We start from the raw sequence: 111,908 nt of genomic DNA, 5'->3' as shown, positions 1-111,908 counted from the left end.
CAGCCGTGCCAGCACGCGGAACGAGCGCTCCAGGCCGAAGCGCAGCCCCCGCTCGTCCAGTTGGCAGCCGAACAGCGAGGTGCCTCCGGGGTCGGAACCCCGGCTACCCGACAGTACCCAGTCCAGCGCCGAGCCCAGAACCTCCGCCCTCAGGCGCTCGTGGCGCACCGAGTCCAGGCCGAGCCTCCCCAGTGCCTCCACCTGGGCCGCGGTCGCCGCCAGATCGGGCAGCAGGGCTTCCTGCGGTGACCGGTCGCGCAGGCGTGCCCGTACGGCCGCCACCCGCGCGGCGGTGTAGTGGATCGAGGCCTCCGGTACGGACTCCAGGGTGCGCACGGCTCCGCCCCGGTCCCCGGCGGCCAGCTGCACCCGGGCCAGCCCGAAGGCGGCCCCGACGAAGCCGGGGTCGGTGGCCCACACCAGGCGGTAGTACTCGGCGGCGTTGTCCAGCTGCCCCAGGACCTCGGCGCACAGGCCCAGCGCCAGCTTCGGCGCGGGCTCGCCGGGGAAGGCGTCGTAGACGGCGTCGAAGGACAGCGCCGCCGTCTCGTCCTCCCCGACGGCCAGCGAGGCGATGCCGCGGGCCCACACCACCCGCCAGTCGTCCGGATGGCGGGCCTCCAGCGCGGCCAGTGCCTCGAAGACCTGGGACGCGTCGGCCTCGCCCAGCTCCAGCCGGGCCCGGAGCTCCCGCAGCCGCAGCTCGGCGGATTCGGCCGGTGCCGAGCCGAGGGCGGCCAGCAGGTCGGCCGGGGCGGAGGCCAGCAGGCCCGCCAGGAATCCGGCGTTGAGGTCGGCGGCGTCGACCAGCGGAACCGGCAGCGCCAGCGCGGCCACGCGGGGGGCCAGCGTCGACAGCTCGGGCCGCCGCCCGGCGGCCGGGGCGGACGCCGGCTCCACGGCCGCCGGGGCGCGGCGCGGCGCGGGCACGGCCGGACCGGCGGCCTTGTGCGTCGCCGTGGTCACGAGCCCGGACGCTCCGTAGCCCGTGATCGGCGCCGCCGAGGGGGCCACCAGCGGGTCGGCGGCCGGCGCGGCCGCACCCGGGCCGAACCCCGCACCCTGACCCCCACCCACACCCGGGCCGAACCCGGCACCCTGACCCGCACCCGGGCCGAACCCGGCGGCCGAGCCCGGGACGGAGGCCGGGGGAAGACCGGCCCCGGTCGCCGGAACGGCCGGACCCCGGACCGTCCTGCGGCGCTTCGGGGGCCGCCTGCCCAGCCGGGAGACCTCCGCTCCCGGCTCGTCGGTGAACAGCCGGTCGTCCGGGACCCGCAGCTCCGGCCCGAACAGCGTGGAGACCTGCGGCCTCGGCCGGCCCGTCTGGAGCGCGACGACCTCGCGCAGCACTCCCGTCAGCTGGTCCGCCATCTCCTGCGCCGAGGAGAAGCGCCGGCCCGGATCGGGGTCGGTTGCCCGTACCAGCAGCCGGTAGAACGACTCGTACCGCCCGAACACCTCGATGTGCTCCGGGTCCGGCAGCGAGTCCACGAAGACGTTGGTGTAACCCTGGAAGTCGAAGGTCAGGACGGCCAGCGTGCGCGCCACCGTGTACAGGTCGGAGGCGACCGAGGGGCCGACCTCCGCGACCTCCGGCGCCTGGTAGCCCACGGTGCCGTAGATGGCCGACTCCTCGTCGTCCATCCGCCGCACCGCGCCCATGTCGATCAGCTTCAGCTGGTCGGCCTGCTGGATGGCGTTGTCGACCTTGAAGTCGCAGTACAGGAGGTTCCTGCTGTGCAGGTGGCCGAGTGCCTCCAGGGCCTCGATGCCGTACGCGCAGGCCTGCTCCACGGGCAGCGGATCGCGCCGCCCGTCCGTCCGCCGCCGCTCGTTGGCGATCTCCTTGAGCGATTTGCCGCCGACGTACTCCATCACGATGTACCCGTCCAGCGAACCGGTCCGCTGGTCCAGGTGCTCCACGAAGTTGTAGATCCGCACGATGTTGGAGTGCTCGATCTCCGCGAGGAAGCGCCGCTCCGAGATCGCGGCCGCCATGGCGTCCTGGTCGCCGGTGTCCAGCAGGCCCTTGAGCACCACCCACCGGTCCGAGACGGCCCGGTCCACCGCGAGGTAGACCCAGCCGAGGCCGCCGTGCGCGAGGCAGCCCGCGACCTCGTACTGGCCGTGGACCAGGTCGCCCGCGTGCAGCTTCGGCACGAAGGAGTACGGGTGCCCGCACTTGGTGCAGAAACCTTCCGTCCGTCCCGGCCGCTCACCGCGCGCCCGGCCCACCGGAGCACCGCAGTCCGAGCGCGAGCAGAACCGCTTGCGCTCCGGGACCTCCGGATTCTCCAGCACCGACTCCGAAGGATCCGGACGCGGCACCTCCGGTACGTTGACCAGCCCTGCCCCGAGCCGGCTGCGGCCCGAGGCCGAGGGGGCCGAGCCCGAACTGCGCACCGACACCGACCGGGTGGACGCGGCGCCCGTGAGCGCGCGCGAGAGCCGGCCCGACACGGAGCGCCGGGAGGAGGACGACCGCGAGGACCGCGAGGCCCGCGAGGAGGCCGAGGAGGAGGACCGCCCGGACCCGTGGGACCCCTGGGAGCCCTGCGAATCCCCGTGGCGCGCCGCGCTCGTCATCGCCGTCGGCACCGACACCAGCTGCTCGGCGCCCGCCGCGACCGCGCCGGCCGGCGCGAGGCCGCAGGTGTCGCAGTACAGCTCGCCGCCGCCCATGTCCTCGTACGAGCCGGGGCAGCCGGGGCGCATGCACGCCGCCGCGATCAGACTCACGCGTCCCCCTCTCCCGGCCCGGCGGGCCACTCCCGATCCGAAGCCTGCTGTTGCTGTTGCTGGTGCCCGTGTTGCTCGTGTTGCTGTGGTTGCTGCTGCGGTACCAGGGTCTCGGCCGTCGCCCATTGGTAGCGCAGCACCGCCTGCTCGGCGGCCCGCAGATCGCAGGGCGCGCTCCACAGCATCCGCCGGGCCGTGTCGTACCGCTCGATCAGCAGCGGGTCCTCCGCCATCCCGTGCCGGGCCACCTTCGCCTTGTAGGCGTCGAGCCGCCCGCGCAGCTCCGCCCGCACCGCGAGCGGGGCCGTCACCGCGGTCAACGATTCACGGGCCCGCAGCAGTTCCTCCTCGGCCCGCTCCTCCAACGACTCCAGCAGCGGGGACAGCCGGTGCCACTGGGACCGGCGCCGGTACTCGGCCGCCGCCGACAGCTGCTCCTGCAGCGCCGTCGGCGGACCGCTCACCGCGGGCACCTCGGACGCGGCGATCTTCGCCAGCACCTCGCCGCGCGCCACCCGGGCCTCCGCCAGGGTCCGGTCGGCCCGGGAGAGCACGTCCCGCAGGCCGATCAGCCGCTGCTCGGAGTCCTGCCGGACGTCCAGCACCGCCTCCACCTCCCGGCGCACGTCCTCCAGCGCGAGGGCGGCCCGGTCGTACCGCCCGGTGTCGGGCCGGCCGCCGCCCGGCGCCGAACTCCCCGACACCGCGACCCAGAACGCCAGCGGGTCCTCGATCACCCGCGCCCGCAGGTCCGCCAGCTCGGCGGTGATGGCCTCCAGGTCGTCCCCCGAGGGGTGCTCCCCCGGACGGACCCCGACCGAGTGGGCGAGCGCGCGGGTGCGGTGCAGCTCGGCGGAGAGCAGGTCGATCCGGGCGGGCAGCGCGGACCACACCGAATCGGCGGCCACCACCACGTCCAGGGAGCCCGCGTACAGCTCGTTCATCCGGGACACCAGCTCCGCGAGCGAGAACCGCTCAGCGAGCGCGGCGCCCTCCACCGCGGCCCCGGCGATCAGCACCCCGGGCCCGCACAGCCGGTCGGTCAGCTCGACCAGGTCCTCGCGGCTCGGCCAGCGCCGCCGCTCCCGGATCTCGCGGGCAGCGGCCAGCGCACCGCTGTAGGCGTCGAAGTAGCGCCACAGCCGGGTGATGGCCGCGTCCGCCACGGCCCACCGCTCCTTGGTGACCCCGGTCAGCCCGGCGCCCTCCAGCAGCCGCCGCCCGGAGTGGTCCTGGAGCGCGAGCAGCGAGGTCTCGACGGCCTCGTGCTCCGCGCCCAGCCGGGCCAGCGCGCGGTCCACGCCGTCCCTGTCCAGCACTGCCGGCTGTGCCCCCAAAGGATGTGCCCCCAAAGGATGTGCCTCCACCGGTCCCGCCTTCGGTCTCGTGACATCGGGCTCAGAATCCGCCACCGGCCTCAGTCCCGGTACTTGGGCGCCGGCGGTCCGCTCACGCCGGGCAGCACGGGCTTGAGATGGGTCGTGTAGGCGCTCATCCACGGGCTGTTCTCACCGCCCGCACGGTAGTCCTCCAGGACCTTGTTGACCCGCCGCACCAGATCGCCGGCGTCCTTGTTCATGGCCACCCCGTAGAACTCCTTGGTGAACGGGGAGCCGACCAGCTGGATCGAGGGGTCCTGCGCGGCCTGGCCGGCGGCGAGGGCGTTGTCCGTGATGATGCCGTCCACCTCGCCCAACTGCAGCCGGACCAGGCAGTCCAGCTGGTTGGGCACGCTGACCGGGACGGACCCGTACGACTGGGAGGCCAGGGCCGCCTCCGCCGTGGAACCGGCCGCCGTGCAGATCCTGCGGTCCTTCAGGGAGGCGTCGTAGCCGGTGATCGCCGAGCCCTTGGGCGCCAGCACCTGCTGTCCCGCCTCGAAGTACGCCGTCGAGAAGGCGACGTCCTCCAGCCGCTTGCAGTTGATGGTCATCGTCCGCACGACGATGTCGACGGTGTTGTCCTTGAGCGCGGGGATGCGCTGGCTGGTGGGGATCGCCCGGTAGATGACCGCCTTCTCGTCGCCGAGGATGTCCTTGGCTATGGCCTTGACCAGGGCGATGTCGAAGCCGTCGAGCTGGCCGGCCGGATTGCGGTAGCCCCACTTGAAGCTGTTCTGGTCCACGCCCGCGACGAGGTGGCCCGCCGCGCGGATCCGCTGGATGGCCGGGCCGTCCAGTCCGCCCGGCCGCAGGCTCGCCTCCGGGTCCTGGCAGGTGTCGCCGGGAGCCAGCGGGGCCACGGCCATCCTGGCCGGCTCGCGCACCGGCGCCGCGTGTCCCGTGCCGCCCGGGGCCGCGTGGGCCAGTGGCAGGAGCACGGCCGCGGCCGTCAGCGCGCAGGCCGCCGCCATCGCGCCGACCCCGCCCCAGCCGCGCAGCCGGCGCGCGAACCGCCGCAGGCCGCCGGGCTCGTGCTCCGCGTCCGCGCCGTGGAGCCCGGCGGCCCTGGTGGTCCCGATGGCCCCCGCGTTCCCGGAGCCCTCGTCCTCGTGCCTCGTCCGTCCCGGCATCGCGCTCACCTGTACTCCGAAAGCCTGCGGCCGATGCCGAGCAGTGCCGCCACCGCGCCGACGACCGCCAGGGCCGCCGTGCCTGTCAACAAACCGTCGAGCGCCCCGAGCCCGCCCTGGGCCGCCCGGGTGAACTCCCGCTGCTCGTGGACCACGGCCTGTTCCAGCGAGGCGTCCACCGTGTCGAAGGCGGTCCCGCTGTACTCCTTGTGGTCCTTGTCCCCGATGACCTGGCCGAGGGCGCCCTGGTAGTCGCCCTTCAAGTCCGTCTGCCGGGCGGCCGTGTGCAGTTCCTTCCACCGCTTGACCCCGTCGGTGGCGCCGGCGACCGGGGCGCGGCCGGCCTCGTCGTCCGCGAGCTTCGACGCCGTCGCGAGGCCCGCTTCCAGGAGCTTCATGTCGTGGTCGTAGTCCACGTCGTACTTGTCGGACTTCTTGTCGTCCGCCAGGACGGCGCCGCGCGAGATCAGCGTCAGGTTCTCGTTCGCCCGCGCCCGCAGCGAGGCGATCCGCGCGTCGTTGAGCACCTTGAGGGACTCCTGCCCCTCCGCGCGCGCCTCGCTCAGCCCCGACCGGGCGACCGTGTGCCCGGCGACCAGCCACAGCAGCACCACCAGCGAGGCGGCGGTCGCCGCGACCAGCCCGTGGTTGAAGACCCGGTTGGTCCGGCGGTAGTTGCGCAGCTGGGCCCAGAGCAGGGCGGCCAGCGCGAGCAGGCCCGTGCCGATCGAGGCCAGCGGCACGGAGCGGGCGTCGTCGTAGTCCGTGTAGAGCCGGCCGGTCTCCGACTCGTAGAGCCGCTGCGCGGCGGGCAGCAGCTGGGTGCTCATCTGCTCGTTGGCGTAGCGCAGGTAGGCGCCGCCGAGCGGCAGGCCCTGCTTGTTGGTGGCCCGGGCCTGCTCGATGAGGCCGGAGTAGCGGGGGAGCTGCTCGCTCAGCAGGGTGATCTGTTTGCGGGAGTCCTCGCCGGCCGTGGTGTTCGCGGCCGCGCTCACCAGCAGCCGGGACGCGTTGGCCATGTCCTTCTCGTACCGCTGGCGGACCTCGCGCGGCTCGTCGCTGCCCGCGAGGAACCCGCTGGAGGAGGCCGTGTCGGCATCGGCCAGCGAGCGGTAGATGCTCGCCGCGTCGGCGCTCAGCGGCTGGCTGCGGCCCACCACGTCGTCGGCGGCGGTGACCCGGCCGGAGACCTCCCAGAAGGACACCGCGCCGAACAGCAGGACCAGAGCGGCCAGGACCGCGCCGATGATCCGCAGCCGGCCCGGCTCGGTCGTGGCGGCCGCGCGCAGCCGGTCCACGCCCTCGGCCCAGGCGGTGACCCGCCGGGGCAGCCCGTCGGGCGGTGGCGCGGGCGGCGCGGAGGGCGCCGCGAGGCCGCCTCCGGGCGCGGGCGCGCGTGACGTGATGGCCACCGTGACCTCCCCCTCGGTCCTTAGTGCTTCGCAGCAGTATGGCCTTAGTGACGGTGGACCACAGCACCCGGTGCTGGATCAAGCACGATCCGCCCCGGTCCAACAGGGTGGCTCGTCGGCAGCGGCAGATGGGTATAAGGGACAGGAGGGGAACGCCGGCACGCAGCAGCAAGGAAGACGCACATGTGGGACATCATCAGGCTCACCGCCGCCGAGACCGCCGGGAAGATCGCCTCCGGGGAGCTCACCGCGGTACGGGTCACCGAGGCGCATCTGGCCCGGATCGAGCAGACCGACGAGAAGGTACGCGCCTTCCTGCACGTGGACCGCGAGGGAGCCCTCGCACAGGCGGCCGCCGTCGACGCCCGGCGGGCAGCCGGCGCGCGGCTCGGCCCGCTGGCCGGCGTACCGCTCGCCCTCAAGGACGCCTTCACCACCGTCGGCATCCCCACGACCTGCGGCTCGAAGATCCTCGAGGGGTGGATCCCGCCCTACGACGCCACGTTGACGCGCAAGCTGAAGGAGGCCGGCGTCGTCATCCTCGGCAAGACCAACATGGACGAGTTCGCCATGGGGTCCTCCACCGAGAACAGCGCCTACGGGCCGACGGGCAACCCCTGGGACCTCAACCGGGTCCCCGGCGGCTCCGGCGGCGGCTCGGCGGCCGCGCTGGCCGCCTTCCAGGCACCGCTCGCCGTCGGCACGGACACCGGCGGCTCGATCCGCCAGCCCGCCGCGCTCACCGGCACCGTCGGGGTGAAGCCCACGTACGGCGGGGTCTCCCGCTACGGGCTGGTGTCCTACTCCTCCTCCCTCGACCAGGGCGGCCCGTGCGCCCGCACCGTCCTGGACACCGCGCTCCTGCACGAGGTGATCGCCGGCCACGACCCGCTCGACTCCACCTCCATCGACGCCCCGGTCCCGCCGGTCGTCGAGGCGGCCCGGTCCGGATCGGTCGAGGGCATGCGGGTGGGCGTCGTCAAGCAGTTCGCCGGCGAGGGCTACCAGGATGGCGTGATCTTGAGGTTCCGGGAGTCGGTGGAACTGCTGGAGGAGCTCGGTGCCGAGATCGTGGAGCTGGACTGCCCGTCCTTCGACCTCGCGTTGGCCGCCTACTACCTGATCGCCCCCTCCGAGGCCTCCTCCAACCTCGCCCGCTTCGACGCCCTGCGCTACGGCCTGCGCCTCGGCGACGACACCGCGCTGTCCGCCGAGGAGGTCACCTCGCTGACCCGCGGGGCCGGCTTCGGACCGGAGGTCAAGCGCCGGATCATCCTCGGCACGTACGCGCTCAGTTCCGGCTACTACGACGCGTACTACGGCTCCGCCCAGAAGGTCCGCACGCTCATCATGCGGGACTTCGACCGGGCGTTCACCGAGGTGGACGTGATCGTCTCCCCGACGATGCCGACCACCGCCTTCCCGATCGGCGAGCGGGTCGACGACCCGCTCGCCATGTACCTCGCCGACCTGTGCACCATCCCGACCAACCTGGCCGGCAACTGCGCCATGTCGCTGCCCTGCGGCCTGGCCCCGCGCGACGGCCTCCCGGTCGGACTGCAGATCATCGCCCCGGCCATGAAGGACGACCGGCTGTACAAGGTCGGCGCCGCCGTCGAGGCGGCCTTCGTCCGGCGCTGGGGCCGGCCGCTGCTCGACGAGGCCCCGTCACTCGCCTGACCCACCAGGAGGATGCCCGCCATGACCGTCATGACCACCGCACACGTCCGCCAGATCGAAGCCCTGCTCTCCCACGACATATCCGGTGTCGTCGACGCGGTGGTCACCACCTCCCGCGACGAGGCCGGGGCGCTCGCCTTCCACCTCGTGGTCGGCCCGCCCGACCGCCCGCGGGAGTGCGACCGCATCGAGTTCACCCTCGATCCGGAGCACGCCCGGGCGCTCCTCGCGGGCGGGCCCGGGCGGCCGGCGCCGGTGCCCTGCCGGGTCGGAGTCGAGTTCGGGGCGGCCCGCTGACGCGGCCCTCAACGGGCGGTCCCCAACGGGCGGTCCTCAGCGGGCCGTCCAGCCGCCGTCCACCGGGACGGTCGCGCCGACGACGAAGGACGCCTGGTCGCTCAGGAGCCACGCCGCCGCGTACGCGATCTCGCGCGGGTCCGCCGTGCGCGGCAGCGGGGCCCTGGAGTGCAAGTGCTCCTCCAGGCCCGGGTTCAGGTCGAACCACTGGCCCATCATCTCGCTGCGCGTGGTGCCGGGCGCGATGGCGTTGACCCGGATCCCCTGGGCGGCGTACCCGCAGGCGGCCTTCGTCAGACCGATGACCGCGTGCTTCGACGCGATGTACGGGGCGCCCGCCGGGGTGCCGACCAGTCCCGCGACGCTGCTGTTGTTCACGATCGCCCCGCCGCCGGGCAGCATCGCGGCGATCTCGTGCTTCATGCAGTTCCAGGTGCCGAGCACGTTGGTGGCCATCACGGCCTCGAAGTCCGCGTCCGGCGTCAGGTGCAGCGGCTCCGGAACGGTCCCCAGCCCCGCGTTGTTGAAGGCGGCGTCCAGCCCTCCGAAGAGCTCCACCGCCCTGGCCACCGCCCGCTCGACCTCCTCGCCGCGCGACACGTCGGCGACCGCGTAGTCGGCGGTGTGGCCCTGGTCCGTCAACTCTCGGGTCAGCGCGACCAGTTCCTCCTCGCGCCGGGCGGTGACGAGCACCGATGCGCCCTGTTCGCAGAACACCCGGGCCGCGGCCGCGCCGATTCCGCTGCTCGCGCCGGTGATCAGGGCGCGCCTGCCCGTGAGGAGGCCGGTCTGTTCCTTCATCGGGAAGCTCCGCATCATTGGCTGGAAACAGCTCCCTTGGGAGCACCCAGCAGCACGGGCAGGGTGCGGTGGCCGTTCGAGACGAACGAGAACTTGGGCCGCAGTTCCCCGGCCGGCACGGCCAGGGCGAGATCGGGGAAGCGGTCGAAGAGGCCCGACAGCGCGATGGAGACCTCCATGCGGGCCAGGTTCAGACCGAGGCAGTGATGCGCTCCGTGACCGAACGACACGTGGTCGGCGCGGGTGGCGCGGGTGATGTCGAAGGCGTCCGCGTCGGCTCCGTGGGCCGCGGGGTCGCGCCCCGAACCCGCGAAGCAGATGACGATCGGGTCGCCCTGCGGGATCCGCACGTCGTCGTCGATCTCGATCGCCTCGACGGCGTAGCGCAGGATGCTGTGCGCGCCGGGCGGGTCCACGCGCAGGGATTCGTCGATCACGTCCTGCCAGGAGGCCCGGCCGGTGCGTACGAGCGCGAGCTGCTCGGGGTGGGTGAGCAGGGAGGCGACCGCGTTGTCGATGAGGTTCGCGGTCGTCTCGTACCCGGCGGTGAACAGCAGGATGAGGTTGTCGAGGAGTTCCTTCTCGCTGATTTCCGCCGAGCCGGAGTCGCGCGCGGAGATGAGTCCCGAGGTCAGGTCATCGGCGGGATTCTTCCTTTTGTAAGCGACGAGCTCGTTCATGGTCTCGTACATGGCGACCCCGTTCGCCATCGCGTCTTCGGGGGTGATCGAAGTGGCGAAGAACCCCGCGATGATCCGCTGTAGGGGATCCCGGGCGGAATTGGGTATTCCGAATAGCTCGCAGACCACGGCGTTCGGCAGTATTTGGGCGAATTCGGCGCAGAGGTCCACGGGAAGGCCGGCCGGAGCGAGCTCCAGCCGGTCGAGCAGACCGGCGGTGATCTCCTCGACCCGCGGGCGCAGGGCCGCGACCCGGCGCGTGGTGAACTCCCCCGCCACGGGCTTGCGCAGGCGTGCGTGCTCCTCGCCGTAGGCCGTGACCATGTTCTGGACCGAGACCCAGATGGCCAGCGGCCACTCCTGGGAAACCTCCCCGCTGATCCATGCGGGCCAGTGCCTGTACGCGTCCTTCGACACCCGGGGATCGGTGAGCAGCCGTTTGACGAGCGCGTAGTCGGTGATCGACCACGCCTCCACCCCGCCGGGGAGCACGACCCTCACGGCTCGGCCCCGAGACCGGATTTCCTTGATCTCTCCGTGGATGTCCTGGCCGAGCGGATCGATGACGAACGGGCACTGCCTGCTCACAGGAGTATCCCTCCTACAGCTTCTTCCGGTGTGGAGTCACGACGACGTCACAGGCTGGCATGTTGGAGGTCTTACCGCCACTTCGCACACACGGAGTCTCGCCGACTGGATCGGCAGATACCGCTTGGGGTTTTGCTGTAAAGGGGAGGAGATCAGGCGGAAACGGGAATTCCCTCGAGAAGGGCGAGGAAGACCCGCTGGCCGCTCTGATGGCCCGTGACACTCAAGGAGAGGACGTTGTCCCCCGTCCGGGTAACCGGCTGCGCCTGGATCAGACAGGGCGTGTTGAACTCCGCGTAGCGGTCGAAGGACAGGCGCAGCGAAGTGGGGTACAGGCGGGTGCTGCCGGCGACGGCGAAGGCGGCCTGGTGCGTCGCCTCCATGAGGACCATCCCCGGTATGTGGTCGTTGGGGCGCGCGAAGAGCGTCGTGTTGCTGGTGTGTGCCCGCAGGGTCCAGCACCGGGGGTCCCTGGTGGGCGCCAGCAGGACATCGCTCGGGTCGGTTCGCAGGACGAGGGAGGGGTGCACCGGCTCGGGTACCGGAAGGAGCGGGCGGGCGTCCGCGTAGGCGCCCCGCATCCGACGGTACGCGGCGGGGGACGTGCAGGTCAGGCTGCCGTCGCCGGTGGCTATGACCCGGTCGTCCCGGACGAGGGCCATGTGGCAGGTCATTCCGGCGAACCGGGTGCCGCGGCGCCGGATCTCCGAGCAGGTCACTTCTATGTGCACCGGGGAGTCGTCGTTCGCGTCGACGAGACCGGGCTCGATCGTGTAGTTGAGGTCGGACATCAGGAAGTGGTGGCCGAGCGGGACGCCGAACTCGGCGTGGGAGATGAGGATCCCCGCCTGCCGGATGGCCTCCGCGATGAGGGTGGGGGAGCGAAAACCGTGCAGCGCGGTATGGAACGGGTGGTTTTCCGGCCAGCGCAGCGACACGGTGAAACGGTCGGTTCCGGTGCGTTCCCAGCTGGACAAGAAGACTTCTGAGGTCGCTGGACGGTGCACAAGCCAGTTGGGAACGGCCGAAGGCCTTGCTTCTGCGACCCCTGCTGGCTGTCTTTGGGTGCTTGTGTCCGCATATGACGTAATTAACATGGTCTCCCTCTCCGGGCTCAAGTCAAATTCGAGCCAGCGATGGTATGTCCCAGTCGCCGCAAGATACGTGCTGCCTGGTATAATTTGCAACGGCTGTTTTCGGTGACATGCTCAGTACCTCCGAGGAGGTGGAATATTGGCCGCCAGGAACGTGGAAGGAGCGAAGGTGTCCCAGAAGGAGCATTCCCGGCGAACCCGGCAATCGATCGTCGAGGCCGCCGGCGCGGTGTTCGCGGAGAAGGGCTTCAACGGGGCCACGATCGCCGACGTCTACCAGCGGCTCGGGCTGACCAAGGGCGCTTTCTACTACTACTTCAAGGGCAAGGAAGAGCTCGCCCAGGCCGTGCTGGCCAGCCAGATCGACACGGTCGGCTACCCGCTCGTGCCCCGGAGCACCCGGCTCCAGGAGATGATCGACTCGGGGATGCTCTTCGCCGTCCAGATCCGCACGGATCCGATCGTGCAGGGCAGTCTGCGGCTCTCGCTGGAGCGGGGCACCCATCATGCGGACCGCCTGCGCCCCTACCAGGACTGGATCGATCACAACCGGGCCGCGCTGGGCCAGGCCCGGGAGTGCGGCGAACTCCACGCGCACGTCGACCTGGACTCGGTCGCCGAGCTCTTCGTCGGCGCGTTCACCGGGATCCAGGTGCTCTCGGAAGTGCTGTGCGACTGGGACGACTTGGAAACGCGTACGTCCGTCCTCCTCAAGCACATCCTGCCGATCATCGCGCTGCCGGGAGTCCTGGCCGAGCTGGACATGGCCCCGGGCCGTGCCGAACGGGTCGTCGCCGACCTCGACCGGGTGCTCAAGGAACGGGCCGAAGCGCAGGTCGAGGCCGAGGAACAGGTCGTGGTCCGGGCCTAGCCCGTACGGGCAACCCCGTTCTCCCAAACCCGTTCTCCCAACGCCGGGCGTCATCGACGCCCGGCGGAGCTGTTTCCGGGGCGGGGCCGGCGCGAGTTCCGGACGACATCAGAACTTCCGATGACGGTTGCGTACCTTCATGCAGGTTTGTTTCCATGGGCGCGGCCCCGAGCCACACCACGAGGCTCTTGACCGACCACGGAGACCCACATGATCAAGCTCGATGACATCCGCCGGCACGCGGCGGGCGGCGTGACGCGGGATGCCTTGGTCGACGGCCAGGTGCGGCTGACCTGGGGCCAGTTCGCGGAGACCGTGGAGCGGACGGCGGCCGGACTCACCGAGCACCTGCCCGCCGAGGGCCCGGTCCGCGCGGTCTTCCTCGCCGGCAACAGCTGGCAGCTCACCGTGGCGATGAGCGCCTGCGCGACGCTCGGAGTCTCCTGCACCGGGCTCGACCCGCAGAGCGGCGCCGAAGACCTGGGCCAGGTGCTCACCTGGCTGGAGCCCGCGGTCGTGTTCGTGACCTCGGAGCACCGGGCCACCCTCGACCGGCTGGTCTGGCCGAGCGGCCCGCAGGCCGTGCACGTCCTGCTGGACGGAGTCTCGGCCCCCGGGGGGGCGCCGGCCGCCCCCGGTCCGCACCAGGCCCTCAACTTCGACCTCCTGACCTCGGCCGAGGCCCTGCGCACCCTGCCCGCGCCCCGGCCGTACGAGTCCTTCGCGGTCAGCGCGCGCAGCGAAGGCCCGTCCCGGATCGCCGTGCGCCGCACCCCCTCCGAGGGCCGCCACCTCGTCGACCTCGTCGACGAGTTCGGCCTCAACCGGGACGACGTGCACCTGGCCTCCGCACCGCCGACCGAGTCCACGGCCCTCGCGCTGGCCCGCACGATGCTCGGCATCGGCGCCACCGTCGTCCTCGCGGACGGGGCAGGCCCCGAGAGCCTGAGCGCGCTGCTCGTCGCCGAGCGCGTGAGCACCGGCGTGATCACCCCGTCCTCCCTGCACGGCGTGCTCGGGCTGCCGGAGACCGCCGAGCCCTCGCCGCGCACCCGCCACCTGCGGTTCCTCCTCACCCCGGGCGCCCACCTGGGCCGATGGACCGTCAACACCGCCTGGGAGCGGCTCGGCCCGGTGCTGCACACCGCGCTCGGCAGCCCGGAGACCGGGCTGACCGCCGTCATGGGACCCGAGGAGCTGCTGGTCTCGCCGCCGCGCTCGGGCCACGCCACGCTCGGCACCAACGTCGCCGTCCTCGGCGAGGACGGGCAGCCGGTGGAGCAGGGCGAGACCGGGCGCCTGGCCTACGCCGGCCACCAGGTGATGGACGGGTACCTGGACGGCGAGACCCTGACGGCCGGCCTGGACCTCGGCTGGGGCGAGGAGCGCTTCCTGATCACCGACGAGGCCGGGCACATCGACGAGACCGGCCGGCTGCTGGTCACCGGGCGCGTCACCGAAGTGCCCGTGGTGGTCCGCGATTCGGCGGTCGACACCGAGCTGTTCCGGCTGGAGTCGGACCTGCTCAACCTGCCCTGCCTGCGCGACACCGCCGTCATGCGGGTCAGCAACGCGGTGCTGGGGGACGCGATCGTGGTGCCCTTCATCGCGGTCGCGGTCGGCCGGGAGGCCACCGGCTACCAGGCGCTCGGCGCGGCCTGCGCCCGCCGGGTCCCGTCGCTGCCCGCGCACGTCATCGCGGTCGACACCATCCCGTACAGCCCCACGGGCCGCATTCGCACGGGGGACCTGCTGGACGCCGTACTGCCCATCATCACTCTGAACCTGCAGCTTGAGCAGTCGATGCAACAGGAGATGTCCGCGTGAACCTGCCCTCCTTCGACGACCAGCCGTACGACGAGGAGCCGGTGGAGGACTTCGAGGCGGCCTTCTTCGCGCTCGAGCTCGAACTCCTCGACCTGCCCTGCGTCCAGGACATCGCCCTGATGCGCACCCGGCTGCCCGAGGTGGGCGAGACGCTGGTCGTGGCCTTCGTGCCCCTCGCCGAGGAGGACCAGGAGGCCGGCGGCCGGCAGGCCGCGCTGGCCGCCTGCGAGCGGCGGATGCCCTGGCGGCTCTCGCACGCGGTGGCTGTGGACGCGATCCCGCGCGCGGCCGACGGATCCGCGCGCACGGGCGTCCTGATCGACCGTCTGCTCCCGCAGATCGCAAGGGACCTCCTCTCCCCGATGGAGATGTCCGACTAGTCCACTCCGCAAGACCCGCTGTCAACCACTAAGCGGCGGCTGACCTGTGGCCATGCCCTTCCTGAGGGCATGGCCACAGGTATGTCCGCGGAAGGCCGAGGAGCGAACCGGGCAGATTCCCCTGCTGCAGTTATACCTGCACCGTGGTATGTTTCTTTCCTCCGGGGCTTGAGCCTCGCAGAAGGGAGCCCCTGCCGTGCAGTTCCAGCAGCTACGCTCGTTCCGCGAAGTGGCCGCCGAGATGAGTTTCACTCGCGCCGCCAGGAACCTCCACTACTCGCAGCCCAGCGTCACAGCCCACATCAAGAACCTCGAGGACTACATCGGGGCGCCGCTGTTCCATCGCGCAGGCGGCCGGGTCCAGCTCACCGAGGCGGGCATGCGACTGCTGCCGCACGCCGAGAAGATCATTCTGATCGCCGAGGCGGCCTGTATCGACGCCGCCTCGGCCGGGCGCACCCGTCCGGCCGCCTGACCGGCCGCCGGACCGGACCGGACCGGCCGCCCGACCGGCCGCCGGACACGTTCCCGCAATTTACTTTTCATACGGCCCGGCTGTGTATCCGAATTTCCTGGATCCACGCCGGGCCAGACCTTTTTCAGGGCATTCGGAATTCACTGTTCCGCAATATGTGAACAGTTTTCCGAGCCTTCTCCGGAATGACAACAGGCGTGCGTCGCCTACCCGTTGACAGGGTGTCAAGCACGTGATCGCGCCAGAGTTGGCGTAGATGGGCAATTGTTCGTGCGCGGCCCCGCAAGAGCTGATGGGAAGCCGAGCCTACGCTCGGGGCAATCGAACTGTGCGCCCGGCAGCGGTCGCGTGTATTACCCCTGGAGAGGACACCAAAATGGGTCAGGTCCCGATAGTGGATCAGTCGGCCGGCGAGGCTCCGAACGACCTCATGACGGGCGACTCCTACCTGGAGAGCCTGCGTGACGGTCGCCAGGTCTTCGTGGACGGCGAGCTCGTCAAGGACGTGACGACGCACCCGGCGTTCGCCAACGCCGCGAGGTCGACCGCGCACCTCTACGACGCGCTCCACCACCCGGACACCAAAGACCTGATGACGACGGTCGACCGGTACACGGGTTACCGCGTCCACCGCTTCTTCACTCCGGCGCACTCGCCCGAGGAGCTCATCAAGGCCCGTGACGCCATCGAGCACTGGGCCCGCCTGAGCTACGGCTTCATGAACCGCACGCCCGACTACAAGGCGTCGTTCATGGCCGGACTGGCCGTGACCCACGACTTCTACGAGCCCTTCGGCGACAACGCCCGCGCCTGGTACGAGAAGTACGCCCGCCAGGGCCTCTCGATCAGCCACGCGATCGTCAACCCGCCGGTCGACCGCAACAAGCCGGCGCACGAGATCCGCGACGTCTACCTGAAGGTCGTCGAGGAGCGCGAGGACGGCATCGTCGTCGAGGGCGCCAAGCTCATGGCCACCGCCTCGGCACTGAGCAACGTCGCCTTCGTCGGCCAGATCCACCTGGCCAACCTGGAAGCCGGCAAGGCCGAGGACATGGCGCTGGCCTTCATGGCGCCGCTGAACACCCCGGGCATGAAGGTCGTCTGCCGCACCTCGTACGAGGGCAAGGCCACCAGCCCGTTCGACAACCCGCTCTCCAGCCGGTTCGACGAGAACGACGCCGTGCTGGTCTTCGACAAGGCGTTCATCCCGTGGGAGAACGTGCTGATCTACCGGGACACCGAGAAGATCCACCAGTACTTCCCGCGCTCCGGCCTGCTCTCCCGCGGCTTCTTCCAGGGCGCGATCCGCATGTCGGTCAAGCTCGAGTTCATGGCGGGCATCCTCGACAAGGGCACCCGCATCAACGGCACGGACGGCTTCCGCGGCGTCCAGGCCGGCCTCGGCGAACTGCTGGCCTGGCGCCACCAGACCTGGGCCGTCACCAGCGCCATGGCCCTGGACCCGGAGGCCGGCCCGGCCGGCACCGTCCTGCCGCGCATGGACTACTCGGCCGGCTACCGCGCGCTCGCCCCGCTCAGCTGGGAGCGCACGCACCGCTTCTTCGAGGAGCACCTCGCGGGCGCGCTGCTGATGACCCCGTCCAGCGCCAAGGACCTGCAGAACCCCGAGCTGCGCCCGCTGCTCGACCGCTACTACCGCGGCACCGGCGCCACGGCCGAGGAGCGCACCAAGCTCTTCAAGCTGGCCTGGGACGCGATCGGCACCGAGTTCGGCGCCCGCCACGAGCTGTACGAGCTCAACTACGCCGGCGGCCCCGACCAGGTGCGGCTCGACACCCTGAACTGGTCCCGCGGCGCCGGTCTCCTCGACAACTACGGCGACCTCGTCCAGAGGGCCATGGACGACTACGACCTCGACGGCTGGACCCGCGGCCGCTGGGCCCAGGACAACTGACCCGTCAGCCCGCGTACGGACGGGTGCCCGCGGCCGAAGCGCCGCGCGCACCCGCCCGCGCCCAGCAGAGAGGCCCGGCCATGAACCACGACCTGCGCGATGTGATGCGCTCCTTCGCCACCGGGGTCTGCGTCGTCAGCACGTACACCGACGAAGACGGCGTGCGCACCCACAACGCGATCACCGTCAACTCGCTCACCTCCGTCTCACTGGAACCGCCGCTCATCTCCCTGAGCTTCCGCCACGACTCGGAGTTCTTCACGGAGCTGCTGCGCACCGGCGTCGTCGGGATCTCGATCCTCGGAGCCGAGGGCGAGTCCACCGCCCGCGCGTTCGCGCGCCGCCGGCCCGAGCGCGACCAGGCACTGACCGAGGTGCCCGGAGCTCCGGGCGAGGCCACCGGGACGCTCCTGTTCGAGGCGGCGGCCTGGATGGAGTGCAGCCTGCGCGACCACGTGGTGGCGGGTGACCACGTCATGGTCATCGGCGAAGTCCTCGCGATGGGCGCCCGTGAGACCACGACCCCCCTGATCTTCCTTCAGGGCGGATTCCACAGATTCGAACTGGAACAGGTGTGACGTGCGAGCGAAGAAGTTCCTGAGCTGGCGGGCGCTCCTCGGAGCGGCGCTGGCCATATCCGGTCTGACCCTGTTGATCTGGCCGACCATTCCGGCACAGGCGACGGGGTCGGGCCCGGAGGCGGCGGCCGCCTCCAGGGGATCGGTGAGCATCTGTCTGGTGACCGCGAACGCCCCGACCCGTGAGCGCGGCATCCAGGTCGCGCAGTGGGCGGCGCAGGTCCTGCTCGAGCAGACGCCGTCCTACCGCGGACCGTGCGCCTCGTACGGCACCCCCAGCGCGCTCGGCAACGGCACGGTGCGCACGTACGCGCAGATCTCCGGCAACAAGCCGCAGACCGTCGGCATCGTCTTCCCCAAGTCGATGCTGACCAACCTGCCGACCACCATGACGGACGGCAACCACTGCTACGACATGAACGGCAACGGCACCGTCGACCAGCACACCGAGTGCGTCGGCGGCCACGAGCGTCCCCTGGACCTGCCCGCGCAGCTGACCGCGCTGCCCGGCATGCCGCTCAAGTGGGCCCTGGTGAACTTCAACCCGATGGGTCACGGCCCCGAGCACATCTACGACATGGCGCACTTCGACTTCCACTTCTACACGCAGTCGAAGGCGGAGCGCGACGCGATCCGCAGCGGACCGTGCGGCCTGGCCATCAACTGCGACGACTTCGTGACGGCGACCAAGCCGATCCCCCCGCAGTACCTGCCGCAGGACTACGTGAACAACAACGTGGCCGAGGCGGCCATGGGCAACCACCTGATCGACCTGAACTCGCCCGAGTGGAGCTCCATCGCCTTCACCCAGACCTTCATCTACGGCGCCTACGACGCCAAGATCAGCTTCCTTGAGCCGATGATCACGAAGGCCTGGTTCGAGGGCATCGAGGCCGGGGTCAACCCGAGCCGCTGCTGGCCCATCAAGCAGCCGCAGCAGTGGCAGATCGGTGGCTGGTACCCGCAGGAGTACTGCATCGACTACCGCGCCAACCGCGGTGACTACACCGTCTCGATGAAGAACTTCAAGAACTCCGCCGCCTGAGCAAAGCGGCGAACCCCATCGGCTGACCGGCTCACCCCCGACGCACCGGGGGTGGCCGGCGGCCTCCACTGAATCCCCGGAGTAGGCGAGGAAGGGCCCCGTGATCGCGGACAGCAAGGCCGGCGCACGACGACCCAGCGCCTTCCACGAATTGATAGGTGACTGACACATGTCCCGTGGATTCTCGATCGGCATCGTCGGAGGAGGCGCGGCTGCAGTCTGCTTGATCGACGCGTTGTCCCGCACACGGAGCGAACCAGGCAGCCTCACGGTCTTCGAACCGTCACCGCACCTGTGGCGCGGTCGCGCCTACCAGGTCGACACCGAGACCCTCAAGGTCAACGCGACGCCCGACGACATGTCCGTGCGCGCCGGCGACCTCCAGCACTTCGAGAACTGGCTGGAGACACGGGACAAGGTCATCGGGGTCCGCACCGGAGTCGACAGGTGGTCCGGAAGCCGCTTCGCGCCCCGCACCGTCTACGGCGAGTACCTGGAGCAGACGGCGTACGCCGCGCTCGGTGAACTGCGCCGCCAGGGCTGGCGGGTCGACCTCGTGGGCGAGGGCGTCACCTCCGCCAGCCGCGCGGCCAACCGGGTGCTGCTGCGCACCGGCAACGGCCGCGCCCGCGCCTTCGACTACGCCATCCTGTGCGTCGGCGGCGACAGCCCCAAGGACGTCTACGGACTGGCCGGCACCGAGGGCTTCGTCGGGGACCCGTACCCGATCGTCAACAAGCTGGCGGACGTCGGCGAGAACGACCACGTCGCCGTCATCGGCAGCGGCCTCACCGCCATCGACATCATCCTGTCCCTGGCCGCCCAGGGCCACCAGGGCCGCATCAGCCTGATGTCCCGCCGCGGCGTCCTGCCGGGCGTACGGCAGAAGGCGGTCCCCTTCGAGCTGCGGCACTTCACCCCGCACCGGATGGAGGTCCTGGCGACGACCCACCCCGAGATCACCCTCGAGGACATCGCCACCATCATGCGGGCCGAGTTCCGCGACGTGGGCGCCGACCTCGACGCGGTGGTCTCCGAGATCATCCGCGTCGACCTGGAGGACCCGGTCGACCGGCTGCGCCGGCAGATCGAAGAGGTCGACTCCCCGCACATGGGCCTGCGGATCCTGCAGCGCGCCGTCCCCGAGACCGGACCCGACGTCTGGCCGATGCTGCGCGAGCAGGACAAGGTCCAGCTGCTGCGCGCCCACTACCGCACGATCATGAGCCTGTGCTGCCCCATGCCCCCGGGCAGCGCCGGAGTCCTCCTCGAACTCGTCGAGGCGGGCAAGCTCGACATCGTCGCCGGACTGCAGAACATCACCCCGAACCCCGAGGCGGGATTCGACGTCGTCACCGCCGAGGGACACGACTTCACGGCCGACCGCGTCGTCAGCGCCGTGAACGCCTCCGAGGGGCGCATCCCCACCAGCGCCGCGCCCCTGGTCACCTCGCTCATGCGCAGCCGGGTCGCCAGCCGGCACCCCCACGGCGGCCTGCACATAGCCCGGCCGACCAGCCAGCTGACGACCAACGGCAGACCCGACCCGCGCCTCTACGGGCTCGGCAACATCGCCGCCGGGTCGCTCTTCTTCACCTTCGGCATCCCTTCGCTGGTCGACCGCAGCCAGGACATCGTCGGCGCGATCCTGCAGCACGCCGAGACCGTCACCGCCGCGAGCCAGGAGACCGAGGACGTCCTGCTCACGGTGTAGCCACCGCCAGCCACCGCCACCGCCCGCACCCGTATCCGTATCCGTACCGCCACCCCTACCGGAAAACGATCCGGAGATGAGGACCCCCGAGCATGAGCGTCACCGAGACCGACCGGCCCGCCTACCTGGCAGACACCCACACCGGACTGCCCATTCCCAGCGAGCCGGTCTTCGCCACCCACGAGGAGACCCGGCGCCACCGCAAGCAGCGGCTCGCCGCCGCGCTGCGGCTGTTCGGCAAGTACGGCTTCGGTGAAGGCATCTCGGGCCACATCTCGGTCCGCGACCCGGAGCACGAGGACCGGTTCTGGGTGAACCCCTTCGGCGTCTCCTTCAACCTGGTCCGCGTCGCCGACCTCATCTGCGTGGACTCCGCGGGCAACGTCGTGGAGGGCAAGCACCGGGTCAACCCCAGCGCCTTCGTCATCCACTCGGCCATCCACGAGCTCTCGCCGGGAGCCACCGCGGCCGCACACGGCCACACCGCGCACTCCCGCGCGCTGGGCGCCCTGGGCCGGCTGCTGGACCCCATCGACCAGGAGTCCGCCGCCTTCTACAACCGCCAGGTCCTCTACGAGGAGTACGAGGGCCCCTCGGTCTCGGCCGAACTCGGCCGCGACATCGCGGAGAAGCTCGGCGACAACCGCGCGATCCTGCTGCGCCACCACGGCCTCATAACCGTCGGCGGATCGCTCGACGAGGCCGTGCACTGGTTCTTCACCTACGACAGCTGCGCCCAGGTGCAGCTGCTCGCCCGGGCGGCGGGCACGCCCAAGAGCTTCACCCATGAGCAGGCCGTGGCCGCGGGGGACGGCTTCGGCAACGAGCAGCTGGGCTGGTTCAGCTTCCAGCTGCTCTGGGACGAGATCATCCGCGAGCAGCCCGACTTCCTCGAAGAGGACTAGCCCGCGGACCCCGTCCCTCGCGACAACTCCCCGCGAGAAACACCCAAGTAGAAGAGGCACACCATGAACATCCTGCTTTTCGGAGCGAGCGGACACATCGGCAGCGCCATCGCCGGTGAGCTGCTCTCCCGTGGGCACTCGGTCACCGGCGTGACCCGCACCGGCGAGATCGCGGGCAACAGCCACGAGGGCCTGAACGTCGTCGCAGGCGACGCCACCAGCGCCGACACCGTGGCCGGACTGTCGGCGCAGGGCTACGACGCGGTGGCCTCGGCCGTCGGTCCCAAGCTCGGCGTCGACGACGACCACAAGATCATCGTCGGTGCGGCCAACGCGCTCATCGAGGGCCTGACCCGCAGCGGCGTACGCCGCGTCGTGGTCCTCGGGGGCGCCGGCAGCCTCGAGGTGGCCCCGGGCGTCAAGGTCATCGACAACCCGAACTTCCCGGCCGTCTGGAAGCAGAACGCGCTCGCCCAGAGCGAGGCGCTGGGCCTCTACCGCCAGGCCGACACCCTGGACTGGACGTTCATCTCCCCGGCCGCCCAGATCGAGCCCGGCGAGCGCACCGGCACCTACCGCGTGGGTGGTGACCAGCTCCTGGTGGACGCCGAAGGCCAGAGCCGCATCAGCATCGCGGACTACGCGGTCGCCTTCGCGGACGTACTGGAGCGCGGCGACGCGCTCCAGACCCGCATCACCGTCGCCTACTGATCCGCGTTCCCCGGAGGGGATCCGACCATGACTTCACCCGCCACACCGAAGGGCGCCGGGCTCGCCCGCTTCGCCATCATCCTCGGTGCGCTCACCGCCCTCGGACCGCTGGCCAACGACGCCTACCTGCCGGGTCTTCCGCAGATCGCCGAAGACCTGTCGACGAGCGCCTCCGCGGCCCAGCTCAGCCTCACGGCCTGCCTGCTGGGCCTCGGCATCGGCCAGCTCATCGCCGGCCCGGTCAGTGACGCGCTCGGCCGCCGCCGCCCGCTCATCGTCGGCCTCGCGCTGTTCGCGGTCACTGCGCTGCTCTGCGCCTTCGCCCCGAACATCTGGACCCTGGTCGGGCTGCGCGCGCTCCAGGGCCTGGGAGGCGCCACCGGCATCGTCATCGCGTCCGCCGTCGTGCGCGACCGGCACACCGGGCCCGCCGCGGCCCGGTTCTTCGCCATGCTGATGCTCATCACCGGCATCGCGCCGATCCTGGCCCCCGTCCTCGGCGGCCAGCTGATGCTGCTCACCTCCTGGAAGGGCATCTTCATCGCCCTCTCCGTCATCGGTGCCGCGATGCTCTTCGGCGTCGCGGGCGCCCTGCCGGAGACGCACCCCGCCGAACGGCGCGTGCGCGGCGGCCTCAAGGCCACCGTGCCGATCTTCCGCCGGCTGCTCACCGACCGGGTGTTCGTCGGCTACAACCTGGCCTGCGGCTTCGCGTTCGCCGCGATGTTCGCGTACATCTCCGGCTCGACCTTCGTGCTCCAGTCCATCCACGGGATGTCCCCGCAGGGCTTCAGCGCGGTCTTCGCGGTCAACGCCCTCGGCCTGGTCATCGCCGCCCAGGTCAGCGGCCGCGTCGTGCACAAGACCGGCCCGCGCGCCCTGCTCGCGACCGGTCTGACCGTCTCCGCGGTCGGCGGCCTCGCGCTGCTCGCCGTCGTCCTCACCGACGCCGGCCTGGCCCCGATGCTCGTCGCACTGTTCCTGGTCGTCTCCAGCGTCGGCCTCGTCCTGCCGAACTCCTTCGCGCTGGCCCTGCAGGACCACGGTGACGTGGCCGGCTCGGCCGCCGCACTGCTGGGCCTGTCCCAGCACCTGATCGGCGCGGCCGTCGTCCCCCTCGTCGGCCTCGCCGGCGAGGACAGCGCCGTCCCGATGGGCATCGTCATCGCCGTCCTCGGCGTCGGCGGGCTCATCTTCTTCAGCCTCACCAAGGGCCACCAGGCCGCCGGTGCCGAGACCGGGGCCCCGGAGTCCGCGGCCGTGCCCGCCGAGGTGCGCGAGCCGGTCTAACACCCGGCGAGAGCGGCTCGAGCAAACGGATTGCCCGCCGGGGGACCGTACGGCGACAGCGCCGTACGGTCCCCCGGCACCCCGGGCCGACACCCGGGCGGCGACAGGCCCACCCTCTTCCCTTTCCACCGAAACCGATCGAGGCACAGCCACCATGACCCTCGCCACGCACGCCACGGCCGTCGACTCCTGGCGGCTGCTGCCCGCCGCCCAGCAGCCGGTCTACCCCGACCCGGTCGCCCTGCGCTCCGCGCTCGACGACCTCGCCTCCTACCCGCCCCTGGTCTTCGCCGGGGAGTGCGACCGCCTGCGCGAGCGCATCGCCGACGTCGCCCGCGGAGAGGCCTTCATCCTCCAGGGCGGCGACTGCGCCGAGACCTTCGACGCCGTCAGCTCCGACCAGGTCCGCGACAAGGTCCAGACCCTGCTCCAGATGGCCGCCGTCCTCACCTACGCGAGCTCCGTGCCCGTGGTGAAGATCGGCCGGATCGCGGGCCAGTACTCCAAGCCCCGCTCCAAGCCCACCGAGGTCCAGGGCGGCGTCGAACTGCCCGTCTACCGGGGCGACTCCGTCAACGGCCTCGCCTTCACCCCCGAGTCCCGCACCCCCGACCCCGAGCGGCTCAAGCGGATGTACCACTCCTCCGCCGCCACCTTGAACCTCGTACGGGCCTTCACCACCGGCGGCTACGCCGACCTGCGCCAGGTCCACGAGTGGAACCGCGACTTCGTCGCCGCCTCCCCGGTCGGCGAGCGCTACGAGCGCCTCGCCGGCGACATCGACGACGCGCTCACCTTCCTCGCCGCCTGCGGCGCCGACCCGGCCGCCGTCCACTCCTCCGAGATCTTCGCCAGCCACGAGGCGCTGCTCCTGGACTACGAGGCCGCGCTGACCCGCACCGACGCCCGCACCGGCGAGCAGTACGACGTCTCCGGTCACATGATCTGGATCGGCGAGCGCACCCGCCAACTGGACGGCGCACACGTCGAGTTCGCCTCCAAGGTACGCAACCCCATCGGCGTCAAGCTCGGCCCCACCACCTCCGCCGAAGAGGCCCTGCGCCTCATCGACAAGCTCGACCCCCAGCGCGAGCCCGGCCGCCTCACCTTCATCACGCGCATGGGCGCCCGCAACATCCGCGAGATCCTGCCCGAGCTCGTCGCGAAGGTCACCGCCGAGGGCGCGCGCCCCGCGTGGATCTGCGACCCGATGCACGGCAACACCTTCGAGGCGCCCAGCGGCCACAAGACCCGCCACTTCGACGACGTGCTCGACGAGGTCACCGGCTTCTTCGAGGTGCACCGCACGCTCGGCACCCACCCCGGCGGCATCCACATCGAGCTGACCGGCGACGACGTCACCGAGTGCGTCGGCGGCGGCGCCGAGGTCCGCCTCACCGACCTCGGTCAGCGCTACGAGTCCTCCTGCGACCCGCGCCTGAACCGCAAGCAGTCCCTCGACCTGGCCTTCCAGGTCGCCGAGCTGTACCGGGACCGCGACGCTTCCGGCGCCTCCCGCCGCGAAGCCGTACCCGCCGCCGCCTGATCCCGCGCGACCGATCGACGTACCGTCCTCAGCCAAGGGAGAAGACCATGTCCGTGCGTGCCCTGCGCGGTGCCATCCAGCTGGAAGTCGACGAGCGGGTCCACCTGCTGGACGGGGTCCGGACGCTGTTCCAGGAGATGCTCGCCGCCAACGGGCTCGACCAGGACGACCTGGTCAGCGTGCTCTTCACGGCGACCCCGGACCTGGTCAGCGAGTTCCCGGCGGTCGCCGCCCGCGAACTGGGCGTGACCGACGTGCCGCTGATGTGTGCGCAGGAACTGGACATCGCCGGGTCCCTGCCCCGCGTGGTCCGGATCCTCGCGTACGCCGAGACGGAACTGTCCAAGCCCGAGATCAAGCACGTCTACCTCGGTGGCGCGGCAACCCTGCGCAGGGACCTCGCCGCAGCCGGAGAACCGAGATGATCCGCTCCGCCGCGGTGGTGGGGACCGGCCTCATCGGAACCTCCATCGCGCTGGCCCTCTCCCGGCGCGGGGTAGCCGTCCACCTCATCGACGAGAACGAGTCGGCCGCCCGCACCGCCGCCTCGCTCGGCGCCGGCACCCTCGGCGCCCCGAAGCACACCGTCGACCTGGCCGTACTGGCCGTCCCGCCGGCCCACGTCGGCACGGTCCTCGCCGCCCAGCAGAAGCTGGGCCTCGCCCGCTCCTACACCGACGTCGCCAGCGTCAAGACCGAACCCGAGATCGGGGTCCTGGCCGCCGGCGCCGACCCCGTCACCTTCATCGGCGGACATCCCATGGCCGGTCGGGAGCGCTCCGGCCCGCTCGCCGCCTGCGCCACCCTCTTCGAGGGCCGCTCCTGGGTCCTGACCCCCACGCCGGAGACCGGCCGTGAAGCGCTCAACATGGCACTGATGATGGTGTCCCTGTGCGGGGCGGTGCCCGTCGTGATGGACAGCGACGTGCACGACCGGGCCGTGGCCCGCGTCTCGCACACCCCGCACGTCGTCGCCTCGCTGATGGCCGCCCGCCTCCAGCACCTCCCCGAAGACGCCTGCCGCCTCGCCGGCCAGGGACTGCGCGACGTGACCCGGATCGCCGGGGGAGACCCCCGGCTGTGGAGCGACATCCTGGAGTCCAACGCCACCGCGGTGGCCGACGTGCTCACCGAACTCGCCGAGGACCTCCAGGTCACCGTGACCGCCCTGCGGGGCCTGGCCACCGACAACGCCGACGAACGGGCCCAGGGCACCACGCTCCTGGCCGACCTGCTCGGCCGCGGCATCAGCGGCCGCGACCGCATCCCCGGAAAGCACGGGCACCCCGTACCCGCGTGCGCGCCGGTCCGCGTACTGATCGGCGACCAGCCCGGCGAACTCGCCCGGCTGCTCGCGAGCGCCGCCGAACTCGGCGTCAACATCGAGGACATGACCATCGACCACTCGCCCGGCGACGAGAGCGGACTGGTCGAGCTGATGGTCGCCCGCGGCACCGCCGTCAGCATGGCCCAGCGCCTGATGAGCGCCGGCTGGAGGGTCCAGCGCATGGGCCCGATCGAGGCCCCACCGGCCCCACCGGTCGCGGTCGGCGTCTAGTGCTGTGACCGGAAAGGTTCACCGGGTCGCGGCGCCCGGCACGGCACCTCGCCGCGTTGTCGGACCACCGAAGTACGTCCAGTACAAGCGGCGGCCCTCCGCCTTGCGATGCACCGCACCGGAGAGATGTACCGAGGGGAGATCGTCGGCAGCGTGAGATGGGTGTAAGGGACGGGGCGGGGGCCGCCGGTCAGCGGTCAGCGGTCAGCGGTCAGGCCAGGGGCCGGCGGTCAGGGGCCGGCGGTCAGGCCAGGGGCCCGGCGGTCAGGGCCCCGGCGGGGTCACCCCGGACCATCCCGGCACGGTCGGCAGCACCTTCTCCGCGACCCGGAGCAGCGCCAGGTCGTCCGGAAGCATGCCGTCCCTGCGCCACACGGTCACCTCGTACAGGCCGCCGCTGTCCTTCTCGTCCCGGGACACGACGAGGACGCGCGCCGGGACACCCGGACCGCTGTGGGAGTCGCTCCCGTCGAGGCGGAAGCTGAGGCTGATGGTGCGGTCCGAGTAGAGGAATCCCGGGCGGCCCAGCACCGTCCGCGGCGGCGCGCCGTCCCCCAGCAGGGCGGATGCCGTGGCGATCGTGAGGGGTTTGCGGTCGGCCCTGAGCGTGACCGTGTAGGTCTCGAACTCGACCCTGGCCGACGGCGTCACGGCCTTCTCCTCGCCGTTCACCTCGACGGAGCCGCCACTGCCGCTCGCGCTCTTGGCGCTCTCCCCCGGCGTGCCCAGCAGCTCGGCGAGGTCCGGACGGTGCAGCGCCTCGCAGAGCTGCGTGCCGGAGGCGTGCCAGGGCGCGGTCCCGGTCTCCGCCGGCGTCTTCTCGGGCTTCCCGCTCCTGCAGGTCGCCGGCCGCGGGGTGGCGGTCGAGGACGACTGCGACTGCGCGAGCACCCAGAAGCCGACACCGAGTGCCCCCACCAGCGCCAGGGCCGTCGCGGCCTGGCCCCACGCGCCCGCGCCCTTGTTGGGCGCGTCGAAATCTTCGGCCATGTCCCCCACCTGCTGCGATCCCCCGATACGTGCCCGGGACCTTAACCCGGTGATCATCAGGCGGACAAGGGAAATCGAACGGCCGCCGGTCGGCGCGCCCGCTGCTCCGCGGCTCCTCCGCGACTGCGGACTGCTCCGCGGCTACTCCGTGCAGTCGAAGTCGTCGGCGTGCGAATCGATCCGCGCCAGCAGTCCGCGCAGCACGTCCTGGTCCTGCTCCGACAGCCCCGCGAACAGTCCGAGCTCGACCGCGTCGAGAGCCTCGTTGGTCTTGGCCAGGACCTCCGTCCCGGCACCCGTGATGGCGACGTTGTGACGCCGCCGGTCGGCCGGGTCCCGGCGGCGTTCCGCGAAGCCCCAGCCCTCGAGGTCGTTGAGGATGCCGACGAGCACGCTCGGGTCCACTTCCAGCCGCTCGGCGAGGGCGCGCTGGCCGATGGGGCCGCCGGCCAGGTGCATCAGGGTCATCGCGTGGCGCGGGGTGAGCCCGGCTGCGCCGAGCGCCTTCTTCATGCGGGTCTGGGTGACCGAGCCGTGCCAGGCCAGCAGCAGGCCCAGCCGCTGCGGAGGTTGCGGGGAGTCCTGAGGCGCCGTCATCTCCACATCGTAACAACCAAGAAATGATTGCACTCGGTTAATCGTTGATGGTATTCAATAGTTCTTAACTGCCGATCATTGGAGTCCGCCATGTTCACCGCCTACGCCGTCGTCGCCACCCTGCTCGCCCTCGCGCTCACCGCGTCCGCCACCTTCACCCTCCTCCGCAACCCCGCGGTCATATCGAACATGCACCGCCTCGGAGTCCCCGACTCGTGGCTGCCGCGCCTGGCCGCGCTCAAGGCGGCGGGCGCGATCGGCCTGGTGGCGGGCCTGTGGGTCGCGCCGCTGGGCATCGCCGCCGCCACCGGCGTGACCCTCTACTTCATCGGCGCGGTCATCACCCACCTGCGTGCGAAGGACTACGAGCTCGCCCCGGCGGCCGTCCTGACCCTGGTCGCACTGGCCGCCCTGGTCCTGCGCGCGACCTCGTGACGACGCCTCCCCCGACCGGTGGCCGAGCCTCCTGGACAGTTGGTCTCCGCGAAGATAATCTGCGCGCAGAGCATCTATCAGGAGGCAGTCATGTGGGAGTACGAGCACGGCGTTGAGACCACCGCCGCACCCGAGGCGGTCTGGGCCCTGTGGGCCGACGTCGAGGGGTGGGGCACCTGGAACGCCGACATCGAGAAGATCGAGCTCCGGGGTGCCTTCGCGGCGGGCGCGGAGATCACCATGACCCCGGCCGGCCAGGACCCGGTGGAACTCCTCGTCGCCGAGGCCGTCGAGGGCGAGATGTTCGTCGACGAGGCGCGCTTCGACGGACTGGTCCTGCGGACCACCCACCGGATCGACCGGCTCGCCCCGGACCGCAGCCGGGTCGTGTACCGGATGGAGATCACCGGCGAGGGCGCCGGCGAGGCCGGCCCGCACATCGGCCCGGCCATCACCGCCGACTGGCCCGAGACCATGGCCGCGCTGGTCCGGACGGCACTGGCCCGGACGGCGCCGGCCCCAGACCCGACGATGCCGGACCGGACGGTGCCGGTCCCGACGGTGCCAGACCCGACGGCACCGGACCGGACGGCACGGGGCTGATGGCCCTGACCCCGGGCGAGAGCCCCGGATTCCTCCTCTGGCACGCCACTCTGAGCTGGCAGCGCGGCATCGCCGCCGCGCTGGGCCCCCTGGGCCTGACCCACGTGCAGTTCGTCCTGCTCGCCTGCGCCTGGTGGCTCAACGGCCAGGGCGAGCACCCCAACCAGCAGGCACTGGCGCGCCAGGCCGGCACCGACGTGAAGATGACCTCCCAGGTCGTGCGGACCCTCGAACAGAAGGGGCTCCTCGCCCGCGAGGTGGACCCGGCGGACACGCGCGCCAAGCGGCTGCGCGTCACCGCGGCCGGCGCCGAGCTGGCGCCGCGGGCGATCGCCGCCGTGGAAGCGGTCGACACGGAGTTCTTCCGGCCGGTCGCGCGCGAGGACGCGATCGCCCTGCTGAGCCGCCTGGTCCACCCGGAATCCTGACCGACCCCGCTCCCCCGGGACGCCGCCGTCGCGGCTCCCCCGCACGAACGGGTGACAGATATTGAAATCTGTCACCCGTCATGCCATTCTCGTTCCATGACGACGAACGAGAGCACCCGAGCGACCAGCCCCGCCCGATCGACCCAATCGACCCACCCGACCCGCACCCTCGGCACCACCGGCCCCTCGGTCTTCCCGCTGGGCCTGGGATGCATGGGGATGTCCGCGCTCTACGGCGAGACCGACCGGGCCGAGTCCCTCGCCACCATCCACGCGGCCCTCGACGCGGGCGTGACCCTGCTCGACACCGGCGACTTCTACGGCATGGGGCACAACGAGCTCCTCATCGGCGAAGCCCTGCGCACCGCGCCCGCCGCGGCCCGCGAGCAGGCGCTGACCAGCGTGAAGTTCGGCGCCCTGCGCACGGTCGAGGGCGGCTTCACCGGATACGACGGGCGGCCGGAGGCCGTCAAGAACTTCCTGGCCTATTCGCTCCAGCGCCTCGGCCGGGACCACATCGACATCTACCGCATCGCCCGCGTCGACCCGGACGTCCCGATCGAGGAGACCGTCGGCGCCATCGCCGAGGCCGTGCAGGCCGGGCACGTCCGGCACATAGGACTCTCCGAGGTCGGCGCGGACACCCTGCGCAGGGCCGCCGCCGTGGCCCCGATCGCCGACCTCCAGATCGAGTACTCCCTGATCTCACGCGGCATCGAGCAGGAGATCCTGCCGGCCGCCCGTGAGCTCGGCATCGGCATCACGGCGTACGGGGTGCTGTCCCGCGGCCTGATCAGCGGGCATTTCACCCGCGAGCGGACCTTGGCCCCGGGCGACTTCCGCGGGATGAGCCCGCGCTTCCAGGGCGACAACCTCGGCCGGAACCTCGACCTGGTCGACGCCCTGCGCAAGGTCGCCGACGACAAGGGCGTCAGCGTCGCCCAGACCGCCATCGCCTGGGTGCTCTCGCGCGGCGAGGACATCGTGCCGCTGGTGGGCGCCCGCCGCCGCGACCGGCTCACGGAGGCACTGGGTGCCATACAGGTGGTGCTGAGCCCCGCCGACCTCGCCGCCATCGAGGAGGCGGTTCCGGCGGGAGCGGCTGCCGGCGAGCGGTATCCGGCGGCCCAGATGGCCCACCTGGACAGTGAGCACTGATCCGGCTGTACGGTCGTACTCATGCCTCCCGCTGCCGCCGCGCCCCTCACTCCCGAGCGCATCCTCGAAACCACCGAGGAGGTGCTGCGCCGCTTCGGCCCGACCAAGGCGACCGTGGTGGACGTGGCGCGCGCCCTGGGCGTCAGCCACGGCAGCGTGTACCGGCACTTCCCGTCGAAGGCGGCGCTGCGCGAGGCCGTCACGGACCGCTGGCTCGCCAAGAACGTGGTCATGCTGGAGGAGATCGTCTCGGCGCCCGCCGAGCCGGCGCCCTCGAAGCTGGAATCGTGGCTGGAGGCGCTGTTCGAGGCCAAGCGCCACAAGGCCGGCAACGATCCCGAGCTGTTCGCGACGTACATGGTGCTGCTCACCGAGAACAGCGGCGTCGTCGACCAGCACCTGAGCCAGCTCGTCGAGCAGTTGTCGAGGATCATCGGCGAGGGGGTCGAGGCCGGATCGCTCAGCGCGCCCGACGTACCGGCCGCCGCCCGGGCGGTGTTCGATGCCACCGGCCGCTTCCATGATCCGCAGTATGCGGCGGACTGGCTGTCCCCGAACATCACCGCCGAGTTCGAGGCGGTCTCCGCGCTGGTCGTCCGGGGTCTGCGCGCCTGACGCCCGGAACCGGCCGGCCCGGACAGCTTGATCATCATTTTGGGCGCGGGACCCTTGCCGCTCCCCTGCCGTGTTCTTACGTTCCCCTTACCGCACAGATCAGGTCCGTTCCAGGGGGAACTTTGTCAGCTCAGGAAGCAACGGCACCGCAGTCCGATCCGCCGGCCCGATCGGGAACCGCGGCCGCGATCGGCTGGATCCTGACCATCGGCTTCAACGTGGTCGCGCCGATCCTCACGTACAACATGCTCACCGACCGCGGCTGGAGCGAGTTCGCCGCGCTGCTGGTCAGCGGCGTCTGGCCGGTGGTCGACTCCGCCGTCCACCTCGCCTGGCGGCGCAAGATCGACGAGTTCGCCGTGGTCACCCTCGTGTTCCTGGTGATCACCGCCCTCGTCACGCTGATCGGCGCGCACTCGGCGCGCGCGCTGCTCATCAAGGACTCGGGCGTGACCGGCCTGTTCGGGCTGCTCTGCCTCGCGACCCTGCTGGCCCCGCGGCCGCTGATGTTCTACTTCGGCCGCAAGTTCGGCACGGACGGCACCCCGGCGGGAGTGGCGTACTTCAACGGGCTCTGGCAGTACCCCGACTTCCGCTTCGTGATGCGGCGGATGACCACCGTCTGGGGCGTCGCGTACCTGGCCGAGGCCCTGGTGCGGGTCGCGCTGGTGTACCTGCTGGACACCGACACGATGGTGGTCGTCAGCCCGATCCTGATCTACTCCGTCCTCGGCTCGCTGATCCTGTGGACCGTCCGCTACTCGAAGCGGTCGCAGGCCGAGGGCGAGGCGCGGGCCGCGGCCGCCCTGGCGGCGCAGACCGCCGGAAGCGGCGCCGCGCCCGCGTGACCGGACGGGCGGACGGCAGTGGCCCGGTGCGCGATGCGCACCGGGCCACTGCGGTCACAGCACTAGCAGCCGAGCAGGCGGCTGCCGAGGTAGGTCTGGATCTGGTCCAGGGAGACGCGCTCCTGCTTCATGGTGTCGCGCTCGCGCACGGTCACCGCGTTGTCGTCGAGGGTGTCGAAGTCGACGGTGACGCAGAACGGCGTGCCGATCTCGTCCTGGCGGCGGTAGCGGCGGCCGATGGCGCCCGCGTCGTCGAACTCGATGTTCCAGAACTTGCGCAGGTCGGCGGCGAGGCCCTTGGCCTTCGGCGACAGCTGCGCGTTGCGGGACAGCGGCAGGACGGCGACCTTGACCGGGGCCAGGCGCGGGTCGAGGCGCATCACGGTGCGCTTCTCCATGACGCCCTTGGCGTTCGGGGCCTCGTCCTCGTTGTACGCGTCGAGCATGAAGGCGAGCATGGCGCGGTTGACACCGGCCGCCGGCTCGATGACGTACGGGGTGTACTTCTCCTTCGACTCCTGGTCGAAGTACACGAGCTCCGAGCCGGAGGCGGCGGAGTGGGCCTTGAGGTCGAAGTCGGTGCGGTTGGCGACGCCTTCGAGCTCGGAGAACTCATTGCCACCGAAGTTGAAGCGGTACTCGATGTCGGCGGTGCGCTTCGAGTAGTGGGACAGCTTGTCCTTCGGGTGGTCGTACCAGCGGATGTTCTCCTCGCGGATGCCGAGGTCGCGGTACCAGTTCCACCGCTCCTGCATCCAGTACTCCTGCCACTGCTCGTCCTCGCCCGGCTTGACGAAGAACTCCATCTCCATCTGCTCGAACTCGCGGGTGCGGAAGATGAAGTTGCCGGGGGTGATCTCGTTGCGGAAGGACTTGCCCATCTGCGCGATGCCGAAGGGGGGCTTCTTGCGCGAGGCGGTCATCACGTGCGCGAAGTTGGTGAAGATGCCCTGGGCGGTCTCGGGGCGCAGGTACGCCTTGGAGCCGGTGTCCTGGGTCGGGCCGAGGTGGGTCTCCAGCATGCCGGAGAACTGCTTGGGCTCGGTGAACTGGCCCTTCACGCCGCAGTTGGGGCAGTTGATGTCCGCGAGGCCGTTGGCAGGCGTGCGGCCGTGCTTGGCCTCGTACGCCTCTTCCAGGTGGTCGGCGCGGTGGCGCTTGTGACAGGAGGTGCACTCGGTCAGCGGGTCCGAGAAGGTGCCGACGTGGCCGGAGGCCACCCAGACCTCCGGGGCCAGGATCACGGAGGAGTCGAGGCCGACGATGTCCTCACGCCCGGTGACCATGGCCTTCCACCACTGGCGCTTGATGTTCTCCTTGAGCTCGACACCGAGCGGACCGTAATCCCAGGCGGCCTTGGAGCCGCCGTAGATGTCACTGCACGGGAAAACGAAGCCACGGCGCTTGCTCAGGCTGACGATGGTTTCGATCTTGTCGGCGGCCACGGTGCTCTCTTCATTTACGAGGACGAACGGCGAAGCCTCAAGGTTACCGGCGCCCGCACCCTCCCTTTCAAATCGGGCCCCCCGTCCTCCGGGGCTCCACACCCCGCCCCACCAGGGTTTTTGACAATCGTTTCCATCTTTGATGAAAATGGATGTCATGAACGTACGACGACGCCTCATACCCACCGCCGCCCTCGCCGGAGCCGTTGCCCTCGCCGCCACGGCCCTCACCGCCTGCTCGGGCACCGCCGGAGCCGCCGGCGGCAAGGACGGCACACTCGACGTGATGGCGTCGTTCTATCCGATGCAGTTCCTCGTCGAGCAGATCGGCAAGGACCACGTGAAGGTCGACACCCTCACCAAGCCGGGCGTCGAGCCGCACGACCTGGAGATCACCCCGAAGCAGACCGCGCAGCTCGGCGAGGCCGATGTCGTCCTCTACCTCAAGACGCTGCAGCCCGCCGTCGACAAGGCCGTCGCCCAGTCCGGCGTGAAGAACGTCGTCGACGCCGCCACCCTCACCAAGCTGGAGGTGCACGGCACCTCGGGCCACGACGACCACGCCGCCGAAGGCGAAGGCCACGACCACAGCCACGGCGAATCCGGCGAGGACCCGCACCTCTGGCTCGACCCGGTCAAGTACGCCGAGATCGCCAAGGGCGTCGGCGCCGCCCTGGAGAAGGCCGACCCCGGCCACGCGGCGGACTACAAGAAGAACACCGACGACCTGGTCGCCAAACTGGGCGCGCTCGACACCGAGTTCAAGGACGGCCTGAAGAACACGGCCTCCAAGACCTTCATCACCACCCACTCCGCCTTCGGCTACCTCGCCGAGCGCTACGGCCTCGACCAGGAGGGCATCTCCGGCGTCGACCCCGAGTCCGAGCCGAGCCCGGCCCGGATGAAGGAGCTGCAGGCCGTCGCGAAGAAGGACAATGTCACCACCGTGTTCTTCGAGACGCTGGCCAGCGACAAGACGGCCAAGACCCTCGCGACCGACACCGGCCTGAAGACCGACGTCCTGGACCCCCTCGAGGGAATTACGGACAAGTCCCAGGGTGCTGACTACTTCGAGGTCATGCGGGCCAACCTGAAGAACCTCCAGAAGGCGCTCGGCAACAAGTAATGGCAGCAGTAGCAGCAACGGAGGCGCGAGCCATGGAGTCCAAGCCCACGCAGGCGCCGGACCAGCCCGTCATATCCCTGCGCGGGGCCACGGCCTCGCTCGGTTCGCGCCCCGTGCTGCGCGGCGTCGACCTCACCGTCCGCCGCGGCGAGGTCGTCGCCCTCCTCGGCGCCAACGGCTCCGGCAAGTCCACGGCCGTGCGTGCCGTGGTCGGCCAGGTCCCGCTGAGCGAGGGCGCCCTGTCCCTCTTCGGCACCGACTTCAAGCGCTTCCGCGACTGGTCGCGCATCGGGTACGTCCCGCAGCGCACCACCGCCGCCAGCGGGGTCCCCGCCACCGTCCGCGAGGTCGTCTCCGCCGGGCGCCTCGCGCGCTCCCGCTTCGGGTTCCTGCGCAAGGCCGACAAGGCCGCCGTCGAGCGCGCGCTGGACCTGGTCGACATGGCCTCCCACGCCGACGCCTCCGTCAACGCGCTCTCCGGCGGGCAGCACCAGCGGGTCCTCATCGCCCGCGCGCTCGCCGGCGAGCCGGAGCTGCTGATCATGGACGAGCCGATGGCGGGCGTGGACCTGGCCAACCAGGAGGTCCTCGCGAACGCCCTGCGCACCCAGGTCGCCGCCGGCACCACCGTGCTCCTCGTCCTGCACGAGCTGGGCCCGCTGGAGCCGCTCATCGACCGCGCCGTCGTCCTGCGCGACGGCTGCGTCACGCACGACGGCCCGCCCCCGGAGGCCCTGGGCCAGCACGCGCTGCCGGGCCACGACCACGTACACCCCCACTCCGCGCACGACGCCGAGCCCCTCCGGACGGGACTGCTGAGCTGATGGACCTCCTCGACTACGCCTTCATGCAGCGGGCCCTCATCGCCGCCGCCCTCGTCGGCATCACGGCCCCCGCGATCGGCACGTACCTCGTGCAGCGCCGCCAGGCCGTCATGGGCGACGGCATCGGCCACGTGGCCATGACCGGTGTCGCGCTCGGTTTCCTGCTCAACACCAGCCCGGTGTGGATGGCCACCCTGGTCGCGGTCATCGGCGCGGTCGGCATGGAGCTGATCCGCTCCCGCGGCAAGACCAGCGGGGACATCGCGCTGGCCATGCTCTTCTACGGCGGCCTGGCCGGCGGCGTCATGATCATCAACCTGGCTCCGGGCGGCTCCACGGCCAACCTCACCAGCTACCTCTTCGGCTCCATCACCACCGTCTCGGCCGAGGACATCACCGCGGTCGTGATCCTCGCCCTGTTCGTCATCGCCGTCACCCTGGGACTGCGCCGCCAGCTGTTCGCGGTCTGCCAGGACGAGGAGTTCGCGCGGGTCACCGGCCTGCCGGTGCGCTTCCTGAACCTGCTGATGGCCGTCACCGCCGCCGTCACCGTGACCGTCGCGATGCGCATCGTCGGCCTGCTGCTGGTCAGCGCCATGATGGTGATCCCCGTGGCCGCCGCGCAGCGCGTCACCCGTGGGTTCACGGCCACGCTGACGGTGGCCATGGTGATCGGCGTACTGGTCTCGCTCTCGGGCACGGCGGCCACGTACTACATCGACGCCCCGTCCGGCGGCACGATCGTGCTGCTCGCCATCGCCGTGTTCATGGTGATGACGGCCGTTTCGACCCCCCTGGCCCGGCGGCGGGCGAGGGCCGCCCGCGCCTCCGAGGAAGTCTGCACGCGGGAAGGCGTGGAAGTGTGACGGTCTGAGCCGCGCGGCCGCCTGGCACAATGGGCCGAGGCCGAAACGAGGAGGAACCGGTGGCGACTGCGCCTGGCGAGATGAATACCGCGCCAGTACGAGGACGATCCACCCGGCAGCGGGCCGCCGTCGCGGCGGCGCTGGACGAGGTGGACGAGTTCCGCAGTGCCCAGGAACTCCACGACATGCTCAAGCACCGCGGCGATTCCGTGGGCCTGACCACCGTCTACCGCACCCTGCAGTCCCTCGCGGACGCGGGCGAGGTCGACGTCCTGCGGACCAGCGACGGCGAGTCCGTCTACCGGCGCTGCTCCACCGGGGACCACCACCACCACCTGGTCTGCCGCAAGTGTGGCAAGGCCGTCGAGGTGGAGGGTCCGGCGGTCGAGAAGTGGGCGGAGGCCATCGCGGCCGAGCACGGCTTCGTGAACGTCGCCCACACGGTGGAGATCTTCGGCACCTGCGCGGACTGCGCGGCGGCCCCCCAGCCGTAGCGGGGACCGGCCGGCGCCGGCCGCAGGCCTAGATCCGCTCCAGCTTCCCGTCCAGGAGCGCCCGCAGCACGTCCTGCTGCCCGGCGTCCGCGAGGCCCCGCTTGGGGAGCAGCGCCCCGCCGGTGATCTGCCTGTCGCCGGTGAAGACCATGAAGGTCGCGGGGGTCTCCGCGTAGGTCGACAGCGCGCTCCAGAGCAGGTGGGTGGAGCCCTGCGCTGAGTCGATGGTGATGCCCTCGCCGTCGACGACCGCCCTGCACTCCCCCGCCGCCGCCAGCAGTCCGCGGGTCGACCGGGCCATGAACCGGTGGCCGAACAGCGCGAAGGCCCAGCCGAGCAGGCCCACCACGGTCAGCGCCACGGGGGACCCGGCCGACTCGCCGTCCTGCGCGATGAGGACTGCGGCGTACCCGGGCCCCACCAGGCCGATGAGGAAGAACGGCAGGCGCTGGCGGCGGCCCGCCTTCGACCGGCCGCGTGCCCGCAGGCCCTCCGCCATGTCGGCGACGGTCGGCGTGTAGCGGAGCTCGACCGCCTGCCCCGCCGATGCCGACTCGTGTATCCGGTACAGCTGATCCCCGCTCATGTCGTCCATGAGCGGGGATCCTAGTGGCCGCTCAGGCGGAGCCCTCACCCTGGTTGGGGACGGCGCCGCCGAAGCGGCGGTCGCGCTGGGCGTACTCGTAGCAGGCCGCCCAGAGGTTGCGGCGGTCGAAGTCCGGCCACAGGACGTCCTGGAAGACCATCTCGGCGTACGCGCTCTGCCACAGCAGGTAGTTCGAGGTGCGCTGCTCGCCGCTCGGCCGCAGGAAGAGGTCCACGTCCGGCATGTCCGGGTAGTACATGTACTTCGCGAAGGTCTTCTCGTTGACCTTCGACGGGTCGAGCCGGCCGGCCGCCACATCGCGCGCGATCGCCTGCGCGGCGTCCGCGATCTCGGCGCGGCCGCCGTAGTTGACGCAGAAGTAGAGGGTCATCGCGTCGTTGTCGACGGTCTGCTCCTGCGCGACCTGGAGCTCCTGGACGACCGACTTCCACATCTTCGGCATGCGGCCGACCCAGCGGATGCGGATGCCCAGCTCGTTCATCTCGTCGCGCCGGCGCCGGATGACATCGCGGTTGAAGTTCATGAGGAAGCGCACCTCGTCGGGCGAGCGCTTCCAGTTCTCCGTCGAGAAGGCGTAGAGGGAGAGGTTCTTGACGCCCATCTCCAGGCAGCCCTTGAGCACGTCGAGCACGACGCCCTCGCCCACCTTGTGGCCCTCGGTGCGCGGCAGCCCGCGCTCCTTGGCCCAGCGGCCGTTGCCGTCCATGACGACCGCGACGTGGTTCGGCACGAGCTCGCCGGGGATCTTCGGCGGGCGCTCACCGGACGGGTGCGGCTCGGGAACCTTGTACTCGCGGCGAGAGCGTCCCAGAATCCCGCGTCGTGCCATGTGCCCAGCTCCTATTTCTCGACGTATCGAAGGGAGCGTAGCCCGCGCTCCAGATGCCAGTGCAAGTAGGCGGAGACCAGCCCGCTGCCCTCCCGCACGTGACGCGCCTCGCACGCGTCGGCATGTCCCCAGTCGCCCGTCAGCAGGGCGCTGAGCAGGGCGATGGCCTCCGACGAGGGTACGACGCTGCCGGGGACGCGGCAGTCGCCGCATATGACCCCGCCGGCGGCGACGGAGAAGTGCCGGTTGGGTCCGTGGATCCCGCACTTCGCGCAGTCGTCGAAGCTCGGTGCGTAGCCGTTGACGGCGAGGGAGCGCAGCAGGAAGGCGTCGAGGATGAGGTTCGGCGCGTGTTCGCCGCGCGAGAGGGTGCGCAGCGCGCCGACGAGCAGCAGGTACTGCTGCACGGCCGGCTCGCCCTCGTGGTCGGTGAACCGCTCGGCCGTCTCCAGCATCGCGGTGCCGGCGGTGTAGCGGCCGTAGTCGGTGACGATGCCGTTGCCGTACGGGGCGATGATCTGGGTCTGCGTGCAGAGCGGCAGGCTGCGGCCGATCAGTTCGTTGCTGCGGGCGAAGAACTGCACGTCGGCGTGGGAGAAGGGTTCCAGCCCGGCGCCGAACTTGGACTTCGTCCGCCGGACCCCGCGGGCGACGGCCCGGACCCGGCCGTGGCCCCGGGTCAGCAGCGTGATGATGCGGTCCGCCTCACCCAGCTTCTGGGTGCGCAGCACGATGCCGTCGTCGCGGAACAGACTCATGAGCCCATTGTCCCGTACCCCACTGACAGGACGGCCCGGAACGGCAGCGTCCCTCGCCGGGCGCGAGCCCGGCGGGGGACACCCCTTGGGAGGATCAGGCGGTCGGCGTCGGGGCGTGCTCGCCCTCGGTCGACTGGGCCGGTACGGCTGCCGGGGCACCGTCGTCCGACGCCGGGGCGTCGGCCTTCGGGGCGTCGATCTGCGGGGCGTCGGTCTGCGGGGCGTCGATCTGCGGGGCGCTGTGCGCGTCGTCCTTGCCGAGACCGTTGAAGATCAGGTTCAGGACGATCGCGGCCGTGGCACCGAGCGTCACACCGGAGTTGAGGAGCGAGGAGAGGTCCGCGTCCATGTGGTCCTTGAAGAGCACCGGGACGGTGGCGGGGAGCAGCGCGAAGGCCAGAGAGACACCCACGACCAGCGCGTTCTTCTCCTCCTTGAGGTCGACCTTGGCGAGGGTCTGGATGCCCGCCAGGGCCACCATCGCGAACATCACCGTCGCCGCGCCGCCGAGCACACCGTGCGGAACCGCGGCGACGATCGCGGCGGCCTTCGGGATCAGACCCAGCACGATCATGAAGACACCGGCGGCGACCACGACGAAGCGGCTCTTGACCTTGGTCATGCGGACCAGGCCGACGTTCTCGGCGAAGGCCACGTACGGGAAGGAGTTGAGGACGCCGCCCAGGGCGGTCGCGGCGCCGTCGGCGCGCAGGGCGCGGGCCACGGTCTCGCTGTCGATCTCCTTGCCGACGATGTCGCCGACGGCGTAGGTGTCACCGGTGGTCTCGACCATGGTGATCAGCATGACGATGAGCATCAGGACGATCGGGAACCACTCGAACTTCGGGGCTCCGTAGTAGAACGGGGTGGTGATGCCGATCCAGTCCGAGTTGCTCACGTTGCCGAACTTGGCGTCGCCGAGCAGGAAGGCGACGGCGGTGCCGCCGACCAGGCCGAGCAGGATGGAGATGCTGTTGAGGAAGGGCCTGCCGAGCTTCATCAGGACGAGGATGAAGAGCATCGTGCCGCCGGCGTAGGCGAAGTGCTTCGGGTCGCCGAAGTCGGGGCTGCCGAGGCCGCCCGCGGCGTCGTTCAGGCCGACCGGGATCAGCACGATGCCGAGGACCGTGATCACCGTGCCGGTGACGACCGGCGGGAAGAGCCGCATGATGGTGCGGAAGGCCTTGGGGGGCAGCCAGGCGAAGGCGAAGGTGGCGATGCCGGCCGTGATGACCGCGCCGTAGATGACGAGCAGACCGGCCGTCCCGCCGCCCGCCCCGAGACCGATGGCGATCATCGGGGACACCGCGGTGAAGGTGACGCCCTGGATCAGGGGCAGCCTCGCGCCGATCCTGCCGATGCCCCACGCCTGGATGATCGAGGCGATACCGCAGGTGAAGAGGTCGGCGTTGATCAGGTAGACCAGCTGCTCGGTGGAGAGCCCGAGGGCACCGCCGACGATGATCGGAACGATCACCGCACCGGCGTAGAACGCGAGTACGTGCTGGAAGCCGTACAGCGCGAGCTTGGGGAGGGGGAGCACCTCGTCGACCGGGTGCGTGCTCTGCTCTCCGTTGGCGGAAAGCGGTGCGGCGACACGTGCCATCTCTGCCTTGCCCTTCAATGAGGTAGGTAACTGAGAGGAAGCTGGTTGTCCCCGGCCGGAGTGGGTCGTTAACCCGTTGATCCGTCAGGGCTGTCAGTACGTCCACGTGCATCGAAGCCCCGCGGTGTTACCGCCGGCGTCTCGTCGTGTGACCGGAATTGAACGCCTGTGGGGCCGCTCACAGATATCGTCGACTTCCACAAAGTGTTGACGAACTGGGATGCTCGATCTGGAGGTTTCTCCAGTGGCGGACGCTCGCGCGGTCGGCTACGGCCAACGGTTCACAAAATGGCTGGTTCTCGCTGCGCGAACGCGAAGGTCCCCTGGGATGACGTGCGGGTTAATGGTTCGCCCTCGTTCGGCAGCGCAAAGAAGAAGGCACCCCTCCGGCCGTCCACATGGTGGAAACACCCCGCACGGATGGAACCGCTCCGCGGTTCAACCGGCGCGCGAAAGGCGCGAAATCGGGGGCGCGAGGCCGGATCGTTACCTCGAAATGTTCCGTTTTCGCCCGTCCCGGAGCCCGCGACGGCATGCGAAAGGGCGGCGGCGGCCGAACCGGCCGCCACCGCCCTGGACCTCTGTCCTACGGCGCCCGGACCGCCGACAGCAGCCGCGCCACCTCGTCCGCGTCGATGCGCAGCGCCGCGCCCACCGTCGCGAGGACCTCGCGCTCCGCCGGGATGTACGGGCCGTCCGCCAGCGCGACGCGCGCGCCCTGCAGCAGGATCGATTCGCGCCCGGGGGCGGCCAGGTGCGGAGCCAGCGGTTCCAGCACCTCGTGCAGCTCTATCGAGAGGGCGGCGCCGCAGCAGTCGGGGCCGTCGTAGAGCCCGAGCCGCCCCTCGTCGGTGGCCAGCCCCTCCACGAGCGACTCCAGCTGCTCCTCCGTGCAGTCCTGGAACCCCGCCGCCCGTACGGCGCCCACGGCGGCCTCCAGGGCGCTGCGCGAGGCCGTCCCGCCGGCGGCCAGCACGGCCAGCGTCACCGTGTGCACGGCGTCGCGCAGCAGCGCGGAGAAGCGGGTGGTGGTGAGGTGGTCCAGGACCTCGGTGGCGAAGCGCTCGCGGCAGCCCTGGCACTCGACGACGGGGCCCACCTGCCCGCGCGGCAGCACCGGGACCCCGAGGACCGTGAACCGGCGTCGGCCGGTGCGCCTGCGGTAGTTGCGGTCCCCACCGCAGTCGGGGCAGAAGAACTCCCCGTCCCCCACGGTGCTCCAGGTGGTGCGGATGCCCCAGACCGTCAGCTTCCGGCCGTCCCCACCCCGAACTGGCAGCACGTCGCACCTCCGTAACCTTCCGGCAACATCGCCGGGTTGGCGTGATGTTAGCCACATCGGTGAGGATGCGTCAGGCGTGTGACAAGACAACATCCGCCGGCCCCCGTACTTGGCCGATCTCCGCCCCTGCCCGCGCGGCCGTCCGGCGGGGCGCTGGTCTGCGTCTGCGGGTGCTCGCACCGGCGCGCGGGCGGGGCGGAAACGGCGCGGCCCCGCCCCTCCGGAGGGAGGGGCGGGGCCGTGTCACGGACGGGTTCAGCGGCCCGCGCGGTTGACGGCGGAGATGACCGCCTTCAGGGAGGCGCGGGTGGTGTTCGCGTCGATGCCGATGCCCCACAGGACGCGGCCGTCGATCGCGCACTCGATGTACGAGGCGGCGACGGCGGAGGCGCCCTCGCTCATCGTGTGCTCGGTGTAGTCCAGCAGGCGGGCGTCGATGCCGATGCCGGCCAGCGCGTCGAAGAAGGCCGAGATCGGGCCGTTGCCGGTGCCGTCCAGCACGGTGTCCACGCCGTCCACGACCGCTTCGACGGTCAGCGTGTCCGTGCCGTCCTTGTCGGTGGTGGTCTGGCCGGAACGCAGCTGGACTCGCCCCCACGGGTTTTCGGGGTTGGGCAGGTACTCGTCCTGGAAGACGTCCCAGATCGCCTTCGGGGTGACCTCGCCGCCCTCGGAGTCGGTCTTGGCCTGGATGATCCGCGAGAACTCGATCTGCATGCGGCGCGGCAGGTCCAGCTTGTGGTCGTTCTTCAGGACGTACGCGATGCCGCCCTTGCCGGACTGCGAGTTGACCCGGATGACCGCCTCGTAGGAGCGGCCGACGTCCTTGGGGTCGATGGGCAGGTACGGGACCGCCCACTCGATGTCGTCGACGGTGACGCCCTTGGCGGCCGCATCGGCCTCCATGGCGTCGAAGCCCTTCTTGATGGCGTCCTGGTGGGAGCCGGAGAAGGCGGTGTAGACCAGGTCGCCCGCGTAGGGGTGGCGCGGGTGGACCTCCATCTGGTTGCAGTACTCGCTGGTGCGGCGGATCTCGTCGATCTGGGAGAAGTCGATCTGCGGGTCGATGCCCTGCGAGAACAGGTTCATGCCCAGCGTGATCAGGTCCACGTTGCCGGTGCGCTCGCCCTGGCCGAACAGGCAGCCCTCGATGCGGTCGGCGCCGGCCATCAGGGCCAGCTCGGCGGCGGCGACGGCGGTGCCGCGGTCGTTGTGCGGGTGCACGGAGATGCAGATGTGCTGGCGGCGGGTCAGGTTGCGGGCCATCCACTCGAAGCGGTCCGCGTGCGTGGAGGGCGTCGAGCGCTCCACCGTGGCGGGCAGGTTCAGGATGATCTCGCGGCCCGCGGACGGCTGCCACACGTCGCAGACGGCCTCGCAGACCTCCAGGGCGAAGTCCAGCTCGGTGTCGGTGAAGATCTCCGGGCTGTACTGGTAGCCGAAGGTGGTCTCCGGGCCCAGCAGCTTGTCGGCGTACTCCATGACCAGGCGGGTGCCGTCGACGGCGATCTGCTTGATCTGCTCCTTGGAGCCGCGGAAGACGACCCGGCGGAAGGTCGGCGCGGTCGCGTTGTACAGGTGCACGGTGGCGCGCTTGGCGCCGACCAGCGACTCCACGGTCCGCTCGATCAGGTCCTCGCGGGCCTGGGTCAGTACGGAGATGGTCACGTCGTCCGGGATCGCGCCCTCTTCGATGATCGAGCGCACGAAGGCGAAGTCGGTCTCACCGGAGGACGGGAAGCCGACCTCGATCTCCTTGTAGCCCATGCGCACCAGCAGGTCGAACATCTCGCGCTTGCGGGCGGGGGTCATCGGGTCGATCAGCGACTGGTTGCCGTCGCGCAGGTCCGTGGACAGCCAGCGGGGCGCCTTGGTGACGCGGGCCTCGGGCCAGGTGCGGTCGGGGATGTCCACCTGCTCGTACGAGCCGTACTTGTGGATCGGCATCCCGGAGGGCTGCTGGCTGTGGGTCGCGTTCGTGATGGGCGTGGGGCGACCGACAAAAGTGTGCTGGCTCATGGCGTAGGGCTCCTCGCGTGTCCGCGTGTAGTTCGCTGGGACGGCCGACGGACGGGTCGTAAATCCGCAACACCAAACTCCGCGGGGAGGGGGTCGGCCTACGACTACAGGCCCTCGCCGCGGCAGCTAAGGAGAAGCAGCCCGATACGCATGATGGGCCGAGCCTAACCGAGCCGCGCCGTATGCGGGGACCTGTTTCAGTATGCAAGACCCGCCAGTCCGTTTTGTACCCTTTGTGAGCTACGCCTCCTTCGTCCGGCCCAGCTCGGGACGATCCGCCAACCCCGCCCACCCCCCGTCCGTGCGATCGGGCGAGGGCCGCGGGCGTCGACCCGGCGCCGGGCGGTCCACACAACCGAATGAATCATGGTCGCTGCTAGTGACAACGAAGTGACCGAGTGCCACATTGCCGGGCATGGATGCCTACTCCGCCCCACGCCGCCCCGTCTTCTGCACCGTGGTGCCGCCGCACCTCCTGGACAAGATCGCCCGGTCCGAGGACGCCGCCCGCGCCGCCGCCGCCCGGCACACCCTCGAGCTCGACGCCGCCCACCGGGTGCGGCGCCTGATGTCGGTCCTCCCCACACCGGGGGACGCGACCCCCGACACCCCCGAGCGGACCATCCACGACGCGCAGCACCAGACCCGGCTGCCCGGCAAGAAGGTCCGCGGCGAGGGCGGGGACGCGAGCAAGGACGCCAGCGTCAACCGCGCCTACGCCGGGCTCGGGGCCACCTTCGAGCTGTACCTGAAGGCCTTCGGCCGCCACTCGATCGATGACGCCGGCCTGCCGCTGAACGCCAGCGTCCACTACGACCGGCTGTACAACAACGCCTTCTGGGACGGCAGCCGGATGGTCTTCGGCGACGGGGACGGGGACCTCTTCCTCGACTTCACCGTCTCCGTGGACGTCATCGGGCACGAGCTGACGCACGGGGTCACGCAGTACACCGCCGACCTCGAGTACTACGGCCAGTCCGGCGCGCTCAACGAGTCCATGTCGGACGTCTTCGGCTCCCTCATCAAGCAGTACTCGCTGGACCAGACGGCCGGGGATGCCGACTGGCTGATCGGCGCCGGCCTGCTCGGGCCGTCCGTCGACAGCGGCTCCGCCCTGCGCTCGATGAAGGCGCCCGGAACGGCGTACGAGGACGACGAGCTCGGCAAGGACCCGCAGCCCGCGACGATGGACGGCTACGTCCGCACCTCCCGCGACAACGGCGGGGTGCACATCAACTCCGGCATCCCCAACCACGCCTTCTACATCGTGGCGTCCGAGCTCGGGGGCAAGGCCTGGGAGCGGGCCGGGCAGATCTGGTACGACACCCTGACCGGCGGGGAGCTCGGCCCGAAGGCGGACTTCGCGCGGTTCGCCGCCCTGACGGTCGCCTCGGCCGTGACCCGGTACGGAGAGGGCGGCCCGGAACACCAGGCGCTGCAGAAGGCGTGGTCGGCGGTCGGACTGGGGTAGGAGGCCGGACATGCGGATTCAGGTGGTGCGGACGGGCGGCTTCGCGGGGATCGAGCGGCGGGCCGAGGTGGACACCTCGGGCCTGCCCGACGAGGCCGAGTGGCAGGACCTGGCCCGGCTCGCGCTGCGGCCCGGTCCGCCGGGAGATCCTGCGGACCGGATCCGGGACGGGTTCTCGTACCGGATCACGGTGGACGGCCGGACGGTGGACTGCCGGGACCCGAACCTTTCGGAGCCGCAGCGGGAGCTGATCTCACGCGTCCTGAAAGAAGGTGCCTGAGCGCTCCCCGGTTGATTGGATGGCCGGATGACCTCGGCTTCCGCCCCTTCCGACGCCTCCGCCGCTGCCGACGCCTCCGACCCGCTGCCCGGGCTGGAGCGCTACTACGACGCCGCGCCCCGGGCGGGCGGTGCGCGGGCGGAGGACTTCGGCCCGCTGACCCTCTTCGTCCAGGAGGGCACGGGCTGGCCGTACTATGCGCGGCCCGCGCTCGGCGCCGCTTCGGCCGCCGGCGTCTCGGCGGCCGACGTGGAGCGGGTACTGGCCCGCCAGCGCGAGCTGAACGTCCCCGAGTCCATCGAGTGGGTGGCCGAAACCACCCCCTCGCTGCGGGCCGCGGCACAAGCCGCCGGACTGCAGGTCCACGCACACCCGCTGATGGTGCTCGACCCCTCGGCGGTACGGCTGCCCGCGCATCCGGACGTACGGGTGCTCGGCGCGGCCGACCCGCTGCTGCGCGCGGCGGTGACGGTCCCGATGCTGGCCTTCGCCGCACCCGGCACGGCGGTGGGCGAGGCGGGCCCGGCGGAGCTCGCGGTGGCGGAGCGGGACCCGGCCTCGGAAGGCCGCCGGGTCCGGGTCGCCGGGATGATCGCGTCGGGCCGCACCGCCCTGGCGGCCGCGGCGCGCGACGGCTTGGTGCTCTGCTCCGGCCAGTACATCCCGGTCGGCGACGTCGCGGAGGTCGTCGGCGTCGGCACCCTCCCCTCGGCCCGCCGCCAGGGCCTGGCCCTGGGAGTGACGGCGGCCCTGGTCGCGGACGCCCTGGCCCGCGGAGCCCGCACCGTCTTCCTCTCGGCCGGCGACGAGGACGTGGCCCGCGTCTACGCCCGCCTCGGCTTCCGCCCCGTGGGCACCGCCCTGATCGCGGACCGCCCCTTGTGAGCCGTCCGCGGCGGCGGTCCGGCGCGGCGGCGGCGCGGCCTTTGCTCGTTGAGCATCGTGCTCTGCCGGGAGCAGCGCTGCTGCAGGAGGCTGATGGTGGCGACGTCGCCCAGGGGCTGGGCGACGCGCCGGGCTGCAGGTTCGAAGGGCCCGGGCCCGGTGCGGAACTGCCTCAGCGATCCGACGACCTCGTCCCGCAGGCGCCTCGGCAGGGTCTGGACCCCCGAGTACCCGCTGCGGGGGGGCTCTGCGGTGCAGCGCGGCGAGCGCGATCGCGGACGACAGGCCCAGGCAGAGGCAGAAGGCCCACGGCAGCCAGGCGAGACTGCTGTTCCCGCCGAGGTCCATGGCCCAGCCGACGGCCATGTTTCCGATGGCGGCTGCGAAGCCGGAGACCACGTAGAACAGGCCGTAGTACGTGCCGGTGAGGCCGTCTCGGCCGAAGGCCGGTATCAACTCCATGACGAACGGCTGGGCGATCATCACGCCGAGGTGGAGCAGCAGGGCACCGGCGAGTACGGGCAGCAGGCGCGCCGGGTGCGTGCCGGAGGCGCTCGCGACGAGCATGGGCGGGACGAAGCCGAGCCCCATGACGGCCAGTCCGGTGGCGATCCAGCGGGCGCGGCTCCCCCGGGACTTCAGCCGCCGGGTGATGCGCAGCTGGAAGAGCAGGTTAACGACGGTACCGGCGAGGAAGAGCAGGCCGATGGAGCCGTCCCAGCCCGTGGCCTGGTGTGCGGCATGGGGCAGCAGCAGGTAGAGCTGGTTCTCCATCCCGTACATGCCGACCATGGCCAGCGCGAAGGCGAGGAACCTGCGGTTGCCGAAGACCTCCCGCCAGTCACCGGCCACGGTCCCGGACGGGCTGGGGACGGAACGGGCGGGCAACACCATGGTCTGGGCGAGGGTGAGCAGCGCGAAGATGGCCGCTGCGGTGAGCGCCGCCGCCTTGAAGTCCACGAGCAGCAGCAGGGTGCCGAGGAGGGGCCCGAGCAGCGCTCCCGTGGTGGCGAACACGTTGAACAGCGCGAACGCCTCCGCCTTGCGGTCGTTCGACTCCTGGGCGATGTACGTGCGCACGGCCGGGTTGAAGAGGGCCCCGGCGAGCCCGCTGAGTATGGAGGCGGCCAGCAGCACGGGAAGCCCGTCGCCGAGCGCGAACAGGGCGAATCCGAGCGTGCGCAGCGCACATCCCGCGATGATCACACCGCGGGCGCCGAGCCGGTCGGCGGCCGATCCGCCGATCAGGAACATTCCTTGCTGGCTGAGGTTGCGCAGGCCCAGGACCATGCCGACGACGGCCGCCGACATGCCGAGGTCGTCGGTGAGGTGGGTGGCGAGGTACGGGATGAGCAGGTAGAAGCCGGTGTTGACGCCGAGCTGGTTGACCAGGAGGAGGCGCACGGCGAGCGGAAAGCTCCGTGCGGCGGCGAGGGTTCTCACCGTCCTGCCTCCCCGTCGGCGCGTCTGACGCCGAGACCGGAGCGACTCGCGGCCCGTACGGTGCCGTCCGCACCGCCGATTCCGGTCCAGGGGTCGTCGGCGAGCAGCAGGTGCCCGTCGAGGTCCACCCAGCGGGCCCGGTCGGCGATGTGGACGGCGGGCGCTATGCCCAGCGAGCTGGCGGTGAGGCAGCCGAGCATCAGATCGGTGCCGCTGCCGCGCAGGGCCTCGTGGATGCGCAGCGCAGCCCGTACCCCGCCACACTTGGCCAGTTTGACGTTCACGCCGTGGACCCGTCCGGCCAGCGCGACGGCGTCCTCGTAGGAGACCGCGTCCTCGTCGGCGATGACGGGGACCGGGGACTCCTTCGCCACGCGGGCGAGGGCGTCGGGGCGGCCGGGTGCGATCGGCTGTTCCACGGCGGTGACGCCGAGGGCGGCGAAGCGCGGCAGCAGGGCGAGGGCCTGGTGTTCGCTCCAGGCGCCGTTGGGGTCGAGCAGGAGACTCGCCCCGGGGACCGCGCAGTGGACGGCGGCCACGCGGTGGAGGTCCCGAGCCGGGTCGGGGTGTCCCGCCTTGACCTTGAGGACGGTGAATCCGGCGGCGGCGAGGCGGGTGGCCTGCGCGGCGGCGGCCTCGGGCGCGATGATGCCGATCGTACGGGCGGTCGCCGCGGCGGGAGCTTCGTGCGTGCCGAGCAGCTGATGGACGGGCCGGTCGGCCCTCTTGCCGACCAGGTCGAGCAGGGCCGCCTCGATCGCCGCCAGAACGCCGGCAGGAAGGCCCGGCGGGCTCCCGGCGTCGTACTCATCCCATGCGGTCTCGGGGTCGGGGAGGCGTTCGATGCCCGGGCGGGCGGCGACCAGGTGCTCGATGATCCGGGTCGTGGGCAGGCCCAGGTAGTCGCTGCTGACGGCCTCGCCCCAGCCGCGCAGCCCGCCGTGTTCGACGGTGACCCAGACGGCGTCGCGGCGGGCCATCACCGATCGGGAGATGCGCAGCGGCTCGGCCAGCTCCAGTTCCGTGGTGCTCCAGCTGAGCTTCATGCCGGACCTCCTTGCACGGGCGCGGGTACGACGGGACGGCCGGCCGCCACCGGGTCGACGACGGTGCGGCAGCGGACCCAGCCGGTCGCCTCGGTCGCCCACGGGTGCGGGATCTCCAGGGGGCGGTCGGCGAGTTCGGCTCGGTCCAGGCCGTGGGCGTGGCAGAAGTCGTCGTCGTAGACGGTCCCCAGGTAGCGGTGCGGCCCGTCCGGGAAGACCGTCGCGACGACGGCGCCCGGTTCCACCCGGGCCGCCCAGGCGGAGACGAGGGCGACGGCTCCGGTGCTCCAGCCGCCGCTGACGAAGCTGGTACGGGCGAGCCTGCGGCAGGCGTCGACCGCTTCGGCCGGGCCGACCCAGTGGACCTCGTCGAAGGCGTGGTGGGCGACGTTGCGGGGGTGGATGCTGCTGCCGAGTCCGCGCATCAGACGGGGCCGGGCGGGCTGGCCGAAGATCGCCGAGCCCACGGAGTCGACGCCGATCACCTTGAGCCGCGGCCAGCGCCGGCGCAGCGCACCGACCAGTCCGGAGCTGTGGCCGCCGGTGCCGACACTGCACACCAGGACGTCCAAGTGGTCCAGTTGGCCGCACAGTTCGGCGGCCATCGACAGGTACCCGGCCGGGTTGTCGGGGTTGTTGTACTGGTCCGGCCAGTAGGCCTCCGGCATCCTCGCCAGGACCTCGCGGAGCCGGGCGATCCTGGCGGCCTGCCAGCCGCCCTCGGGGGCGGGCCGGTCGACGAGCTCCAGCTGGGCACCGTAGGTGCGCAGCAACTGGCGCATCGAGGGCTCCAGTTCGGCGTCACCGACGAGGACAACAGGATGACCGAGGGCCTGCCCGGCGAAGGCCAGGCCGATACCCAGCGTGCCGGAGGTCGACTCGACCACGGGGGCGCCGGGGAGCAGCTCCCCACGCCGACGGGCACCGCGCAGCATGGAGACGGCCGCGCGTGCCTTCATCCCACCGGCGCTCAGACATTCGAGTTTGGCCCAGAAACCGGGGTGGGGGTAAGGGAGTTCCGTGCGGACCCGGGCGAGCGGGGTGCGGCCGATGAGGTGGAGCAGGTCGGGGTTGGCGACACCTGGGGCCGGCCGGTGCAGCAGGGGCGCGGTGGTCACCGGGTGCCTCCGTAGCGGTGGATGACACCGGGACCGCCGTCGAGCCAGAAGAACGGGTAGGGCTCGGCCGACACGGCGCTCACCCCGGCGCCGAGGAAGCGCGGCAGGATGGCACTCCCGGTCTGCGCGAACATGACGAGGGGCTTGCCGGTCGCGATGGCGTGGTCGAGCAGCGGCTGGAAGGTGCCGTTCCCGAGCGTCATGCCGGAGGCGAGGATCGCGTCGCAGCGCTCCAGCTCCGCGAGGGCGTCCGTGCGGACGGGCTCGCCCCACTCGGTGGTTCCACCCTTGAGGTCGCAAGGGATGTAGCCGGTGCCGCGCTCACGCAGCTGTTCCAGCAGGGAGTTGACGACGCCGATGACGAGAACCTTCCCGACCCGGGTCGAGGGGAGGAGGTCGACGACCGCGCGGGCCCGGGCTCGGGAGCGGTGCAGGGAGCTTCCGGCGGGCAGCGGGTAGGGGCGGGCGCCGTGGTCGGGGGTGTGCGGGCGTACTCGCATGAGGTAGGCGTCGAGCGCGGCGATCCGTACGGGGAGGAGCGGGTGGTCGAGGAGTTCGGCCACGGTGGTGCCGACGCAGTCGTCGAGTGCCTCTGCGGGCAGCGCGCCGGGCTCCACGGCGCAGGATCCGACGGCCCCGGCCAGGCGCAGGCTGAGGACTTCATTGCGGTAGCCGCCGGCGCGGCCTTCGTGGCGTACCGCCTGGGCGGTGGTGAAGGCGAGCGCGATGCGCTCCTGGGCCGGGTCGGGGCCGTAGCCGCCGGTGCGGACGTGTTCGATGAGCTGGTCCAGCGTGCGGACGGCGGGCTCGCGCAGGGTGGGAGCGGTCATGCGGGCACCGCCGACGGCAGCTCGGCCGGACACTCTTCAGCCGGACGCTCTTGAGCCGGACACTCTTGAGCCGGACACTCTTGATACCTGGGGCGCAGGCGGGAGAGCAGCCGCTCGGCCGTCTCGCGGGCGCCGCCGCCCTGGGTGTCGGCGGTCATGATGTGGCCGAGGTACTCGTTGTTGCTGGTCACGGCGCGCACCGTGCGGCCCGGCTCGGCGAGGGTGAGCTCCAGGACCTCGGGCTCCTCGCGTAGGCCGTCGGCGCCGTCGATGGCGGTGAGAGTTCCGGTGGTGTCGGGGAGCAGGAAGACGATGGCGGCGCTGCGCACGCCGGTGACTCGGGCCGTGAGGTCGGGGGTCCGGCCGAGGGCCACGTCCACACACGCGGCGGCCAGGTCGACACCCGTGACATGGCGGACCAGCTCGGTGATCCGGTTGCCGGCCGGGCGGGGGTTCACCTCGACCACCCGGGGCCCTTGGGGGGTCAGTTTGATCTCGGTGTGGCAGACCATGTGGTCCAGCCCAAGGCCCTTGATCGCCGCCACTGCGGTGTCGACGGCCTCCCGCTCCAGCGCCGGCGAGATCCCCGCCGGGAACATGTGGCCGGTTTCGATGAAGGCCGGGGCCCCGCCCACGCTTTTGTCCGTGACCCCGACCACGTGCGTGGCGCCGCCGAACGAGACGGTCTCGACACTGACTTCGGGGCCGGTGAGGAGTTCTTCGAGGAGGAAGACGGGGCTACGATCCTGGCCCCGCGCGTTGACGGGGAACTCGGCCAGCGCCCGGCAGGCCGCCTCCAGTTCCCCCTCGTCGCGGACCTCGCGAACCAGCATCCCAGCGCACAGGTCGACAGGCTTGACGACCAGCGGATACCCGATCTCCCTGGCGGCTGTCAGCGCGTGCGCCACATCACCGCAGACCGCGAAGCGGGGGCCGGGCACCGCGGCCTCGGCCAGCACCCGGCGGGTCAGGTCCTTGCGGCAGGCCGCCTCGACCGATTCGGCGGCGGGGCCGGGCAAGCCCAGTCGCTCGGCCGTGCGCGCCACCGCCGGCAGGTAGTAGTCGCAGGAGGAGACGACCCCGTCGAAGCCCAGCACGGCGTGCAGCCGCTCCAGGTACGGCAGCAGTGCGTTCATGTCGTTGGTGTCCGCGGTGATGATGTTGCGCGCCGCCAGCAGCGGGTGCGGGCCGTCGGCTCCGGCGCCCCGCAGGTAGTGGTGCAGGTCCCGGGTGACGAAGGTGAACTCGTGTCCGCCTTCGCGGATCGCCCTGGGCAGCAGCCTGCTCATCGACCCCACCCAGCTCTCGATAACCAGCAGATGTCCCACGGGACTCCCTCTCAGACCGCCATGACAGCTCTCGGGCATACCTGCGGCGCGGACCGCCCGACAGGAGGCATCCGCACCGAACCGAGGTGAAGCTATCCGAAATAGTTTTCATTTCCAATAGGGCGGTACTCCGGGTAGCCTGCTGCTCCGGAAGCCGGAGGTGGAGTGATGGGGAATCTGATGCAGGATCAAGAACTCGGCCCGTACGTGGTGAGGCACGCCAGGGCGCAGGACGTGCCCGGCGCGCGCAGCGTCATGCTCGACACCTTCTACGGGGAGTTCGACTACGGGTACGTGCCCCGATGGCACTCCGACGTCGTCGACATCGACGGCACGTACCTCGAAGACCCGCGCCACACCCTCGTCGTGGCAGTACGGGACGGTGAGGTCGTGGGCACCACCGCGCTGCACTCCCGGGGCCCCGCCCACCCGCCGCACCCGCGATGGCTCGCCGAGCGCTACCCGTCAGGACGTACCGCGCAACTCCTCCGCGTGTACGTGCGCCCTGACCACCGCCGGCACGGACTGGCCCGCGCCATGGTCCGGACGGCCTGCGAGTTCGCCGCCGCTGTCCCCGGCTACGAGAGCATCTACCTGCACACGAATGTGGACATCCCCGGCGCGGAGGCGTTCTGGCGCAGCCTCGCCACCGAGGTCTGCGACGCCCGCACGACGGGCGAGCACGGCGGCTTCGGGACGGTCCACTTCGAAATCCTCATCCCGGCCACCACTTACGCACTCGGCGTTCCTGCGGCGGTGCGCACCTGAGCCCCTCGTCGCCCACCCGGGGCAGATCCGGAGTGTGGCCGGCCAGCCGCGCCGAGTTCACGACGACCGCGATGCCGCTGGCATGACACAGCGGGCCGCGAGGAACGAGTGCATCCACCCGCCAACATGGCGAGCAGGCGCGCAGGATGAGCAGGGTCGCGGCGCCGGATACACCGCCGCCCTGTACACCGCCCGCGCCAACCTTGCGCCGCTCGTCTCGGTGGCGCGATCTTCGTCGGCGGCTCACTGACGACGACCACCGAGGTCGAGAGCTTCCCCGGCTTCCCCCAGGGCATCGACGGCCCGGTCCTCATGGAGAGCATGCGGGCCCAGGCCGAACAATCGACGCCGAGATGATCGACAACGACATCTCTCCGTCGCCCTGACCGGCGACATCAAGACCGTCACCGACTCCGAGGGCACCGTCCACCGCGCGACGACGGCGATCATCGCGACCGGCTCCGGCTGCCGCAAACTGGGCCTGCCCAAGGAGGAAGAGCTCTCCGGCTGCGGCGTCTCCTGGTGCGCCACCTGCGACGGGGCCTTCTTCCGCGACCGCGATATCGTCGTGGCTGGCGGCGGCGACACCGCCCGTTTTGCGGTCACCGCGCTCGGCCGGCGCCTCGCACTGCCGCCCAGGATCCAGGTCATGGTGCAGGCCGAGAGCCTGTTCAACGACGCCACCTCCCTCGTCCTCTTCCGGGTCGCGGTGAGCGTCGCGGTCGCGTCCTCCACGGTCTCGTGGGGAAGCGCGGGCGGCGAGTTCGCCCTGCTCGCGGGAGGAGGCACTCTGATCGGGGCCGCGGTCGCCGGCGTCGTGGTGCTGATCCGGCGCCGCACCCAGGACCCGGTACTGGAAACCGCGATCGCGCTCGTCACCCCGTACGCCGCCTACGTCCTGGCCGAGACGGCCCACACCTCCGGCGTCACCTCCGTGGTCGTGGCGGGCGTCGTGATGGGCGGCAGCGGCGACCGCCTCACCAGCGCCCGCATCCGCCTCCAACTGCACGCCGTCTACGGCACCGTGGTGTTCCTCCTCGAAAGCGTCGTGTTCAGCCTGATCGGGCTCTCCCTGCCGGGCCTCATCCGCGAGCTGGGCGACGAGAACCGGCTCTGGCCGCTCTACGCACTCGCCCTGGCCGGCACGCTCATCGCCGTACGCGCGCTGTGGGTCTTCCCCCTGTCGGCCCTGTTCCAGCGGAAGGCCACACGGGACAGGACCGACTGGCGGGTGCCCGCCGTCCTGTCGTGGGCGGGCACCCGGGGTGTCATGCCGCTGGCAGCGGCCCTGTCCATCCCCGTAGCCGCCGCCGACGGCACTGCCCTGGCCCAGCGCCCGCTGGTCCTGGTGCTGACCTCGGTGCTGACCTCCTCCGTCGTGGTCGTCACCCTCGTCGTCCAGGGCTTCACCCTCGCCCCGGTCGTACGCCGCTCCGGGATAGCCCTCGAACCGGACCACACCGAACGCGAGGAGACCGGCGCGCGGCTGAGCCTCGCCGAAGCGGGACTGCGCCGCCTGGACGAACCTCCGGACTCGAAGCCGCGCCCGAGGCGGTCCTCGACCGCCTCCGCCGCGCCCTGCACGCCCGCCGCGACCACGCCCAGGACCGGCTCGGCGACGACGAGGGACCGTACGAGTCCGCCGACCAGGTCTACCGCCAGCTGCGCAGCGACCTGATCGACAAGGAGGCCGCCGAACTCCAGCGCCTCTACGACGACCACCGCATCAGCGACACCACCCGCCGCCGGCTCCAGCCCTCGCTGGACCTGGAGGAGGCCCGGCTCTCCGACCTCTGACGTCCGGTTCCGCAAGGACCCCGTCAACATCGCGTCAGCGGTCCGGGAAAGCGCGTCAAACATGCGTCAGCGGAGGGGGCTATCCCCGGCCGACGGGCATACCTTCGCCGAAGCGCGCCCCGGCCGTCCCGCCGGAGCGCCGTCGCACGCTCCCCACCAGGAGGAACACCATGCCTACGGCAGCACACCCCGAGGACCCCGAGCCTTCCGAACCCGTCCCGGCCGGACCTCTCTACGTCCCCGTCCGGCCGGGACCCGCGGGCTGCTCGGCCCGCTTCTTCCGCACCCCGCCCGGGGAGCGCACGGCGGTCGGCTTCACCTCCGAGAAGCGGCTCACCGCCACCCTGGGTGCCGACCAGAACTGGATCAGGCTCTCCGAGCCCGCCCTGCGTGCCCTCGCCGAACCGCTGGGCGTTCGACGCCTCACGGTCGACCCTCAGTTCTCCGCCCCCGCCCCCGTCCCCGCCCTCGCCGCCAAGCCGCTTCCGGCCTGGCGCGACTGGGATCCGCAGCACGTCGGTGTCCTGCGCGTGACCGGGGCCGCGGCGGTCGTCTCCTGCATGAACCTCCTGATCGGCTGAGGGCCCTCCATGTCTGTCACTTTCCCTTCCTCCCCGGTCCGGACCTCGGATCCGATACCGGCCCCCGACGCCGCCGAGGGGCTCTCCGTCTGGCCCGCCTCGGCCCGCCCGGCCGCCGGAGGCGACGTCACCGTCGCCGGGATCTCCCTCACCGAAGCGGCCGATCGGTTCGGCACCCCCCTGTACGTCCTGGACGAGGGCGAGGTCCGCGACCGCTGCCGCGCCTACCGCACGGCCTTCCCGGACGCGGACGTCATCTACGCGGCCAAGGCGTTCCTCTGCCGGGCCATGGCCCGCTGGGTCGAGGACGAGGGCCTGGGCCTGGACGTCTGCTCCGCCGGCGAGCTGGGCCTCGCCATGACCGCGGGCTTCCCCGCCGAGCGGATCGTGCTGCACGGCAACGCCAAGAGCCCCGAGGACCTGTACACCGCCGTCCGGCTCGGCGTCGGCCGCATCGTCCTCGACAGCACCTCGGAGATCGCCCGACTGGCCGACATCGTGCCCGAAGGCGAACGCCAGCAGGTCATGATCCGGGTCGTGCCCGGCATCGCGGCCGGCGGTCACACCAAGATCCGCACCGGTACGGAGGACCAGAAGTTCGGCCTCTCGATCACGGACGGCTCCGCCCAGCACGCCATCGCCAGGGTCCTCGCCCAGCCCCGTCTCGAACTCGTGGGACTGCACTGCCACATCGGCTCCCAGATCACCTCGGTCAAGCCGTACGTCGCCGCCGTACGCCGGATGGTCGGCCTGATGACCCAAATACGGGACCACCACGACCTGGAACCGCCCCAGTTGAACATCGGCGGCGGCCACGGCATCGCCTACCGCCCCGGCGAGGACAGCCTCGACCTCACCACCCTCGCCAACCGGGTCCTGGCCGAGCTGGCGGACGGCTGCGCCCACGCGAAGCTGCCCGTACCGCGCCTGACCATCGAGCCCGGGCGGGCGCTCGTAGGCCCCGCCGGAGTCGCCGTCTACCGGGTCCTCACGGTCAAGGAGACCTCGGGGCGGACGTTCGTCGCCGTCGACGGCGGCATGAGCGACAACCCCCGGCCGGCCCTGTACGGGGTCCGGTACGCGCCCCGGCTGATCGGCCGCGCCTCGACGGCCCTGCCCGCCCTGGTCACGGTGGTGGGCCGGCACTGCGAGGCCGGCGACGTCGTGGCGGAGGATGTCGCGCTGCCCGGCGACGTGCGACCCGGAGACCTCATCGCGGTACCGGCCGCCGGCGCGTACCACCTGTCCATGGCCTCCGGCTACAACCTGGTCGGCCGCCCGCCCGTGATCGCGGTCCGGGACGGCTCCGCGCGGATGCTCGTACGCCGTGAATCCATGGACGACATGAACCGCCGGGACATCGGCCTGTAGGGCCGCCGGCCCTCTTCTGTCCTCCGCCGGATGGCAGCCCGGCGGAGGACGGCCCCAGGCACGCGTGCGCGCGGCCTGGAGCTGCCCTGAAGATCCACATTGCCCCTGTTTCCCCCTGTGAGGACGAGGTCTCGATGACCGTCGAAACACTGTCGGCCTGGTCGTGGCCGTCGCCCTGCTGGCCTATCTGGTCATCGCCCTGATCGAGCCGGAGAAGTTCTGATGGCCGCCTCCACCGCGGTCGGCCCCGCCCCCGTCCGTCACGCACCACCTCCCGGAAGCGACCGGCCCCGTCGGATCGGCGCCGGGATGCTCGACCCGAAGCAGTTGTGGCGCGCGCTCCCGTAGGCGCTGCGCAAGCTCAGCCCGGTGACCCTGTTCCGGAACCGGTCATGTTCGTCCCCGAGATGGGCGCCGCGCTCACCACCGGCATCGCCGCCTTCCACCCCACCCTCTTCGGGTGGCTGATCACCGCGTGGCTCTGGCTGACCGTGGTCTTCGGCAACCTCGCCGAGGCCGTGACCGAGAGCCGTGGCAAGGCGCAGGCGGACACCCTGCCCCGCACGCGGCAGCAGACCAGCGCACGCCGGCTGACCGGCTGGGAGCCGGGCGCGCGGGCGGGCTCGTACATCGAGGAGACCGTATCGGCCGGTGAACTCCGGCGCGGTGACAGCGTGTTCGTACCGGCCGGGGAGCTGATTCCCGGTGACGGGCGATGTGATCGAGGGCGCGGCGAGCGTCGACGAGTCCGCGATCATCGGTGAATCCGCCCCGGTCATCCGCGAGTCGGGCGGCGACCGCAGCGCGGTCACCGGCGGCACCGGCGTGCTCTCCGACCAGCTCGCCGTAAGGATCACCCAGGAGCCCGGGGCCAGTTTCCTGGACCGGATGATCTCCCTGGTAGAGGGCACCAACCGGCAGAAGACCCCAACGAGCTGGCGCTCAACCTGCTCCTGGTCAGGCTGACCTTCGTCTTCCTGGTCGCGGCCGTCACGCTCCAGCCCATGGCGATCTTCTCCAAGGACGCCATGGCCGCCGCGCACGACACCGCGGCCCTCACCGCCGACGGTGTCACCGGCATCGTCCTGGTCTCACTCCTCGTGTGCCTGATCCCGACGACGATCGGCGCGCTGCTCTCCGCGATCGGCATCGCCGGGATGGACCGGCTCGTCCAGCGCAACGTCCTGGCCATGTCCGGGCGGGCCGTCGAGGCCGCGGGCGACGTCAACACCCTGCTCCTCGACAAGACGGGCACCATCACCTACGGCAACCGTCGGGCCAGCTCCCTCCTCCCGGTCGGGGGCACATCGATCGAGCGACTGGCGCGGGCCGCCCTGCTGTCCTCTCGCCGACGAGACGCCCGAAGGCCGATCGATCATCGAATTCGGCTATCACGAATACCAGTTGACCGAGCGGGTCGTGGCCGGCGCCGAGTGGGTCCCGTTCACCGCCACCACCCGGATGTCGGGCGTCGACCTGCCCGACGGTCGCAAGCCGCGCAAGGGAGCGGCCACGGCCGTCGCGGCCTGGGTGCGCGAACACGGCGGCGAGGTCCCTCCCGCCCTTACGGCGACCGTGGACCAGGTGTCCTCCTCCGGCGGTACGCCGCTGGCCGTAGCGGAACGGAACGACCAGGCCGAGCTCCTGGCAACGATCCCTGCCGAACGCCGGGACGCCTTCGTCCTCACCCAACTCCTCGGCCTGCCCTACGCCGACGCGGCCGAAGCCATCGGCTGTCCCGTCGGCACGGTCCGCTCCGCGTGGCCCGCGCCCGCACCGAACTCATGGCTCTCCTGACAGATGCGGAGACACCCACGGCCGGCCGGGAGTACCCGGCATCGCACCGCAGCCGGAGCGGCTGCTTCACACAGCACGACCGCACGGCCATGGCGTTGCTCGGCTGAGCTGTGCGGGGTTGAAGGCGGGAGGGGACGGCACACCAGTGCTCAGCCCCTCCCCAGCCGCACCACGGCGAACCGTGCTCGTGACCTCTGCCCGAGAGCTCACGACGTAGTCGCGGCCGTCCGCGACCGGCAGCCCCCCCATTCGGGGGTGGGCGGTCGGTGCCGTAGCCGAGGAGGCCCGCTGTGGGCATCCCGCACATACGGTCACAATGAGGGAGAGTCGGCGTCACGCCGCACCGGTCTCCCTTCAGGAAGGACTTGACGCATGGCCATCACTGATCCGATCGCCCGCAGGCTGCGAAGGTTGTTCGTGGCCTTGGACGCCGACGAGGACGGATTCGTCGGGTGGGGTGACCACGAGCGGATCGTGGACAGGTACGCGACCGGTTACGGGCTGGCCAGGAATGACCCCAAGATCAGTTCACTGGAGCGGGCGTACTGGTCACAGTGGCTGGGACTGCTGCAGCAGGCGACGCCGGGCCAGGAGCGTCTGTCCCTCGACGAGTTCGTCGCGGCGAACCGGGCTGCGGGCTTCGGCGCGAACGGATCCCATCTGCTGGATGACATCGCGCGTGCCGTATTCAATGTCGTGGACTTCGACGGGGACAAGAAGATCAGCCGGGACGAGTTCGTCAGGTATCTGGGCCTCTGGGGGATCTCCCCCGAAGACGCCCCGATTGTCTTCCAACGGCTGGACCTGGACCGCGACGCCTTCATCTCCCAGCAGGAAGTCACCAAGTCCATCCGGGCGTTCCACCTGTACAACGACGATCTGAGCACCCCGGGCGGCATCTTCCTCGGCGTCCACTGACCTCTTCCGCGCCTGCCGGCCGCGCAACCGGTCGGCGGTGGGAGGGCAGGCTCCAGGCCATGGTCCGGCAGTTCCCCGTACAGAGCGTCCGGAGGTGTCGCAGGCGGGCGGGGGAGCGCCTTCAGGCGCCGCCGTCGGGGGCGGCGCCGCGGGCCTCGCGGTCTCATCGTGGGCGACATGGCCGCAGCAGCAGACGGCACGATCGAACCTTCCGAACGCCGGCGAGTCGCACAGCTGATCGCCACCGACGAGGTGCTGCGGAACTTCGGCTCCACGGACCTGCAGCGGCGCTTCGACGAAAACCTCGACACGCTGACCGCCGGCTTCGCCTTCGCCTTCGGCAAGGTCAGCGTCATACAGGAGATCGCCAAGGCGAAGAAGAAATGGACGATCGCGTACACCTCGCCGCCCTGCGGTAAACCGCGGCCGCGAAGCGTACCGCTTCCGGCCGGTGCCGTACCGGCACGGCTCGCCTTACAACGGGGTGGCAGCGTGGAGGATGAAGAAGAGCGTGACGGCGGAGTTCGCCGAGGACAGGGCGGAGACAGCCGCGCCCGTTGCCGCTCCCCATGCTGCCAGGCCGACCGCGGTGAAGACCGGAGGCCAGTCGTCTCCCGCGGGGGCCGGCCCCAACAGGGCGGCGACCCGGCGCGGTACCGGCCCGGCGGCGGCGAATCCCGCGAGCGTGGCGAGGGGGGTGCCGCGACTTATGAGGGCCGCCTTGCCGATGGCGACGGCGACGGTGCGCCGGCTCCCGACAGCGGCGGCCGCATCCTCGTCAGCCCACCGCTCGGCGGTGTACGGCACCGCCGAGTACAGGGGGCGCAGGAAGGGGTTGGCCCGGGCGGCGAGCCGGACCGTCAGCAGGAACCGGTGGTGGCGGCCGGACAGATGAGCGCGCTCGTGCGCGAACAGGGCCCGGCGTTCGCACGAGGCCAACGCGGCGAGCATCCCGGTGGTCACCACGATGCGCTCCCGGCGCCCGCCGGGCAGCGCGTACGCGTACGGCGCGTCGTCGCGCACGACCGCCACCGCGGTGGCGGGCAGCCCGGCAAGGGCCCGGACGCTGCGACGGCGGACCCGGCGGTGCCGCCAGGCCGTTGCCGTGCAGGAGCCGAGGACCGCGAGCAGGGCAGGAATGCATCTGACGCGCCGACGCATGCATGCGGGCGGGCCGCACCTTCGGCCCGCCCGAAAGCGCGACGGTCGGTACTGTTCACCCCGCTCCCGACTGCACCCCGGATACGGCCGGAATCCAGCAGCCCCTCGCGGACGCGTCGACGAGTGCCGACCGGGCGGCGGCGGCCATCACGACTCTCGCCATCGCCTCCGCTCGCGCGTCGGGCTCGACTCCTCGCCACGGCATTCCGCCGGGTCGCACCGCCAAGCCCTCGAGAAGAGCGGCGGCGGGGCATTGAGCGTCGTACGGATGGGGCTCGGCTGGCAGGCCGCCCCGCGCAAGGGATTCCTCGCCAGGTTGACCGCCCGGGAGATCGACCTCGACGCCTCGGCCGTCCTCTTCGCCGGGAAGGAGCCGGTGGACGTGGCCTTCTTCCAACAACTGGTCAGCAAGGACGGCTCCGTCCGCCACACCGGGGACAACCTCGTCGGCGGCGCCGGCCAGGGCGGCGACGACGAGTCCATCCTCGTGGACCTCCAGCGAGTACCGGTGCACGTCGACCAGATCGTCTTCACCGTCAACTCCTTCACCGGGCAGACCTTCGCCGAGGTGGAGAACGCCTTCTGCCGCCTCGTCGACGAGAGCAACGGCCAGGAACTGGCCCGCTACACCCTCTCCGGAGGCGGCAAATACACCGCGCAGGTGATGGCCAAGGTCCACCGCTCCGGCGGAGGCTGGAACATGTCCGCGATCGGGGAGCCGGCCGACGGCCGCACCTTCAAGGACCTCCTGCCCGCCATCGCCTCCCGCCTCTGACCACACCCGGCAGCGCCGGCCACGGTGACGGACCGCTGCGCCGCTGTCTTCCGGAGGGAAGGAACCCCTGCCCGGTATCAGCGAGACAGCGAGCACCTGCATCATCGTCATCCTGACCATCGGAGCCCGTGGCCCGCGGCCCGCACCCGGTGTACCGAGTCACGCCCTCCCGGTTCAGGAGGAGCGTGGGGACATCAGGATCTCCATACCGTCGATCACGGCGGCGCAGCGGGGCGTTCCCGGCCCGGGGGTGATGCGGATGGACACAGGCATCGGAGGTTCGGTGGACAGGTCCCCGCTGACGAGCAGGGGGAGGTTCCCGCGCAGGGCGGTGCGACCGGTCTCCCGCCCCATGAGAACGCTCGTTGCGCACGTTCTCGGCGAGCCGCCTGGCCTCAGCGATCGGCCCGGGCCATGCCCCGGCGGGCCGGTGCGGGACCTGCGGCTCACAGACCGCTCGGCCGTGCGTCAGGGGGCGAAATGCCGCACACTCGCGTATAGGGGCCGGCGTACTCCGCGCGGGCCATCGTGAGGGTTCCCGACGTGCTTGATGTCCCGCTCTGGCTGTGGGGGGCGTTCGCCGCGACAGTGGTGGTGTCGCTGGCGGTCGATTTGCTGGCCCACCGCACCGCGCACGTCATCGGGTTCAAGGAGGCCGCCGCATGGAGCGGCCTGTGGGTGAGCCTCGCCCTGATCTTCGGCGCGGTCGTCTTCCTCGTCCTCGGCACGACGGCGGGCACGGAGTACACGACGGCCTGGCTGCTGGAGAAGAGCCTGTCGGTCGACAACCTCTTCGTCTTCGCCGTGATCTTCGCCTACTTCAAGGTCCCCCGCGCCTACCAGCACCGCGTGCTGTTCTTCGGCGTCATCGGCGCCCTCGTCTTCCGCGGGGTCTTCCTCTCCCTCGGCGTCGCCGTGGTCAGCCGCTTTACCGCGGTGCTCTTCGCCTTCGCCGCAGTCCTCTTCTACAGCACCTACAAGCTCCTCAAGGACGAGCAGGACAGCTTCGACCCGGGCAAGAGCTTCGCCGTGCGGATGCTCCGCAAGATCATCCCCGTCCGAGACGAATACGCCGGAGCGAAATTCTTCGTCAAGGAAGCCGGCACGCGCATGGCCACCCCGCTCCTCGCGGTGGTCGCCGCGATCGAGGCCGCCGACCTGATCTTCGCCGTGGACAGCGTTCCCGCCGTCCTCGCGGTCAGCGACGACGCGTTCATCGTCTACACCAGCAACGCGTTCGCGATCCTCGGCCTGCGGGCCCTCTACTTCATGCTCGCCGGCCTCCTGGACCGGTTCCACTACCTGAACAGGGGTCTCGCGATCATCCTCGCCTTCATCGGCGTCAAGCTCATCCTCCAGGCATCCCATAAATTGATCAGCCCCAGCATCCCGGAGATCCCCTCACCGGTCAGCCTGGCCGTCATCGTCACCGTCCTGACCGGCTCCGTCGTACTCAGCATGCGCCGGCCCGCCCCAACCCACCCAGCCGACGAGCAGGCGGCATCCCCGCCGGATACGGCAACCGAGAACCCTGGGCTCGATGGCGGCGGCACACCTCCTGAGGGCGAGCAGGGGCCGGACGATCCGCCCCGGCCGGCGAGCTGAACGCCGCCGCAAGACGAGCGATGCGCCGTCCGCTCCCCATTTTCCCACCGTGGAGCCTATTGTTAAAGAATGAGCAAAGCCGAGCATGAGACCGGACCACAAGGGGCGCTTGTGTGCCCGGTCTGCAAGCACACCGTGCCCACGGCCGTCCAGAGAAGGCACAAGACGCTCGGAGTCTTTGTGCCCGTATGGGGACCGGGCCCCTGCCACAACCCCGACTGCCCCGAATATCTGGAGAACCCGCAGCAGACCAGGCCTCAGGACCACTGACACAGGGCGTCCCGACAGCCCGGTTCCGCGGCGCGCCCGAGCGATCCCAGAGCGGCGCTTCCACGCGCTTGAAGCCGTCGCCGGCAAGGGCACCGCACTGCTCTGGGGCGGCGACCGCCCTTCCGCGCCGGGCTCCTCGCCTCCCTGAGCCGCCACGCCGAGCGCAGGCACCGGGCCCTTCTCCAGAGCCCGACCGAGGCCTTCCGGCGGCACCGCCGCGAACAGGCGCGCAGGGCACGGCTGCTGGGCATGCTGCCCATTCCGTACGAGGACGACTGGACGATCCCGCTGCGCCGCGCGCCCGGGGTGCGGGGGGGCATGCGTCCACGCGCACGGCCCGTCCGGCAGAGCCGGGTATCGGCTCGCCGCGTGAACTGCTCGGAGTGATCGGCGCGCACGAATGGAACCGGCCGGACTCCCGGACACCTGGAGCCGGGCGGCGAAGGCCGGCCGATCCTCTCCGGCCTCGCGGAACGCCTCGGACTGCGCAGCCGTACAGAACTGCCGGACGCGATCGCCGCAGCGGACCCGCGCGTGGTGGCCCGCACGGTCACGAAGCCGCGCCACCCGCGTGCGGCAGACCGACGGACCCCGTACAAGAGCCCGCGCGGGCGAGATCACGTCGCTGTAGCGCCTCGGGACTGTCTGAGTATCCAGCGGTGAGAGGTTCTGATCCGATTGAATGAATGCCGTGACACATGCTCCGGGGTTCACCGAGGAAGACCTGCGCCGGCTGGCGGGGGCGCGCTCCTTCGAGCGGGGGTTCGGCTATCTGTCCGCGGTGTCCCGGCTGGAGATCGGGGACTCCGCGATCACTGCGACCGTGGACGGCACCGACGCCTACGAGGTCGAGCTGACCGAGGACGAGGAGGGCGGGCTCACCGGCTGGTGCGACTGCCCGTACGGGCAGGAGGGGAACTTCTGCAAGCACTGCGTGGCAGTGGGCCTGACCGTCCTGGGGCAAGCCGAAGCCGTGCCTCGGCAGCGGTCGGCCGCCGCATCGCGTACCAGGTTGCTGGACTCCTGGCTGGAGTCCCGGACCCGGGAGGAGCTGCTTGCCCTGGTACGGGAACAGCTCGCCGACAACCGTGACCTGCGCCGCCGCCTGGAGCTGCGCGCGGCCACCGCCGGGGAGGACGCCGGCATCGTCCGCGAGCGCATCCTGAGCCTCCTCGACACCCGGCTCTTCGCCCGCCACGGCTACGTCGAGTACGCCGATGCCCACGCGTACGGGCGGCAGGCGGCGGAGGCGGTCACCGCCCTGCGCACGCTGACGGCGAGCGGCCGGTCGGCGGACGCGGTGGAGGTGGCCCGCGAGGCGCTCCGGACCTTGGGCAGGACGTACGGGGAGATCGACGACTCGGACGGCCTGATCGGGGACGTCGCCACCGGGCTGGCCGAGGCCCATCTGGAGGCCTGCCGGAACGCCAGACCCGACCCCGTGGAAACCTCCGAATGGCTGGTGCGCCATCTGCTGGACGACGCGAACGACGCCATTGACACGGACCTCTTCGACTACCGGGACGTACTGGGTGAGCCGGGCATGGCCCGGGCTCGCGAACTGGTGGAGGCCGCCTGGCGGGCCAACCCCAAGGGGTCGGCGGAGAAGTTCCTCATGGAGCGCCTCCTGAAGGCGGACGGCGGCAGCCTGGACGCACTGGTCGCCGTCCACGCGGCAGACCTCGCCCCGACCGGCCACACCCACCTGGTGATCGCCAAGGAGCTGGAGGCGGCGGGCCGCGCGGCAGAGGCCCTGGACTGGGCCGAACGCGGCCTGCGGGAGACCGAGTCCGACTGGGGTCCGGACGAAGAGCTGGTCACCTTCGTCTGCGACCGGTACGCGCGGACCGGCCGCCTGGCCGACGTGGTCGCGATCCGCCGGGACCTACTGCGGGCCCGCCCCTCGCTGGCCGCCTACCGGCAACTTCGTACGGCCGCCCGTGCGGCCGGGACCTGGGAGGGTTCCGAGCGCGCGGGCGCCTTGGAGGTGCTGAAGGCCGCCGACCAGCTGAACAAGGGCCGCTGGTACGGCGGCTCGGTGCTGCTCGACGCGCTCATGGATGACGCCGACCTCGAAGCCGCCTGGCAGACCGCCGCCGACGGGTACGCGGACCAGCGGCAGTGGCTGGCCCTCGCCGACCGGATCCGTGACCGTCGACCGGCCGACGCGCTGACCGTCTACCTGCGCTGGATCGAGCCACTGCGCAAGCAGACCGGCGACAGCACCTACGAACGCGTGGCGGAACTGCTGCTCAGCGCCCGCGCCTGTCACCGCACGCTCGGTACCGAGGCCGAGTTCGCCACCTATCTGGCCGCCCTGCGCGCCGATCAGAAACGCAAGCGGAAGCTGATGACGACTCTCGACCAGCACGGACTCTGAACGGTCGATCACGTCCCCGCCAGCGGAAATCCTCGTTCAGAGGCAGCGTCCGCTGGGGAGAATCTGGGGAGAATGAAGCGCCGCTGGGGAGTGGCTGGGGAGAATCGGCCGTATCAATGGGCAGCACGACGAAAGGGCGGGAAAGGCTGATCGTTGCAGGCCAGGGGGATCGACAGTCGATTTCCACAGGTCAGCGGCGTGCGGGTGACGACTTCACCATCGCCAGCCACGAACCTCTCACCCTGCGCGTCGAGTTCCTTCACGGCGCAGCCCACGGCGACAGCCTTTGGACGATCGCGGCCTACGAGTCACCCGTCGGCGAACGCCTCTGGCACGCCACCGCCACCCCCACTACGCCGGTCGAGATCATGCGGGTCCTCCTCGACAGCCTCAGCACCGAAGACTCCTGGGGCCTGGGCGCCGCCACCCCAATCGAGGAGAAGGACCTCGCCCACGCATCCCGCCCTCTGGAAGACGCGGGCTGGCCCCTGAAGTGCGGGGCCCGGCTGATCGACTGGACCGCGCCCACGAACGACGGGGCAGGCCTCCGCTTCGACACCCACGTCAAGCAGGGCAACCTCCTGCCGGCCTGGACCATCTGGGGCGGGAATACAGTCGACAGTCCTACATGGGCCATCCACCTCTCCACCCACGCCCCCACGTCCCTGATCCAGGACGTCGCCTTCGAACTCGCTCACGGCTCCAGCCGCCGGCCGCTTCCCCTCCGCACCAGCGCCGCCCGCTCGGCCAAGAAGCCGGGCGTCGTACCGCCTGCACCTGCTGGACACCGGCCGGCCTTCCGACGCTGAGCAGCGCGGCTCGGCAAGGCCGCCAGGCACCGCATGCGGCCTCACCCGTGGTGACGACGGCCTCGACGGCCAACACGCAGGTGAGCATTCCTTACACCTCGTTGCGCGGGGTCGAGGAGCTACTGAGCCTTTTCCAACCTCATGTTGAGGCGTGGTGGAGGACGAGGACGGCCTTCACGATGTCGGTGATCCGGTTGGTGCTGCAGCGGAGCTTCCGTAGGAGGCGCCAACCCTTCAGCACGGCCATGGTGCTGGACGCCGTGCGCGCCGACCGGTCCTGCCCCGAGGCCGTCCGCCTGCTCCGACTGACCCGCTCGGCCGACCCCGTCGTCCGCATCGGGGCCTTCGAGCTCCTCCTGAGCCTCGCCCACGACGGGCCCTGGCCCGAGGCGGCCCATGCCGCGCTGCTCCGGGTCGGCGACCTCGACGAGCGGGTACGGTGCCTGGCCGCGCGGCTCCTCGTACGGGCCGGGGACCCGGACCTCGCCCTCGCGGTGCTGGGCCAACTCACCGAACCGGTGGTGCGCACGGTCCTGGCCGAAGGCCTCCGCGACGGCGTCGCCCACCTGCGCGACGACCCCCTCGCGGCCGTGCGCTTCCTCGCGCACCTGGCCGCGCTGCGCACGGCCCCTCCCGCGAGCCGCCCGGACCTCGACGCGGCGCTGCTCGCCGACGCGCGGGAAGCGGCGCTCCATCTCGCGGACGCCGGGGAGCGCTGGGGGCGGCTGCTGTGCGGGCTGGACCGCGAGCGGCACGCGTACGGACTCGCGGCCCTCCTGCTGGCCGACCCGGCGACCCGTGACATCGGCGCCGGGCTCGCACGCGCGGCGTGCCACGCCTTCCGGGCGGCGCCGGCCGAACTGCTGCCCCTGCTGGTCCGCCACCGCGGGCGGGAGGTCAGCCCGGCCGTGGCCGATGCCCTCACCACGGCGTCGATATCGGAGCAGGCGATGAGGGAGCACGGCGCCCTGCTGGCCGCGATCGGGTTCACCCGCCCGGTCCGCGGGGCGAGGTGCGGGAGCGCCCCGGTTCACGACGCCGCGTCCGCCGCCTCACTGCTGTCGGCCAAGCCCATCGGGGTGGGCAGGCTCCGCGAGGCGCCGGAGGTCTTCGGCGCCCTGCTGGACGCGGGCCCGCTGACCTTCCGGCAGGCCGCGCAGCTGTACAACCTCACCTTTCGGTGGCCGGGCCGGACACAAGCCGAGTGCGCCCCGCTCTGGCTCCGGCACGCGGGCCCCACGGTCCTGCCCCGGCTCCTCGACCTCATGGCCCCGTACCTCGACGACTACACGGTCGGCGAGTTCTACCTCGCGGGGCTCGCCCGGATGGGCGGGCAGGCCCTGCCGCTGCTGCCGGCCGTGACGGCGATGATCGAACGGCGTAAGCGCATCCCCGCCAACGACTCCACGGACGACGGCGAGATGTGGCTGGACGAGAAGCTGCTGAAGGCCGCCCTCCGCGCCCGCCGCGCGATGGTCCTCTGACAGCGAACCCAGTCGCTGCGTCCTCCGGTCGAGGCCGTCGGCGTCGCCCCGGCCCGCCGGCCCGCCGGCCCGAGCGGAGCTTTCGATGCTGCTCCTCCGCGGTCACCGGGACGGTGCGGACTTCCGCGACGGCAGGCAGCGCCACCGTCCCAGCCCCCGCGAGGACCGGCGCAAGAGGCCACTTGGACAGGGAAAACGCAACTTCGACATGGCCCGCGGAGGCAGCTACCTTCACCTCGTCTCCGGCGATCGCACACGGTCGCACAGGAGTTCCTTCGGGCCGAGCCACCCGCGACGGGACGAGTTGGTCCAGGCACCCTCAACCAGGGAGAGACGCATGCCCCATCTTGCGCTGTACACATTCGGCGTCCTGAAGTCACCTCTCGCCGATCCCGCACCTCTCACGCGCGAACTCCACGACAGCGGCGAGGCCATCTACCCGCAGATCAGCCGGCACCCCGGGTACCTCGCTCATGCTGAAGCGGCAGACGGCTCCCGGGGCACGCACTTCGACTTGGACTGGGGTGCATGGGGAGAGTTCGCCGTGCCGACCTGGTACGGCAAGGGCCATACGGTGGAAACCACCGCCCTGGCCGCGACCCTCTCACTCTGGACCGACCTGCGTCCCGCCTTCGAGGCCATCTACACCGGTCTGCACCGTGAGGCGCTGAACAGGCGTTACGACTGGTTCGAGAGGACGGGACACCCGGCTTACGTGTTCTGGTGGATCTCCGACGGCGTGATACCCACCTGGCAGGACGGGGTTTCCAGGCTGGAGCACCTCCACGCCCACGGCTCCGCTCCGCACGCCTTCACCTTCCACCACCCGTTCGCCCCGGAGGGAAGTCCGACCAGGTTCGCTGACAAGGAAGCCTGAACCCGACGCCGCCTCGCCCCGGCCATCGTGCCGCTCCCTCGGCCAAGCGCACGAACGTGCGTGGCCCAAGCAGTTCGATCGCCAGGCCATCGGCGGCCAGCTCATTCAGCCACAGCAGATGGAACAACGTGGGGAGAGTCCCCGAGGCGATCCCCAGCGGCGTCGGCGCCACGGAGCAAGGTGTCCGACCCCGTGAAGACCTCACGCAACCGGCCCGCAAGAGGACGGTGCAGGCACCGCGGGTGCCGGTAGCGCGACAAACCACCGCACGTTTGCCGGCATCACCGCGTCCGCCGTCCCAAGCCGGGCGAATTCCCAACCCGCCTGCTGGCAGGCCGCGTGCGTCAACTCGAACGCTTCCGCGTCCTTCGGCGCGATCCGTGCATCGGCCCGGACATCGACGACGACCGCCGAGCTGTCCAAGTGGCGTACGAAGAAGTCAGGCGCGTGCCGTCGCTTGCGCTTGCCGTCGTACCAGGGGAGCCAGAACGGCTGCGAGGCCATCCCGACCACCCTCGGATCGAAGTCCATGAGCAGGAGACGATCCCGTTCCGGTCACGACTCGAAGCCACCATGCCGCCCGGTTGTCGCCGACCAGTGGATGACAACGGACAGCGCGATCCTCGCGGGATGAGCGCAGCCCTGCCTCAAAAACTACACGAACGATCGTGCTAATATCCCTTCATCATCTTGACCAGGCATTCGTCTGGCCACTCTGAGGAGATCCGGAGAACCGGGCATGCTTCCCATGGCTTCACTCCTGAGCACGACCCTCAACATCACCGCCCGGGCCGCCCCCGGCCCGGTCGGGCGGGCGGCGTTCGCGCTGTTCGTGCGGCCCCTCGGCCGGCCGACGGTGCGGCCGGGCGAGGCGGAGGTCATGGCCCGGGCCGTGACCGACCGGCTCGTCGTGGACGGGATACCCGTCACCACCTACCGCTGGGGCGACGGAGGCCGGCCCGTGCTCGTCGTGCACGGTTGGAGCTCGCGCGCCTCGCGCCTCGCAGGCTTCGTCGAGGCGCTGCGCGCCCAGGGCCGCACCGTCGTCTCCTTCGACGCACCCGGCCACGGCGAGTCCGGCGGCCGGTTCACCACCATCCTCCGGCAGCGCGAGATCATCCGCCGACTGCACGCGCAGCACGGGGACTTCTCCGCCGTCCTGGCCCATTCCTTCGGCGTGGTGGCCACCTTCTTCGCCCTGCGGGACGGGATCCGGGCCGACCGGATCGTCGGGATCGGCGCCATCGCGGACTTCGACTTCCTCGCCGAGCGGTTCCGCGCCAACGCGGGCGTCAACCAGGCCGTCGAGGACGCCCTGCGACGCCACGTACAGCGCCGGCTGTTCCCCGCCGAGCCCGATGTCTGGCCCCGCCTCGACGCCTGCCGCCACCCCGAGGAGGTCCCCTCGGACATCCTGCTCATCCACGACACCGAAGACGACACCTCCGCGCCCTCCCAGTCCCGGGGCATCGCCGCGGCCTACGGGGAGCGGGCCCGCCTGATCGAGACCAGCGGGCTCGGCCACCGCCGCATCCTGCGGGCCCCCGAGATCATCGCCGCCGCCACCGAGTTCCTCACGGCGGCCGAAGTCGAAGTCGAAGCCGGACCATGGGCCAGGGCCCGAGCCGGGGCACCCGCGCAGACCACCGCGCAGGCTCCCGCCGGGATTTCGGCGGCCCGCCGATGACCGCCACCCGGCCCGAAGCCGCCACAGCCGCCACAGCCGCCCCCGCCCCCGCCCCCGGACCCGGAGCCGGGCGGATGCTCGGGCTCGCCAGCGCCGTCACCTTCCTCGCGTTCCTCGACGCCACCGTCGTCAACGTCGCCTTCCCCGACCTCGGACGGGCTTTCCCCGAGGTGTCGCTGGCCCGTCTGACCTGGGTCGTCAGCGCCTACGCCGTACTGTTCGCCGCCCTGCTCGCCGCGGCCGGCCGCCTCGCCGACACCCTCGGCCGGCGCACCCTGTTCATCGGATCCACCTTCGCCTTCACCCTCACCTCGCTCGCCGCCAGCGCGGCCCCCACCGCCGACCTGCTGATCCTGGCCCGCGCCCTCCAGGGAGCCGCCGCCGCGGGGATGATCCCGGCGGCGCTGGGCCTCGTACTCGCCCACACCCCGCCCGCCCGGCGGGCCGCGGCCCTCGGCGCGTGGTCGGCCGCGGGCGGCCTCGCCGCCGCCGTCGGCCCCAGCGTCGGCGGGCTGCTCGTCGAATGGTGGGACTGGCGCGCGATCTTCCTGATCAACGTCCCCCTCGGCCTCGCGGTCTGCCTCGCCGCGGTCCGCGTGGTCCCCAAGGAGGCGCGCACCGGCCGCCGGCTCCCGGACCCCGTCGGTACGGTCGCCCTCGCCGTCGGGATCGGCGCGGTCGTCGCCGGGCTCTCCCAGGGCGCCGAATGGGGCTGGACCGACCCGAAGGTACTCGTCCTCGTCATCGGCGGAGCCCTGTCGGGCGCCCTGGCCCTGCGCCGCTCGCGCAGCCATCCCGCCCCGGCCGTCGACCGGGACCTGTGGCGCGACCGGCTCTTCGCCCGCGCCAACATCGGCGCCCTGCTCTTCGGCGCCGCCATGTACGCGTGGCTGCTGACCGGCCCGTCCTACCTCATCGACCGCTGGGACTACTCGGTCCTGCAAGCCGGCTTCGGCGTCACGCCGGGCGCGATCCTCGCCATGGCCGGCGCGCTCGTCGTGGGACGCCGGGTCCCCGCACGGCTCCAATGGGCGGCCGTCACCGTGGGATCGCTGATCTTCGCCGCCAACGCCCTGCTGCTGTGGGGCTGGGCCGCGGACTCGACCTCGTACGCCCAGATCTTCCTGCCGGCCGGACTGCTCGGCGGCCTCGGCATCGGAGTCGTGGTGACCGCGCTCTCGACGGTGGCCTCGGCCGGACTGCCGCCGCAGCGCTTCGCGGCCGGCACCGGCCTGCTGATGACGGCCCGGCAGCTGGGCGGCGCACTCGGCATCGCCGCCACGGCCGCCCTGCTCACCGGTACGGGTGCGGGCGCCGGTACCGGTGAGCACTGGCGGGGGGTCTTCCTGCTCACCGCGCTCGCCGCGCTGGGCGCGGCGGCCGCCGGCTGGACGATGCGGCGGCCGCCTACGCGGGGAGCCTGACGACGGGGGCGTCGGCCGCCGAGAAGTCGGCGGCGGCGAAAGCGAGCACGGGCGGCCGCTCCGGGAGTTCCTCCGGGGCGGCCGTCGCCGCGCGCAGCCGGGCGAGGATGCCGCGGGCGGCCCGCCCGTAGTCCACGGTGCTCCCGTGCAGCACGGAGTGGGCGTTGGCCAGCTCCATCATCGCCATGATCTCGAAGGCGAGCTGCTCCACGTCCGCGGAGTCGACCGGCTCGCGGAACCCGCCCGCCACCCGGGCCTCCTCCAGGAGCCGCTCCAGATGGCGCGTCCAGTCGCCGCGGATCTTGGCGACCTCGTCGTGGACGGGCCCGGGGCGCGAGTCGAACTCGGCGGCGACGGAGTAGAAGAAGCAGCCGCCCGGGAAGACCCGGCGCCCGGAGTAGTCGATCCAGCTCTCGCACAGCCGCCACACCTTGGCGAGCCCCGCGGGCTCGTCCCGCACGGGCCGTACGACCTCGTCGACGAAGACGGCCCGGGCGGCGTGCACGGTGGCGAGCTGCAGGTCTTCCTTGGAGCCGAAGAGGGCGAACACGCCGCTCTTGCTCAGCCCCAGGTCCGTGGCGATCTTCCCCAGGGACAGGCCCTCCAGGCCGTCCACCGAGGCGATGCTCATCGTCCGCTCCAGGACCGTCCGCCGCGTTTGGTTTCCGCGCTCCACACGTCCGTCTGCCATGCCCCCATCGTACCGAACCCATCGAACGTACGGTCGTTCACTCTTTGGCCGGACCGCGGGGCGGGGCGCGTGTCGATCAGGCGTGTTGCCAATGCGTGTTGATCAGGCGTGTTGATCAGGCGTTGATCGGACGTCCATCGGGGCTCGAGAGGCTCTGCGGCATGTCGATGAACACCACCGCCACCGCAGCCCCCGCCACCGCGGGGGCCCCCGCCTGGTACGAGCTCGCCCTCTGCGCCCAGACGGGCCCGGGCTTCTTCTTCCCGGAGCCCGGCTCCTCGCTGCGCGACGCGAAGCGGCTGTGCGGTGCCTGTGAGGGCCGGACGGCCTGCCTGGAGTACGCCCTGGCCAACGACGAGCGCTTCGGCGTCTGGGGCGGCCTGTCCGAAGCCGAACGGCAGGCCATGCGCTCCCGCCGTCCCTGACCCGTACCCCAGCACCCGTATCCGTACCCGGAGCCGTACGGCGGCGAAGACGCGAAAACCCTGGCAGAGCGAGGCTCTGCCAGGGGAATCGTCGTGATCGTCGTCACCCGCCGCTGCGTGCGTGCGTGCGTGCAGACGGGCGGGCGGAGGCCGGTCAGGCTTTGCGGGCCGCGATGCGCGCCGCGCGGGCGGCCAGGCGCTCGTCGAACTTGCTGGCCTCGGAGTCCAGGCCGTTCATGAAGAGCCCGAGCTCCTCCTGGGCCTTCTGGCCCTCGGGGCCGAGACCGTCGATGTCCATGATCTTCAGGAAGCGGATCACGGGGCTCAGCACGTCGTCGTGGTGGATCCGCAGGTTGTAGACCCCGCCGATCGCCATCTGCGCGGCCATCCGCTCGAAGCCGGGCATGCCGTGTCCGGGCATCCGGAAGTCGACCACGACGTCCCGTACGGCCTTCATCGTCAGGTCGGGGGCGATCTCGAAGGCCGCGCCCAGCAGGTTGCGGTAGAAGATCATGTGCAGGTTCTCGTCCTGCGCGATGCGGGCCAGCATGCGGTCACAGACCGGGTCACCGGACTGGTGGCCGGTGTTGCGGTGCGAGATGCGGGTCGCGAGCTCCTGGAAGGCCACGTACGCCACGGAGTGGAGCATCGAGTGGCGGTTGTCGGACTCGAAGCCCTCCGACATGTGCTGCATCCGGAATGCTTCCAGCTTGTCCGGGTCCACGGCGCGCGAGGCCAGCAGGTAGTCGCGCATCACGATGCCGTGGCGGCCCTCCTCGGCGGTCCAGCGGTGCACCCAGGTGCCCCAGGCGCCGTTGCGGCCGAAAAGCGAGGCGATCTCGTGGTGGTAGCTGGGGAGGTTGTCCTCGGTCAGCAGGTTCACGACGAGCGCGATCTTGCCGATTTCGGTGACCTTGGACTGCTCCGGGTCCCAGGCCTCGCCGTCCTCGAAGAAGCCGGGGAAGTTCCGGCCGTCGCTCCACGGGACGTACTCGTGGGGCATCCAGTCCTTGGTGACCTTCAGATGGCGGTTGAGCTCCTGCTCGACCACCTCTTCCAGCGCGAACAGCAGCTTGGCGTCGGTCCACGCCTCCGAGCTGCCGAGGTGGGGAGAGGTGATCGTCACGGGTACTCCTGAGTGCAAAGCGAATTACCTACGGTTCCGTAGCCTACGGAGTCGTAGGTTAAGCCCGACATCAAGACCAGCCAAGCCCCACACAGGCTTGTGTCCGGTTACATCCGGTTATCTATGCAGTTTGAGGGGGGTCGGGAGCGGCCCGGATGAGTAAAACTCACGCCAGAAGGTGGTCCGCGGCGCCTGCCTTGACGGCAGAGACGAGTGCGCGGAGGGCGTCGATCGAGTCCGTCACGAACGCGGCGGACCCGGTGGTGCCGATATAGGCCCGGTCCTCGGCGTCGCGCCCGAACCGGAAACAGTTCGCGCCTTCGCTGCAGAAGGCCTCGTCCCAGGCGATGTCCGTCGCCGCCGCGGCGGCCGTCGTGGTCGCGGGTGCGGCCGCGGGTGTGGTCGTGGTGCCCATGTCGTTCTCTCGTCTTCTCGTCGGATCCGGTCAGGTGGTCAGTCAGCCGGTCAGCCGGTCAGAGGGTCTGTGCGATCGCGCGGACGAAATCGCGGGACTCGGCGGCCGGCAGCGCCAGCGAGCGGAGCCGCTCCAGCAGTCCGCGGTAGCGGAGCAGCTTCATCTGCGAATCCAGCAACATCGAGCCGTGCGAGCTGTCGAGCTGCACGGTGTCCAGCTCGCTGATCTCGGCGGCCGCGTAGGTGAAGGACTGGCCGGCGCCGGGGAAGCCGCCGGCGGTGAACGGAATCACGCGCACCGTCGCGCGGGCCCGCTCCGACTGCTCCAGTACGTGTTCGAGCTGGGCCCGCGCCACCTTGGGTCCGCCGAACTGCATCCGCAGCGCCGCCTCGTGGACGACCACCTCGTACAGCGGGGGCGCGTCGCGCGCGAACACCTGCTGGCGGTGCATCCGCAGGGCGAGGCGCGCCTGCAGGTCCGGCTCGGGCAGCGGCGGGTCAGCGGTGTCGAACACGGCCCGGGCGTGCGCCTCGGTCTGCAGCAGCCCGGGTATGTGGGTGGTCACGGCGGTGTGCAACTCGACGGAGTGGTGCTCGAGTTCGCAGATGTCCAGCAGCGCGGGCGGGAGCATTCCCCGGTGCTGCTCCCACCACCCCTTGTCGCGCTCCCGCGCCATCGAGGCGAGCAGGTCCACGAGCCCCGTGTCGGGGCAGTCGTAGTTGAAGGCGAGGGTGCGGACGCGCTCGGCGCTGATGCCGATCCGGCCGGATTCGATGTTCGGGATCCGGGTCCGGTCCACCCCGAGGAGCGCCGCGGCCTGTTGGACGGTCGTGCCCGACTGCTCGCGGAGTTTGCGCAGCTCGGAGCCCAGGCGCTGCTGTCGCGCGGTCGGCGTACTCCTGGGTGGCACGGATCCCCTCTCCTCCGGCCGGGGGTAGGCGGGTTGCCCTCACGAGTCCGGAAATGCCCTGAGAAAACGGCAAGTCGTCGTACAAGTAGTAGCACTGTGCACCGCGTTGCGCTACGGTCGGTAATGCAAGTCTCACACGGGGCGACCTCGAGGTCTTGTACGACCACACGACACGCACCCAGAACCTTGGAGCAGCACGATGACGGGCACTCTCCGTGGCCTGCGGTTGGTCCACGAGTTGCGGCAGGCCCCGCCCGAGGCGGACAAGCTGAGCTACTCCATAGGCCTGCCGGGCGGCGCCTACTGCGCGGGCAGCGCGCGCGGCGCCATCCGGACCCTCCTGGCCCGGCACGGGCTGTCCGACCTCTGCGATACCGCGGCCCTCGCCGCCTCCGAACTCGTGGCCTGCGCCTATCGGTTCACGCCCGACAAGGAGATGATGCTCAAAGTCCGCTGGCAGTTCGACGCGTTGCGCATCGTCGTCTACGACCAGCACCCGGCGCACTCCTCGCCCGAGGCGAGCGAGGAGTGCCGGATCCGGCGCAGCCGGGGGATGTGGCTGCTCTCGGCGGTCATCGGCTCGTGCGGCGGGGACTGGGGGCTCACCCCGGTCCTCACCCCCATGGGCGGCACCAAGTCCTGGGCCTTACTGCCGCTGCCGCTGCCGCTGCCGCTGCCGCTGCCGCGCTAGCTCCGCACCGGCTCACGCCGGCCACAGGGAAGCACGGACCTCCTCGGCCGTGGTCGGGCGCAGCCCGCCGTCGAGCAGCAGCCACCGCGTGACGCCGATCGACTCCAGGAACGGCACGTCGTGGCTCGCCACCACGAGCGCCCCCTCGTACGAATCCAGCGCTTCCGTCAACTGGCGTACGGATCCCAGGTCCAGGTTGTTCGTCGGCTCGTCCAGCATGAGCAGCTGGGGAGCGGGCTCCGCCAGCAGCAGCGCCGCCAGCGCCGCCCGGAACCGCTCGCCGCCCGACAGGGTGCCGGCCGGCCGGTCCGCGCGCGCGCCCCGGAACAGGAAGTGCGCGAGGCGCGCCCGGATCAGGTTGTCCGTGGCGTGCGGCGCGAACCGCGCCACGTTCTCCACGACCGAGCGGTCGTCGTCCAGCACGTCGAGGCGCTGCGGCAGGTACCGCACCGGCACGTGCGCCACCGATTCGCCCGACTCCGGGGCCAGTTCCCCCGCGATCGTCCGGAGCAGCGTCGTCTTGCCGGAGCCGTTGCCGCCCACCAGGGCGATCCGCTCCGGACCGCGCAGCTCCCACTCGCCCGCCACCGGAGCTCCGTGGGCCGGGCGCAGCTCGCTCAGGGTGAGCACGCGGCGGCCGGGCGGCACCCGGGTCGCGGGGAGTTCGATCCGGATCTCGGCGTCCTCCCGTACCGCCAGGGCCGCCTGGTCGAGGCGTTCCTTGGCCTGCGCCAGCTTCTCGGTGTGCATGATGCGCTGCTTGCCGGCCGACTCCTGCGCCGCTCGCTTGCGGGCGCCCATGACGATCTTCGGCTCGCGCTTGGTGTCGTTCATCTTCTGGCCGTACCGCTTGCGCCGCGCCAACGTGACCTGCGAGTCGGCCAGTTCCCGCTTCTGGCGCTGTACGTCGGCCTGCGCGACCCGGACCATCCGTGTCGCCGCCTCCTGCTCGGCCGCGAGCAGCGCCTCGTACTGCGTGAAGTTGCCGCCGTACCAGCGGACTTCGCCGTCGCGCAGATCGGCGATCTGGTCGACCCGCTCCAGCAGCTCCCGGTCGTGGCTGACCAGGACCAGCAGCCCGGTCCAGGACTCCACGGCCGCGTACAGCCGGCGCCGGGCCCGCAGGTCGAGGTTGTTGGTCGGCTCGTCGAGCAGCAGGACGTCCGGCCGGGCCAGCAGCAGGGCGGCCAGGCGCAGCAGGACGCACTCCCCGCCGGACAGTTCTCCGACGCTGCGGTCCAGGCCGATCCGGGCCAGACCGAGCTGGTCGAGCGTGGCCAGGGCCCGTTCCTCCACGTCCCAGTCGTCGCCGACGGCCGCGAAGTTGGCCTCGGTCGCCTCGCCGGCCTCGATGGCGAGCAGGGCGGCCCGGGCGGTGTGCACGCCGAGGGCCTCGTCCACGCGCAGGGCGGTGTCGAAGGTGACGGACTGCGGGAGGTAGCCGATCGTGCCGGCTACGGCCAACTGTCCCTCCGAGGGCGTCAGTTCACCCGCGATGAGCTTGAGGAGGGTGGACTTCCCGCAGCCGTTGAGGCCGATCAGGCCGGTGCGGCCGGGGCCGACGGCCAGGTGGAAACCGTCGAAGACGGGGGTTCCGTCGGGCCAGTCGAAGGACAGCGCGGAACACGTGATGAAAGAGGGGGCAGGACTCATGGAGGCCTCCAGGTTGCGTGAATGGTGCGTGCAACGTGGTGAGACAGCGGACCGGACCGTCGGCGGCCACCGTGACGACGGGGGCGGCGGTGGTGACGGGGATCGGTGTCTCGGACCTCAGACGAGCAATGTCCTGCTCCGTTTCGGCGGGGATGGGGCGTCTACGAAGCTACGGTCGGGCGGGGGCGCCCGCAAACGAATTAGGCCGTCTCTTACGGATCTTGCGGGTCAGGCAAGATCCGTAAGAGACGGCCCAGGGGAGGCGCGGTCGCCCGCTCCGCTCAGCAGGAGTCGCGCATCAGCTCGGCCAGGCTCTGGTCCATGTCGAGGTACAGGTGCTCCAGGCCCGGGGGCACGACGGTCGAGGCCCGCTCCAGGAAGCGGTGCAGATCGGCCGTGACCATCAGCACGATGGCGACGCCCTCGGGGGCGTGGAACTCGACGGTGGTCCGGTCGGCGTCGTACGGGCGCACGCGCACGTCGCCGTAGCCCGCCGGGCGGTCCAGCCCGGCTTCCAGCAGCTCTCGCGAGAAGGTCCACGAGACCTCGACGCCCTCCAGGGTGGCGGGCGCGGGGAAGGCCATCCGGACGGCGAAGGGATCCGACCGGTCGTAGCAGAACGTGACCGGGACGGTGTCGACCTTCGGCGCGGTGGCGACCAGTCGGGCCTGCACGGCCTGCTCGATGACAGTGATCAAGGCTCGCTCCCTTGCGGCGGATCTCTCGCCGGGCCATGGGGTGGTGCCCGGCAACGGGATAGACGCGGGATCCGGCCGATCCGTGCACACGAGAAGGAGTGAGCTGTGTCACCGAGTGGCCGGAAAACATCTGTGTGATCGCACAGAGTGACGCCAGAGCAGGGATGTCAGGGATTCCCGGGCAGCTCCGAGCGCTCAGGAGGGCGCACAGGACGGCTGGTTTCCGCTCACTCCACAGGCCCAAGGGGGGTCCGGAGCTCTTCGTGCGCTACTCCGTCCGGGGTGGCGCCCGCCCGTGGTTCGGGCCCGGCCGGATCCACCTGGACGACCGGGTTCTAAACGACCAGGTTCTAGACGACCGGGTTCTCCCGCACCGTCGACAGGTCCGCCGACGTCTTCGTCGCGAGGAACTCGGTGATGCGGTAGGCGCAGACGCCCGCCACGGTGAACGGGTCCTCGGAGGCGATCTTCTCGATCTCGGCGCGGGAGACCCCGCCGGCCAGGATGACGCCGCCGTCGCGCGGGACCTTGCGGCCCGAGGCGAGGAAGATCCCGGCGGCGTAGTAGCCGTCCAGCCAGGCGATGTGCGCGTCCATCTCCTCTTCGACGGCTTCGACGGGCGCGGTGTAGGTGAGCTCCATGACGAACATGATCGCCAGGCTACTCTCGCACCACTATGACGAGTGCGAAGATCCCCGCCGACGAGGCCGAGGCCAAGGCGATACAAGACGAACTGCGCGGCCGCGTCATCCTGACCGAGACCGGCCCCCCGCCCGGTGAAGGGCTGATCGCCGGGGTGGACGTGGCCTACGACGACGAGCGCGACCTCGTCGCCGCCGCGGCCGTCGTGCTGGACGCGGCCACCCTGCGGGTGGTGGAGGAGGCGACCTCCGTCGGGCGGGTCAGCTTCCCCTACGTGCCCGGGCTGCTCGCCTTCCGCGAGCTGCCGACCGTGCTGGCCGCGCTGGACGCGCTGAGCGTCACGCCCGGCCTCGTCGTCTGCGACGGCTACGGCCTCGCCCACCCGCGCCGCTTCGGCCTCGCCTGCCACCTCGGCGTGGTCACCGGGCTGCCCGCCATCGGCATCGCGAAGAACCCGTTCACCTTCACCTACGGGGAACCGGGCGCCCGGCGCGGTGACGCCGCCCCGCTGCGCGCGGCCGACGGCGACGAGGTCGGGCGGGCGCTGCGCACGCAGGACGGGATCAAGCCCGTGTACGTCTCCGTCGGGCACCGCGTCTCGCTGGACAACGCCTGCGCGCACGCCCTCGCCCTGAGCCCCCGCTTCCGCATCCCGGAGACCACCCGGCACGCCGACTCCCTGTGCCGGCGCGCCCTGCGCGAAGCAACCGCCGGCTGAGCAACCGCCGGCTGAGCAACCGCCGGCCGAGCAACCGCCGGCCGAGCCGCCGGCCGGCCGGTGGGCCGCCCGCGGCCGTCAGTCGCGGGCCGCCACCCGGAAGCGGATCCCCGCCTTCTGGAGCCGGTCCAGCAGGGCGTCGCCCATCGCCACGGCGGTCGTCAGCTGCCCGGAGACCTCGGGCAGGGCGTCGTAGGCCAGGCAGAGCGCCGACTCCGCCAGCATCTTCGCGGTCTCCCCGTACCCGGGGTCGCCGCCCGAGACCTCGGTGAAGACCCGGCGGCCGCCGCCCTCGCCCACGAACCGCACGGTGAACCAGCTGCGCGCCCGCCGCTCCGCGTCCGGGCCCCGGCCCGGCTCCCAGCGGCCCGCGAGCCACCGGCGCACCGGCGGGACCTGGGCCAGCGCGGCCACCCCGCCGACCGCCGCCGTACCGCCCACCGCGACGGGCAGGTGGCGTACGGAGGCGTAGTGCCGGTAGCGGAAGTCCGGGCCGTAGCGCTCCAGCGCGGCCGCCGACCGGGCCACGACCTGGGGGTCCAGCGTGGGCAGGGGCAGCGCCCACGCGCCGGTCTCCCGGCTGAAGCGCGGCGCGCCCACGGGCCCCCGCACGCGCCGGCCGGGCAGCCGGGGTTCGTGCAGCCGGCGGGCGCGGGCGGCGGCCAGGTTCTGCGGGCCGCGGCCCATCGCGGTGAGCAGCGTGGTCAGGGTGCCGCCGGAGAAGAGGGCGTTGGAGCGCAGGAACCCGTCCACGGTCAGCGGCACCCCGGCCGGCAGCTGACCGACCGTGAAGTACGCGCCGAGGTCTGCCGGGATCGAGTCGAAGCCGCAGGCGTGGACGATGCGGGCACCCGTCTCGCGGGCCCGGGCGTCGTGTTCGACGTACATCCGGTCCACGAATTCGGGCTCGCCGGTGAGGTCGACGTAGTCGGTGCCCGAGGCGGCGCAGGCGGCGACCAGCCCGGCCCCGTACCAGACGTACGGTCCCACGGTGGTGGCCAACACCCTGGTGGAGGCGGCCAGTTCGTGCTGCGACCCGGCGTCCTCGGCGTCCGCGACGAGCAGCGGGAGGTCCGTGCAGGCCGGGTTGATGGCGGTCAGGCGCTCGCGCAGCCGCTCCAGCTTCGGCAGGCTCCGGCCGGCGAGGGCCCACCGGCAGCCCGCGGGGGCGTGCGCGGCGAGGTACTCGGCGGTCAGCGCCCCCACGAACCCCGTCGCGCCGAAGAGCACGAGGTCGTACGTCCGTTCATGCCCCGCGGCCCTGCCGGTCCGCTGAACCTCTTCGCCCATCACGGTTCCTCCCCGCTCGTGTCGGTGGCTGAGGCTAGCGTGTGACCGCCGTGCGACGGACGGCGCCCCGGGGGCGGCCCGGAGGGCCGCCCCCGGGGCGCCGGTCACACCGCCCGTCCGGCGGCCGGTTCAGTTCTTGTCGTAGTAGCCGAACATGTCGACGATCAGGTCGATGTCGTCGTCGGACTGGTTCCAGAAGTCGACGATGCCGTTGTTGCCCGTGCTCGCCTGCACCATGTTCGGGACGGTCTTGCCCGCGGTGAAGTTGAGGGTGGACGTGGTGGGCGCGACGGGCCAGGAAGCCGATCCGCCGTCGTACATCCAGCGGGCGTTCGGGTCCGGCGCGACCGCGAGGAAGCCGGGGCCCATGGTGTTGGTGGTCGTGGCGTTCAGCACGTAGCCCGAGTCGTCGGGGTACTTCGAGGAGAAGTCCACCCAGATGTAGTCGCGGCCCCACAGCGGTCCGTAGACGCCGCCCTGGGGGTCGCGGGTGTCGAACACGCGCTTCGGCTTGAGGCGCATGTAGGCGCCCTCGCCCGCCGGGCTGTAGTGGCCGACGACGTCGACGACGACATCGGTCCCGGCCCACGCGCCGTTGCGGATGTTGATCTTGCCGTCCGCGCCGACGGGGACGATCACCGAGTTGGCGACGGTCTGGCCCGCGGTGAAGTTCAGGTTGGAGGCGCCGGGCGCCGGCTGGCCGCTCGGGTACGCGGTCAGGTGGCCGGCTTCCCGGGGACCCGTGACGGTCACGTTGAGCGCCACCGCGGTGACGCCCGCCGGCACTCCGCGGCTGCCGCCGATCTGGAGGCCGAACGAACTCTGCCCGGCGACCTGGCCCTTGGCGGTGCCGAGGCCCGAGCGGGTGTCGGCGAAGCGGACCGGGTCGATGGGGGTGTAGCCGCTGGAGGCGGCCTTGGTGAAGTAGCCGGTGACGTCGGCGATCAGGTCGATCGACTCCCAGCCGCCGTTGTACAGATCGACGTAGCCGTCGGCGCCCACGGGCACGATCGCCAGGTTCGGCACCGTCTGGCCGGGGACGAAGTTGACGTTCGAGGTGATCGGCTTTTCCGCGCCGGAGGGGAACGCCGTGACGTGGCCGGCGCTGGTGGCGTTCGTGACGGTCAGGTTGAGGACGACCGAGGTGACGCCCGCCGGTATCTTGCCGTTGCCGGCGATCTTGAGGTGCGCCGAGGCGTACGGGGCGACCTTGCCCTTCGCGGCGCCCGTGCCGTCGCGGGTGTCCAGCAGGCGGGTGGGGCCGTACGGGGTGAACTCCGAGCCCAGGGTGGCGACCTCGACCGTGTTGCCGGCCGAGGTGCCCGCGGCGGTGTCCGTCACGGTGACCTTGACGGTGTAGGTGCCGAGGTCCTCGTAGTTGTGCGGGGTGGTGATCGTCGCGCCGCCGTAGGTGCCCTCCTGGCTCGTGGTGCCGTCACCCCAGTCGATGTCCACGGTGAGCCAGGCCCCGGTCGCGCCGGAGATCGTGGTGTCCAGGGATATCGAGTGCGCCGACTCGGTGTAGGCGGCGAGGGCGACGACGAGATCCGAGTCCTCGGCCGCGGACCGCGCGGCGGCCTTGCCCCCGGCGGGCTCGGTGGTCTTGCGGACCGAGCGGTCGGCCGGGCTCTTGAAGGTCTTGAAGTCCTCCGCCGCGGCCTCCTTCGGGTCCACGTCGGGCACGGAGACACCGTGCTTGCCGGCTGCGGCCGGGTCGGCCTGCGCCATGCCTGGTATGAGAGAAATGCCTGCCGCGAGAATGGTCGCGGATGCTACGAGTCGGCGATATGACACCGAGCCCCCCCAAATGTCTGTGCGCCCTTGATCAGGGCGGAAAGCGTGCACAGCCTACAGAGCGGCAAGTCCGTTGATCACATGGGTTTAGCTGTTCGCTTGTGCGACCGCCGCGGACTCGCGACCCGCGTGCCCGACGTCCCCGCGCGCCCCGCGTTAGCGTGAGGGCGGACCGTCCGCGGGTGCGGACGCGACCGCGGCGGACGGAGGATTCCATGAAGGGTGCGGTGCGCAAGTGGGAGGCGGTCCGGGAGTTCGCCCGGGGGCTGCCGGAGGCCGGGGAGGAGTTCCCGTGGGGCCCTGAGGACTGCGTGGTGAAGGTCAACAAGAAGATCTTCGTCTTCCTGGGCAACGCGGACGGCCCGCGGCCGCCCGGGATCTCCGTGAAGCTCAAGGACGAGGCGCTGCACGGCCACGCCATGACCGCGCCCGGGGCCGAGCCGACCGGGTACGGACTGGGGAGGGCCGGTTGGGTCTCGGTGCCGCTGGGGGAGAAGGGGGCGCCCTCCGCCGAGGTGCTGTGCGAGTGGGTGGAGGAGAGCTACCGGACGGTCGCGCTCAAGCGGCACCTGAAGGAACTCGACGCGCGGATCGCGGCCCGGATCGGGCCAACCGGCTAAGCGCTTGCTCTTGTGCTGAGTGGAACAGGTTCCTAGCATCACTGGTGTTACATCAGTTGTGTCACACAGTGGCCGCAGTGGTGCCACGGGATCCTGGGGGCTCGATGGCAGGGACAGGGAACGCGTCCGGCAGCGGAGAAGGCAGCGGAGAAGGCACCGGAGAAGGCAGCGGAGGAGGCAGCGGAGGAGGCAGCCGGAGCGGCGGCGGCCCGCTCGCGGGCGTGCGCGTCGTCGAGCTGGCGGGCATCGGGCCGGGCCCCTTCGCCGCCATGCTCCTCGCCGACCTGGGGGCAGACGTCGTGCGCGTGGACCGGCCCGGCGGTGGCGGGCTCGCGGTGAACCCGACCTACGACATCACCAACCGGAACAAGCGCTCCGTCCTCGTCGACCTGAAGTCCGCCGACGGTCCCGCCCGCGTGCTGGACCTCGCCCTGCGCGCCGACGTCCTCATCGAGGGGTTCCGCCCCGGGGTCGCCGAGCGGCTCGGCGTCGGCCCGGCCGACTGCCACGCCCGCAATCCGAAGCTCGTCTACGGACGGATGACCGGCTGGGGCCAGGACGGCCCGCTCGCCCACACCGCCGGGCACGACATCGCGTACATCGCCGTCACCGGCGCCCTCGGCATGATCGGCAACCCGGGCGAGCCCCCGGCGGTCCCCGCCAACCTGGTCGGCGACTACGCCGGCGGCTCCCTCTACCTCGTCATCGGCGTCCTCGCCGCCCTCCAGTACGCCCGCACCCCCGGTGGCACCGGCCAGGTGGTGGACGCGGCCATCGTCGACGGCACCGCCCACCTCACCGCCATGATCCACGGCATGCTCGCGGCCGGCGGCTGGCAGGACCGGCGCGGGGCCAACCTCCTCGACGGCGGCTGCCCCTTCTACGGCACCTACGAGACCTCCGACGGCGGCCACATGGCCGTCGGCGCGCTGGAGCAGCAGTTCTACGACACCTTCGTGGAGCTCCTCGGCATCAAGGACCAGGCCCCCGCCCGCAAGGACCTCGCCCGCTGGGGCGAGCTGCGGGGCGCCGTCGCCGCGCGCTTCAAGTCCCGTACCCGCGAGGAGTGGACGGCCGTCTTCGAGGGCACCGACGCCTGCGTGGCGCCCGTGCTCTCGCTCCGCGAGGCCCCGCACCACCCGCACCTCGCGGCTCGGGGCACCTTCGTCGAGGCCGCCGGAATCACCCAGCCCGCGCCCGCGCCGCGCTTCTCCGCGACCCCGGCCGGCGCCGTGGGCGGCCCCGCACTGCCGGGCGCGCACACGGAGTCGGTGGCGGCGGACTGGGACGTGCCGGCGCTGCTCGGGAAGGAGGGCTGATGGAGCTCTCCATGATGCTGGACCACTCCCCCAGCTACCGCTGGGAGGTACCCCCTGGGGACCCGCGCCGGGCCGCCGACGCGGCCGCGGAGCTGGAGACGGCCGGGCTCGACGCCGTGTGGGTCGCCGAGGCCTGGGGCTTCGACTCCCCGACGATCATGGGGTACCTGGCTGCCCGCACGGAGCGGATGAAGATCGGCTCGGCCATCCTCAACGTCTACTCGCGCACGCCCGCGCTCATCGCCCAGACGGCGGCGGGCCTGGACGCGATGTCCGGCGGCCGGGCGCTGCTCGGCCTCGGAGCCTCGGGCCCGCAGGCGGTCGAGGGCTGGCACGGGAAGCCGTACGACAAGCCGATCGGCCGGCACGGCAAGGCGCTGCGGATGCTGACCCGGCCGGTCCGCGCGGACATCCCCGTCTACGTGGCCTCGCTGGGGCCGGCCAACGTGCGGATGACGGCGGAGATCGCCGACGGCTGGCTGACGCCGCCGTACCGTGCGAGCTCACCACGCTGTGCGGGCCGGAGGGTTACGTGCGCGAGTGCGTCGAGGCCTTCGGGCCGCCGGGGTGACCATGCTCAACGTCACGCCCGTCGGCCCCGAGCCCGCCCAGTCGATCGCAACCGTCGAGAACTGGCTCTAAGACTTGATCCGTTATCCCCGTGGGGATGACGGATTGCAGCCGGGGCGGTTCCTGGTCTGTCCGGCGTGGTCGCCCGGGGGCGGCTCATCCGGGGTCGCTCGGGGCGCTGGTCCGGCATTCGGGGAGCAGAGGCACAGCTCAGACGCTGTGCTGCCGCGTGATCCGTACCGGCAAGCCGGGGACAGACACGATGCGGTTGACTCCCACAGGGCGTCTTCTCGCCCTATCCCTTGCGGAACTTGGCGATCGTAACGGAATTACGGAACACCTCTTAGCGAGCAGGCAAGACACCCCTAGGGAGCCCCGATGCAACGCCGCATCTTCGACGCCGATCACGAGACGTTCCGCGAGACCGTCCGCACCTTCCTCGCCAAGGAGGTGCTGCCGCACTACGAGCAGTGGGAGAAGGACGGCGTCGTCAGCCGCGAGGCCTGGCGTGCCGCCGGCCGCCAGGGGCTGCTCGGCCTGGCCGTCCCGGAGGAGTACGGGGGCGGCGGGAACACCGACTTCCGGTACGCGGCGGTGATCGCCGAGGAATTCACCCGGGCGGGCGCCGCCGGACTCGCGATCGGCCTGCACAACGACATCATCGGGCCGTACCTGACCTCGCTGGCCACCGAGGAGCAGAAGCGCCGCTGGCTGCCCGGCTTCTGCTCCGGCGAGATCATCACGGCCATCGCGATGACCGAGCCGGGCGCGGGCTCCGACCTCCAGGGGATCCGGACCACCGCCGAGGACGCGGGCGACCACTGGGTGCTCAACGGCTCCAAGACCTTCATCTCCAACGGCATCCTCGCCGACCTGGTGGTCGTGGTCGCGAAGACCACCCCCGAGGGCGGGGCGCACGGCATGTCGCTGCTGGTCGTGGAGCGCGGCACCGAGGGCTTCGAGCGCGGCCGCAACCTCGACAAGATCGGCCAGAAGGCGCAGGACACCGCCGAGCTGTTCTTCAACGACGTGCGCGTCCCCAAGGAGAACCTGCTCGGTGAGCTGAACGGCGCCTTCGTCCACCTGATGACCAATCTCGCGCAGGAGCGGATGGGCATCGCCATGGCCGGCATCGCCGCCGCCGAGTACCTGCTGGAGATCACCACGCAGTACGTGAAGGAGCGCGAGGCCTTCGGGCGGCCGCTCTCCAAGCTCCAGCACATCCGGTTCGAGATCGCGGAGATGGCCACCGAGTGCGCGGTCACCCGCACCTTCCTGGACCGCTGCATCACCGACCACTCCAACGGGGAGCTGGACCACGTCCACGCCTCGATGGCGAAGTGGTGGGCCACCGAACTGCAGAAGCGGGTCGCCGACCGCTGCCTGCAACTGCACGGCGGATACGGATACATGACCGAGTACCGCGTCGCGCGGGCCTTCGTCGACGGCCGCATCCAGACCATCTACGGCGGGACGACCGAGATCATGAAGGAGATCATCGGCCGCTCCCTGCTCGGCTGACCCCGCGCACCGCCCCCTGTCCCTTCTACACATCTGACGCTCCCCACGATCTACTCGTCGTTGATCTCTGCGCTCGCTTGCCTTCGGGATGTAACGAGACTGGCTAGTAGGCGGGTAGAGATGAGAAGAAACGCAAGGACCCGGGCGGCCCGCGGGGCCTGGGAGAGGTCCCGGCCGGCGCGGGAGGGCGGCGCGGGGGCGGCGGGCGGCGGAGGCGCGGCCGGGGGGGAGCGGGCCGAGCGCGGGGGGGGCGCCGGGGACGGGGGTGAAGGCGCGCTCGGGCAGGGCGTCCAGCAGTCCGCGCGCGTAGGGGTGGCGCGGGCCGGGACCGCCGAAGAACGGCCCGGCGGCGGCGGTCTCCACGATGCGCCCGGCGTACATGACCGCCACGGTGTCGGCGATGCGGTGGGCCGCCGCGAGATCGTGCGTGATCATCAGCAGCGCCCGGTCGGCGGCCCCGGTGTGGGCCTTGAGCTCGTCGACGGTGCGGTGCACGAGGTCCCGGTCGAGGCCGGTGGTCGGTTCGTCGGCGAGCAGCAGGGGCGCCTCGCCGATCAGCGCGAGCGCGGTCGCCGCGCGCTGGGCGAGGCCGCCGGAGAGCTCGTGGGGGTGGCGGTCGAGGTGGCTGGCCGGGAAGGCGGCCCGGTCGGCGGCGGCCTCCGCCGCCGACCGGAGCCCCGCCTTGGCGGTGCCCGTCAGTTCGCGCACGGTCTCCTCCAGGTGGGAGCGGACGGTGCGTACCGGGGTGAGGTGCGCGGCCGGGCTCTGCGGGACCAGCGCGACCCGGCGGCCCCGGACGGTCCGGGAGAGGGTCCGCTCGTCGAGGGCGAGCAGGTCGAGGCCGTCGGCGAGCCTGGCCGAGCCCGCCGTCTCGGCGTTGCCGGGGAGCAGGCCGAGGAGGGCGGAGGCCAGGACGGACTTGCCGCAGCCGCTCTCGCCGACGAGGGCGAGGCACTCGCCGGGAGCCAGGGTGAAGGAGGCGTCGGTGACGGCCTCGACGTGGCGGCCGCCGCGCATGCGGAAGCGGACGGAGAGCCGGTCCACGGTGAGCACGGGCCCGGTCATCCTCACGGGCGACGGCGGGGGCTGGTGCTTCACAGGGTCAGCTCCGAGCGGCGGCGGGGGTTCAGGCGCTCGCGCCAGGCGCCCGCCAGGCCGGCGATCGCCAGGGTCGGGACGATCAGGAAGAGCCCGGGGAAGAGCGTGGGCCACCAGTCGCCGGCGAGCAGCGAGCCGCGGGCCGTCTGGACGAGGTTGCCCAGGCTCGCCTGGTGGGCGGGCAGGCCGAGGCCCAGGAAGGACAGGGCCGACTCGTGCCACATGGCGTGCGGGATCATCAGCACGGCGGCGAGCCCGGCCTGCGGGAGCACCCCGGGCACGAGGTGGCGTACGGTGACCCGCCACCGGGACGCGCCGCCGGCGACGGCCGCGTCCACGAAGGGCCGGGAGCGCAGCGAGAGGACCTCCGCGCGGACGATGCGGGCCGTGGACAGCCAGTGGGTCAGGGCCACGGAGACGACCACGGGCCACACCCCCGGCCGGAACATCGCCACGATGAAGATGCCGAGCAGCAGGTGCGGGATCGAGGACAGGGCGTCCACCACCCGCATGACGAGCCGGTCCGTCCAGCCGCCGAGCGCCCCGGCGGCGGCGCCGACCGCCGTGCCGAGCACGGTGGCGACCAGCGCCGCCACCAGCCCGACCAGCAGCGAGACCCGCAGCCCGTACACGCAGCGCAGCAGCAGGTCGCGGCCCACGTCGTCGGTGCCGAAGGGGTGGGCCCAGGAGGGCGGCAGGAGCTTTGCCGACAGGTCGACCGCCTGCTCGTCGAGTTGGACGAGCGGCGGCACCAGCAGCACCGCCAGCGCGATCAGCACGACGAGCACCGTGGAGGTCCGTGCCCGCACGGTGCGCGTGGAGCGCCGGTCGCGGCCGTGCGACCGCCAGGTCACCTCAGCCATCGAAGCCCACCCTCGGGTCCGCCAGTCCGTACAGCAGGTCGGACAGCAGGTTCCCGGCCAGCACCGCCGCCGTCGCCAGGACCGTCAGCGCCGCCAGCAGCGGGAAGTCCACGGAGGTCGCCGCCTGCACGGTGGCCGCCGCGATGCCCGGCCAGCTGAAGACGGTCTCCACGAGCAGCGCGCCGGTGATCAGCTCGGGCACCCGCGAGCCGATCAGCGTCAGCATCGGGAGCATCCCGGAGCGCAGCCCGTGGCCGAGCAGCACCCGCCGCTCGCCCAGGCCCCGCGCGCGGGCTCCCCGTACGGGATCCTCCTCCAGCGCGTCGGCGACGCCCTGCCTGACGTACAGGAAGAACCACGGCAGTTGGGAGAGGCCGAGGACCAGCGCGGGGAGCACGAGGTGGCGGGCCACCTGACCGGCGGTGACGACGTCGCTGCCCGCGTCGGTGAGGCCGCCGGACGGCAGGACCCCCAGCCGCACCGAGAAGAACCAGATGGCGAGCAGGCCCAGCCAGAAGGCCGGCGCCGCCTCCAGGGTGTACGCGAGCGCGGAGACGGCCCGGTCCAGGGGCCCGCCCTGCCTGCGCGCGGCCAGGACGCCGAGCCCGGTGCCCAGCAGCACGGCGACGGCGAAGGCGCAGAGCGCGAGCAGGGCCGACCAGCCGAGCCGCTGCGCGATGACGTCGGAGACGGGCTGGCGCATGACGGCGGAGGTGCCGAGGTCGCCGGTCAGCGCCGAGGTGAGCCACTCCCACCAGCGCTGGACCAAGGGCGGGCCCGCGCCGAGGTTGGCCCGCAGCTGGTCGAGTTCGGCCTGGGACGCGGTGAGCCCGGCGGTGCCGGCGTACGCCTTGACGGGGTCGAAGGGGGACAGCGCGGCGACGGCGAAGACCCCGAAGGTGACGACGAGCAGGACGGGGCCGGCGAACAGGGTCCGCCGTCCCGCCATGCGCGCCATCGGCCCCCAGGGGAGGCGTAGGGAGCGGCTGGTCACTTGGCCGGGCTCACTTCTGCTTCGGCTTCCAGCTCTCGATGTTCCACCAGGGGCCGGAGCCGAGGCCGTGGTCGTGCGGCTCGATCTGGGTGGAGGGCCCGTCCCACCGGTCGGCCATGACGTACACGTGGTCGATGTGGGTGAGGTAGACGTAGCCCGGGTTCAGGGCGAGCTCGCGCTGGACCGTGTCGTACGCGGCCTTGCGCGCGGCCGGGTCGCCGCTCCTGCGGCCGTCGAGGAGCGCCCGGTCGACGACCGGGTTGTCGTAGCGGGCCATGTTGTTGAACCCGTCGCCCGCGAGCGAGGAGCTCAGCGTCAGGTACTGGTCGAAGTCGGGGTCGGCCGGGGAGCCGCCGCCGGCGAGGACGGCGTCGGTCTTCATCCGGGGCTCGATGACCTCCCAGCTGCCGGACTCGGTCGTGACCTGGATGCCGGCCTTCTTGGCGTCGGAGGCGAAGGCCAGCGCGTGCTCCTGGCGGATCTTGTCGCCGGAGGTGTACCAGAGCGGGAAGGCGGCGCGGACGCCGTCCTTGGCGCGGACGCCGTCGGGGCCGGGGACCCAGCCCGCCCCGTCGAGGATCTTCCGGGCCCGGGCGAGGTCGTGTGCGCGCTCCGTGCCCGGCGTGAACCACGGGCTGTCGGTCGGGACGGGGCCGTAGGCGGCCTTGCCCGCGCCGTCCAGGAGCTTGTCGACCATGGCGCCGCGGTCCACGGCGATGTCGAGGGCCCGGCGCACGGCCGTGTCGCCGGTGACGGCGTTGCCGGTCGGCATGGTCACGTTGCGGTAGTCGAAGGTCTTGGCGGTGTGGGTCTTGCGCGCCCCGTCCGCCGACGCGCCCTTGGCCAGGTTCGGCGGCAGGATCGCCCCGTCCAGTTCGCCGGAGCGCAGCCGGGTGGCGCGTACGTCGTCGTCCTTGACGACGGCCATGGTGAACTTCTTCACCGCGGGCTCGCCGCCCCAGTAGGACGGGTTGGCCTTGAAGGCGAGCTTCTCGCCCTTGGACCAGGCCGTGAGCACGTACGGTCCGGTCCCGACGGGCGCGGTGGTGAAGCCGCCGCTGTTGACGTCCTGCTTGCCCGCGATGTGCTCGGGGGCCACGGGCAGGACGGTCCGCTCGGCGAAGGGGGCGTAGGGGTACTTCAAGGTGAAGACGACGGTGTCGTCTCCCGGCGCCTCGACGGACGCGATCGCGTCGAGCTCGGACTTGGACGCGTTGTTCGTCTTCGGGTCCAGGATCGTCCGGTAGGTGAAGAGGACGTCCTTGGCGCCGAAGGGCGCTCCGTCGCTGAACTTCACTCCCCGGCGGAGCCGGTAGGTGTAGGTGAGGCCGTCCGGGGAGACGTCGGGCAGGGCCTCGGCCAGGGCGGGCCGCAGCTTCATGTCGGCGTCGTGGGTCAGCAGCCCGTCGAAGATCTTCGAGTTGCCGTCCTTGCCGTAGCCCAGAAGCGGGCTGAGGGTCTCCGGCTCGTTGGCCATGCCGACGACGACGGGGTCGGCGCCCCCGGATCCCGCCGCCGCTCCCCCGGAGGGGGCGGAGCAGGCCGCCACCGAAGTGATGAGTGCGGCGGCCGCGGCCACCCTGGCCATTCCCCGTACGGTCCGGGCGGTCATGTCGTGCACTTCCTTCTTATTGCAAAGAGATCGCAATAATGCCAGACGGGAACAGAAGAGCACGAATCCGGTCACATCGACGAGAAGGGTCGCGCGGGTCTTGCCCGGCCGCCCCACGGCGTGCCATATATGTCTAGACCTTTCCGAGGAGCCGGAAGAAGAGGGCGCCGCCGTGCACGACCCCGCACCAAGCCCCGCGCCACACCCCGTACGCCGCCTCCCGCGGCCGTCGGCCGGGCGGTCGGCGCTCGCGCTCGCCCTGTCCCTGGCCCTCGCGACGGCCTTCCTCACGGGGTGCTCCTCGGCCGACACCACGCCGCCGTCCGCCCCGGCCGGGCTCACCGCCCAGGCGGGCAGCGCCACTTCGGTCCACGTCATGTGGACCTCGCCCGCGCCCGCCGAGAAGGTGTCGTCGTTCCTCGTCTTCCAGGCGGACCGCCTGGTCCGTGAACTCCCCGCCGACAAGACGATGGTGGACATCACCGGCCTCGCCCCGCAGACCGCCTACGAGTTCACGGTCAAGGCCCGCGACACCGCCGGGAACACCTCCGCCGCGAGCACGGCCGCCTCGGCCACCACCCCCGCCGCCCGGGCCGAGGACCGGCTGCCTCCGACGGCCCCGACCGCCACGGCCGGCCGCGCGCTCGGGCCCACCTCCGCCGAACTGACCTGGGGCCCGGCCACCGACGACTCCGGGGTCACCGCCTACGACGTCTACCAGGGCGAAGCCCGCATCCACACGGCCGGCCCGGGCAGCACCGGGACCACCCTGGAGGGCCTCCAGCCCGACACCGTCTACACCTTCACCGTCCGGGCCCGCGACGGCGCGGACCACTCCTCCCCCGACGGCCCCGCGGTGGACGTGACGACCCCGGCCGGGCCCGGGCAGCGCCCGAACACCGCTCCCGCCGAGTTCACCGCGACGGCCTCTCCGGGCGCGGTCACCCTCGCCTGGACCGCCCCGCCGACGGGCCGGGAGACCAGCGAGTACGAGCTCTACGTCAACGGCCGCCCCACCACCGTGATCCAGTTCGGCGCGGGGGCGGTCCCGGCCGGCCGGGCGGAGCACCGCCTCACGGTCGCCGAGCCGCCCGGCACGGTGTGGGCGGTCAAGCTCCGGGCGCGGCTGCCCGACGGCAACTGGGGGGCCTTCTCCGCCGAGCGGCGGGTCGTGCTCGCCTCCTGAACCACCCTCCGCCGGGTCCCGATCCGGATCGGGAACCGGACCCGGCGAGCGGAACCCGTTCCTTCGATCTGACCCGAACGGCACTGCACCGAAAGAAGATCACGCACAATACATGCGTGTTCGGTGAGTACTCGGTCAACAACAATCAGGCAGATTCCGCGGGCGGCGCCCCTGGACCAGACTCTGGCGCCGTGCCGGGAAACCTGCCGCCGGAGACGGCGAGCTTCGTGGGACGCGAGCGTGAACTCGCCCTCCTGTACGAGATGCTGCGCGAGCGCAGGCTCGTGACCCTCACGGGCGTCGGCGGCGTCGGCAAGTCCAGGCTGGCCCAGCGCGCCGCCGCGGCTCCGCCCCAGTCCCGGCCCGACGGAGTCTGGTGGGTGCCTCTCTCCCCGCTGCGCGACGCCGAGTTGCTCACCGCCACCGTCGCGCACGCCGTCGGCCTCGCCACCCAGTCCCGGCGCCCCCTGGACGAGGAGCTGTGCGCCTGGATGGCCGACAAGACGCTGCTGCTCGTCCTCGACACCTGCGAGCACCTGGTGGCCGCCTGCCGCCACCTCGTGGGCGAACTGCTGCAGTCCGCGCCCGGGTTGACGGTCCTGGTCACCTCCCGCGAACCGCTCGGCTGCCCCGGCGAGAACGTGGTCGAGGTCAGCCCGCTGCCGTGCGAGGGGCCCGACAGCGACGCCCTCACCCTCTTCCGGGCCCGCGCGCTGGCCGCCACCCCGTACGCCGAGGCCGCCTTCACCGACCCGGACCGGCTGGCCGTGGCCACCGAGGTCTGCCGCCGCCTGGACGGCATCCCGCTCGCCCTCGAACTGGCCGGGGCCCGGATGCGGCTGTGGACCGTGGAGCAGATGGCGCAGCGGCTCGACGTCAGCTTCGACCTGCTCCGCGACACCGCCGCCGCGCGGCTCCCCCGGCACCAGACCATGCGGACCGCGATCGGCTGGAGCCACGAGCTGTGCGAGCCGCTCGAACGGCTGCTGTGGGCCCGGCTGTCGGTGTTCACGGGGGACTTCGATGCCGCCGCCGCCCGCGCGGTGTGCTCGGGCGGCCCGCTGCCCGCGGCGCGGGTGGAAGGGGTGCTCGCGGGCCTGGTCGCGAAGTCGGTCGTCCGCTGCACCCAGGAGCGGGGCACGGGCCCCCGCTACCGGCTGCTGGACACCATCCGCGAATACGGCCAGGACTGGCTGGCGGAGCTCGGGGAGGTACGGGTCCTCGCGGACCGGCACGCCCACTGGTACGCCGCCCTCTCGAACGCCGCCGACCGGGGCTGGATGGGACCCGGCCAGGTGGAGTGGTACCGCAGGATGACCGCCGAGCACGCGCAGCTGCGTACCGCCCTGGAGCACCTGCTCGGCTCGGACCCCACGGCGGCCCTGGAGGCGGCCGGCGCGCTGTGGTTCTTCTGGTTCTCGTGCGGACACGTCCACGAGGGCCGGGCCTTCCTGGAACGGGCCCTGCTCGGCGCCCCGCAGGCGGGTGCGGCGCACGCCCAGGCCCTGTGGGCGCTCGGGCTCACCGCGCTGCTCCAGGGCGACCTGGAGGCCGCCGAGGAGCTCGGCGAGCGGTGCACCGGCGCCGCGGCCGCACTGGCCGATCCGGAGCCGGAGCTGCGCGCGGCGTACCTGCACGCGGTGTCGCTCCTGATGCCGGGCGATCCCGTACGGGCGCTCGCGCTCGCCGGCCCCCGGGCCCGCGGGGGCCACGGCGGCCGGCCGCACGGCCCGGGATGGCTGCTGTGCCGGCTGGCCACCGGCTACGCCCTGTGCGACCTCGGGCGCTTCGAGGAGGCCGAGCGGGAGGCGCGGGGACTGCGGGAGGCGTGCGAGGAGCTGGGCGAGCGCTGGATGCGGGCCTACGCGGACTACATCCTGGCCGTCGCGGCCTTCGGGCTCGGCCACCACGGGGAGGCGGCCCGGCACGCGCGGGCGATGCTGTCGGGCAAACGGCTGCTGGGCGACCGCTTCGGGATCGCGCTCGGCCTCGACCTGCTGGCGGCGGCGGTGGCGGGCCTGGGCGACGGCGAACTGGCGGCGCGCCTGCTGGGCACCGGGCACGCCTGGTGGCGCACGGTGGGACGGCCGCAGATGGGCTCACCCTCGCTGACGGCGCTTCGCGACAAGGGCGAGAGCCAGGCCAGGGCGGCGATCGGCGACGAGGCGTACGAGAACGCCTTCCTGAGTGGTGCGGCGGCGTCCACCGGCTGAGGAAACCTCCGGTGGACCCCGCCGTAACCGCCAATCTTGGGCTCCCGTCAGTACGGGAGGGGTCTGCCCGACGGTGTGCGCAGATCCAGGTCTCGGGGCGCGGGCTTGGGAACGGGCTTGCGGATCAGCTGCTGGCGCATGCTGCCTCCTCGCTCAGACCAGGGCCGGGCGGCGGGGTTCCACCGTGCGGCCGTCGGGGAGCAGTTCACCGGTGTCGTCGAATACGACGGCGCCGTTGCACAGCAGGTTCCAGCCTTGTTCGGGGTGGAAGGCCACGGTGCGGGCGGCGTCGTGGTCGGCGCTTTCGGCGGTCGGGCAGGGGGGCTGGTGGGAGCACATGGCGCACCTCCTCGCAGAGTGGGGCGGGAGGGCCGGTGGTCACCCGGTCGAATCCGCGATCCACGGTGGCGGTGAGTATTGCTGATCGCCACCCCCGGGCGGAAGGCATATTCGCCGCCCAGTTCAGGGTGTGTATGCCCGCTTACCATGCGCTCATGCCCGCTATCCGGATCATTCGCCGAACCCGCCTCGCACCCGAGCGGGCGTGGCTGAGGCTGACCGACTGGGAACGCCACGGCGCGGAGGTCCCGCTCACCCGGACGGTGATCGAAACGGAGCCTCCCACGCGCGTCGGAACGCGCTTCACGGCGCGCACGGGCGTGGGCAGGATCACCTTCGACGACCCGATGGAAGTCACCGTCTGGCAGCCCCCGAGCGGCGCCTCGAAGGGGCTGGTCAGGCTGGTGAAGCACGGCCGCGCCGTCACGGGCCGGGCGGAGATCGAGATCCGCCCCTCGCCCGCCGGCGGCTGCGAGGTCGAGTGGCGCGAGGAACTGCGCGTGCGCGGCCTGGGACGCCTCTTCGACCCCTTGGTCGCGGCGGCGGCCCGGGTCCTCTTCGGCCGCGCCCTGGACGCGCTCCTGCGCCCCTGAGGGCCCCGGCCGGGCGCACGCGGGGGCTCCGGGCCGCCGTGGCGCGACCCGGGTCCCTCGAGCGGCGCTCCGGCGATCCGCTAGCGGATCGGCATGCCCGAGAGCGTTCTGGCGATCACCAGGCGCTGGATCTCGCTGGTGCCCTCGAAGATCGTGTAGATCGCGCTGTCGCGGTGCATGCGCTCCACCGGGTACTCGCGGGTGAAGCCGTTGCCGCCGAGGATCTGCACCGCCTGGGCGGTGACCTTCTTGGCGGTCTCGCTCGCGAAGAGCTTGGACATCGAGCCCTCCGCCGAGGTGAAGGGCTTGCCCGCGACCGCCATCCACGAGGCCCGCCACACCAGCAGCCGGGCCGCGTCGATGGAGGTCCGCATGTCGGCGAGCTGGAAGGCGACGCCCTGGTTGTCGATGATCGGCCGGCCGAACTGCGTACGGGTCTTCGCGTAGTCCAGCGCCACCTCGTACGCCGCGCGCGCCGTGCCGACCGCCATGGCGCCGACGGCCGGGCGGGAGGCCTCGAAGGTGGCCATGGCCGCGTTCTTCACCCTCTCCCCGCCGCCCGCCTTCGCCCGCTCGTGGGCCCGCGCGAGCCGCTCGTCGAGCTTCTCCTTGCCGCCGAGCAGGCAGGACCCGGGCACGCGCACGTCCTCCAGGACCACCTCGGCGGTGTGCGAGGCGCGGATGCCGTGCTTCTTGAACTTCTGGCCCTGGGAGAGGCCCGGGGTGTTCGGCGGCACGATGAAGGAGGCGTGGCCCTTGGTGCCGAGCTCGGGGTCGACGACGGCCACGACGATGTGGACGTTGGCGATGCCGCCGTTCGTCGCCCAGGTCTTGGTGCCGCCCAGCACCCACTCGTCCTTGGCCTGGTCGTAGACGGCGCGGGTGCGCATGGCCCCGACGTCGGAGCCGGCGTCGGGCTCGGAGGAGCAGAAGGCTGCGAGCTTCACGTCGTCGGGCGTGCCGTACATCTGCGGGATCCAGGTGCCGATCTGCTCCTCGGTGCCGTTGGCGACCACGCCGATGGCGGCCAGCCCGGTGCCCACGATGGACAGCGCGATGCCCGCGTCGCCCCAGAACAGCTCCTCCATGGCCATCGGGATGCCGAGGCCGGTGGGGTCGAAGAACTGCTGCGCGTAGAAGTCGAGCGAGTAGATCCCGACCTTGGCGGCCTCCTGGATGACGGGCCACGGAGTCTCTTCGCGCTCGTCCCATTCCGCGGCGGCGGGACGGATCACGTCGGCGGCGAAGCCGTGGATCCAGTCCTGTACCTGCTTCTGGTCGTCGTTCAGCTCCATGGTGAACTCCGCCATGTCCCCTCCAGCTTTCGTGCAGATGGTTACTGCTGGTAACCCGAACAGCGACACAGTCTGTTACCGGCCGGTAAGCACTGTCAAGCAGCGCCGATGCGGGCCTCCGATGAGATCGCCAGGGTGTGCGGAGTGTTACGTTGCGTGGGCGTCAGGACATCGCAAGGGCGGGGAGTGAGACACGTCATGGAGACCACACAGCAGACGGGCGAGCCGGGAGCGGCCGAGCGCCGGCGGCGCGAGCTGCTGGAGGCGGCCGACCGGGTCGTCCTCAGGGACGGCCCCAAGGCGTCCATGAACGCCATCGCGGCGGAAGCCGGCATCACCAAGCCGATCCTCTACCGGCACTTCGGGGACAAGGCGGGCCTCTACCAGGCGCTCGCCGTCCGGCACACCGACGCGCTGCTCGACTCGCTGCGCGCCGCGCTCGACGCCCCCGCCGAGCGGCGCAGCCGGGTGGAGGCCACCCTCGACACCTATCTCGCCGCCATCGAGGCCCGGCCCCAGGTCTACCGCTTCCTCATGCACCCGGCCGAGGACTCCCAGGCCCCCGAGCGCGGCTTCGACGTCGGCCTGCACTCGGCCCCGCTGCTGCGCCGCCTCGGCGAGGAGCTGGCGCAGGTGATCGGCGAGCGCGTGGACCTCGGCCCCGGCGGCGAACGCCTGGCCCGCGTGTGGGGCCACGGCATCGTCGGCATGATGCACGCGGCGGGCGACTGGTGGCTCGGCGAGCGCCCCTGCGAGCGCGCCGAACTCGTCAGCGCCCTCACCGACCTGCTGTGGGGCCGCCTGGCCACGGCCGGCAACCGCGCGGACGGCCCGGGGTTCTAGGCCGTCTCTTTCGGATCTTGTCGGCCGAGCCCGCGAGAGACGGCCTAAGCGCGCAGCGCCGCCGCGCCCCAGTCCGTCTTGCGGATGGCCCGCCGCAGCCGACGGGCCCGCAGCCCCGTCACGCGGTCCGCGTACACCGCCCCCGCGAGGTGGTCGCACTCGTGCTGCAGGCACCGCGCGAAGAACCCGGTCCCGGACACCCGCACGGCCGCGCCGTCCGAGGTGACCCCTTCCACCACCGCCTGGTCGAAGCGGGCCGTTCCCGCCTCCAGCCCCGGCAGGGACAGACAGCCCTCCGGGCCCAGGAACTCGTCCCCGTCGGCCGAGACCAGACGGGGGTTGACGATGTGCCCGACGTGGCGGACGTCCTCGTCGTCGGGGCAGTCGTAGACGAACACCCGCTGTCCTACGCCGATCTGGTTCGCGGCGAGGCCGACGCCCTGGGCGGCGTACATCGTGGCGAACATGTCCTCGATGAGCCGGTCGAGGGCCGGGCCGAACTCGGTGACCTCCGCGCAAGCGGAATGGAGCACCGGGTCGCCCAGCAGGCTCATGGTGCGGACGATGCCGGAGGTACCGGGGATGGGGCGCTGTCGCATGGCCGTAAGGGTACGACGGGCGACTATATGAGGAGATCTTCGGCAGACCGGGGGCGCCGCGGTCGGGGCGCGGGCAGGTACTGGATAGGCTGGGGGCGACCGACGCAAGGAGGACAAGGGACGATGGCAGGCAACACAGAGCCGCTTTCGCCGCGGGCCAAGCTGGCCGTGACGGCGGGCAAGGCCGCGGCGGCGGTGTCGCGGGCCGCGGGACGCGGAAGCGGATCGGTGATCGGAGGCAAGGTCGCGCTCAAGCTCGACCCCGATCTTCTCGGCGCGCTGGCACAGCATCTCGACGTCGTCCTCGTCTCGGCGACGAACGGCAAGACCACGACGACCCGGCTGATCGCGGAAGCCCTGCGGGCCAGCGGTCCGGTCGTCTCCAACGCCCTGGGCGCCAACATGCCCGCGGGCATCACCTCCGCCCTGGCGGGCGGCTCGGACGCCCGCTACGGCGTCATCGAGGTGGACGAGAAGTACCTGGCCGGAGTGGCCCGGGACGTCACCCCCAAGGTGATCGCCCTGCTCAACCTCTCCCGCGACCAGCTGGACCGCGCCGCCGAGACCCGCATGCTCGCGGAGAAGTGGCGCGAGGGCCTGTCGGGCTCGAAGGCGGTCGTCGTCGCGAACGCGGACGACCCGCTGATCGTGTGGGCCGCCTCGTCCTCGCAGAACGTGGTGTGGGTGGCGGCCGGCCAGGAGTGGAAGGACGACGCCTGGTCGTGCCCCTCCTGCGGTGGCGTCATGCAGCGTCCGGGCGACGACTGGTACTGCGGCGAGTGCGGTTTCCGCCGCCCCACCCCCAGTTGGGTGCTCTCCGGCGACCACGTGCTCGACCCGCACGGCAGCGCCTGGCCGATCAACCTCCAGCTCCCGGGCCGCGCCAACAAGGCGAACGCCGCCACCTCGGCCGCCGTGGCCGCCGTCTTCGGCGTCCCGCCGCAGGTCGCGCTCGAGCGGATGTACCAGGTGCAGGCCGTCGCCGGCCGCTACGACGTGGTCAGCTTCCAGGGCCGCGAACTGCGCCTGCTGCTCGCGAAGAACCCGGCGGGCTGGCTCGAGACGTTCTCGCTGATCGACCCGCCGCCGACCCCGGTCATCCTGTCGGTGAACGCGCGCGGCGCGGACGGCACCGACACCTCCTGGCTGTGGGACGTGGACTACCCGCGCCTGGCCGGCCACCCGATCTTCGTGATCGGCGACCGCAAGCTGGACCTCGCGGTCCGCCTCGAGGTCGCGGGCCTGGACTTCCGGGTGTGCGAGACCCTCGACGAGGCCGTGCAGCTGGCGCCGCCCGGACAGATCGAGCTGATCGCCAACTACACCGCCTTCCAGGACGTGCGCCGCCGCGTCGGCAACTAGTACCCATAAGGACAAGAGCATGAGCGACAACAGCCTGCGTCTGGTGTGGGTCTACCCCGACCTGCTCAGCACGTACGGAGACCAGGGCAACGCCCTCGTCGTGGAGCGCCGGGCCCGCCGGCGCGGCCTGGACGTGCAGCGCGTGGACGTGCGCAGCGACCAGCCGATCCCCACCTCGGGCGACATCTACCTGATCGGCGGCGGCGAGGACCGGCCGCAGCGCCTGGCCGCGGAGCGGCTGCTGCGCGACGGCGGCCTGGAGCGGGCCGTCTCGAACGGGGCGATCGTCTTCTCCGTCTGCGCCGGGTACCAGATCCTGGGGCAGGAGTTCGTCAACGACGTCGGCCAGCGCCAGGAGGGCCTCGGCCTGCTGGACGTGGTCACCGTGCGCGGCGAGGGCGAGCGGTGCGTCGGCGACGTCCTCGCGGACATCGACCCGCGGCTCGGCCTGCCGCAGCTGACCGGGTTCGAGAACCACCAGGGCGTCACGCACCTCGGCCCGACGGCGAAGGCGTTCGCGCACACCCGGCTCGGCCGGGGCAACGGCACCGGTGACGGCACCGAAGGCGCGTACAACGACACGGTGTTCGGCACCTACATGCACGGTCCCGTGATGGCGCGCAACCCGCAGATCGCGGACCTGCTGCTGAAGCTGGCGCTCGACGTGAACGCGCTGCCGCCCATCGACGACCACTGGTACGAGGCCCTGCGCGCCGAGCGGATCGCGGCCGCGACGCAGCCCGCGTAACCTCCCGGCAACCCGCCGTCCGGCCCGGATTCCCCGAGGGGGATCCGGGCCGACGTCTTTTCGTACGACTGAGCTGACCAGCATGTGGAGGATGGTTCAGTCCACCGGGGATCGACTTGTAGGGTGCAGGGTAGTTCCAACCGGACGACGTGGTCCGGTCGTCGGCCCCACGTTGCAAAGGTCCTTCCTGCCATGCGCATAGGTGTGCTCACTTCCGGAGGCGACTGCCCCGGCCTCAATGCCGTCATCCGCTCCGTCGTACACCGCGCCGTCGTCGACCACGGGGACGAGGTCATCGGCTTCCACGACGGCTGGCGCGGCCTGCTGGAGTGCGACTACCGCAAGCTCGACCTGGACGCCGTGAGCGGCATCCTGGCCCGGGGCGGAACGATTCTGGGATCCTCCCGGGTCCAGCCCGCCCATCTGCGCGACGGCGTGGAGCGGGCCCGCGGCCACGTCGCGGACCTCGGTCTGGACGCCATCATCCCGATCGGCGGCGAGGGCACCCTGAAGGCCGCCAACCTGCTCTCGCAGGGCGGCCTGCCGATCGTCGGCGTCCCGAAGACGATCGACAACGACATCGCCTCGACCGACGTGACCTTCGGCTTCGACACCGCCGTCGGCGTCGCCACCGAGGCGCTGGACCGGCTGAAGACCACCGCCGAGTCCCACCAGCGCGTGATGGTCGTGGAGGTCATGGGCCGCCACACCGGATGGATCGCCCTGCACTCGGGCATGGCGGCGGGCGCGCACGCGATCGTCGTACCGGAGCGCCCCTTCGACATCGAGGAGCTGACGAAGATCGTCGGCGAGCGGTTCTCGCAGGGCAAGCGGTTCGCGATCGTCGTCGTCGCCGAGGGCGCCAAGCCCGCCGAGGGCAGCTCGATGGCCCTGGAGGCCGGCGGCACCGACATGTACGGCCACGAGCGGTTCGCCGGCATCGGCAACCGGCTCGCCGTCGAGCTGGAGGACCGGCTCGGCAAGGAAGCCCGGCCGGTCATCCTCGGCCACGTCCAGCGCGGCGGCACCCCCACCGCGTACGACCGGGTCCTCGCCACCCGCTTCGGCTGGCACGCGGTCGAGGCGGCGCACCGCGGCGAGTTCGGGATGCTGACGGCGCTGCGCGGCACGGACATCGAGATGGTGCCGCTCGCCGAGGCGGTGCAGACGCTGAAGACCGTTCCGGCCGAGCGGTACGCCGAGGCGCAGAACGTCCTGTGATCTTTCCCCCTTTCTACGTGTCGCTCCCGTAATGACCGCCCCCGGACGATTTCCCGTCCGGGGGCGGCACTACTGTGGTGGGGCACCACGGGTCAAGGGAGTGAAGAGATTGAGTTACCTCGCGCACGGCACCATGGACATGCACGACATGAACATGGACCTGCCGCCCTTCACCCTCGGGCGCGGGCTGGAGTTCTCCTTCGACGCCTTCTTCCTGATCGGCTCGCTCACGGGTCTCGCCCTGTACGCGTGGGGCGTGCTGCGGCTGCGCCGGCGCGGGGACTCCTGGCCGGTCGGCCGGACGGTCGCCTTCACCCTCGGCGTGCTGAGCGTGGCCCTGATGATGTGCACCAAGCTGAACGACTACGGCATGGTCATGTTCAGCGTGCACATGGTCCAGCACATGGTGATCAGCATGCTCAGCCCGATCCTCCTGCTGCTGGGCGCGCCCGTGACGCTGGCGCTGCGCGCGCTGTCGCCGGCCGCCCGCGGCCACAAGGGACCGCGCGAGCTGCTGCTGATGCTGCTGCACAGCCGCTACATGAAGGTGGTCACCCATCCGGTGTTCACCATCCCGCTGTTCATCGCGAGCCTGTACGGCCTCTACTTCACGCCGGTCTTCGACTTCCTGATGGAGTCCAAGACCGGACACATCGCGATGATGGTGCACTTCCTCGCCGTCGGCCTCTTCTTCTTCTGGCCGATCATGGGCGTGGACCCCGGCCCGCACCGCCCCGGCTACGTGATGCGCATGCTGGAGCTCTTCATCGGGATGCCCTTCCACGCCTTCTTCGGCATCGCGCTGATGATGGCGAGCCAGCCCATGGTCAAGACGTACGCGAACCCGCCGGCGTCCCTCGGCATCGACCCCCTGCTCGACCAGCAGTGGGGCGGCGGCATCGCCTGGGCCTTCAGCGAGATCCCCTCGGTGCTGGTCCTGATCGCCCTGGTGTACCAGTGGTACCACTCCGAGCAGCGGGCCGCGAAGCGCTCCGACCGGGCCGAGGACCGCAGCGGGGACCAGGAGCTGGCGGCGTACAACGCGTATCTCGCCTCGCTCCAGGCGCGTGGCCAGTAGCGCTGGACCCCCTTCGCGCGCCACCATGGGGTATGACCGGATCCGTGAAGGCGATGGCAGTGATGACCTTCGCCGCTCTGGTGGCGATCGCCACATACTCGGTGGCCCTCGGCAGCAATGGCTGGCTGTGGTTCGGCTGGATCGTGCTGGGGCTGCTGACCGCGGGAATGGCGGCTTCGCGCAGCGTGTGACGCGGGGCGCCCACCACGGCTGACCGTCCGTAAGATGTCCGTGACAACGGGATGTCGACGGGAGCGGCCTGGTGTTCTACCACTTGCTCAAGCACGTGATCCTGGGGCCGCTGCTGCGGCTGCTGTTCCGGCCCCGGATCGAAGGACTGGAGAACATCCCGGAGGAGGGCGCCGCGATCGTCGCGGGAAACCACCTGTCCTTCTCCGACCATTTCCTGATGCCCGCGATCCTCAAGCGGCGCATCACCTTCCTCGCCAAGGCCGAGTACTTCACCGGGCCCGGTGTGAAGGGGCGGCTCACGGCCGCCTTCTTCCGCAGCGCCGGGCAGATCCCCGTGGACCGCTCCGGCAAGGACGCGGGTCAGGCCGCGCTCCGCGAGGGGCTCGGGGTGCTCGCCAAGGGCGAGCTGCTCGGCATCTACCCGGAGGGCACCCGCTCGCACGACGGGCGGCTGTACAAGGGGAAGGTGGGGGTGGCGGCGATGGCGCTGGGCGCCAAGGTGCCCGTCGTGCCGTGCGCGATGGTCGGCACCTTCGAGATCCAGCCCCCCGGCCAGAAGATCCCCAGCATCCGCCAGGTCACGATCCGCTTCGGGCGGCCGCTGGACTTCTCCCGGTACGAGGGGATGGAGGGCGAGCGGTCCGTGCTGCGGGCCGTCACGGACGAGATCATGTACGAGATCCTCGCGCTGTCCGGCCAGGAGTACGTCGACCGGTACGCGGGCGAGGTCAAGGCGGAGGCGGAGGAAGCACGGAAGAAGGCCCGGCGCAGGACGCGCTGAGCCTTCTCCCGTACGTCCGCGGTGCGCGGCCGGCAGCCGCGCACCGCGGTCACGGCACTAGCGGACGGACGGGAGCTCGTCGGCCGCGCGCCGGGCGTCGGCCGGAGCCTGGGTGAGGGACTTCGCGGCCGCCGGGGCGGGCGCCACCGGGGTGGCGTGCGGAGCGCACTTCACGTCCTTGGCGTCGACCTTGCCGGTCAGCAGGTAGGTGTCCACCCGGGTGTTGATGCAGGGGTTCACCAGGTTGGTGACACCGTGCGAACCGGCGTTCTCCTCGGTGATCAGACGCGAGCCGGCGAGGCGCTTGTGCAGGGAGACCCCGCCCTTGTACGGCGTGGCCGCGTCACGCTCGGACTGGACGATCAGGACCGGCGGCAGACCGCGCCCCGGGCCGACACCGACCTCGATCGGGTTGCTCTGCTTGGACTTCCAGGTCGCGCAGGGCAGGTTCATCCACGCGTTGGACCAGGTCAGGAACGGGTACTTGGCGTGCAGCTTGCTGTTGTCCCGGTCCCACTTGGACCAGCTGGTCGGCCACTTGGCATCGGCGCACTCGACGGCGGTGTAGACGGCGTTGCCGTTCTCCGAGGAGATGTTGCCCTGGATGTCGCTCATGTCGGGGGCGATGGCGTCGATCAGCGCCTGCTCGTCGCCGGCCTCGTACGCGGCCCAGGTCTGGGCGACGGGCACCCAGGAGGAGTCGTAGTACGGGGCGCCCTGGAAGAAGCCGATGAGCTCGGCCGGGCCGACGACCCCGCCGAGCGGGTTGGCCTTGGCCTTGGCGCGCAGCGTCTGGTAGCGGGCTTCGACCTGGGCGCGGGTGGTGCCGAGGTGGAAGGAGGCGTCGTTCTTGGCGACCCAGTCCTGCCAGTCGTTCCAGCGGGTCTGGAAGGCGACGTCCTGGCCGAGGTTGGCCTCGTACCAGATGTTGTCGCGGTCCGGGTCGACCACGCTGTCGACGATCATGCGGCGCACGTGGTTCGGGAACAGGGTCGCGTAGACCCCGCCGATGTAGGTGCCGTAGGAGACGCCGAGGAAGTTCAGCTTCTGCTCGCCGAGCGCGGCACGGATGACGTCCAGGTCGCGCGCGATGTTCGGCGTGGTCATGAACGGCAGCATCTCGCCGCTGCGCTCCTTGCAGCCGTCCGCGTACTCGGCCGCCAGCTTGCGCTGGGCGCGCTTGTCGGCCTCGCTGTCCGGGACCGGGTCGGCCTTGGGGGCCTTGACGTACTCCTGCGGGTCGATGCAGGAGATCGGCGCGGAGTGGCCGACGCCGCGCGGGTCGAAGCCCACGAAGTCGTACGCCTTGGCCGTGTTGACCCACAGCGGGCTCTGGGTGGTGACGCGGCGCGGGAAGCGCATGCCGGAGCCGCCGGGGCCGCCCGGGTTGTAGATGAGCGCGCCCTGGCGCTCGCCCTTGGTGCCGGTGCTGACGGCGCGGTCGAGCGCCAGGTCGATCGTCTTGCCGAAGGGCTTGGTGTAGTCCAGCGGGACCTTCACGTAGCCGCACTGGATGGGCGGGGCGAAGCCCCAGTCGGCCGGACAGTCCTTCCAGTCGATCCCGGTGCGCGCGGCGCGGGCGGCCGCGATCTGCGTGCCGATCGCCTCGGCGACCCCGTGGTCGCGGCCGGACGGGAAGGCCTCGGAGGCCGACGCGGACGGGGCGAGCAGCAGGCTCGCCGCCAGCGTGCCGGTGATCAGTGTGGCGGCGCTCCCCAGCGCCGCGTTGCGTATCACGTGGTTGTTCCCCCTGCGTCATCTGCCGCCGTGGGCGGCGTGGTTCTTGCGGTCGGATGCGTCGGCGTTCAGGGGGATACTTTCGCCTGATCAGGAGCGGGCGACAGAGCGGGGACCGGTTCTTTGCCAACCCGATATCCGGAAATGGGTGTACCGCTGAGCGGTGCCTGGTTCGTCCCGGGTCCGGCCGGGGCCGGCCGGAGCGTCACCAACCGTAGGCGCGGCAGGCCTCGTCGAGGAGTTCGCGCAGCCGCAGGGCGTCCGGGGCCAGGGCCGTGACCAGCACCGCGGGCCCGGCCAGCGGTGCGGCCGAGGCGAACTCCCCGAGCATCCGGGCCCGCGGCGGGGCCGCCGCGAACTCCGGGTCCACGATGAGGAGCTGACCGACCGCCCGGTGGCCCGCGAGCCCCGCCGGGCCGTCCCAGCCTCCGGGCGCTCCGGGTCCGCACGCCAGCTCCTGGTCCAGCAACGGCCGCCCCGCCCGGGTCACGGTGAGCCGGCTGCGCAGCAGGCCCGGGGGCTCCGCCGTGCGGCCTAGGACCTGCTCCTCGCGCAGCAGGAGGCGGGCGGTGGGGGCGAGTTCGGCGCGGGTGCGCACCCGCAGGTCGCTTCCGCGCACGCAGACGAGCGGCTCCGGCAGCCAGCGCACCGCCGCCCGGTCCGCCAGCGCGAGCCGTACGTCGTACCGCGCGGGCTCGCCGCGGCGGCCGGGCAGGGCCAGGGTGGCCGCGGCCGAGCGCAGCACGAGCCGGGCGCCGGGGCCGGCCTCGGCTTCGACCGTGAGGTGGTCGCCGCCGAGGGGCGCGCTCATGGCGCCGACCAGCATGACCCCGGCTTCGGCTCCCTCGCCCCGGGTGCGGCGCAGGGCGAGCGGGCCCTCACCGGCCAGCAGCGGCAGGGCGGTGGAGCCGCGCCCGTCGGCCACGGCACGGATCCGGGCGGTGGCGCGCAGGCCGGTCGGGCTCGCCCGGTGCGCCTGGCCCGGCTGGCCCGCCTGGTGCGCCGGGCCGGGCGCCGGTGCCCGGGGCGGGGCTTCGGCGGGGGCCGCGCCGGCCCCCGTACGGCTCATGCGCCGGTCCAGGCGGCGATCCGCTCGCGCACCCACGCCGCCACCGGGGCCACGCCGTCCCCGCCGCGCAGGGACTGGAAGGTGACGGGCAGTTCGCCGCGCTGCTCGGCCGCGTCGCGGGCCATCCGGTCGAGGTCGGAGCCGACGTGGGGGGCGAGGTCGGTCTTGTTGACGACGAGGAGGTCGGCGGTGGTGACGCCGGGGCCGCCCTTGCGGGGGATGTCGTCGCCGCCGGCCACGTCGATGACGAAGATCTGCGCGTCAACGAGGCCCCGGGAGAAGGTGGCGGTGAGGTTGTCGCCGCCGGACTCCACGAGGATCAGGTCGAGCGGGCCGCTCTCCCGGAAGGCCTCTTCCAGCTCCTCCACGGCCTCGAGGTTGGCGGAGATGTCGTCGCGGATCGCGGTGTGCGGGCAGGCTCCGGTCTCGACGGCGCTGATCCGCTCGGGCGGCAGGACCGCCTCGCGGAGCAGGAACTCCGCGTCCTCGCGGGTGTAGATGTCGTTGGTGACCACGGCCATGGACAGCTCGGCGCGCAGGGCCCGGCACAGGGCGGCGACGGTGGCGGTCTTGCCGGAGCCGACGGGGCCGCCGAGGCCGATGCGCAGGGCGCGGCGGGTGCCGTCCGGCCGCGTGGGCTCGGCGCTGTGGGTGTGGCGGTGCGGGAAGGTCCCCTCCTGTCTCTTATTCCCCCCCGACCCCGCCGCCCATCCACTCCCGCTATCTGTGCTCGGGGTTCGGGAAGTCGAAGCGGCAGCCCGCGTCCCACAGGGAGCGCTGGTTGCCGTGCGCCGGCATCCCGCCGGACCGCTTGAGCAGGGCCGCCAGGTGCATCAGGTTCCAGCTCATGAAGGCGGTGTTGCGGTTGGTGAAGTCGTTCTCGGGGCCGCCGGAACCGGGGTCCAGGTACGAGGGCCCGGGCCCGGCCTCGCCGATCCAGCCGGCGTCGGCCTGCGGCGGGATCGCGTAGCCCAGGTGCTGGAGGCTGTACAGGATGTTCATGGCGCAGTGTTTGACGCCGTCCTCGTTGCCGGTGATCAGTGCTCCGCCGACGCGCCCGTAGTAGGCGTACTGGCCCTGCTCGTTGAGGATCGAGGAGCAGGCGTAGAGCCGCTCGATGACCTGCTTCATCACCGAGCTGTTGTCCCCGAGCCAGATCGGGCCGCACAGCACGAGGATGTCGGCGTCCATGATCTGGCTGTAGAGGACCGGCCACTGGTCGCCCTCCCAGCCGTGGTCGGTCATGTCGGGCCAGACGCCGGTGGCGATGTCGTGGTCGACCGCCCGGATGAGCGAGGTCCGGACGCCCGCCGCGTGCATCACTGCGCGGCTCTTGTCGATCAGGCCCTCGGTGTTGCTGGGCTCGGGCGAGCGTTTGAGCGTGCAGTTGACGTAGACGGCGCTCAGGCCGGAGTAGTCGGGGACGTTCGCGGTATCGGTGTCGTCGGCCACCCGCCCAGCCTTGCCGCGGCCGGCCGCGGCCGCCACCGGACCGCACCCGTCCGGTGCCCGTCCGGTGCCCGCCCGCGCGGACCGCCGCGCAGCGCGGGGCCGGCCGGCCCGAGGTGCCCGTCGCCGTCGAGGCCGTACGGGCGGAACGGCGCGCGACACGGGGCAGCCGGTCTCCGGCGGCCGCGGACCGGCGGAACTCCCTTTTCGCGCGAGGCCATTGAGGCAGTCGGCAGCCGCACGGACACGGGGAGTGACAGCCAACCGGAATCCGGCCGCCCGTGGGTGTGATCGGGGCGGGTTGGTACCGGTCCGCGCGTCCGACTAGGGTCAGCGGGCCTTGGTGTTCGGGAAACCGGTGTGAAACCGGTGCGGCCCTCGCCACTGTGATCGGGAAGTCCGGCTCCACTCCTGCGGGAAAGCCACTGGGCTGCGCGGGAGGTTCCGTGCTGCCCGGGAAGGCGGAGCCAGGACGGCAACCCGTGAGCCAGGAGACCGGCCGGGGCGCGTTGTCCATCCACGAGGTGCTGGAGAGGTCTCCCCACTCATGCATATAGCCGAGGGGTTCCTACCCCCGTTGCACGCGGTCGCCTGGGGCGCCGCGTCCGCTCCCTTCGTCGTCCACGGCGTCCGCTCGCTCACCCGCGAGGTGAAGGCGAACCCGGAGAGCACGCTGCTGCTCGGCGCGTCCGGAGCATTCACTTTCGTCCTGTCCGCCCTGAAGATCCCCTCGGTGACGGGCAGTTGCTCGCACCCCACCGGCACGGGGCTCGGGGCGATCCTGTTCCGGCCGCCGATCATGGCGGTGCTCGGCACGATCACCCTGCTCTTCCAGGCCCTGCTGCTGGCCCACGGCGGGCTCACCACCCTCGGCGCCAACGTCTTCTCGATGGCCGTCGCGGGCCCCTGGGCGGGCTACGCCGTCTACCGGCTGCTGCGGAAGTTCGGCCTCCCGCTGATGGTGACCGTCTTCTTCGGAGCCTTCTTCGCGGACCTGGTCACCTACTGCGTCACCAGCGTGCAGCTCGCGCTGGCCTTCCCGGACCCGGCCACCGGACTCCTCGGGGCGCTCGCGAAGTTCGGCGGGATCTTCGCGGTCACGCAGATTCCGCTGGCCGTGAGCGAGGGCCTGCTGACCGTCCTGGTGATGCGGCTGCTGATGCAGGCGAGCAAGTCGGACCTGGTCCGGCTGGGTGTCGCGAAGCTGACGTCCGCCCGCAGCGAAGAGAAGGCGGCGGTCTGATGAGCGGCATGTCCAAGAACGCGAAGATCAACGCCCTGCTGCTGCTCCTGGTGGCGGCGCTGGCCGTCCTCCCGGTCGCGCTGGGGATGGGCGACCACAAGGAGGAGCCCTTCACCGGCGCCGACGCGCAGGCCGAGACGGCGATCACCGAGCTGAAGCCGGACTACGAGCCCTGGTTCACCCCGCTCTACGAGCCCCCCTCGGGCGAGATCGAGTCCGCGCTGTTCGCCCTGCAGGCGGCGCTGGGCGCGGGCGTGCTCGCGTACTACTTCGGTGTCCGCAAGGGCCGCCGCCAGGGCGCGGCCGCCGCCCCCGCTGCCGCCGCTGCCGCCGCCGCTCCGGCCACCGCCCCGGAGGCGTAGGCGGGTGCTGCCGATCGACGTGGCCGCGCACAGCAGCCGCTGGCGCGGCCGGCACCCGCTGGAGAAGGCCCTGCTCGGGATCGGGCTGACGGTCACCGCCGTGTGCCTGCCGCCCTGGCCGGGCGGGCCGCTGGTGGCCGTCGCCACCCTCGCCGTACTGCTCGGCCCGGCGGGGGTGGCCGGGCGGCAGCTGTGGCGGGCCTTCCGCATCCCCCTCGGTTTCTGCTTCACCGGGGCGCTGCCGCTGCTCTTCGCGGTCGGCGGCCCGACGGGGCCGCTCTCGCTGGCGCCCGACGGCCCCCGGCACGCCGCCGAACTGCTCCTGCGGACCTCGGCGGCCTCGCTCGGGCTGCTGCTGTTCGCCTTCACCACGCCGGTCTCCGACGTGCTCCCCCGGCTGGTCCGGGCCGGGGTGCCGGCCCCCGTGGTGGACGTGGCCCTGGTCATGTACCGGATCGGCTTCCTGCTCCTCGACTCCATGGCCCAGGTCCGCCGGGCCCAGGCCGCCCGCCTCGGGCACACCGGCCGGGCGGCGGTGTGGCGCTCCCTGGCCGGGCTCGCCGCGACCTCCTTCGTACGGGCCTTCGACCGCGCGGCCAGGCTCCAGGCGGGGCTGGCCGGGCGCGGCTACGACGGCGCGCTGCGGGTCCTCGTACCGGAGGCGGCCCTGTCGTGGCGCTTCCTCGCGGCCTCGGGCGCCCTGCTGGCGGGCCTGACCACCCTGACCCTCACCCTGAAGGGGCTCTACCTGTGAACCCGTCGCTGAACCCGGTGGTGGAACTGACCGGCGCGGGCTACGCCTACGAGGACGGTCCGGCGGTCCTGACCAGCGTGGACTTCGCCATCGCGCCGGGCCGGGCGCTGGTCCTGCTGGGCCGCAACGGCAGCGGCAAGACCACGCTGATGCGCCTGCTGAGCGGGGGCCTGCGGCCCGGCACGGGCGCGCTGCGGCTCGACGGCGCGGACGTCTCGTACGGCCGCGCCGGCCTGACCCGGCTGCGCACGTCCGTCCAGCTGGTGGTGCAGGACCCGGACGACCAGCTCTTCGCGGCCTCGGTCGAACAGGACGTGTCCTTCGGCCCGATGAACCTGGGGCTGCCCGCGCCGGAGGTCCGCGCCCGGGTGGACGCGGCGCTGGCCGCCCTGGACATCACCGCGCTCCGGGACCGCCCCACCCACCTGCTGTCCTACGGCCAGCGCAAGCGCGCGGCGATCGCGGGGGCGGTGGCGATGGCGCCGCGCGTGCTGATCCTGGACGAGCCGACGGCCGGCCTCGACCCGGACGGCCAGGAGCGGCTGCTGGCCGTCCTCGCGGGGCTCCAGGCCTCCGGCACGACGGTGGTCATGGCCACCCACGATGTGGACCTGGCGGTCCGCTGGGCCGACGACGCGGCGGTCCTGACCCCGTCGGGCATCCGCTTCGGCCCGGCCGGGACCCTCCTGTCGGACCCCTCGCTGCTCGCCTCGGCGGGCCTGCGCCCGGCCTGGTCCCCGGCGGTGACGGCCGTCCTGCGCGCGCACGGCCTGCTTGCCGCGGATGCTCCCGGGCCCCGCGATCCGCAGGCGCTGGCCGCCTGGCGGTAGACAGGTTCGCCGCCAGGGGCGCCGGGTGCACCGGAGCGGCAGCGGCGGCGACCCGGGATCGCGGTCCTGGAGCTCCCGCAAACCTAGGATGGCCGCATGTCGCTGCCG

The 111,908-nt window shown here is 71.7% G+C and carries 105 protein-coding genes, 9 pseudogenes and 1 riboswitch (2 of these 115 cut by a window edge); of the genes and pseudogenes, 69 read left to right on the top strand and 45 right to left on the bottom strand.

What is annotated here, in order from left to right; translation table 11 throughout:
- From DRB89_RS24375 to DRB89_RS24360, 4 genes are all read right to left on the bottom strand, one after another.
- On the bottom strand, positions 1 to 2,733 hold the 5' portion of the coding sequence (locus tag DRB89_RS24375) for a serine/threonine-protein kinase (RefSeq protein ID WP_162689001.1). It extends 72 nt beyond the left edge of the window; 2,733 of the gene's 2,805 nt are visible here — the first part of the coding sequence; it begins with the start codon at positions 2,731 to 2,733; its stop codon lies beyond the left edge, outside the window.
- Between the two features lie 5 nt (positions 2,734 to 2,738).
- On the bottom strand, positions 2,739 to 4,058 hold the full coding sequence (locus DRB89_RS24370; protein WP_239516848.1) for a hypothetical protein: 1,320 nt from the start codon (positions 4,056 to 4,058) through the stop codon (positions 2,739 to 2,741).
- Between the two features lie 101 nt (positions 4,059 to 4,159).
- Entirely contained in the window at positions 4,160 to 5,095 is a 936-nt protein-coding gene (locus DRB89_RS24365; RefSeq protein ID WP_239516847.1) for a glutamate ABC transporter substrate-binding protein, read from the bottom strand.
- Between the two features lie 164 nt (positions 5,096 to 5,259).
- Positions 5,260 to 6,585: a hypothetical protein gene (locus DRB89_RS24360; protein WP_112453420.1), complete on the bottom strand. Its 1,326-nt coding sequence runs from the start codon at positions 6,583 to 6,585 to the stop codon at positions 5,260 to 5,262.
- 264 nt (positions 6,586 to 6,849) lie between these two features.
- Between DRB89_RS24360 and gatA the strand changes: the two genes are divergently transcribed.
- Both gatA and DRB89_RS24350 read left to right on the top strand, forming a co-directional pair.
- Positions 6,850 to 8,346, top strand: a complete 1,497-nt coding sequence (gatA, locus tag DRB89_RS24355; protein WP_112448250.1) for an Asp-tRNA(Asn)/Glu-tRNA(Gln) amidotransferase subunit GatA — start codon at positions 6,850 to 6,852, stop codon at positions 8,344 to 8,346.
- A 21-nt stretch (positions 8,347 to 8,367) separates the two neighbouring features.
- On the top strand, positions 8,368 to 8,643 hold the full coding sequence (locus DRB89_RS24350; RefSeq protein WP_112448251.1) for a hypothetical protein: 276 nt from the start codon (positions 8,368 to 8,370) through the stop codon (positions 8,641 to 8,643).
- Positions 8,644 to 8,679: 36 nt separating this feature from the next.
- On the opposite strand, the gene DRB89_RS24345 is transcribed toward DRB89_RS24350, so the two are convergent.
- From DRB89_RS24345 to DRB89_RS24335, 3 genes are all read right to left on the bottom strand, one after another.
- Positions 8,680 to 9,444, bottom strand: coding sequence for an SDR family oxidoreductase (locus DRB89_RS24345; RefSeq protein ID WP_112453332.1), 765 nt, complete (start codon positions 9,442 to 9,444; stop codon positions 8,680 to 8,682).
- A 14-nt stretch (positions 9,445 to 9,458) separates the two neighbouring features.
- A complete protein-coding gene (locus tag DRB89_RS24340) occupies positions 9,459 to 10,712 on the bottom strand; it encodes a cytochrome P450 (RefSeq protein WP_112448252.1) in 1,254 nt (417 codons plus the stop codon).
- 152 nt (positions 10,713 to 10,864) lie between these two features.
- Positions 10,865 to 11,809, bottom strand: coding sequence for a ScbA/BarX family gamma-butyrolactone biosynthesis protein (locus tag DRB89_RS24335; protein ID WP_275431892.1), 945 nt, complete (start codon positions 11,807 to 11,809; stop codon positions 10,865 to 10,867).
- A 166-nt stretch (positions 11,810 to 11,975) separates the two neighbouring features.
- On the opposite strand from DRB89_RS24335, the gene DRB89_RS24330 reads away from it, so the two are divergent.
- The 14 genes from DRB89_RS24330 to DRB89_RS24265 all read left to right on the top strand — a co-directional run bounded on the left by DRB89_RS24330 (position 11,976) and on the right by DRB89_RS24265 (position 26,621).
- The gene (locus DRB89_RS24330) at positions 11,976 to 12,677 is read left to right on the top strand and encodes a ScbR family autoregulator-binding transcription factor (RefSeq protein WP_162688700.1); all 702 of its coding nucleotides are present in this window, start codon (positions 11,976 to 11,978) and stop codon (positions 12,675 to 12,677) included.
- A gap of 210 nt (positions 12,678 to 12,887) precedes the next feature.
- Positions 12,888 to 14,504 carry a class I adenylate-forming enzyme family protein gene (locus tag DRB89_RS24325; RefSeq protein ID WP_112448255.1) on the top strand — a complete coding sequence of 539 codons (1,617 nt, stop codon included), beginning with the start codon at positions 12,888 to 12,890 and terminating at the stop codon, positions 14,502 to 14,504.
- The gene (locus DRB89_RS24320; RefSeq protein WP_112448256.1) at positions 14,501 to 14,884 is read left to right on the top strand and encodes a hypothetical protein; all 384 of its coding nucleotides are present in this window, start codon (positions 14,501 to 14,503) and stop codon (positions 14,882 to 14,884) included. The genes DRB89_RS24325 and DRB89_RS24320 overlap by 4 nt, the downstream gene beginning before the upstream one ends.
- Positions 14,885 to 15,080: 196 nt before the next feature.
- On the top strand, positions 15,081 to 15,359 hold the full coding sequence (locus DRB89_RS24315; protein ID WP_112448257.1) for a LysR family transcriptional regulator: 279 nt from the start codon (positions 15,081 to 15,083) through the stop codon (positions 15,357 to 15,359).
- Between the two features lie 394 nt (positions 15,360 to 15,753).
- Positions 15,754 to 17,274 (top strand): 4-hydroxyphenylacetate 3-hydroxylase family protein, encoded by a 1,521-nt coding sequence (locus DRB89_RS24310; protein ID WP_239516313.1) that lies wholly within the window; start codon positions 15,754 to 15,756, stop codon positions 17,272 to 17,274.
- A gap of 80 nt (positions 17,275 to 17,354) precedes the next feature.
- Positions 17,355 to 17,852 carry a flavin reductase family protein gene (locus DRB89_RS24305; protein WP_112448259.1) on the top strand — a complete coding sequence of 166 codons (498 nt, stop codon included), beginning with the start codon at positions 17,355 to 17,357 and terminating at the stop codon, positions 17,850 to 17,852.
- A 1-nt stretch (position 17,853) separates the two neighbouring features.
- Positions 17,854 to 18,897 carry a hypothetical protein gene (locus DRB89_RS24300; protein WP_112448260.1) on the top strand — a complete coding sequence of 348 codons (1,044 nt, stop codon included), beginning with the start codon at positions 17,854 to 17,856 and terminating at the stop codon, positions 18,895 to 18,897.
- A gap of 169 nt (positions 18,898 to 19,066) precedes the next feature.
- Positions 19,067 to 20,611, top strand: a complete 1,545-nt coding sequence (locus tag DRB89_RS24295; protein WP_112448261.1) for an FAD/NAD(P)-binding protein — start codon at positions 19,067 to 19,069, stop codon at positions 20,609 to 20,611.
- Positions 20,612 to 20,703: 92 nt separating this feature from the next.
- A complete protein-coding gene (locus DRB89_RS24290) occupies positions 20,704 to 21,516 on the top strand; it encodes a class II aldolase/adducin family protein (RefSeq protein ID WP_112448262.1) in 813 nt (270 codons plus the stop codon).
- A gap of 63 nt (positions 21,517 to 21,579) precedes the next feature.
- Entirely contained in the window at positions 21,580 to 22,227 is a 648-nt protein-coding gene (locus DRB89_RS24285) for an NAD(P)H-binding protein (protein ID WP_112448263.1), read from the top strand.
- 27 nt (positions 22,228 to 22,254) lie between these two features.
- The gene (locus DRB89_RS24280; protein WP_112448264.1) at positions 22,255 to 23,517 is read left to right on the top strand and encodes a multidrug effflux MFS transporter; all 1,263 of its coding nucleotides are present in this window, start codon (positions 22,255 to 22,257) and stop codon (positions 23,515 to 23,517) included.
- A 154-nt stretch (positions 23,518 to 23,671) separates the two neighbouring features.
- The gene (locus DRB89_RS24275) at positions 23,672 to 25,063 is read left to right on the top strand and encodes a 3-deoxy-7-phosphoheptulonate synthase class II (RefSeq protein WP_112448265.1); all 1,392 of its coding nucleotides are present in this window, start codon (positions 23,672 to 23,674) and stop codon (positions 25,061 to 25,063) included.
- Positions 25,064 to 25,110: 47 nt separating this feature from the next.
- The gene (aroH, locus tag DRB89_RS24270; protein WP_112448266.1) at positions 25,111 to 25,488 is read left to right on the top strand and encodes a chorismate mutase; all 378 of its coding nucleotides are present in this window, start codon (positions 25,111 to 25,113) and stop codon (positions 25,486 to 25,488) included.
- On the top strand, positions 25,485 to 26,621 hold the full coding sequence (locus DRB89_RS24265) for a prephenate dehydrogenase (RefSeq protein WP_343234512.1): 1,137 nt from the start codon (positions 25,485 to 25,487) through the stop codon (positions 26,619 to 26,621). The genes aroH and DRB89_RS24265 overlap by 4 nt, the downstream gene beginning before the upstream one ends.
- Positions 26,622 to 26,885: 264 nt before the next feature.
- Here the strand turns inward: DRB89_RS24265 and DRB89_RS24260 are convergent, their stop codons facing one another.
- Positions 26,886 to 27,611: a DUF6215 domain-containing protein gene (locus DRB89_RS24260; protein ID WP_112450331.1), complete on the bottom strand. Its 726-nt coding sequence runs from the start codon at positions 27,609 to 27,611 to the stop codon at positions 26,886 to 26,888.
- Between the two features lie 141 nt (positions 27,612 to 27,752).
- Positions 27,753 to 28,208, bottom strand: a complete 456-nt coding sequence (locus tag DRB89_RS24255) for a MarR family winged helix-turn-helix transcriptional regulator (RefSeq protein WP_112453669.1) — start codon at positions 28,206 to 28,208, stop codon at positions 27,753 to 27,755.
- Positions 28,209 to 28,298: 90 nt separating this feature from the next.
- Between DRB89_RS24255 and DRB89_RS24250 the strand changes: the two genes are divergently transcribed.
- The 6 genes from DRB89_RS24250 (at position 28,299) to DRB89_RS24225 (ending at position 32,295) form a co-directional block, all read left to right on the top strand.
- Complete coding sequence (locus DRB89_RS24250; RefSeq protein WP_112450330.1) at positions 28,299 to 28,643, top strand: DoxX family protein; 345 nt, start codon at positions 28,299 to 28,301, stop codon at positions 28,641 to 28,643.
- A gap of 90 nt (positions 28,644 to 28,733) precedes the next feature.
- Positions 28,734 to 29,246: a polyketide cyclase gene (locus tag DRB89_RS24245; protein ID WP_239516311.1), complete on the top strand. Its 513-nt coding sequence runs from the start codon at positions 28,734 to 28,736 to the stop codon at positions 29,244 to 29,246.
- Positions 29,246 to 29,674: a MarR family transcriptional regulator gene (locus DRB89_RS24240; protein WP_112450329.1), complete on the top strand. Its 429-nt coding sequence runs from the start codon at positions 29,246 to 29,248 to the stop codon at positions 29,672 to 29,674. The genes DRB89_RS24245 and DRB89_RS24240 overlap by 1 nt, the downstream gene beginning before the upstream one ends.
- A gap of 96 nt (positions 29,675 to 29,770) precedes the next feature.
- A complete protein-coding gene (locus DRB89_RS24235) occupies positions 29,771 to 30,832 on the top strand; it encodes an aldo/keto reductase (RefSeq protein ID WP_112450328.1) in 1,062 nt (353 codons plus the stop codon).
- A gap of 21 nt (positions 30,833 to 30,853) precedes the next feature.
- The gene (locus DRB89_RS24230) at positions 30,854 to 31,447 is read left to right on the top strand and encodes a TetR family transcriptional regulator (RefSeq protein WP_112450327.1); all 594 of its coding nucleotides are present in this window, start codon (positions 30,854 to 30,856) and stop codon (positions 31,445 to 31,447) included.
- A gap of 122 nt (positions 31,448 to 31,569) precedes the next feature.
- Entirely contained in the window at positions 31,570 to 32,295 is a 726-nt protein-coding gene (locus DRB89_RS24225; protein ID WP_112450326.1) for a VC0807 family protein, read from the top strand.
- A gap of 62 nt (positions 32,296 to 32,357) precedes the next feature.
- Here DRB89_RS24225 and DRB89_RS24220 read toward each other — a convergent pair whose 3' ends face one another.
- Positions 32,358 to 33,740 carry a glycine--tRNA ligase gene (locus DRB89_RS24220; RefSeq protein ID WP_112450325.1) on the bottom strand — a complete coding sequence of 461 codons (1,383 nt, stop codon included), beginning with the start codon at positions 33,738 to 33,740 and terminating at the stop codon, positions 32,358 to 32,360.
- A gap of 157 nt (positions 33,741 to 33,897) precedes the next feature.
- Between DRB89_RS24220 and DRB89_RS24215 the strand changes: the two genes are divergently transcribed.
- Genes DRB89_RS24215 through DRB89_RS24200 form a run of 4 tightly spaced genes read left to right on the top strand, consistent with a single transcriptional unit; the run spans position 33,898 to position 37,050 of the window.
- The gene (locus DRB89_RS24215) at positions 33,898 to 34,866 is read left to right on the top strand and encodes a metal ABC transporter substrate-binding protein (RefSeq protein ID WP_112450324.1); all 969 of its coding nucleotides are present in this window, start codon (positions 33,898 to 33,900) and stop codon (positions 34,864 to 34,866) included.
- Positions 34,867 to 34,898: 32 nt separating this feature from the next.
- Entirely contained in the window at positions 34,899 to 35,690 is a 792-nt protein-coding gene (locus DRB89_RS24210) for a metal ABC transporter ATP-binding protein (RefSeq protein WP_112450323.1), read from the top strand.
- Positions 35,690 to 36,556 carry a metal ABC transporter permease gene (locus DRB89_RS24205; protein WP_112450322.1) on the top strand — a complete coding sequence of 289 codons (867 nt, stop codon included), beginning with the start codon at positions 35,690 to 35,692 and terminating at the stop codon, positions 36,554 to 36,556. The genes DRB89_RS24210 and DRB89_RS24205 overlap by 1 nt, the downstream gene beginning before the upstream one ends.
- 59 nt (positions 36,557 to 36,615) lie before the next feature.
- A complete protein-coding gene (locus DRB89_RS24200; protein WP_112450321.1) occupies positions 36,616 to 37,050 on the top strand; it encodes a transcriptional repressor in 435 nt (144 codons plus the stop codon).
- Between the two features lie 28 nt (positions 37,051 to 37,078).
- Here DRB89_RS24200 and DRB89_RS24195 read toward each other — a convergent pair whose 3' ends face one another.
- From DRB89_RS24195 to leuA, 6 genes are all read right to left on the bottom strand, one after another.
- Positions 37,079 to 37,645, bottom strand: a complete 567-nt coding sequence (locus DRB89_RS24195; protein WP_112450320.1) for a YcxB family protein — start codon at positions 37,643 to 37,645, stop codon at positions 37,079 to 37,081.
- Between the two features lie 22 nt (positions 37,646 to 37,667).
- Positions 37,668 to 38,486 (bottom strand): isoprenyl transferase, encoded by an 819-nt coding sequence (locus DRB89_RS24190; RefSeq protein ID WP_112450319.1) that lies wholly within the window; start codon positions 38,484 to 38,486, stop codon positions 37,668 to 37,670.
- Positions 38,487 to 38,497: 11 nt separating this feature from the next.
- Complete coding sequence (recO, locus tag DRB89_RS24185) at positions 38,498 to 39,244, bottom strand: DNA repair protein RecO (protein ID WP_112450318.1); 747 nt, start codon at positions 39,242 to 39,244, stop codon at positions 38,498 to 38,500.
- A 94-nt stretch (positions 39,245 to 39,338) separates the two neighbouring features.
- Positions 39,339 to 40,850 (bottom strand): nucleobase:cation symporter-2 family protein, encoded by a 1,512-nt coding sequence (locus tag DRB89_RS24180; RefSeq protein ID WP_204357805.1) that lies wholly within the window; start codon positions 40,848 to 40,850, stop codon positions 39,339 to 39,341.
- A 586-nt stretch (positions 40,851 to 41,436) separates the two neighbouring features.
- Positions 41,437 to 42,132 (bottom strand): TerB family tellurite resistance protein, encoded by a 696-nt coding sequence (locus DRB89_RS24175; protein WP_112450316.1) that lies wholly within the window; start codon positions 42,130 to 42,132, stop codon positions 41,437 to 41,439.
- 255 nt (positions 42,133 to 42,387) lie between these two features.
- A complete protein-coding gene (gene leuA, locus DRB89_RS24170) occupies positions 42,388 to 44,151 on the bottom strand; it encodes a 2-isopropylmalate synthase (RefSeq protein ID WP_112450315.1) in 1,764 nt (587 codons plus the stop codon).
- Between the two features lie 415 nt (positions 44,152 to 44,566).
- Here leuA and DRB89_RS24165 point away from each other — a divergent pair, with 415 nt between their 5' ends.
- From DRB89_RS24165 to DRB89_RS24155, 3 genes are read left to right on the top strand one after another with little or no spacing between them, the layout of a single operon-like run.
- On the top strand, positions 44,567 to 45,622 hold the full coding sequence (locus DRB89_RS24165; protein ID WP_112450314.1) for a M4 family metallopeptidase: 1,056 nt from the start codon (positions 44,567 to 44,569) through the stop codon (positions 45,620 to 45,622).
- Positions 45,623 to 45,632: 10 nt separating this feature from the next.
- Complete coding sequence (locus DRB89_RS24160) at positions 45,633 to 45,902, top strand: protealysin inhibitor emfourin (protein WP_112450313.1); 270 nt, start codon at positions 45,633 to 45,635, stop codon at positions 45,900 to 45,902.
- Between the two features lie 27 nt (positions 45,903 to 45,929).
- Positions 45,930 to 46,787 (top strand): GNAT family N-acetyltransferase, encoded by an 858-nt coding sequence (locus DRB89_RS24155; RefSeq protein WP_112450312.1) that lies wholly within the window; start codon positions 45,930 to 45,932, stop codon positions 46,785 to 46,787.
- Between the two features lie 249 nt (positions 46,788 to 47,036).
- Here DRB89_RS24155 and DRB89_RS24150 read toward each other — a convergent pair.
- From DRB89_RS24150 to DRB89_RS24130, 5 genes and pseudogenes are all read right to left on the bottom strand, one after another.
- Positions 47,037 to 48,230: pseudogene (locus DRB89_RS24150) on the bottom strand (MFS transporter); the annotation flags it as partial.
- A complete protein-coding gene (locus tag DRB89_RS24145; protein WP_112452098.1) occupies positions 48,227 to 49,276 on the bottom strand; it encodes an enolase C-terminal domain-like protein in 1,050 nt (349 codons plus the stop codon). The pseudogene DRB89_RS24150 and the gene DRB89_RS24145, both read right to left, overlap by 4 nt.
- The gene (locus DRB89_RS24140; protein ID WP_112452097.1) at positions 49,273 to 50,394 is read right to left on the bottom strand and encodes a pyridoxal-phosphate dependent enzyme; all 1,122 of its coding nucleotides are present in this window, start codon (positions 50,392 to 50,394) and stop codon (positions 49,273 to 49,275) included. Before DRB89_RS24140 ends, DRB89_RS24145 begins: the two co-directional genes overlap by 4 nt.
- Positions 50,391 to 51,224, bottom strand: coding sequence for a DUF364 domain-containing protein (locus tag DRB89_RS24135; RefSeq protein WP_112454139.1), 834 nt, complete (start codon positions 51,222 to 51,224; stop codon positions 50,391 to 50,393). The genes DRB89_RS24140 and DRB89_RS24135 overlap by 4 nt, the downstream gene beginning before the upstream one ends.
- Entirely contained in the window at positions 51,221 to 52,552 is a 1,332-nt protein-coding gene (locus tag DRB89_RS24130; protein ID WP_204357900.1) for an ATP-grasp domain-containing protein, read from the bottom strand. The genes DRB89_RS24135 and DRB89_RS24130 overlap by 4 nt, the downstream gene beginning before the upstream one ends.
- A gap of 168 nt (positions 52,553 to 52,720) precedes the next feature.
- On the opposite strand from DRB89_RS24130, the gene DRB89_RS24125 reads away from it, so the two are divergent.
- The 10 genes and pseudogenes from DRB89_RS24125 to DRB89_RS24090 all read left to right on the top strand — a co-directional run.
- Positions 52,721 to 53,320 carry a GNAT family N-acetyltransferase gene (locus DRB89_RS24125; protein ID WP_112452095.1) on the top strand — a complete coding sequence of 200 codons (600 nt, stop codon included), beginning with the start codon at positions 52,721 to 52,723 and terminating at the stop codon, positions 53,318 to 53,320.
- 112 nt (positions 53,321 to 53,432) lie between these two features.
- Positions 53,433 to 53,951 (top strand): annotated as a pseudogene (locus DRB89_RS44835) (FAD-dependent oxidoreductase); the annotation flags it as partial.
- A gap of 18 nt (positions 53,952 to 53,969) precedes the next feature.
- Positions 53,970 to 54,998, top strand: a complete 1,029-nt coding sequence (locus DRB89_RS24120; RefSeq protein WP_343234713.1) for a cation:proton antiporter — start codon at positions 53,970 to 53,972, stop codon at positions 54,996 to 54,998.
- Between the two features lie 289 nt (positions 54,999 to 55,287).
- Positions 55,288 to 55,698: an SAV_915 family protein gene (locus DRB89_RS24115; RefSeq protein WP_112463412.1), complete on the top strand. Its 411-nt coding sequence runs from the start codon at positions 55,288 to 55,290 to the stop codon at positions 55,696 to 55,698.
- Between the two features lie 9 nt (positions 55,699 to 55,707).
- Positions 55,708 to 57,069: a diaminopimelate decarboxylase gene (lysA, locus tag DRB89_RS24110; protein WP_112452304.1), complete on the top strand. Its 1,362-nt coding sequence runs from the start codon at positions 55,708 to 55,710 to the stop codon at positions 57,067 to 57,069.
- 157 nt (positions 57,070 to 57,226) lie between these two features.
- A complete protein-coding gene (kdpF, locus tag DRB89_RS24105) occupies positions 57,227 to 57,292 on the top strand; it encodes a K(+)-transporting ATPase subunit F (protein ID WP_112454188.1) in 66 nt (21 codons plus the stop codon).
- A gap of 86 nt (positions 57,293 to 57,378) precedes the next feature.
- A pseudogene (locus DRB89_RS24100) lies at positions 57,379 to 58,704 on the top strand (HAD-IC family P-type ATPase); the annotation flags it as partial.
- Complete coding sequence (locus DRB89_RS44830; RefSeq protein ID WP_239516846.1) at positions 58,678 to 58,866, top strand: sigma factor-like helix-turn-helix DNA-binding protein; 189 nt, start codon at positions 58,678 to 58,680, stop codon at positions 58,864 to 58,866. The pseudogene DRB89_RS24100 and the gene DRB89_RS44830, both read left to right, overlap by 27 nt.
- Before the next feature lie 372 nt (positions 58,867 to 59,238).
- Complete coding sequence (locus DRB89_RS24095) at positions 59,239 to 59,784, top strand: EF-hand domain-containing protein (protein WP_112452303.1); 546 nt, start codon at positions 59,239 to 59,241, stop codon at positions 59,782 to 59,784.
- Positions 59,785 to 59,961: 177 nt separating this feature from the next.
- A pseudogene (locus DRB89_RS24090) lies at positions 59,962 to 60,168 on the top strand (TerB family tellurite resistance protein); the annotation flags it as partial.
- Positions 60,169 to 60,258: 90 nt separating this feature from the next.
- Here the strand turns inward: DRB89_RS24090 and DRB89_RS24085 are convergent.
- Positions 60,259 to 60,924: pseudogene (locus DRB89_RS24085) on the bottom strand (M56 family metallopeptidase); the annotation flags it as partial.
- Between the two features lie 274 nt (positions 60,925 to 61,198).
- Here DRB89_RS24085 and DRB89_RS24080 point away from each other — a divergent pair.
- Positions 61,199 to 61,720 carry a TerD family protein gene (locus DRB89_RS24080; protein ID WP_343234665.1) on the top strand — a complete coding sequence of 174 codons (522 nt, stop codon included), beginning with the start codon at positions 61,199 to 61,201 and terminating at the stop codon, positions 61,718 to 61,720.
- Positions 61,721 to 61,894: 174 nt separating this feature from the next.
- Here the strand turns inward: DRB89_RS24080 and DRB89_RS24075 are convergent, their stop codons facing one another.
- On the bottom strand, positions 61,895 to 62,074 hold the full coding sequence (locus DRB89_RS24075) for a hypothetical protein (RefSeq protein ID WP_112452301.1): 180 nt from the start codon (positions 62,072 to 62,074) through the stop codon (positions 61,895 to 61,897).
- 189 nt (positions 62,075 to 62,263) lie between these two features.
- Here DRB89_RS24075 and DRB89_RS24070 point away from each other — a divergent pair, with 189 nt between their 5' ends.
- The 3 genes from DRB89_RS24070 to DRB89_RS24050 all read left to right on the top strand — a co-directional run bounded on the left by DRB89_RS24070 (position 62,264) and on the right by DRB89_RS24050 (position 66,784).
- Positions 62,264 to 63,325 (top strand): TerC family protein, encoded by a 1,062-nt coding sequence (locus DRB89_RS24070; protein WP_112463411.1) that lies wholly within the window; start codon positions 62,264 to 62,266, stop codon positions 63,323 to 63,325.
- Positions 63,326 to 64,286: 961 nt separating this feature from the next.
- Complete coding sequence (locus DRB89_RS24055; RefSeq protein ID WP_239516310.1) at positions 64,287 to 65,975, top strand: SWIM zinc finger family protein; 1,689 nt, start codon at positions 64,287 to 64,289, stop codon at positions 65,973 to 65,975.
- Positions 65,976 to 66,091: 116 nt separating this feature from the next.
- A complete protein-coding gene (locus DRB89_RS24050; RefSeq protein ID WP_112452815.1) occupies positions 66,092 to 66,784 on the top strand; it encodes a DUF317 domain-containing protein in 693 nt (230 codons plus the stop codon).
- Positions 66,785 to 66,923: 139 nt separating this feature from the next.
- Here DRB89_RS24050 and DRB89_RS24045 read toward each other — a convergent pair.
- Positions 66,924 to 67,031: pseudogene (locus DRB89_RS24045) on the bottom strand (IS5/IS1182 family transposase); the annotation flags it as partial.
- Between DRB89_RS24045 and DRB89_RS24040 the strand changes: the two are divergent.
- On the top strand, positions 67,030 to 68,268 hold the full coding sequence (locus DRB89_RS24040) for a hypothetical protein (protein ID WP_112463410.1): 1,239 nt from the start codon (positions 67,030 to 67,032) through the stop codon (positions 68,266 to 68,268). The pseudogene DRB89_RS24045 and the gene DRB89_RS24040 sit on opposite strands and share 2 nt — an antisense overlap.
- Before the next feature lie 337 nt (positions 68,269 to 68,605).
- Positions 68,606 to 69,145: a DUF3291 domain-containing protein gene (locus DRB89_RS24035; RefSeq protein WP_112450310.1), complete on the top strand. Its 540-nt coding sequence runs from the start codon at positions 68,606 to 68,608 to the stop codon at positions 69,143 to 69,145.
- Between the two features lie 201 nt (positions 69,146 to 69,346).
- On the opposite strand, the gene DRB89_RS44820 is transcribed toward DRB89_RS24035, so the two are convergent.
- Complete coding sequence (locus DRB89_RS44820; protein WP_239516309.1) at positions 69,347 to 69,676, bottom strand: TnsA-like heteromeric transposase endonuclease subunit; 330 nt, start codon at positions 69,674 to 69,676, stop codon at positions 69,347 to 69,349.
- Between the two features lie 217 nt (positions 69,677 to 69,893).
- Here DRB89_RS44820 and DRB89_RS24025 point away from each other — a divergent pair, with 217 nt between their 5' ends.
- Positions 69,894 to 70,832, top strand: coding sequence for an alpha/beta hydrolase (locus DRB89_RS24025; RefSeq protein ID WP_239516308.1), 939 nt, complete (start codon positions 69,894 to 69,896; stop codon positions 70,830 to 70,832).
- Positions 70,829 to 72,256 carry a DHA2 family efflux MFS transporter permease subunit gene (locus DRB89_RS24020; protein ID WP_112453668.1) on the top strand — a complete coding sequence of 476 codons (1,428 nt, stop codon included), beginning with the start codon at positions 70,829 to 70,831 and terminating at the stop codon, positions 72,254 to 72,256. The genes DRB89_RS24025 and DRB89_RS24020 overlap by 4 nt, the downstream gene beginning before the upstream one ends.
- Here the strand turns inward: DRB89_RS24020 and DRB89_RS24015 are convergent.
- A complete protein-coding gene (locus tag DRB89_RS24015) occupies positions 72,240 to 72,947 on the bottom strand; it encodes a TetR/AcrR family transcriptional regulator (RefSeq protein WP_112450308.1) in 708 nt (235 codons plus the stop codon). The two genes, DRB89_RS24020 and DRB89_RS24015, sit on opposite strands and share 17 nt — an antisense overlap.
- A 167-nt stretch (positions 72,948 to 73,114) precedes the next feature.
- On the opposite strand from DRB89_RS24015, the gene DRB89_RS24010 reads away from it, so the two are divergent.
- On the top strand, positions 73,115 to 73,372 hold the full coding sequence (locus tag DRB89_RS24010; RefSeq protein WP_239516845.1) for a WhiB family transcriptional regulator: 258 nt from the start codon (positions 73,115 to 73,117) through the stop codon (positions 73,370 to 73,372).
- A gap of 154 nt (positions 73,373 to 73,526) precedes the next feature.
- Here DRB89_RS24010 and DRB89_RS24005 read toward each other — a convergent pair whose 3' ends face one another.
- From DRB89_RS24005 to DRB89_RS23995, 3 genes are all read right to left on the bottom strand, one after another.
- Positions 73,527 to 74,498, bottom strand: coding sequence for an acyl-ACP desaturase (locus DRB89_RS24005; RefSeq protein WP_112450306.1), 972 nt, complete (start codon positions 74,496 to 74,498; stop codon positions 73,527 to 73,529).
- A gap of 166 nt (positions 74,499 to 74,664) precedes the next feature.
- On the bottom strand, positions 74,665 to 74,913 hold the full coding sequence (locus DRB89_RS24000) for a hypothetical protein (RefSeq protein WP_343234569.1): 249 nt from the start codon (positions 74,911 to 74,913) through the stop codon (positions 74,665 to 74,667).
- A 58-nt stretch (positions 74,914 to 74,971) separates the two neighbouring features.
- Positions 74,972 to 75,823, bottom strand: coding sequence for a Scr1 family TA system antitoxin-like transcriptional regulator (locus DRB89_RS23995; RefSeq protein WP_112450305.1), 852 nt, complete (start codon positions 75,821 to 75,823; stop codon positions 74,972 to 74,974).
- Positions 75,824 to 76,022: 199 nt separating this feature from the next.
- Here DRB89_RS23995 and DRB89_RS23990 point away from each other — a divergent pair, with 199 nt between their 5' ends.
- Positions 76,023 to 76,514, top strand: coding sequence for an ATP-binding protein (locus DRB89_RS23990; protein WP_239516307.1), 492 nt, complete (start codon positions 76,023 to 76,025; stop codon positions 76,512 to 76,514).
- 12 nt (positions 76,515 to 76,526) lie between these two features.
- Here the strand turns inward: DRB89_RS23990 and DRB89_RS23985 are convergent, their stop codons facing one another.
- The 3 genes from DRB89_RS23985 to DRB89_RS23975 form a co-directional block, all read right to left on the bottom strand.
- Positions 76,527 to 78,167: an ABC-F family ATP-binding cassette domain-containing protein gene (locus DRB89_RS23985; protein ID WP_204357804.1), complete on the bottom strand. Its 1,641-nt coding sequence runs from the start codon at positions 78,165 to 78,167 to the stop codon at positions 76,527 to 76,529.
- 281 nt (positions 78,168 to 78,448) lie between these two features.
- Positions 78,449 to 78,865, bottom strand: a complete 417-nt coding sequence (locus tag DRB89_RS23980) for an SsgA family sporulation/cell division regulator (RefSeq protein ID WP_112450304.1) — start codon at positions 78,863 to 78,865, stop codon at positions 78,449 to 78,451.
- Between the two features lie 350 nt (positions 78,866 to 79,215).
- On the bottom strand, positions 79,216 to 79,515 hold the full coding sequence (locus tag DRB89_RS23975) for a YciI family protein (protein ID WP_112450303.1): 300 nt from the start codon (positions 79,513 to 79,515) through the stop codon (positions 79,216 to 79,218).
- A gap of 26 nt (positions 79,516 to 79,541) precedes the next feature.
- Between DRB89_RS23975 and DRB89_RS23970 the strand changes: the two genes are divergently transcribed.
- Positions 79,542 to 80,225: an endonuclease V gene (locus DRB89_RS23970; RefSeq protein ID WP_112450302.1), complete on the top strand. Its 684-nt coding sequence runs from the start codon at positions 79,542 to 79,544 to the stop codon at positions 80,223 to 80,225.
- 78 nt (positions 80,226 to 80,303) lie between these two features.
- On the opposite strand, the gene DRB89_RS23960 is transcribed toward DRB89_RS23970, so the two are convergent.
- Together DRB89_RS23960 and DRB89_RS23955 are read right to left on the bottom strand one after the other, a co-directional pair.
- Positions 80,304 to 81,515, bottom strand: a complete 1,212-nt coding sequence (locus tag DRB89_RS23960; protein WP_112450301.1) for a saccharopine dehydrogenase NADP-binding domain-containing protein — start codon at positions 81,513 to 81,515, stop codon at positions 80,304 to 80,306.
- A 129-nt stretch (positions 81,516 to 81,644) separates the two neighbouring features.
- Entirely contained in the window at positions 81,645 to 83,243 is a 1,599-nt protein-coding gene (locus tag DRB89_RS23955; protein ID WP_112450300.1) for a PKD domain-containing protein, read from the bottom strand.
- A gap of 281 nt (positions 83,244 to 83,524) precedes the next feature.
- Between DRB89_RS23955 and DRB89_RS23950 the strand changes: the two genes are divergently transcribed.
- The 4 genes and pseudogenes from DRB89_RS23950 to DRB89_RS23935 all read left to right on the top strand — a co-directional run bounded on the left by DRB89_RS23950 (position 83,525) and on the right by DRB89_RS23935 (position 87,339).
- The gene (locus DRB89_RS23950) at positions 83,525 to 83,929 is read left to right on the top strand and encodes an MmcQ/YjbR family DNA-binding protein (protein ID WP_112450299.1); all 405 of its coding nucleotides are present in this window, start codon (positions 83,525 to 83,527) and stop codon (positions 83,927 to 83,929) included.
- Between the two features lie 221 nt (positions 83,930 to 84,150).
- The gene (locus tag DRB89_RS23945; RefSeq protein WP_239516306.1) at positions 84,151 to 85,248 is read left to right on the top strand and encodes a CaiB/BaiF CoA-transferase family protein; all 1,098 of its coding nucleotides are present in this window, start codon (positions 84,151 to 84,153) and stop codon (positions 85,246 to 85,248) included.
- A pseudogene (locus DRB89_RS23940) lies at positions 85,248 to 85,890 on the top strand (LLM class flavin-dependent oxidoreductase). Before DRB89_RS23945 ends, DRB89_RS23940 begins: the two are co-directional and overlap by 1 nt.
- A 306-nt stretch (positions 85,891 to 86,196) precedes the next feature.
- Complete coding sequence (locus tag DRB89_RS23935) at positions 86,197 to 87,339, top strand: acyl-CoA dehydrogenase family protein (protein ID WP_112450297.1); 1,143 nt, start codon at positions 86,197 to 86,199, stop codon at positions 87,337 to 87,339.
- Between the two features lie 201 nt (positions 87,340 to 87,540).
- Here the strand turns inward: DRB89_RS23935 and DRB89_RS23930 are convergent.
- The 4 genes and pseudogenes from DRB89_RS23930 to DRB89_RS23915 all read right to left on the bottom strand — a co-directional run.
- Positions 87,541 to 88,404, bottom strand: a pseudogene (locus DRB89_RS23930) (ATP-binding cassette domain-containing protein); the annotation flags it as partial.
- Between the two features lie 29 nt (positions 88,405 to 88,433).
- Positions 88,434 to 89,300: an ABC transporter permease gene (locus DRB89_RS23925; RefSeq protein ID WP_112463409.1), complete on the bottom strand. Its 867-nt coding sequence runs from the start codon at positions 89,298 to 89,300 to the stop codon at positions 88,434 to 88,436.
- Positions 89,293 to 90,258, bottom strand: a complete 966-nt coding sequence (locus DRB89_RS23920) for an ABC transporter permease (protein ID WP_112449370.1) — start codon at positions 90,256 to 90,258, stop codon at positions 89,293 to 89,295. The genes DRB89_RS23925 and DRB89_RS23920 overlap by 8 nt, the downstream gene beginning before the upstream one ends.
- A 46-nt stretch (positions 90,259 to 90,304) precedes the next feature.
- Positions 90,305 to 91,906, bottom strand: a complete 1,602-nt coding sequence (locus tag DRB89_RS23915) for an ABC transporter substrate-binding protein (RefSeq protein WP_112449369.1) — start codon at positions 91,904 to 91,906, stop codon at positions 90,305 to 90,307.
- A 172-nt stretch (positions 91,907 to 92,078) separates the two neighbouring features.
- On the opposite strand from DRB89_RS23915, the gene DRB89_RS23910 reads away from it, so the two are divergent.
- Complete coding sequence (locus tag DRB89_RS23910) at positions 92,079 to 93,092, top strand: fibronectin type III domain-containing protein (RefSeq protein ID WP_239516305.1); 1,014 nt, start codon at positions 92,079 to 92,081, stop codon at positions 93,090 to 93,092.
- Positions 93,093 to 93,283: 191 nt separating this feature from the next.
- Entirely contained in the window at positions 93,284 to 95,305 is a 2,022-nt protein-coding gene (locus DRB89_RS23905; protein ID WP_112449367.1) for an NB-ARC domain-containing protein, read from the top strand.
- Between the two features lie 153 nt (positions 95,306 to 95,458).
- Here DRB89_RS23905 and DRB89_RS23900 read toward each other — a convergent pair whose 3' ends face one another.
- Positions 95,459 to 95,644 carry a DUF5999 family protein gene (locus DRB89_RS23900; RefSeq protein WP_112449366.1) on the bottom strand — a complete coding sequence of 62 codons (186 nt, stop codon included), beginning with the start codon at positions 95,642 to 95,644 and terminating at the stop codon, positions 95,459 to 95,461.
- Positions 95,645 to 95,799: 155 nt separating this feature from the next.
- Here DRB89_RS23900 and DRB89_RS23895 point away from each other — a divergent pair, with 155 nt between their 5' ends.
- A complete protein-coding gene (locus tag DRB89_RS23895; RefSeq protein ID WP_112453510.1) occupies positions 95,800 to 96,237 on the top strand; it encodes an SRPBCC family protein in 438 nt (145 codons plus the stop codon).
- An 80-nt stretch (positions 96,238 to 96,317) separates the two neighbouring features.
- Here DRB89_RS23895 and DRB89_RS23890 read toward each other — a convergent pair whose 3' ends face one another.
- A complete protein-coding gene (locus DRB89_RS23890) occupies positions 96,318 to 97,547 on the bottom strand; it encodes an acyl-CoA dehydrogenase family protein (protein WP_112463408.1) in 1,230 nt (409 codons plus the stop codon).
- A gap of 183 nt (positions 97,548 to 97,730) precedes the next feature.
- On the opposite strand from DRB89_RS23890, the gene DRB89_RS23885 reads away from it, so the two are divergent.
- Entirely contained in the window at positions 97,731 to 98,375 is a 645-nt protein-coding gene (locus tag DRB89_RS23885) for a TetR family transcriptional regulator (protein ID WP_112449364.1), read from the top strand.
- Between the two features lie 44 nt (positions 98,376 to 98,419).
- Here the strand turns inward: DRB89_RS23885 and def are convergent, their stop codons facing one another.
- Positions 98,420 to 98,974, bottom strand: a complete 555-nt coding sequence (gene def, locus DRB89_RS23880; RefSeq protein ID WP_112449363.1) for a peptide deformylase — start codon at positions 98,972 to 98,974, stop codon at positions 98,420 to 98,422.
- A 123-nt stretch (positions 98,975 to 99,097) separates the two neighbouring features.
- On the opposite strand from def, the gene DRB89_RS23875 reads away from it, so the two are divergent.
- The 6 genes from DRB89_RS23875 (at position 99,098) to DRB89_RS23855 (ending at position 104,356) form a co-directional block, all read left to right on the top strand.
- Entirely contained in the window at positions 99,098 to 100,336 is a 1,239-nt protein-coding gene (locus tag DRB89_RS23875) for a MurT ligase domain-containing protein (protein WP_112449362.1), read from the top strand.
- Positions 100,337 to 100,355: 19 nt separating this feature from the next.
- Positions 100,356 to 101,084 (top strand): glutamine amidotransferase, encoded by a 729-nt coding sequence (locus DRB89_RS23870; RefSeq protein WP_112449361.1) that lies wholly within the window; start codon positions 100,356 to 100,358, stop codon positions 101,082 to 101,084.
- Between the two features lie 192 nt (positions 101,085 to 101,276).
- The gene (locus tag DRB89_RS23865; RefSeq protein WP_112449360.1) at positions 101,277 to 102,305 is read left to right on the top strand and encodes a 6-phosphofructokinase; all 1,029 of its coding nucleotides are present in this window, start codon (positions 101,277 to 101,279) and stop codon (positions 102,303 to 102,305) included.
- A 133-nt stretch (positions 102,306 to 102,438) separates the two neighbouring features.
- Positions 102,439 to 103,383, top strand: a complete 945-nt coding sequence (locus DRB89_RS23860) for a cytochrome c oxidase assembly protein (protein WP_112449359.1) — start codon at positions 102,439 to 102,441, stop codon at positions 103,381 to 103,383.
- A 32-nt stretch (positions 103,384 to 103,415) separates the two neighbouring features.
- A complete protein-coding gene (locus DRB89_RS43785; RefSeq protein WP_204358153.1) occupies positions 103,416 to 103,574 on the top strand; it encodes a hypothetical protein in 159 nt (52 codons plus the stop codon).
- 71 nt (positions 103,575 to 103,645) lie between these two features.
- Positions 103,646 to 104,356, top strand: coding sequence for a lysophospholipid acyltransferase family protein (locus tag DRB89_RS23855; RefSeq protein WP_112449358.1), 711 nt, complete (start codon positions 103,646 to 103,648; stop codon positions 104,354 to 104,356).
- 57 nt (positions 104,357 to 104,413) lie between these two features.
- Here DRB89_RS23855 and DRB89_RS23850 read toward each other — a convergent pair whose 3' ends face one another.
- From DRB89_RS23850 to DRB89_RS23835, 4 genes and pseudogenes are all read right to left on the bottom strand, one after another.
- Positions 104,414 to 106,093 carry an alpha/beta hydrolase gene (locus DRB89_RS23850; protein WP_112449357.1) on the bottom strand — a complete coding sequence of 560 codons (1,680 nt, stop codon included), beginning with the start codon at positions 106,091 to 106,093 and terminating at the stop codon, positions 104,414 to 104,416.
- Between the two features lie 205 nt (positions 106,094 to 106,298).
- Entirely contained in the window at positions 106,299 to 107,162 is an 864-nt protein-coding gene (locus DRB89_RS23845) for an urease accessory protein UreD (protein ID WP_112449356.1), read from the bottom strand.
- Positions 107,159 to 107,830, bottom strand: a pseudogene (ureG, locus tag DRB89_RS23840) (urease accessory protein UreG); the annotation flags it as partial. The gene DRB89_RS23845 and the pseudogene ureG, both read right to left, overlap by 4 nt.
- A gap of 52 nt (positions 107,831 to 107,882) precedes the next feature.
- Entirely contained in the window at positions 107,883 to 108,614 is a 732-nt protein-coding gene (locus DRB89_RS23835) for a flavodoxin family protein (protein ID WP_112453527.1), read from the bottom strand.
- A gap of 321 nt (positions 108,615 to 108,935) precedes the next feature.
- A riboswitch (cobalamin riboswitch) is annotated at positions 108,936 to 109,130 on the top strand.
- A gap of 28 nt (positions 109,131 to 109,158) precedes the next feature.
- On the opposite strand from DRB89_RS23835, the gene DRB89_RS23830 reads away from it, so the two are divergent.
- The 5 genes from DRB89_RS23830 to DRB89_RS23810 all read left to right on the top strand — a co-directional run.
- Positions 109,159 to 109,854 (top strand): energy-coupling factor ABC transporter permease, encoded by a 696-nt coding sequence (locus DRB89_RS23830; RefSeq protein ID WP_112449447.1) that lies wholly within the window; start codon positions 109,159 to 109,161, stop codon positions 109,852 to 109,854.
- Between the two features lie 8 nt (positions 109,855 to 109,862).
- Positions 109,863 to 110,216, top strand: a complete 354-nt coding sequence (locus tag DRB89_RS23825) for an energy-coupling factor ABC transporter substrate-binding protein (protein WP_112449448.1) — start codon at positions 109,863 to 109,865, stop codon at positions 110,214 to 110,216.
- 4 nt (positions 110,217 to 110,220) lie between these two features.
- Positions 110,221 to 110,970 carry a cobalt ECF transporter T component CbiQ gene (cbiQ, locus tag DRB89_RS23820; RefSeq protein WP_112449449.1) on the top strand — a complete coding sequence of 250 codons (750 nt, stop codon included), beginning with the start codon at positions 110,221 to 110,223 and terminating at the stop codon, positions 110,968 to 110,970.
- Entirely contained in the window at positions 110,967 to 111,800 is an 834-nt protein-coding gene (locus DRB89_RS23815) for an ATP-binding cassette domain-containing protein (RefSeq protein ID WP_239516303.1), read from the top strand. Before cbiQ ends, DRB89_RS23815 begins: the two co-directional genes overlap by 4 nt.
- A gap of 96 nt (positions 111,801 to 111,896) precedes the next feature.
- Positions 111,897 to 111,908, top strand: the 5' end (the start) of a protein-coding gene (locus tag DRB89_RS23810) for a PadR family transcriptional regulator (RefSeq protein WP_112449450.1). The gene runs 537 nt beyond the window's last position; 12 of the gene's 549 nt are visible here — the first part of the coding sequence; it begins with the start codon at positions 111,897 to 111,899; its stop codon lies beyond the right edge, outside the window.

It is taken from the genome of Streptomyces sp. ICC4, assembly GCF_003287915.1.
GTDB lineage: Bacteria > Actinomycetota > Actinomycetes > Streptomycetales > Streptomycetaceae > Streptomyces > Streptomyces tritrimontium.
Note: the sequence above shows the minus strand (reverse complement) of the source record. Positions and strands in the feature narration are given on the sequence as shown.

Excerpts from the sequence above, each read along its gene's own strand:
- DRB89_RS24205 (WP_112450322.1), top strand. The coding sequence starts at position 35,690 with ATGGACCTCCTCGACTACGCCTTCATGCAGCGGGCCCTCATCGCCGCC.
- DRB89_RS23975 (WP_112450303.1), bottom strand. The coding sequence starts at position 79,515 with ATGTTCGTCATGGAGCTCACCTACACCGCGCCCGTCGAAGCCGTCGAA.
- DRB89_RS24165 (WP_112450314.1), top strand. The coding sequence starts at position 44,567 with ATGGATGCCTACTCCGCCCCACGCCGCCCCGTCTTCTGCACCGTGGTG.
- DRB89_RS24280 (WP_112448264.1), top strand. The coding sequence starts at position 22,255 with ATGACTTCACCCGCCACACCGAAGGGCGCCGGGCTCGCCCGCTTCGCC.
- DRB89_RS24020 (WP_112453668.1), top strand. The coding sequence starts at position 70,829 with ATGACCGCCACCCGGCCCGAAGCCGCCACAGCCGCCACAGCCGCCCCC.
- DRB89_RS23925 (WP_112463409.1), bottom strand. The coding sequence starts at position 89,300 with ATGGCTGAGGTGACCTGGCGGTCGCACGGCCGCGACCGGCGCTCCACG.
- DRB89_RS24295 (WP_112448261.1), top strand. The coding sequence starts at position 19,067 with ATGTCCCGTGGATTCTCGATCGGCATCGTCGGAGGAGGCGCGGCTGCA.
- DRB89_RS23955 (WP_112450300.1), bottom strand. The coding sequence starts at position 83,243 with ATGGCGCAGGCCGACCCGGCCGCAGCCGGCAAGCACGGTGTCTCCGTG.
- DRB89_RS44820 (WP_239516309.1), bottom strand. The coding sequence starts at position 69,676 with ATGGACTTCGATCCGAGGGTGGTCGGGATGGCCTCGCAGCCGTTCTGG.
- DRB89_RS24240 (WP_112450329.1), top strand. The coding sequence starts at position 29,246 with ATGGCCCTGACCCCGGGCGAGAGCCCCGGATTCCTCCTCTGGCACGCC.
- DRB89_RS23960 (WP_112450301.1), bottom strand. The coding sequence starts at position 81,515 with ATGGGCGAAGAGGTTCAGCGGACCGGCAGGGCCGCGGGGCATGAACGG.
- DRB89_RS24235 (WP_112450328.1), top strand. The coding sequence starts at position 29,771 with ATGACGACGAACGAGAGCACCCGAGCGACCAGCCCCGCCCGATCGACC.
- DRB89_RS24230 (WP_112450327.1), top strand. The coding sequence starts at position 30,854 with ATGCCTCCCGCTGCCGCCGCGCCCCTCACTCCCGAGCGCATCCTCGAA.
- DRB89_RS24000 (WP_343234569.1), bottom strand. The coding sequence starts at position 74,913 with ATGGGCACCACGACCACACCCGCGGCCGCACCCGCGACCACGACGGCC.
- DRB89_RS24040 (WP_112463410.1), top strand. The coding sequence starts at position 67,030 with ATGGTGCTGGACGCCGTGCGCGCCGACCGGTCCTGCCCCGAGGCCGTC.
- DRB89_RS23950 (WP_112450299.1), top strand. The coding sequence starts at position 83,525 with ATGAAGGGTGCGGTGCGCAAGTGGGAGGCGGTCCGGGAGTTCGCCCGG.
- DRB89_RS23875 (WP_112449362.1), top strand. The coding sequence starts at position 99,098 with ATGGCAGGCAACACAGAGCCGCTTTCGCCGCGGGCCAAGCTGGCCGTG.
- DRB89_RS23985 (WP_204357804.1), bottom strand. The coding sequence starts at position 78,167 with ATGAGTCCTGCCCCCTCTTTCATCACGTGTTCCGCGCTGTCCTTCGAC.
- DRB89_RS24195 (WP_112450320.1), bottom strand. The coding sequence starts at position 37,645 with ATGGACGACATGAGCGGGGATCAGCTGTACCGGATACACGAGTCGGCA.
- DRB89_RS23825 (WP_112449448.1), top strand. The coding sequence starts at position 109,863 with ATGTCCAAGAACGCGAAGATCAACGCCCTGCTGCTGCTCCTGGTGGCG.
- DRB89_RS24125 (WP_112452095.1), top strand. The coding sequence starts at position 52,721 with ATGGGGAATCTGATGCAGGATCAAGAACTCGGCCCGTACGTGGTGAGG.
- DRB89_RS23830 (WP_112449447.1), top strand. The coding sequence starts at position 109,159 with ATGCATATAGCCGAGGGGTTCCTACCCCCGTTGCACGCGGTCGCCTGG.
- DRB89_RS23865 (WP_112449360.1), top strand. The coding sequence starts at position 101,277 with ATGCGCATAGGTGTGCTCACTTCCGGAGGCGACTGCCCCGGCCTCAAT.
- DRB89_RS23970 (WP_112450302.1), top strand. The coding sequence starts at position 79,542 with ATGACGAGTGCGAAGATCCCCGCCGACGAGGCCGAGGCCAAGGCGATA.
- DRB89_RS24275 (WP_112448265.1), top strand. The coding sequence starts at position 23,672 with ATGACCCTCGCCACGCACGCCACGGCCGTCGACTCCTGGCGGCTGCTG.
- DRB89_RS24120 (WP_343234713.1), top strand. The coding sequence starts at position 53,970 with ATGGTGCAGGCCGAGAGCCTGTTCAACGACGCCACCTCCCTCGTCCTC.
- DRB89_RS24210 (WP_112450323.1), top strand. The coding sequence starts at position 34,899 with ATGGAGTCCAAGCCCACGCAGGCGCCGGACCAGCCCGTCATATCCCTG.
- DRB89_RS23920 (WP_112449370.1), bottom strand. The coding sequence starts at position 90,258 with ATGGCGCGCATGGCGGGACGGCGGACCCTGTTCGCCGGCCCCGTCCTG.
- DRB89_RS24305 (WP_112448259.1), top strand. The coding sequence starts at position 17,355 with ATGAACCACGACCTGCGCGATGTGATGCGCTCCTTCGCCACCGGGGTC.
- DRB89_RS24290 (WP_112448262.1), top strand. The coding sequence starts at position 20,704 with ATGAGCGTCACCGAGACCGACCGGCCCGCCTACCTGGCAGACACCCAC.
- DRB89_RS24245 (WP_239516311.1), top strand. The coding sequence starts at position 28,734 with ATGTGGGAGTACGAGCACGGCGTTGAGACCACCGCCGCACCCGAGGCG.
- DRB89_RS24095 (WP_112452303.1), top strand. The coding sequence starts at position 59,239 with ATGGCCATCACTGATCCGATCGCCCGCAGGCTGCGAAGGTTGTTCGTG.
- DRB89_RS23870 (WP_112449361.1), top strand. The coding sequence starts at position 100,356 with ATGAGCGACAACAGCCTGCGTCTGGTGTGGGTCTACCCCGACCTGCTC.
- DRB89_RS24285 (WP_112448263.1), top strand. The coding sequence starts at position 21,580 with ATGAACATCCTGCTTTTCGGAGCGAGCGGACACATCGGCAGCGCCATC.
- DRB89_RS24075 (WP_112452301.1), bottom strand. The coding sequence starts at position 62,074 with ATGGGGCGGGAGACCGGTCGCACCGCCCTGCGCGGGAACCTCCCCCTG.
- DRB89_RS23915 (WP_112449369.1), bottom strand. The coding sequence starts at position 91,906 with ATGACCGCCCGGACCGTACGGGGAATGGCCAGGGTGGCCGCGGCCGCC.
- DRB89_RS23895 (WP_112453510.1), top strand. The coding sequence starts at position 95,800 with ATGCCCGCTATCCGGATCATTCGCCGAACCCGCCTCGCACCCGAGCGG.
- DRB89_RS23990 (WP_239516307.1), top strand. The coding sequence starts at position 76,023 with ATGACGGGCACTCTCCGTGGCCTGCGGTTGGTCCACGAGTTGCGGCAG.
- DRB89_RS24350 (WP_112448251.1), top strand. The coding sequence starts at position 8,368 with ATGACCGTCATGACCACCGCACACGTCCGCCAGATCGAAGCCCTGCTC.
- DRB89_RS23885 (WP_112449364.1), top strand. The coding sequence starts at position 97,731 with ATGGAGACCACACAGCAGACGGGCGAGCCGGGAGCGGCCGAGCGCCGG.
- DRB89_RS24365 (WP_239516847.1), bottom strand. The coding sequence starts at position 5,095 with ATGGCGGCGGCCTGCGCGCTGACGGCCGCGGCCGTGCTCCTGCCACTG.
- def (WP_112449363.1), bottom strand. The coding sequence starts at position 98,974 with ATGCGACAGCGCCCCATCCCCGGTACCTCCGGCATCGTCCGCACCATG.
- DRB89_RS24325 (WP_112448255.1), top strand. The coding sequence starts at position 12,888 with ATGATCAAGCTCGATGACATCCGCCGGCACGCGGCGGGCGGCGTGACG.
- DRB89_RS24215 (WP_112450324.1), top strand. The coding sequence starts at position 33,898 with ATGAACGTACGACGACGCCTCATACCCACCGCCGCCCTCGCCGGAGCC.
- DRB89_RS24115 (WP_112463412.1), top strand. The coding sequence starts at position 55,288 with ATGCCTACGGCAGCACACCCCGAGGACCCCGAGCCTTCCGAACCCGTC.
- DRB89_RS24135 (WP_112454139.1), bottom strand. The coding sequence starts at position 51,224 with ATGACCGCTCCCACCCTGCGCGAGCCCGCCGTCCGCACGCTGGACCAG.
- DRB89_RS24035 (WP_112450310.1), top strand. The coding sequence starts at position 68,606 with ATGCCCCATCTTGCGCTGTACACATTCGGCGTCCTGAAGTCACCTCTC.
- DRB89_RS24160 (WP_112450313.1), top strand. The coding sequence starts at position 45,633 with ATGCGGATTCAGGTGGTGCGGACGGGCGGCTTCGCGGGGATCGAGCGG.
- DRB89_RS23935 (WP_112450297.1), top strand. The coding sequence starts at position 86,197 with ATGCAACGCCGCATCTTCGACGCCGATCACGAGACGTTCCGCGAGACC.
- DRB89_RS24190 (WP_112450319.1), bottom strand. The coding sequence starts at position 38,486 with ATGGCACGACGCGGGATTCTGGGACGCTCTCGCCGCGAGTACAAGGTT.
- DRB89_RS24155 (WP_112450312.1), top strand. The coding sequence starts at position 45,930 with ATGACCTCGGCTTCCGCCCCTTCCGACGCCTCCGCCGCTGCCGACGCC.
- lysA (WP_112452304.1), top strand. The coding sequence starts at position 55,708 with ATGTCTGTCACTTTCCCTTCCTCCCCGGTCCGGACCTCGGATCCGATA.
- DRB89_RS24255 (WP_112453669.1), bottom strand. The coding sequence starts at position 28,208 with ATGACGGCGCCTCAGGACTCCCCGCAACCTCCGCAGCGGCTGGGCCTG.
- DRB89_RS23860 (WP_112449359.1), top strand. The coding sequence starts at position 102,439 with ATGGACATGCACGACATGAACATGGACCTGCCGCCCTTCACCCTCGGG.
- DRB89_RS24050 (WP_112452815.1), top strand. The coding sequence starts at position 66,092 with ATGGGCAGCACGACGAAAGGGCGGGAAAGGCTGATCGTTGCAGGCCAG.
- aroH (WP_112448266.1), top strand. The coding sequence starts at position 25,111 with ATGTCCGTGCGTGCCCTGCGCGGTGCCATCCAGCTGGAAGTCGACGAG.
- DRB89_RS24250 (WP_112450330.1), top strand. The coding sequence starts at position 28,299 with ATGTTCACCGCCTACGCCGTCGTCGCCACCCTGCTCGCCCTCGCGCTC.
- DRB89_RS24025 (WP_239516308.1), top strand. The coding sequence starts at position 69,894 with ATGGCTTCACTCCTGAGCACGACCCTCAACATCACCGCCCGGGCCGCC.
- gatA (WP_112448250.1), top strand. The coding sequence starts at position 6,850 with ATGTGGGACATCATCAGGCTCACCGCCGCCGAGACCGCCGGGAAGATC.
- recO (WP_112450318.1), bottom strand. The coding sequence starts at position 39,244 with ATGAGTCTGTTCCGCGACGACGGCATCGTGCTGCGCACCCAGAAGCTG.
- DRB89_RS24260 (WP_112450331.1), bottom strand. The coding sequence starts at position 27,611 with ATGGCCGAAGATTTCGACGCGCCCAACAAGGGCGCGGGCGCGTGGGGC.
- DRB89_RS23900 (WP_112449366.1), bottom strand. The coding sequence starts at position 95,644 with ATGTGCTCCCACCAGCCCCCCTGCCCGACCGCCGAAAGCGCCGACCAC.
- DRB89_RS23845 (WP_112449356.1), bottom strand. The coding sequence starts at position 107,162 with ATGAGCCGTACGGGGGCCGGCGCGGCCCCCGCCGAAGCCCCGCCCCGG.
- DRB89_RS23890 (WP_112463408.1), bottom strand. The coding sequence starts at position 97,547 with ATGGCGGAGTTCACCATGGAGCTGAACGACGACCAGAAGCAGGTACAG.
- DRB89_RS24345 (WP_112453332.1), bottom strand. The coding sequence starts at position 9,444 with ATGAAGGAACAGACCGGCCTCCTCACGGGCAGGCGCGCCCTGATCACC.
- DRB89_RS24010 (WP_239516845.1), top strand. The coding sequence starts at position 73,115 with ATGAACACCACCGCCACCGCAGCCCCCGCCACCGCGGGGGCCCCCGCC.
- DRB89_RS24265 (WP_343234512.1), top strand. The coding sequence starts at position 25,485 with ATGATCCGCTCCGCCGCGGTGGTGGGGACCGGCCTCATCGGAACCTCC.
- leuA (WP_112450315.1), bottom strand. The coding sequence starts at position 44,151 with ATGAGCCAGCACACTTTTGTCGGTCGCCCCACGCCCATCACGAACGCG.
- DRB89_RS24145 (WP_112452098.1), bottom strand. The coding sequence starts at position 49,276 with ATGAAGCTCAGCTGGAGCACCACGGAACTGGAGCTGGCCGAGCCGCTG.
- DRB89_RS24180 (WP_204357805.1), bottom strand. The coding sequence starts at position 40,850 with ATGGCACGTGTCGCCGCACCGCTTTCCGCCAACGGAGAGCAGAGCACG.
- DRB89_RS24015 (WP_112450308.1), bottom strand. The coding sequence starts at position 72,947 with ATGGCAGACGGACGTGTGGAGCGCGGAAACCAAACGCGGCGGACGGTC.
- DRB89_RS24335 (WP_275431892.1), bottom strand. The coding sequence starts at position 11,809 with ATGTTAATTACGTCATATGCGGACACAAGCACCCAAAGACAGCCAGCA.
- DRB89_RS43785 (WP_204358153.1), top strand. The coding sequence starts at position 103,416 with ATGACCGGATCCGTGAAGGCGATGGCAGTGATGACCTTCGCCGCTCTG.